The organism is Flavobacterium johnsoniae UW101 (assembly GCF_000016645.1).
In the GTDB taxonomy this organism is placed as follows: domain Bacteria; phylum Bacteroidota; class Bacteroidia; order Flavobacteriales; family Flavobacteriaceae; genus Flavobacterium; species Flavobacterium johnsoniae.
Genome location: NC_009441.1, coordinates 1,671,284 through 1,786,626, shown reverse-complemented (window position 1 = coordinate 1,786,626; position 115,343 = coordinate 1,671,284). Strand labels below are relative to the sequence as shown.

Here is a 115,343-nt window from a genome sequence, read left to right as displayed (position 1 = left end):
AATTCATGTCGCAGACATCAGCAAATACTTCGGTAACAAAAACTCCAGCTCCAAAAACAGAAACAAAAACCGAACCTGAGCAAACTGGCGTTATTATTATCCCAACAAACCTGAATCTGCAATTATTAGCTAATGCTCAAAAAGTAAATTTTGACAAGCTGAACCTTCAAAATGCAACCGGCTATTTAACCATGAACAAAGGTAAATTAACGATGCAGAATACTGGTTTTAATTTAATTGGCTGTAATGTGGCTATGAATGCCAATTATCAGGCCGTAACGCCGCAAAAAGCAAATTTTGATTATGCTGTAAAAGCATCAGATTTTGATATTAAGCGAGCTTACAATGAAATTGAAGTTTTTAGAAAAATGGCAAGTGCCGCAGAAAAAGCTCAGGGAATTGTTTCTTTAGATTATAAATTAAAAGGCCGTTTAAACGGAAATATGGAACCGGTTTATCCTTCACTTGTTGGCGGCGGCGTACTTTCTGTAAAAGATGTAAAAGTTCGCGGTTTGAAAATGTTTAATGCTGTAAGCAAACAAACAAGTTCTGAATCAATGAAAAATCCTGATGTATCAAAAGTAGATATCAAAAGTACCGTTAAGAACAATATCATTACCGTAGAACGCTTTAAATTTAAATTTGCCGGCTTTAGACCCAGAATTGAAGGAACAACAAGTTTAGACGGAAAACTAAACTTAAAAATGCGTTTAGGACTTCCGCCGCTTGGTATATTTGGAATTCCGTTAACTGTTACAGGAACACAGGACAATCCTAAAGTAAAAGTAGGCCGTAAAACGGAAGATCTGGAAGAAACAAAAGATACTGAAAATTAGATATTTTTAGCACAAAAAAATCTTTCTAAACCTTTGTCGAAGTTTAAACTCGACAAAGGTTTTTTCTTTTTAGAATGCCGGAGTTACGATAAATAATATTTGAGAAGCATATAATATACCTTTACCCAAAAGCCATAATAACCCGGCAAGCCCCATTAATTTCCAAGCCCAGGCTTTTCCTCTTTTCCAATCAGAGAAAAACGAAAAGATCTCCATATATTTTATTATAATAAATATACTGCCTCCTATTAATGAAAACCAGATAATTTCATTTAAGCGGAAAGAATAACTATAAATCAAAACCGACAGAAGAAAAACAACAGTTACAAACTGCATATAGTAATAATTTCTATAACTGTATTTATGATTTATTCTACAAGATAAAATCAGGAACGACAACATTAATAAACTTACCAATGCCGATATTATATTGTTAAAAACAGGATTAAACTGCCAGGCAAGCGCAATGAAAGCAATAAGAGCTATAACCGTACAAGCTCCTAATGAATTGATACTTCGGTCTCTATTATCATCTTTGACAAACGGAAATAAAACAGGATAAATATATTTCTCTAAAGAACGCCAAAAAGGCAAGGCATAAATCGCCGCAATGCCAGAAAGAACTATTTCATAGTTGTAGAAAATATCTTCTGGAACTTTATACAATACATAAAAAAGAGCAAGCGTAACGATAACAGCAGGAAAACTGATTGTTTTTACTGTTTCCCACGGATCAGATCCCCAAAAGTTATTTTCTATTTCATAAACATACTTTTTAACCCAGTATTCTTTAGTAAATACAGCTGTCGACTGGCTCCATAATAAAAACAGTCCCAAATGAATAATTACGGTTCTCATTACAAACTCATCGATTACACAGCCATAAAATACACAGGCCGCACCAATTAACAGCAATTCGTAGGTTAACAAAACCGGAGAAAACAAAAATTTTAATAAAGGCGCCAGACGATTAATTAAAAACTGAATGAGCATACCCCAATATCGTTTAAATAAAGCAATAAGGGCGCAAACAGCAATAAACGCCGATAAATAAAACATCCAATTGGTAAGTAACTGTGTCTGCATCCAGAATTGAATTGCAGAATCTTTTGGCGGGGAATATATTACATGAGAGTTTGCAAAAATCTGCTTTGCTAACTCATCTCTTACATTTTCATTGAATTGAGGAAACTGGTTTTTATTTTTGAGCCAAAACGGAGCGGCATCAAAACCATTCTTTTTTAAAACTTCAAACTCGTATAAAATACTTTTTTGTTTATCGTTTAATAAACTTATGTGATTTGCAATACTGTCTGATACTGTTTTTCCGTACACGCTAAAACAGGACAAGAGTATAAATACTACTATTTTTTTCAACTTTTTTAATTTAAAGAGACAAACCTTTCTTAGCAAATGTAAGTTTTAAAAGTATAAAAATAAAAAAACCCGATCTTTTCAGAACGGGTTTTTTATAAAAAGTAAATCTTTGATTATTATGCCTCGAAAGGAATAATAGATACATAAGATTTGTTATCTCTTTTCTTTTGGAACTTAACAACTCCAGCTACTCTTGCGTGTAGTGTGTGATCTTTACTGATGTAAACGTTTTCACCTGGATTGTGTTTTGAACCTCTTTGTCTAACGATGATGTTCCCAGCAATAGCAGCTTGACCACCATAAATCTTAACGCCTAAACGTTTTGATTCTGATTCTCTACCATTCTTCGAACTACCGACACCTTTCTTATGAGCCATGACGTATGAGTTTAAATATTGTTATTATTCTTTAGTAGCTTCTTTCTTTGCTTTTGGAGCTGCTTTTTTTGCTTTTGGAGCTGCTTCTACTTCTTCAGTAGCTGCTGCTTCTTCTGCTACAACTGCTTTTTTAGCTGCTGCTTTTTTAGTTCCTCCTGCTGCAGTAATACCTTCAATTACAATTTGAGTAAGATATTGTCTGTGACCATTTCTTTTTTTGTATCCTTTTCTTCTTTTCTTTTTGAAAACGATAACTTTATCTCCTTTTAAGTGTTGTAACACTTTAGCTTCTACTGAAGCACCTTCTATAGCTGGGGCGCCTAAAGTTACATTTCCATTATCGTCTAACAAAAGAACTTTGTCAAAAGAAACTTTTGAACCTTCTTCGTTAGCTAAACGGTGAACATAAACCTTTAAGTCTTTGCTTACTTTAAATTGTTGCCCTGCTATCTCTACGATTGCATACATACCAAATTGATTTATTGATTTTTAAGGTTGCAAATATACAACTAATAATTTACTGTGCAATCTCTTATTCTAAAAATATTTATTTCCGTTTAAAGTCTGTTTTTCAAGCACTTTTACAGTAAATTCCGCGTTTAATTATATGTAATTTACTGTTAAAATAAAATCGATTCTTTTGAAATTTAGAAAACCTCCATAAAAAAGGTTACTTTTGATGTAACTATAAACAAATCTTTACTACCAATCTTTATAGGTATAAATTTTATTAATCTTTATGAAAAATTCAATAATGATGTTAAGTGCTGCACTAATGCTTGGCGGAGTGGCTCATGCTCAAAAAGTAGCTTTTGAAGAATACAATTTAGACAACGGCATGCATGTCATTCTACATAACGACCCATCGGCTCCAGTGGTCATTACATCTGTAATGTATCATGTAGGATCAAAAGACGAACGTCCGGATCGTACTGGTTTTGCGCATTTCTTCGAACATTTGTTATTTGAAGGAACACAAAACATTAAACGCGGTGAATGGATGAAAATCGTTACCGCAAACGGCGGTGTGAATAACGCCAACACATCAGACGACAGAACGTATTACTACGAAGTTTTTCCGTCTAATAATTTAGAACTGGGTTTATGGATGGAATCTGAAAGATTAATGCATCCTATTATCAATAAAATTGGAGTTGAAACGCAGAATGAAGTTGTAAAAGAAGAAAAAAGAATGCGTTACGACAATCAGCCCTATGGAAATATTCTTCCGGAGGTTAAAAAGAATATGTTCAAAAATCATCCATACCGCTGGACAACAATTGGATCTATGAAAGATTTAGATGCCGCAACTCTTGAAGAGTTTCAGGCATTTAACAAAAAATTCTATACTCCAAACAATGCTGTTTTAGTTGTTGCAGGAGATTTTGACAAAACAAAAGCAAAAGAATGGATTCAGAAATATTTTGGACCAATTCCGAGAGGCGAAGAAGTTAAAAAACAAACTTTTACAGAAGAACCTATCACGCAGACCATCAGATCAACATACGAAGATCCAAATATTCAGATTCCGATGATTGTCGCTTCGTACAGAACACCGTCAATGAAAACAAGAGACGCAAGAGTTTTAGATTTGATATCCTCTTATTTAAGTGATGGAAAAAGCTCTAAATTGTACAAAAAGATAGTTGACGACAAAAAAATGGCGCTTCAAATTGGCGCTGTAGGCTTTAGTCAGGAAGATTACGGAACTTATATATTATACGGCCTGCCAATGGCTCCAAATACTTCTGCCGATATTTTAAAAGAAATGGATGAAGAAATCGTAAAAATCCAAACCGATTTGATTTCTGAAAAAGATTACCAAAAATTACAAAACAAATTCGATAATAATTTTGTGAATGCAAATGCAAGCGTAGAAGGAATTGCAGAGAATTTGGCTTCGTACTATTTACTTTATGGAGACGTGAATTTAATCAATACCGAAATTGATATTTACCATTCTATTACAAGAGAAGAAATTAGAGAAGTGGCCAAGAAATATCTAAACCCAAATCAGCGCTTAATTTTAGATTACATTCCTTCCCCAAAATCTCAGAACTAAGAATATCGAATCATGAAAAATTTACATACTTTTTTAATCCTTTTATTCCTAACTGGAATTATGCAAGCACAAGATCGTCCACAACCAAAACCCGGAAACCCGCCGGTAGTAAACATAAAAAAACCTCAAACCTTTGTATTATCAAATGGTATGAAGGTGTTAATTGTTGAAAATCATAAACTGCCCCGCGTAAGTTTTAACCTTACACTAGACAACGCGCCCTTTACAGAAGGAAATAAAAAAGGAGTTGATGAATTAACAACAAGTTTAATTGGCAACGGAACTAAGAAAACTCCAAAAGAAGCTTTTAATGAAGAAATCGACTTTTATGGTGCCAATATCAATTTTACATCTCAGGGAGCTTTTGCCAGCGCATTATCTAAATATTCAGGACGTGTTTTAGAACTTCTTGCCGAAGGAGCTTTGCTGCCAAATTTCACTCAAACTGAATTCGACAAAGAAAAAGCAAAATTACTTGAAGGACTTAAAGCCGATGAAAAAAGTGTTCCGGCTATTTCAAATCGTGTAGTTGACGTTTTGGCCTTTGGAAAAAATCATCCTTCTGGAGAATACATTTCTGAAGAAACGGTAAAAAATGTTACCCTGGAAGATGTTCAAAAAAACTATAATACTTATTTCGTCCCAGAAAACGCATACCTGGTTATCATTGGTGATGTCAAGTTTAAAGAAACCAAAGCTGCTGTAGAAAAACTTTTCAGCGGATGGAAAAAACAGGCTGCACCAAAAAACACTTATCCAAATCCTGAAAATGCCTCAGCACTTCAAATTGATTTTGTTGATGTCCCAAATGCGGTTCAATCAGAGATTTCTTTGGTAAATACTGTAAATCTAAGAATGAGTGATCCTGATTTTTTCCCTGCCGTGATTGCCAATCAAATTCTGGGCGGCGATTTTAACAGCTACCTAAACATGAATTTACGTGAACAGCACGCGTGGACTTACGGAGCAAATTCAAGCATTGGAAGCGGAAAATATGTAACTAAATTCAAAGCTTCATCTGCTGTTCGTAATACCGTTACAGACAGTGCAGTTGTTCAGTTTATAAAAGAAATAAAAAGAGTACGAACTGAAAGAGTTGATCCAGAAGTTTTAAGAAACGTAAAAGCAGGATACATTGGGCGTTTTGTAATGCAGGTCGAAAAACCACAAGCTGTTGCCCGATATGCTTTAAACATTGAAACAGAAAAACTTCCGGCAGATTTCTACGAAAAATACATTCAGACTATAAACAATGTAACGGCCGATGATATTTTCCGCGTAGCAAACAAGTATTTTTTACTTGACAATATGCGAATTGTTATTGTTGGAAAAGGCTCTGACGTAATTTCAGGTTTAGAAAAACTTCAAATTCCGATTTATTATTTTGACAAATACGGAAATCCGGTTGAAAAACCTGCTGTTAAAAAAGAAGCTCCAACAAACATTACAGCAAAAACGGTTTTCGAAAATTATATTAATGCAATTGGCGGAGAAAAAGCAGTAACAGCTGTAAAAACCCTTAACATGAACGGAACAACAAAAGTACCGCAGGCTCCGGGTCCGTTGACTTTTGTTTCTAAATTGGATTCTAAAGGAAAAATGATGGTTTCTCTTTCTATGGGAACCATGGATTTAATGAAACAGGTTGTAAATGAAAAAGGCGCTTATATAGAACAACAGGGGAAACGCAAAAATCTTGAAGGAAATGATCTTAAAGAAATGAAAGCAAACGCTGCTCCTTTTGAGGAATTACAATTAGTAAAAAGAACTGATTTAAAAGTTCAGGGTATTGAGCCAATCAACGGAAGTGATGCTTATGCTATAAAAGACGGCAATACAACTCATTATTATGATATAAAAACAGGACTAAAAGTAGCTAAATCTAAAGTTCGTGAACAAGACGGAAAATCGGTTACTCAAATTACAAATTTCAACGATTACAGAGTTGTAAAAGGCGTAAAAGTTCCTTTTAATTTAGTACAGAACATTGGTTTTGAATTAGACATCAAAATGACTGACATTAAAATCAACGAAGGCGTTTCTGATGCAGATTTTTTATAAAAAAGATGCTAAGAAACTAAGCTGCTAAGGGTCTAAGATTTTTAAGAGCTTTGTCAAGGTTTAAAACTTTGACAAAGCTCTTTTTTTATTTCTCGTTTTTTCATTCTGAGCATCTTAAACTTTTGGCGAGTTTTTTGTCAGGCTGAGCGAAGTCGAAGCCCATTGCACTCATAACTCATAATTCATAACTCAAGAAATCTATTTCTTAGCCGATAAATACACTCCAATTAAAATAATAAAAGCACCAAAAAACTGAATCGGCGTAAGCATTTCATTGTCTAATAAGCCCCAAAAGAAAGCTACAATTGGAATTAAATACGTTACTGAAGTTGCAAATACAGGAGATGAAATCTGAATTAATTTAAAGAACAAAACATTCGCAATTCCGGTTCCTAAAACTCCCAAAATCATTACAAACAAAATAGAATGCTGCGCTTCCTGAATATGCATTCTCTGAGAAAAATCGGTAGTACTCAAAATAATCAAAGCCGGAATAAGCAGTATGGCAAAATTTCCTGTTGTGATACTCAGCGAATTTAAATCAGATAAATATTTCTTGATCAAATTAACGTTTATGGCATAACTCAGCGTTGCAATAACTACCAATAAAACATATAAGTAATTTTGCGTTCCTCCTGCAGAATCTCCGCTTAAAACCAAAAGCAGACATCCCAGAAGCCCAATAAAAACACCTAAAACCTGCCGCTTTTGAAACTGGATTCCGAAAATAAGAATTCCCAGCACTAAAGTATTTAAAGGCGTAAGCGAATTCAAAATAGCCACGATTGAACTGTCAACTTCAGTCTCGGCAATAGCAAACAGAAAGGCCGGAGTAAAAGTTCCAAAAAAAGACGTTATGGCAACAAATTTCCATTGACGGCGCGATATCTTTCCTAAACTCTTAAAGCCGACAATTAATAAAAAGAGAGCTGCAAAAATAATTCTAAACGAACCAACCTGAATTGCTGTTAATCCAACCAATCCTCTTTTGATTAAGATAAAAGAACTTCCCCAAATTAAGGACAAGATTAATAAGTAAGCCCACTTTAATTGTTTTGCATTCATATAAACTATTTTACTGCAAATTTGTACTATTTTTATGAACTGACCTCTCGTTTTTTACTAATTTTGCAAAGTACACAATTACTCAATTAAAATTATATATAATGAAATTTACAAAGATCATTGCTTCATTAGCAATTGCAGGTTTAGTATTTGTAAGCTGCAAAAAAGAAGAAGATAAAAATCTGGCTAATATAAAACCATTAGAAACAACTGCTAGACAACAGAAAGCCATTGCTGCTGAAAATGTACAAACTGCAAGTTTTAAAATTGAAGGAATGACTTGTGCAATGGGATGCGCTAAAACAATCGAAAAAGAATTATCGAATCTTGATGGTGTTGAAAAAGCTGCTGTTGATTTCGACAAAAAAACAGCAACGGTTACTTTTGATAAAACGGTTCAAAATCAAGAATCTTTAACAAAAATTGTTCAGGAAACCGGAGACGGAAAAACATACAAAGTTTCAGACTTTAAATCTTAAGTTTAAACTTTACCCAAACAAAAACGGCGTTCAATTGAACGCCGTTTTTTATTTCTTAATTATTTTTTATTTCCACTTTAAAGTTTCCATTATACGCTGCATGTCATTTTTGATATAACTCGCTGCCGGCATAATCGAATCAAAATTAGGTTTTGCATAAAAATAAACCGATCCTGCTATAAAATGTTTTGTACTGTCTGTAACATAAAACTGAGAGTTTGTCGCTGCATTACCATCAACCTGATAAAACATTCCGTAAACCTTTTTTTCAGGATTTATATAAGGCTGTTCTAAAATATCATCGGCTTTAATAACGTGCTCATAAGTAAGCTTTTGCGCATCTTTTAACAGCTTTTCAATATTACCGTTTACAGGTTTGTAAGTTAAATATATAGTCGCTTTCATTTTTGGATAAGTAATCGCAAATCCGCAGTCTTTTTCGCCTTTAATAACAGCGTCTTCATTCATCTGAAAAACAAAGGGGCAGTTATTTTCAAAATTAACGTATTTAGCTTCCGGATAATCTAATCTCAGGAAACCTGCAGGTTTTGGCAGCACATCGTCTTTACAGCTTACGACTGTTAATGTCAGCAAAATTGCAGTTACTGAAAGGATTTTTTTTAACATTTATTCTATTGTTACTTTTATTTGTTTTACACGCTTTTTGTCAACGGTTTCTATTGTAAAAACACAATTCTCAAAAGCTATTTTTTGATCTTTTTTAGGAAAATTACCCAGAATTTCCAGAATAAAACCGGCTAAAGTTTCAGCTTCGCCTTTACTGGCTTCAAATACATCTTCATCAACATCAACAATTCTGTAGAAATCTTTAAGATTTATTTTTCCTTCAAAAAGAAAATTCTTTTCGTCAATTTGAGAGAAATTCAAATTCTCGTCATCAAATTCATCGCTTATATCCCCTACTATTTCTTCGATTACATCTTCAAGAGAAACCAATCCTGATGTACCGCCATATTCGTCTACTACAATAGCAAGATGACTTTTTAGGCTTTGAAAATCTTTTAGCAGATTATCCAGTTTTTTATTCTCAGGAACAAAAAATGGTTCGCGCATTAAAGAAGCCCAGTCAAAATCGTCTTTGTCGATATGAGGCAATAAATCTTTTACGAATAAAACGCCTTCAATCTGGTCAATATTATCACGATAAACCGGAATTCTCGAAAATCCTTTTTCGATTATTTTAGGGCAGATTGCAGAAAATGGTTCTGTTATTTCCAGAGCAAATATATCAATCCTCGGACTCATAACCTGCTTTGTATCTGTATTTCCAAAAGAAACAATTCCTTCCAGAATTTTTTGTTCTTCTGTTGATGTTCCTTCAGAATCTGTTAATTCTAAAGCCTGAGAAAGCTGGTTAATCGAAAAATTATTTTTTTGTTTTCCTAATTTATTGTGCAAATATAAAGTAACCCTGCGCATAGGCAAGCTAATTGGCGACAGTAATTTATCTAAAATTGAAATGGAATAGGCAAAACGTTTGGCAAATTTAATATTGTTTCGGCTGGCGTATACTTTTGGAAGTACTTCTCCAAACAATAAAATAAAAAAAGTAACCAGGATTACTTCTAAAATAAATTTTAAAACAGGAGACTCAACGCCCGAAAAAATGTTTCTTCCTATAAAAGAAAACAGGATAACAACTCCAATATTTAAAAAATTATTGGCTACTAATAACGTCGCTAAGAGCTTTTTGGGTCTGTCTAAAAGGTTGGAGATGATTTTTCCTTTTGAGTCATTTTCCTGAAGAGTATCATCGATATCTTTTTGAGATAAAGAAAAAAGTGCAACTTCGGCACCTGAAACAATTGCTGACAAAAACAGCAAAATAAATATTCCGACAAAACCAATAATTAAATTGGTGTCTAAAGTTGTAGTAAAAAATAAACTGGGCTCCGGGTCCAAATTACATAAGATTAGTTAAACAATCAAAAAGGCAGGTCATTTATTGGCAAGCCTTCGCTGGGTGCATCAAAGTTAGTGTTTTTTGCTGATTCCTGATCTTGATTTGGTTTATGATTTGCAGTTTCTTTTTTAGTAGTCAGGAAAGTAAACTCAGTCACCTGAATTTCGGTAGTATATTTTGTTGTACCATCTTCTGCCTGCCATTGCCTTGATTTTATACGTCCTTCAACATATATTTTATCTCCTTTGGAAAGATATTTTTCGCAAATTTCAGCTGCTTTATTACGCACAACCAAATTATGCCATTCTGTAGAAGTTATTTTCTCATTGGTAGTTTTATTAATATAAACTTCATTAGTTGCCAGCTGAAAACGCCCGATACAGTTTCCTCCATCAAAATAATGCATTTTCACATCATCGCCCAAATGACCAATAAGCATGACTTTATTTAATGTTCCATTCATAATTAATAGCGGTATTTCTACCAAAGATACATTTTTTTAGCAAATTAATTCCTGCTTTTCTAAAAATTGTAAAGCAGGATGACAAAGAAAATACTTTAACCTAAGCAAAACAATACTATTTTTAGTATGAATGAAAATTTTAATTTTTTCTGAGCATTAAAAAATGAATACAGGCATTAAGTCTTAATAATATTTTGTTAAAAAGAAAAATAATGTATTTTTGGATATGAGAAAAATTGAATTTGTAAGTTGTCACAAACTTCCCGAAAGATCTTTTTTTTACAAAGGAAAGCAATTTCCTTTTTGTGCCCGATGTACCGGTATTTATGTTGGTTATTTCATTTTCATACCTTTATTATGGTTCATGAAAATCGATATTTACTGGGCTTTGCTTGCTATTGCACCAACTATGATAGATGGTTTAACCCAAGCCTATTTTAACAGAGAAAGCACTAATTTCCTGCGCTTTTCTACAGGCATCCTGGCCGGTTACGGACTTGCCGGACTTTCTGATTTTATTGCCTATTGGATTGTCTATTTCTTTAAACACCTCTTTATAAATTAACAACTAAAAACTATATAATTATGTCTGAAGGAAATTCAAATTTTGATGAATTCGAAAAGAAAAACGACAAATCGCAGCAGGATCTAAGTACTGGATTAAAAGTATTATCCTTTTGTATTCCGCTGGCAGGAGCAATCATTTACTTTGTAAAAAAGAATGACGAACCTGTAGCTGCAAAATCTGCCTGTAATATGGCTTTAATTGGTTTTGCTGTTGGAATTGTTGTTAGAATAATTCAATACGCGACTGCAGGCGTATAAATAAAAAACCGACTTGACAGTCGGTTTTTTATTATAACTTCTCTATAAAATTATAAATTACAATAGGAAAAGGAAAAGTTTTAATTTTTTCAAATTCAATTCCTTCCTTTATATTCTCCTTTATTTTAATTTTCCAAAACTGAATATGCAGATGCTGGTGTGAAAGCTTATGTATTACCGCAGCTTCAGCGCATTCTTCAACACTTAATATAGTATATACAGGAAACACCTGATTTTGTACTGCATTAGAAATATAATCAAAATCTACAATTTCACTGGTTTCTAAAAGCGGGAATTCGTATAAATTATGCCAAATACCTTTTGCTGTTCTTTTTTGTATAGCTGTATTTCCTAAACTATCTTCTAAAACAAAATAATTAAAAAATCGATTGGTAATTTTAACCTTCTTGGATTTAACAGGAAGAATGTCGACTTTCTTTTTTTGTAAAGCCAGACAGCTCTCATTAAAGATACATATAGTACAATTGGGGCTTTTAGGCACGCATTGCAGCGCACCAAATTCCATAATTGCCTGATTAAAAGTTGCCGGATCATTTTTAGGCATTAATTCATAAGCCAGCGCAGCAAATTCTTTTTTAGACGCAGGGAGTGCAATATCTGATTCTATATCAAAATAGCGGGAAAGCACCCTAAAAACATTGCCATCGACGACCGGAACGGCTTCATTATAAGAAAAAGAAGCAATTGCAGCCGCAGTATATTCACCAACACCTTTTAAATTAAGCAGCTCTTTATAGGTTTCAGGAAAAACTCCATTTAGCTCATAAGCAATATACTTAGCAGTATTATGCAGATTTCTGGCTCTTGAGTAATATCCCAGTCCCTGCCAAAGTTTTAAAACTTGTTCTTCGGAGGCATTTGCGAGGTCAAAAACAGTTGGAAATTCTTGCGTAAAAGCAAAAAAGTAAGGCATTCCTTGCACAACTCTGGTTTGTTGCAGCATAATTTCTGAGAGCCAAATATGGTACGGATTGGCTGTTTTTCGCCATGGAAGATCCCGTTTGTTTTGTAAATACCATTTTATCAGCCTGTTATGAAAATTCATCGTCAAATCCTTAAAATGCAAAAGTAAATGTTTATGTAATTAAAATTTAACGAATTAGCTTGATTAATTATTTTTTTAATTCCTATATTTGCAAACTCAAAAAAATAGTACACCATTTATAAAATAAAATAGGAAAGAAAATGACGAAAGCAGATATCGTAGCGAAAATTTCAGAGAAATTAGGTCTTGAAAAAGGAGATGTTCAAGCAACAGTAGAAACTTTTATGGAAGAAGTTAAAACTTCTTTAGAAACAGGAGACAACGTATACCTAAGAGGTTTTGGTAGTTTTATTGTAAAAACCAGAGCTGAAAAAACAGGTAGAAATATCTCTAAAAACACTACAATTAAAATTCCAGCACACAACATCCCTGCTTTTAAACCAGCAAAAGTATTTGTAGAAGGAGTAAAAACTAACAACGAAGCAAAATAATATTAATTAACATAAAATCTGACACGATATGCCAAGTGGTAAAAAAAGAAAGAGACATAAGGTAGCTACTCACAAACGTAAGAAAAGAGCGAGAGCTAACCGCCACAAAAAGAAAAAGTAGTTTTAAACTACTTTTTTCTTTTTAAACGTTCATTGAAATTGGAGTTTGATAGTCTAAGTCACAGATTACAGTTTGCAGCTTAAAACTGCTTACTGCCGCTGAAAACTGATAACTAACTCCACCGGGTTAATACCTGTTAAAAATATTGTTTAATCCATCCTTGTAGAAGTTGATGATTTTTGTTTTTTGGTTTTTGGTTTCTTTACCAACAACTATCAACAAGCAACCGACAACCAATTCACGGATAAAAATTTACAGTGTGAATAAAGAATTAATCATTAGATCTAGTTCTGAAGCAGTAGATTTTGCCTTATTAAAAGATGGAAAACTAATTGAATTACACAAAGAAGAAGAAAAAAGCAACTTTCAGGTTGGTGATATTTTTATTGCCAAAATCAGAAAACCAGTTGCCGGACTTAATGCTGCTTTTGTAAATGTAGGTTTCGAAAAAGATGCCTTTTTACATTATCATGATTTAGGTCCAAATCTAGCTTCTCAGCTGAAATTCATAAAACTTGTAAGCGCAGGTAAATTAAAAGATTTCTCCCTAAAAACCTTTCAGTTTGAAAAAGAGATTGACAAAGATGGCATCATTACTGATATTTTAAGTGCCAATCAATCTGTCTTAGTTCAAGTAGTTAAAGAACCTATATCGACCAAAGGTCCAAGAATAAGTGCTGAGCTTTCTCTTGCCGGAAGATTTATCGTTCTAGTTCCTTTTTCTGATCGAGTTTCTATTTCTCAAAAAATAGAAGACAAAAAAGAAAAGGATCGTCTAAAAAAACTTGTTCTATCGATCAAACCTAAAGGATTTGGTGTTATTGTTCGTACAGTAGCCGAAGGCAAAAACGTAGCCGAATTAGAAAAAGATTTGCAGAACCTGCTTGGCAGATGGTCTGCAATGTGTAAAAAATTACCAACTGCTCATCATCCATCAAAAGTATTAGGAGAGCTTAACAGAGCTTCTTCAATATTAAGAGATGTATTCAACGATACCTTCAGCGGTATTCAAATAGATGATGAAGAGTTGTACCATCAAACGAAGGAATATCTGCAGGAAATTGCACCTTCAAAACAATCGATTGTTAAGTTTTATCAATCAAATGACACTCCAATTTTTGAGAAATACAATATAGAGAGACAAATCAAAACTTCTTTTGGCCGAACTGTCTCCATGAGTAAAGGTGCTTATCTTATCATAGAACACACTGAGGCTCTTCACGTTATAGATGTGAACAGCGGAAACCGTTCTAACAAAGCAACCAATCAGGAAGATACTGCCATGGAAGTAAATATGATTGCCGCAGCAGAAATCGCAAGACAACTACGCTTGCGTGATATGGGCGGTATAATCGTAGTTGATTTTATCGATATGTCTAATCCAGAAAACAGGAAAGTTTTGTTCGACTTCTTGCGAGAAGAAATGAGCGACGATAAAGCAAAGCATAAAATATTACCGCCGAGTAAGTTTGGTTTGGTCCAGATTACAAGACAGCGAGTAAGACCAGAAGTTAATATAAAAACAAGAGAAGAAGATCCAAATAAAGTTAATGGTGAAATTGAAGCGCCAATATTAATAATTGACAAGATCACCTCTGACTTAGAAAGACTTTTAAAAACCCATAATAAGGTTGTGCTTAATACACACCCATTTGTGGCTGCATACCTCAGCAAAGGTTTTCCATCATTACGTTCAAAATGGTTTTTTGAACATAAGAAATGGGTGAAAATCATACCTCGTGACGCTTACACGTATTTAGAATACCATTTCTACGACAAAAAAGGAAATGTTATTACAGAATAAAACAAAAAACCGCCTTTCGAAAGACTGGCGGTTTTTTTGTGCCTTTTTACAATGTATACTTTATGTCTTATAATGACATAAAAAAAGCTCATACTGCCTGTAAAATTTTTACAATTAAAGTACGTTTACATAATTTTAAACAACTATACATGAAAGCTGTTGTAACTTCTATTTTTAAGAAAAAATACATTTATATATCAATCCTTTTTTTGTTTACTTCAAAAATATCTGCTCAAAATGATACCATCTTTTTTGATAAAGACTGGAAAATATCTAATAAAGTAACGGCTTTGTATTACAGAATTAAACCTTTAAAAATAAAAACAAAAGACGCGGTAGGATACAAAATAAAGAATACCGACTCTCTTTTTGTAATCAAGGATTACTATTTAAATAATAATAAAATACAATTTCAAGGTTATTCACAAGACTATAATGGCGACTATTTAGTTGGCAGAGCAAAATGGTATAATGAAAATGACGGCACAATTGATACAAGAGAATTTGACTATAAGGAAAACTACAATACTCCAAAATTTAAATTTCCAGATTGGCCTATCCTCTATTTAAATTATTCTATTGCCGATAAAAGTCTGTTAACCGCTGGTCTGGAATTTTGTTTAGATTGTCAGAATAAAAATAAAATCTTTTTGGGTGCAGGATATGGAATTACAAACAGTTATAACAGCAGATATTATGGTCTTCCAGACGTCCACCTTTCAGTTAATTCAGAATATTTTCTATTTTTAAAAGCTGGAAGTTCTACCAAAAATGCTTATGCAATGGGAGGCATAACTTTATTTAATGCAATGGATTTAGGTTTAGGTTATTCATTTCCATATAACAAAGAAAAAATTCCAACTTATCAAGGATTCACAACTTCAATTACTTTTCGAATCACAAATAATAAAAATGCATACAACCAACTCAAAGTTATGTAATAGATTTTATTCTCTTACAATCTCGATTCTGCGTCTAATTTCATTTCCAGAAGCATCTACAACCGTGATATAATGTATTCCTGTTGTTGGCGTAATAGGCAGTTCATGAAATGTTTTTGTCGTTGCTTTATAAACATCATCAACATACCAGAATAATTCTTTATCTCTTTCAGAATACGCTACTTTTAAAATTACGGGCTGTACGTTGCTGTTAAAGTCCTTTGTCAAATAGATTTTACTATTCGCTTTCGGATAAATAAAGTCCATTGTAGTAGTCTGTGTTCCTTCGCATCCTTCTTTGAATGGCGGTAACGGCAAATATTCGATATGCTGGCTTTTGTAATACCAAGCCATAACTGGAGGTAGTACAAACCAGTTTTTAGTAACAATATTATCGATGTTCTCGCAGCTGCTGTTTACCTGAAACTGCTCTGTTTTATCTAAATGAATTGTTCTGTGATACGGACAGACCTTGGTCGATTTACCTTTTTTAGTAACCCATTGTTTAATTTTCGGACAGTTGTCTTTTGCCAAATAACCGCTTAAACGACAAACCTCAACTTCGGACAAATCATTATACGGCGTATCAAACCATCGTTGTCTTGGCAGTAAATTAAAAACATCAAATAAAATTGGCGCAGCACTGGTTACTCCTGTCAAAGTTGGCCTTCCCTCTCCCGTCGCATTTCCAACCCAAATTCCAACTACATATCTTGAATTTGTTCCAATAGCCCATGCATCTCGATTTCCAAAACTTGTTCCCGTTTTCCATGCAATTTTTAAAGAACTGTCATAAAACTTCCAAGCTTCGTCTCCTTCAGGCCTATTAACCTCTTCCATTGCGTTGTAGGTTAACCAAATTGATCCTGCGCCCAAAATATTCTTTTGATCAGTTTCAGAACCAAAATCAGGCTTAAAATCGTTTTTGTAATTCAGCTCTGTGAACTCGTTGGTTCTATATTGCCCTTTATTTTTAGTATAATAATTGACCGTAGATGAAAGATTTGCGTATGTTCGGCATAAATCCCATAAATTACTTTCTGCACCACCCAAAATAAGCGACAAACCATAATGATCCGGCGTTTTATTAATATTCTTTAACTTGAATTTTTGAAGCTCTTCGTAAAACTTGTTTACCGTAAATTCCTGAAGCATTAAAACCGCAGGAATATTCAACGAACGCGACAATGCACGATGAGCTGGAACTGCCCCATCAAATGTTAGGTTGAAATTTTGAGGCGTATATCCTGAAATCTGCGTTGGAATATCAGCCACTAAAGTATTGGGCAATAATTCGCCGTCATCCAACATTGCTCCGTACAAAAGCGGTTTTAAAATACTGCCTGTACTTCGTGGCGCATCAATAATATCAACATCTTTTTGATGGTCTTTATCTGTTGGAGAATTCCCTACATAACTTATTACATTTCGATTCTGAACATCGATTACCAAAATAGCCAGATTATGCACTTCATTCTGCTTATACTGATTGTAATAATATCTCGCGATTTGGTTGACACGATTTTGCAACGCATAATCAATTGTAGTTTTTACTCTTGTTCCTTCTTCATTTTTTGCCACTCTCTGTAATAAATGAGGCGCTATTTGAGGCAGATCATACGGTTTTTGAGGCAATGGTTCTTCTATCGAAAGTTCGTACGTCTGTTTATCGATTATGCCTTCCTGATGCAGTTTTAATAAAAGACGATTTCGTTTGTTGAGTAATTTTATCTGATTTTTTCCAGGATAAATTAAACTTGGTGCATTGGGTAAAACAGCCAAAACTGCATTTTCTGCCCAAGATAATTGATTCGATTGTACTCCAAAATAACGCCATGAAGCCATTTCCAATCCCACAACATTTCCTCCAAAAGGAGCGTGCGCTGCATACATTTCGAGAATTTCATTCTTAGAATAACCTAATTCTAATCTTGTAGCGAGAATAATTTCTATTAGTTTTTCAAAGTAGGTCCTGTTTTTTCCTTTTCTTGATAATCGAATAACTTGTTGTGTTAACGTACTTCCGCCTCGAACAACTTTACCTGCTTTTCTGTTTTGCTTAAAAGCATTAATCATCGCGCCGGGATTGAAGCCGGGATGTTTGTAGAAGTATTCATCTTCAAAATAAACGATACATTTCTTGAATTTATCTGGAACACTGTCCTGCGCCGGAAAACGCCATTGTCCGTCGCGCGCAATTTTAGCGCCAAGAAGTTCTCCTTCTTTACTTTCAATAACGGTTGAATACGGTTCTTTGAACAAAGTTCGAGGTATTGAAAAATAGTAAATCAGCAAGAGCACAAATGCAATTGCTGATTTTATTTTATTTCTTTTAATCCAGTTTATGACGCGTTGGAAAAACGCTATAAGTTTATTTTTCAAAACATTTAAAGGTTTTAGCCCCCAGATTTTACAGATACAACAGGTTTTTACAGAGTAACTTAAAATCTGTGTTAATCCATTTCATCCGTACAATCTGTGGCCCATAAATTTACTTCACAACCTCAACCCAGAATCCTTTTGTTCGGGCTAAGAATGTATTATCGTACATTGCTTCGCATTGTAATCCAGGCAAATAATAGTTTCCTAAATACGATGCATTTAGCAGAATTCGGAAAACTTTGGTTTCTCTGGCTTTCATTCCAAAATAGAAATTCGTTCTGTCGTCACGAATATCAATATAATCGGCGATGTTGTTTACTGCGTCTCCGTAATCTGTGAAACGGGTATTTACAATTTCGAATCCTGAAGGCAGAATCTGCGATAACGCTACGTTTTGAACACTTTCTCCTCTTTGGTTTTTAATTGTAACCTCAGCAACAAATTCAGTTCCCTGATTGATTCTTGAAACATTAATTACACTTCCTTTTCTGTTTTTGAAAATAATAGAAGCTGTAACATCACTTTGAACCGCATTTTCTTGTCCGATAGGCAATATTCCTGTATTCAATACACGAACATAAACTGTATTTGCTTTATTGTTTTTCAGCGTAATACTGTTTGCCCCAGAAGCAACAGATAAACTGCGATCTGCAACCGATTTACCTGTGTTTATGGTCTCGCCTTTTCCGTTTTTACTAAACTGAATGTTGATTCCTTTTGGTCCATTGCTCACCGCAAATTTCGACATTGCATATAAACAATAAGCCGTTGTCTGCGTACTCATCCATTGATTAGCCGACATTTCTTTGGCTAATTTAGAAGCTGTTACAAATGCTTTCTGTTTCTGATCTAAAAGAAGCATCGTTTCAAGAGCCATTGCTCTGTTTCTTTCGCTAGAACCATAATAGTAATAACTGTATTCATCTGAACTTCCATCAATGCTGGTTTTCAAGAACAAACTTTGTCCCGCCGATTTTTGTCCTGCTAAAACATAAGCTGCCGCCAAACGAAGCATACTTTCATTCGAAATACCTTTTGTTTCACGCAATCTGTTCATTGATGATAAATCGGCATTTCCAGCTAATGCTAAAGTGTACAATCTATAAGCCTGAGCTAAATCATTTCCATATTTAGGTTCAAAACGCCATTGTTTTGCTTCTTTTTGCTGATAACCTAACCATTTTGATTTGAAGTTTATTGGCAATACATATCCTTTTTTCTCTGCTTCAATCAAGAAATGTCCTGCATACGAAGTTCCCCAATCGTCTGCAATTGCATTTCCTTGCCAGTACGGCATTCCTCCATTTGATAACTGGAAATTACCCAATCTCTGAATTCCAGCCGCAATATTTTTTTGAATTAAATCTTTGCGTTTTGCATCTATATCTGCAACATCTCCCAAATACAATTGTGGGAAAACAGATGAAGTAGTCTGTTCTACACATCCATGCGGGTACTGAATCAAGAATTGTAATCTTCCGTTCAAATTCATTGACGGCATAGATGAAACTTCTAACCTTGCTTTATTGCTTCCGGCAATTCCGAAAGTGTTCCATGAAATTGTCTTCGTACTGTTTGGCGTTAAAACAACATCTGTAAAAGTGCTCGTAACTGGATTTGGATTCGTCATGTCAATCTCAACATCATAAGTTGATTTCTCACTTCCCGATGTTGCGATTACCTGAACTTTTGCAATTCCAGTTGCAGAACCCACAACTAAATTAAAATACGCCATTTTTTCATCTGGCTGTGCAAAACTTAGTTTTTGAACCGCGCTTCCCATTACTTTCAATCCGTTGCTGGTTTTTACCTGAATTGAAACATTTTTAATTTTATTTTCAGTTGCAAAAACCGTTACAGGCAATGTTACTTTTTCTGACGGCGAAATTTTTCTTGGTAATGAAGCCAATACCATCAGCGGACTCTTAACCTGAGTTGCTTTTTCAACGCTTCCGTAAGCGCTTGTATTTGCATCTCCCGCTACAACCATCGTTCGTACAGAACCAATATATTTAGGAAGTTTTAAATCGTGCGATTTCGTTTCTCCTTTTCCTAATTTAAATGGTCCGTAATACAATACTACAGGTTTAAAACGGTTGGCTTTTTTCGCTTTTCCGCCTCCTAAATCCTGGTCACCACCAATACTGAAAATCTGATTTATTTTTCCGCCATACGCGCCAATTACATCATCATAAACATCCCATGTTTTTACTCCCAAAGCTTCGCGAACGTAGAAACTATCCCATGCATTTGGTGTTTTAAAACGAGTTAAATCCAGAAGTCCTTCATCTACAACTGCGATTGTATACGTCATTTCTTTGCCTGATTTCTCACCTACTTTTACTGTAAAAGGCTGTTCTGGCCTTAAAACATCTGGCATATTAAGAGTTGGTGCCAAAATGGTGTTTTTATCTACCACTTCAATTGGCACAATTCCGTACATACGAATTGGCGAATCGTTTTTGGTTGAAGCGTGAGGCTGTAATAACGTGATATTAAAATATACATTTGGTGCCATTGCTCCAGTAATCGGAACTTCAACTTTTGTTTCTCCGTTTTTGGTTTCAGCCCAAATAGTCTGCACTACTCTTGATCCGTTCTCTATTGAAATTAAAGCGCGTCCGCCTTCACTTGAAGGGAAAGAAATTTGTGCTTTTTCTCCCACTGCATAATTCTTTTTATCGGTAGAAAAAACTAACATATTAGCTGTAGACGCATCTCTATTTCTTGTTTTTCCAGACCAGATTGGCCAGTCGATATTTACGGTTAAAGAAGTTGCGTGACCATCTTCCTGATCGGCAACACGAATTAAATAACGTCCCCATTCTTCATCTGTCAGAGCAAATTGGAAACTTCCTTTTCCGCTTGAATCGGTATTGATGACAAATGTTTTGTATGAAGTCGTTGCATTCGATGAGTTGTAGTTTGATAAATTATCGCTTGATGAATCCCACCACCATCTCCAGTCTACTTTGTAAACTCTTACTTCGAGATTACGAACTGATTTTGGCCTTCCGTTTTCATCAACCGTTACAACATCAAAACGATTGTTTGTTCTCGTTTCAAGCATGCTGTATTTATTCAGTTCAGGCGTTTTAACTCCAACGTAAGTTTTGTACGGAGAATAGGTCGTTGACATCACATCGGTACTAAAATCCCCTCCTTCTTCATACACTTTTGTAATGAATGAAGCGCGAAGCATTCCCGGTGCCTGACCTTGCAATCTTGGCTGAATGTTTACAGATGCTTTTCCATTTTCGTTTAATTTTCCAGAGAAAATATTGATTTCTTCTGTACTGAATTGGCGTGCCAAATCATCAAAAGTATATTTTTCATAGCCTTTAAATGTTGTGCTTTGCTGAGAGAATTTAGCCTGCATTTCTACATTCAAATTCTTAGCAATTGCACCGTGAAGCCATGTTACTTCAAGATTGTCTGTATTTGGATACGAAGCCGAAAGTGTTTTTCTGCTAAATGTATTCTTGATTTTTAAACGATTTGGTTTGATGGTTTCAATCTTGACGCTCTTATAGAATTTAGCACCACCAACGCTTACCATTGCTTCCCAGTTTCCTGTTGGCGCATCTTGATTTGTTGGCACTATAAAGGCATAATGATTTAAATCGTTCGTTTTTTGAACGGTTTGATAAACCGTCTTACCATTCGGGTCGTTTAATCGGAATTTAATTGGATGTGATTTCGGAAGTTTATTCGCCGCATCATTCAAAATAAATGATAAATACAAATTATCTCCAGGGCGCCAAACGCCTCTTTCTCCGTAAATGAATCCTTTTAGACCTTTTTGTAAAGTCTCTCCGGCAACATCAAAATTACTTACTGACAATGAAAGTCCGTCGTCTAATTTCACGTAAGTCGATTGATCGCCTAAAGTTACAATCGCAAAATAAGTGAATTTATCCAATTGGAAAGATGCAATTCCTTCACTGCTTGTTGCTTCTGTTGCAATTTTTTGCTGTTGGAAGTTGTATAAATCTACTCTTGCGTTTGAAACTGGTTCAGTTGTAACGATATTGTTTACAGCAAATAAGTACGATTTGTTTTCACCTCTTTTTGCAATAACTCCTAAATCTGAAGCTAAAATATTGGTTGCAATTCTCGCATTGTAATAGTAAGAGCCTGTACAAGGATCCTGGCTTTCTCTCCAGTCGTAATCATCATAATAGTAATAATCGTCGTAAGAGTTTCCGCTGTAGTTTACGTCGTTTTCATCAACTTCTTCTTCCTCGGCTTCTTCGTCATTACCTTCTGATGTTTCACATTTGTAAAGCGAGTATTTCTTTTTATACACAAATTCAACTCTATAAATCGCTCCCGGTTCTGGTTTAATGATTTTAGATAAATCTAAGGCATACGTATTCCATTTCGAGAGATTTACAAGCGTGCTTTCCCTTAAATTCAGCGTTGTTTTGGCTATAGGCTGAGCAACTTTTTTGAGATTTTGTCCGCCGTTTAATTCGTTGTATTGAAGAAACTGCAGAATATTGTTTTTGTAAATCTTGTATACTTTTACATCTACAGCGCTCAGATTTACGGCTTCAAAATTCAGTTTTAAATTGTTTGAACTTGGCAGAATTGTTCCGTTTTTTACAAAACGAACATTTGGTTTTATCTGGTCAAAAGAGATTTTCTCTGTATAATTATTTTCCAGTTTTTTGCCGTACTGGCTTTCTATTCCCTGAAAAACTTCCAATAATAATTCACCCGTAACAACTTGCTCCGGTTCTTCGTCTGGCACATATTCAACGGCATCTTCTACAACTGCGGCGGCTGAATCTACTGCTACTGCAGCTGAATCAACCACAACGGAAGCCGAGTCTACAGCAACCGCAACAGGCTCTTCTGCAACAACTGTCACTGGCTCAGCTTTTTTAGGCGCATTTTGATTGGTAAAATATACTTTTAGTAAATTTCCTTGTGTAGAAAATTTCAAATTATTGGTGTTTTGAATCGAAACCAATCCAGCAAAATCCTGACCTTTTTCTAATGGTTCAGAGAAATTAATTAAAACCTGCTGATTGTTTCCGTCTGGAACTTCAACCTTTATAACTTTAAATTCTTTAATGCTTGTAATCGGGAAATCGATTTGTCCTTTCTGATCAATATCAAAATCATTTCCATCATAAATAATCTCTAAGTTTGAAGCTTCTGACTGACGCTGAATACTGTCAATTATAAAACGAAATTCTTTTGCAGGCCCGTTTGTTTTCTCAAATTTAATTTTAAGATTATTGCCATTATGTTTGGCTTCAACCAGCTTTTGAGCTGTTTCTAAATCAATATTATCTGCCGTTTTTAAAACGCAGTTTAAATATTGGTATTCTTTGCTGTACGATTGAATATCGCCCGTATTTATGGTAAAATCCTGTTTAACCGTTTTAACTGTAAAATTGAATTTAGACAATTCTTTTTCTTTCTCTTTTGGAATAGCAGTCAGCTTATCTAAGTTTAAAGTGACTTGATATTCTGTCCCTGCTTTTAGTTTTTTCTCTGGAATAAAAGCTAATGTATTAGTAGAAAGTGCTACCACTTTTCCACTCACACTTGGCGAAATGTCAAACAAATCATCGTCTAATTCCTGATTTGGTTTCCAATCGTTTTTATCGAAAGCCAAAACCACACGAATATCTGAATCCGAAGAAACAATTCCGCCTGTAAAACTGGTAATGTAATCTTTGAATAACGAAAAATCGGAGTTGAAATCAGCAGCCGATTTGCGTCCGCAGGATTGAAAAATAAAAAACACAAAAAATACGAGAGATAGTCCTTTTGCTTTCACTTTTATTTAGAGTTAAATGGTTAACAAATTAAGATTTTAATGCGATTTACCGTTAAAAGTCGTAACAGCAAAATACGAATTAAATCACGATAAATGTAAAATATTTTTTCGTTCCTTTAAGAAGAAAATTCTCTAATTTGATTATTTAACTTTTGTTGAAGTCACAGCTTACTACAGAGGTACTCAGAAGCTTGTTTGAACATTAAATGCATTTTTAAAACTATATTATTTCATGTTCGTAAAACATAAAAATATTATATTCGCTCAACTTAAAAATATAGTGATGCCCCTTAATCGAGAAGGAAAGTTTATTGAAAAGAAATTTGTTACCAATAATAAAAAGATTGTCATTAAGATTTTAGTATTAATAACGATTCTTATAGCTATAATATTTATAGATTATTATTTACTACCAAAAACAAAAACAGATGATGTAATTACTCATTATGCTGTGAAAACAGTACAAGGTAAAAATGGTACTTTAAAAGAAAAAGTTTCTTATCGTTTTATCACTAAAAATGGACTTCATTTTTCTACTCAAAAAAAGTTTATTGATGAACCCAATATAGAAATAAAGCACACTTTGTTATTCAAAACAATTACAAATGTAAAATCCAAATTACATGATTATTCAGATAATGTTACATCTGGCTTTAACGGAATAATGTTCTATTGCTATTTAATACTTCTTTTTTCGATAGGAATAAGTTTAAAAATACTTCTTTCAAAAAAAGGATGTTCTGAAAATGCATTTTACAATATAATCTGTTTTAATTCATTCATGATATTTGTAATCGCTTATATGGATCTGTTATTTTAATAAGCCTAAAGCTGTACTCCAAGTTTTGAGAGAACTTTATCCATCTCTAGAAAATGTTTCTCAGTATTTGATGAATAAAATATTTGATTATTACTCATAACAATTATGACATCATCTTCATGATTTCCGTAGAAATTTATTCCATCAGCCCATTGTTTAAAAGCAACATCTTTATTTTTGAAATTCTCATCAATAAATTTTAAGGCTTTATCATCCATTTCATAAAAACATTCTGAATAGAAATCCAACCCAAAACCAGCCTGAAGATATGCCATTGCAGTAAAAAAATCTGTCAAAGTTTCGGTTTCCAGATTCCATTCCTTTTCATCAAAACTCATATAAACCGGCGGATTGTCTTTTGATAAATCATCTTTATGAATTCCCCAAACACAAGCATGCTGATTTTCTGTATAAAAAATCAAATATTCATCAGTCGCATAATTTATTAAACGATCAACAACAACTAATGAATCTTGAGTATTATTTAATTTTTGAATTTTACCCAATTCGGTATAATAATCAACAAATACTTGTGGAAGATTACCAAAGTTATTTTTAACAATTTGAATTTCATCATTAGAGAAACCATTAGGTTCTGTAATATGAAATAGATTTTTTATTGTTGAGAAATCTGTCATAAACTTCTATTTTATAATGAATAAAGAGGGAGCTGAAACAGATTCTTATCCCCATATAATCTAGTTGTTATTGTAAGTTTGTCATCAATAATTTCAACATCTTTAAATTTATGATGATAAACAATTTCATCAGGAGGAGTTTCTAGAATTATTTGATTAAAAATTTCTTTCCCTTTTTTTAAAACAATTAATCGTAAAGTAAATTTATCAAGATCAATTGCACAGTCTAGTTTACATTTTAATTCAAATTTTTTAAATGTTTTTTGTTTAAAAGTCCATTCATTTTTATAATTGTTTTTTTTCATTTCATCAAGCCAAAGAAACAATTCTTTGAGTGGCAATTTGTATATTTTATTACATTCTTCTAATCCAATCCTGTACAAATTTGAGTAATAATCTGCCAAATTATGTTTCTCTAATTTCAGACATTCATTTATATTAAAAGGAATTTCAATAGAAAGAGCAGAAGAAGTATTGAGATATACATCTTTTGGATTACTTGTTCCAATAATACAAACTCTATTAAAGCCTTCTGCATGAAACTTTAATTTTGCTAAATGACGAGCTAAATAGTTTCCTATAAATCTAGTCTGATCCCTGATGAGTAACAAATCTTCAGATCTGTCTTTAAATTCAACCAAATCTGGATAGAGAAAAATATTTTTTAATAACATAGATTTTTTATAATACTGTTTGTTATCATTAACACTGGCAACAAAAATATAAACAAAATCTTACTTATTTTAATTTATTTCCTTCTTTCCAGAAAAAACCGTTTCATAAGATCTGCTGCTTCATTTGCCATTACACCAGAAACAACTGTAGTTTTAGGATGCAGTTTTGTTCCCATATTGATAAAGCCGCGCTGTTCGTCGCGTGCGCCAAAAACAATCTTTGAAATCTGGCTCCAGTACAAAGCACCGGCACACATTTGACAAGGTTCGAGCGTTACGTACAAAGTACAATCTTTTAAATATTTTCCGCCAAGAAAATTTGCTGCCGCGGTTATCGACTGCATTTCGGCATGAGCAGTAACATCATTTAGTAATTCTGTCAAGTTATGACTTCTTGCAATTACTTTATCGGCTACGACAATTATGGCTCCTACAGGAATTTCGCCTTTTTCATAAGCGATTTCAGCTTCCTGCAAAGCTTTTTTCATAAAATATTCGTCGGTGAAAGGATTTATCATACTTGCAAAAATAAGATTTTACAACTTATTTTTTATTACATTTAAATCGTGATAATAGAATATGGAAAGAAAACATAAAATAGCTGCTAAAACACAGTACCACAGGTTATTTTTACCGGCATTGTTTACAGTTATTATAACAATTTTGTTTAGCTGTCAAAACAAAGACGAAAGGCAACAGAAAACTGATGATACCCAAACTGTTTCAAATTCTGCTGCAGCAAAGTCAGCTGTTACAAACGAAACTTTAGAGAATACAGATAGTTCAGTCAAAATTGTAACGCCTCCAGCGTCTTTAAAGAAAGCTGATGATGTTAAATCTCAAAAAAAAGATGAAAACAACGAACTAAAATCAAGTACAGTATTATCAACAAAAGCAGAGAAAGTAAACACTGCTTCAAAAAAAGAAATTAAAGAAACTGCCGTGAATACTCCAACTCAAATTAATGCAGAATTTCCGGGTGGTATTGACCAATTTTATACTTTTTTTGGAAAAGAATTTAAAAAACCAGAAAATGTATATTATTGGAAACTCAATCTAAAACTGGCATTTGCAGTAGAAAAAAACGGTTCTGTATCTTTTCTTGAATGTTCTCCTGCAATCGAAGAACCGTTAGAAAAAGAAATCATCAGGGTTTTGAATGCTTGCCCAAAATGGCAGCCTGGTGAATCAAACGGAAAAAAAATCAGAATGCAGTATTCTCTGCCTATTTTCCTGCACAATACTCAGTAATAAAATTAAATTAAAACCGTAAATTTGCTTTTTACCTTACAATGAAAAGCGATTTACTTTCCAACATATACAATCCTGCTGATTTACGTCTTTTAAAAGAAGAACAGCTTACTCAAGTGGCTCAGGAACTTCGTCAGTTTATTATTGATGTGGTTTCGGTAAAAGAAGGACATTTGGGCGCGAGTCTGGGTGTAATTGAACTGACAATTGCACTGCATTATGTTTTTAATACTCCAGATGATTTACTGGTTTGGGATGTTGGACATCAGGCTTATGGTCATAAGATCTTAACTGAAAGAAGAGAAATTTTTCATACTAACAGACAAATCGACGGAATTTCCGGTTTTCCAAAAAGAACAGAAAGTGTATACGACACGTTTGGCGTGGGACATTCTTCTACTTCTATTTCTGCAGCACTCGGAATGGCGATTGCCTCTAAACTAAAAGGCGATTTAGACAAACAGCACATTGCGGTTATCGGCGATGCTTCGATTGCAAGCGGAATGGCTTTTGAAGGTCTAAATCATGCCGGAGTTACTGATGCTAATATTCTGGTTATTTTAAATGACAATGCTATAGGAATTGACCCAAGCGTAGGTGCATTAAAAAAGTATTTAACTGCGGTTAAAAATGGGAAAAATCCAAAACAGAACAACATTATAAAATCTCTGAATTTTGATTATTCGGGACCAATTGATGGTCATGATTTTCCAACTTTAATAAAAGAATTAAAACGTTTAAAAAAGATAAAAGGCCCTAAGTTTCTTCATATTGTAACTACAAAAGGCAAAGGACTGCAGCAGGCCGAGGAAAATCAGGTTAAGTATCATGCGCCAGGAAAATTTGATGCTTCGACCGGAGAAATTCATTTAAAATCTGAAGAAAATCTTCCGCCTAAATATCAGGATGTTTTTGGTCTGACTGTCCTGGATTTAGCCCGAAAAAACGAAAAAATAATTGGGATAACGCCCGCAATGCCATCTGGAAGTTCTTTAAAATTTATGATGGATGAATTACCGGATCGTGCTTTTGACGTGGGTATTGCTGAACAGCATGCAGTAACTCTTGCTGCCGGAATGACAACTCAGGGCATGATGGTGTATTGCACGATTTATTCGACTTTTTTACAGCGTGCCTATGATCAGCTTATTCACGATGTGGCACTGCAAAATTTACCTGTTATTTTTTGTCTTGACAGAGCTGGTTTGGTTGGCGAAGACGGTGCAACGCATCATGGTGTTTTTGATATTGCTTATCTGCGTTCGATTCCAAATATGATTATTTATGCGCCAATTAATGAAATTGCGCTTCAAAATATTTTATATACAGCTCAATTAGGTCTGAATAATCCTATCGCAATTCGATATCCGAGAGGTCGCGGTGTTATAAAAAACTGGGAAGTAGAAAATTTCGGACAGTATGAAAAAATAAAAATAGGCGAAGGAAACTGCCTAAAAAATGGTACAAAAACAGCTGTTTTATCTACAGGAACGATTGGAAATAATGTAACAGATGCTTTAGCTCAATGCGCAAATGCCGACACTATTGCTCATTATGACTTTCCGTTTATAAAACCACTGGATATCAACTTATTAAAAACTATTTTTTCTACATTCGAAAACATTATTACAATAGAAGATGGAGTTAAAAAAGGAGGGTTTGGAAGTGCTGTTTTAGAGTTTGCAGCCACAAATAATTTTAAAAACAAGGTTAAAATTTTAGGTATTCCGGACGAGTTTATTGAACACGGAACCGTGCAGCAACTGCAACAATTGTGTAAAATTGACGTTAAAAGTTTAATAAATCTTTTTTCAAACGGCACAAAATAATTATTTTGCGGCACCAAAAAAAAATTAAAACCTAATGAAATTATTACGTTCAATCTTCTTGCTTTTATTTCTTTTGTGTACATCTAAGAATTTTGCTCAGATTATTCAAACTACATTAGATCCAAACCAAAGTCCTAAACCGCCTTCTAACTGGGCACAAAAAAACCAACTTGGACTCGATCTTTCACAAATTGCTTTTTTAAACTGGAGTGCCGGGGGAACCAGCTCTATTTCAGGATTATTTAAAGGAGAATTTTCCAGAACCTATATAAAAGGAAATCAGAAATGGTTTAATGAACTTATCATGAAATATGGTCTAAATAAACAGGATGGTACTGAATTAAGAAAGACAGATGATGCGGTTCAATTCAACTCAACTTACGGTTACAGGACAGATACAATTTCAAATTGGTATTATTCTGCAAAATTTAATTTCAATACACAATTTTCTAATGGTTACAATTATCCTAATAGAGATGTAGCTATTTCCAGACCTTTTGCGCCAGCATACATATTTCTGGGAGCTGGAGCTGAAAACTCTAATAAAGAGAAAAACAGAACTTTTTATTTCTCACCTATTACGTTAAAAACCACATTAGTATTAGATCAAAATTTAGCTAACCAAGGTTCTTTTGGTGTTAAAAAAGCCGTTTATGCACCTGATCCTTTAGATCCTACACAGCAGATTTTAATTGAAGAAGGACAAAAAGTAAAAGCCGAATTTGGTATACTTTTGACCGCCTACATGAAAAATGAAATTTATAAAAACGTTTTTTACGAAAACAGGTTGAGCTTGTATACTGATTATTTAAACCGTTTCGGAAATGTCGATATCGATTATGACACACGTCTGGACCTGGTTGTAAATGCCTATGTAAAAGCAAATATTGGCGTTCACTTAATTTATGATGATGATATTAAAAACAAAAAAGATGTTGTAGATCCTGCTACAGGAACAAAAACCCAGATTAATGAAGGGCCTAAGATGCAGTTAAGACAAGTTCTAGGTGTTGGTGTAGTTTATGCCTTCAAGTAAATCACAACGCTTTTAATTATAAAAAAACACCCCATAAATATCTTTATGGGGTGTTTTTTTTATTCAATATCAATTCTTTTTTCGTCCCTGAATCATTTCATATAATTCTAAAGCATTTCCATCTGTTAAAAGCGAAACGTAATGGCAAATGTGAAGCAGACGTTCGTATAAATTACCTTTCTCTAAATGATGCTTTTCCGGGAGCATTTTCAAAATCAATTTATCGTAATTTGATGCCGTCCCTTCGTACTTATTATTAAAAGCTGTTATGAATTTATCCAGTAATGTCTGAATGATTTGATAACCTACGATTTCCTTTTCTATTACTTCACGGCTTTGATAGATTTTATCAACACTTAATTTGATAATATCATTCATCTGCGCTTTATATTTGCTTTTATCTGTCAATGCAAAAGGGAAATTGCCCGCCAGAATTGCTTCTTCATTTTCAATAAAAACATCTACAGCATCGTTAATTAAAGCTCCAATTGCCAAAGCACGTAAATAGCTGATTCTGTCTTCTTTGGTTTCTAACATATTGTATTTATCAACCCCAATATTATCTTTTACCAATTTGATTAAATATTCAAGAGCGTAATCTTCAGAAACTAAACCTAGATTTATTCCGTCTTCAAAATCAATAATTGTATAACAAATATCATCAGCTGCTTCGACTAAATAGGCCAAAGGATGTCTTTCAAAACCAATATCACCGTCTTCTTTATTTGCTATCAATCCCATATCAGCAGCCACTTCTTCAAAAAATGTTTTGTCTGACTGAAAGAAACCATATTTTTTATCGGCAATATTATTTGTTGGTTTTTTCGGAAGACTTTCTTTTGGATATTTCATAAAAGCTCCTAAAGTGGCATACGAAATTCTAAGTCCGCCTTCAATTCCCGGACGGCTTGCTGTTAAAACTGAAAAACCATTGGCATTTCCTTCAAAATCAATTAAGTCCTGCCATTGTTTTGCCGTCAGTTTATCTTTGTACTTTAATCCTTTTCCACTCGAAAAATACTCTCCAATTGCCTTTTCACCAGAATGTCCAAAAGGCGGGTTCCCAATATCATGCGCTAAAGAAGCTGCTGCTACAATTGCACCAAAATCATTCATGTGATAGCCGTGAACTTCTTTTAAATAAGGATATTTTTCGATGATTTTTTTACCAACCAAACGTCCTAAAGATCTTCCTACAACCGAAACTTCTAAACTATGCGTTAATCTGGTATGCACAAAATCTGTTTTAGAAAGCGGAATTACCTGAGTTTTATCTTGTAAAGAGCGAAAGGCAGCCGAAAATATAATTCGGTCATAATCGACCTCAAAACCTAATCGTGTATCATCTTGTTCTGCACGTAATCTTTTAATTGTATCTCCTTGACGTTTTAATGATAAAAGTTGTTCCCAGTTCATTTTTCAATTTTAGATATTAGATGGATGATTTTAGATTTATCATCTAAAATTCAAAAATACGTTTTATTTAGGATTTTGTTCAACCAAAATCCATTGATCCTTATAAATAATTTAATGTTTTAAAATTCGAGAGCCGTGCTGTGCTTGATTTCTCCCATTACAAAAATACTGTTCGTGTTTCCAATATTTTCAATGGTTGACAGCTTATTCATGACAAAATCCTGATAGCTAGCCATATCCTGCACCAATATTTTGAGCATAAAATCGTAATCGCCGGCAATATTGTAACATTCTATAATTTCTGGAAGCGCCACAATATCTTTTACAAAATTACTTCCTACATTTTTCGCGTGTTCTTTTAAACGAACATTACAAAAAACAGTCATGCCGCGGTTCATTTTTTTCTTATCCAAAAGTGCTACATATTTTGTTATGTAACCATCTCTTTCCAGTCTTTTGATACGCTCGTAAACAGGCGTTACCGTCAGAAATAATTTACTCGCAAGATCTTTTGTATTGATATTGCAGTCTTCCTGAAGGTATTTTAGGATCAGTAAATCGGTTTTATCTAAATTTTCCATAGTTTTTTTTACGGCTAAAAGTCAATTTAAAACAACTTAAAAGTAATTAAATCTTTAAAAAGTATATTTAAAAACACTTTTTACTGAAATAATATTCAAATATAAGTTTAAAAAACCAATATAATAAATTTGTACAGTAAAAAATACTGAAATAGAAATGAAAACAAACAATTTAGGTTACCCAAGAATTGGCAGCAACAGAGAACTGAAAAAAGCCAGTGAACTGTATTGGGCTGGAAAAATTTCGGCAGATGAACTTCTGGATGCCGGAAAAGAAATCCGTCTTAAAAACTGGTATTTACAATCTGAAGCTGGAGTTGATTTAATTCCGTCTAATGATTTTTCTTTTTATGATCAGGTACTTGATTTAACATTGGCTGTTGGTGCAATTCCGCAGCGTTATCATGAATTAGCAAAATCAAACTCTTCTTTAGATTTGTACTTTGCAATGGCAAGAGGATCTCAAAAAAACGGACAAGATGTTGTTGCAATGGAAATGACAAAATGGTTCGATACCAATTATCATTATATTGTTCCTGAATTCACTAAGAACCAAAAATTTGAATTGTTTTCAGAAAAAATACTTAATGAATTTAAAGAGGCAAATGCTGTTGGAATTAAAACAAAACCTGTTTTAATTGGACCTGTTTCTTATCTTTTACTAGGAAAAGAGAAAGAAGAAGGTTTTAACCGAATTGATCTTATTGATGCTTTACTTCCGGTTTATTTTGAAATTCTCGAAAAATTACAAATAGAAAACGCCGAATATATTCAGCTTGATGAACCTTTTTTAGCTTTAAATTTAACTGATAAAGAAAGAAATGTTTTTACAAAAGTTTACAACGAAATCAATGTTCGTTTTCCAAAACTTAAAATTGTTTTAGCCAATTACTTTGATTGTTTTGGAGAGAATCTTGAAACGGCTTTAGCACTTCCGGTTGATACTTTTCATTTAGATTTAGTTCGTTGTCAGCTTCAATTAGATGATATTTTAGAATCAGGCAAACTGGCTTCAAACGTAAACCTTTCGCTTGGAGTGGTTGACGGAAGAAATATCTGGAAAAACGACTTCAAAAAATCTTTGGAATTAATCAAAAAAGCAGCAGATGCTTTAGGCGAAAATAGAATTTTACTAGCTCCGTCTTGTTCTTTAATTCACAGTCCGTGCGATTTAGATTTAGAAACAAACGATCAGACTTTAACACCGGAAATTAAACAATGGCTTGCTTTTGCAAAGCAGAAAATCAACGAAGTTGTACTTTTAAAACAATTTGCTTCTGGCGAAGTTAACCCTAAAAACTCTGCTGATTACGAAAGAAATGTTATTGCAAATGAAAACCGCAAAACTTCAAAATTAATTCATAATAACGAAGTTAAAGCGCGTACTGCCGGAATTACCGCTGCCGATGACAAACGTAAAAGTGCTTTTGCTTCAAGAAGAAAAAGCCAGATTAAAGCTTTAAATCTGCCGTTATTTCCAACTACAACAATTGGATCTTTCCCTCAGACAACAGAAGTGAGAAGCTGGAGAGCAAAATTCAAAAAAGGTGAACTAACTACTGAACAATACAACGATTTAATCGAAAAAGAAACTGAAGCTGCAATTCGTTTTCAGGAAGAAACTGGAATTGATGTTCTGGTTCACGGAGAATTTGAGCGTAATGATATGGTGGAATATTTTGGTGAGCAATTAGACGGATTTACTTTTACTAAAAACGGCTGGGTTCAAAGCTACGGAAGCCGTTGTGTAAAACCGCCGGTTATTTATGGAGACGTTTCAAGACCAAACCCAATGACTGTAAAATGGTCAAAATATGCGCAGTCTTTAACTTCAAAATGGGTAAAAGGAATGTTGACTGGTCCTGTAACAATCTTACAATGGTCATTTGTTCGTAATGATCAGCCCCGTTCTGAAACTTGCACACAGATTGCTCTTGCCGTTCGCGATGAAGTTGTTGATTTAGAAAAAGCAGGAATCAAAATTATTCAAATCGATGAGCCTGCAATTCGTGAAGGTTTACCTTTAAGAAAAGAAGAATGGGCAAAATATTTGGACTGGGCTGTAAAAGCTTTTAGAATTTCTGCAAGCGGTGTAAACGACGATACGCAGATTCACCCGCACATGTGTTACAGCGAGTTTAACGACATCATCCAAAACATTGCCGACATGGATGCCGATGTTATTACCATCGAATGTTCTCGTTCGCAAATGGAACTTTTGGATGCTTTTGCCAACTTTAAATATCCAAACGAAATTGGGCCTGGTGTTTATGACATTCACTCGCCGCGTGTTCCTTCTAGTAAAGAAATGGTTCGATTACTGGAAAAAGCTTCGGCTGTAATTCCTGTTGATCAGCTTTGGGTAAATCCGGATTGCGGTTTAAAAACCCGTCATTGGAACGAAACTAAAAAAGCCCTGATTGAAATGGTTGCTGCAGCTCAGGAAATGAGAAAAGCTGTAGAAAATCCTGTTACTGAATAGTTTTATTTAGAATATATTTTTGTTTTTTATGCCGGCAGGTGAGACCGAATTTAGTTATGATTCGTTTCGGTTTCACTTCTGTTGGTATACTATTTTAGAAGAATTTCATTTTCATAAAATATTTGACAAACAAAAAGCACTTCAAATGAAGTGCTTTTCTATTTTACATTAAAATCTAGAACTAGAAGTTTTTAGAAATCCCAATGTTTACTGTTTTTCCAAAATTGAAGTAAAAAGATTTAACATCTACACCATTATTATCATAGCTTAAAGTTTCATAGCCTAAACCTCCAATACTAAAATTAAGTCCAAAACCTTTTTTCATATTGATAAAAAGTGCCGGTGTAAGCCCAACATACATACCATCTGCTTTAGCATCAGATATTAGCGGATCGTTTTCATAAGCTTTATTTCTTCGATTTTGAAAACCTGCTCCTAAATCACCAAAAACAGAGAAAGTTTCACTCAAAGGAACAGTATAACGAACAAACGCTCCAGCTTTAAAAGAATTAGATTTTGTTTTATTAAGGTCACCTTCTTGCTTAGAAGAAGACACTTTAAATTCTGCTCCAACGGTCCAATTATCATGAAATTGGTAACCTGCTTTTGGAGAAAAATCAAAGCTTGTTGCTTTAACCTTATTAGATTGGTAATCATAAGTGTCAGAAGTATAACCGATATTTCCTCCAACTAAAATTGTCCCCTTTTGGGCATTTGCAAAGCCAAAAACTGACAATGCAAGAATAAGTAGCATTTTTTTCATAATGTGATATTTATTAAGATTTCACATACATACAACAACAAAAATACCACTGCATGACAATACTAATTTTCTTAACAATTAATTAAAAACAGACCGTTATAAACAAGCTGAAAATTAAAATAATAAAAAGAAATGGTTATAAAAAAAGCACCTCAATTGAGGTGCTTTCTGAAATTGAATATATAATTTAAGATTAGAAGTTTTTAGAAATTCCAATGTTAAATGTTTGTCCAAAGTTGAAGTAGAATTTGCTGTAATCAGCTCCGTTGTTATCAAAACTTAAAGTTTCGTATCCTAAACCACCAATGCTGAAGTTTAAACCAAAACCTTTTTTCATGTTAATGAAAAGAGCTGGAGTAACACCAACATACATACCGTCTCCTTTGTATTTTGCATAAGCATTTCCAGGTCCGTAAACTTTATCTTTTTGAGTTTGGAAACCTGCTCCCATATCAGCAAAAACAGCAAATGTTTGGCTTAATGGCACAGAATAACGAACAAATGCTCCTAATCTGAAATTGTTGTTTTTTTCTTCGATACCAGCTGTTGTTTCGTCGTTAGATGAGCTTACTGCAAACTCTCCTCCTACTGTCCAGTTATCGTTAAATTGGTAACCTACTTTTGGAGAAAAAGTAAATGTACTTGTTTTGTCTTCGCTGAATCTGTATTCTGATTTTTCAGAAGTATAACCGATGTTTCCACCTACTAAGATTGTTCCTTTTTGAGCGTTTGCAAAACTGCAGATAGCCAAAGCAGCCATCACTAGAATTTTTTTCATAATTTGGGTATATTTTTATTTTAGCATTCCTTTAACAATAACGATGCCGTGAATACTGGGCTGATGATTTTTTTTATATTTTTTTTAAGAGATGAATTTTTAGCAATCGAGACTATTTCTGTTTACTTTTGTAACAAATAAAAAGTCATGTCGATAGAAGTAAACAGTATATCAAAAAGTTACGGAGAGCAAAAAGCTTTAAATGAAATTTCTTTTAAAATTGAGAAAGGAGAAATCGTAGGATTCCTCGGTCCAAATGGAGCCGGAAAATCTACTTTGATGAAAATCCTGACCACTTATTTACTTGCCGACAGCGGCTCAGCCCTTGTAAATGGTCACGATGTCATGACAAATGCAAAAGCAGTACAGCAGTCTATTGGTTACTTACCAGAGCATAATCCGTTATATTTGGATTTGTATGTTCGTGAGTATTTGGCTTTTAATGCCGATGTTTATAAAGTGCCAAAGTCAAGAATTGAAGAGGTAATCCAACTGACAGGACTGACACCTGAAAGTCATAAAAAAATCAGCCAGCTATCAAAAGGATACCGCCAGCGTGTAGGGCTTGCAAATGCTTTGTTACATAATCCGGATGTTTTAATTTTAGATGAACCAACTACAGGTCTGGATCCGAATCAGTTAATGGAAATTCGAAACGTAATTAAAAATATCGGAAAAGATAAAACCATTTTTCTTTCGACACATATTATGCAGGAAGTCGAAGCGATCTGCGACCGTGTCATAATTATTGACAAAGGACAAATTGTAGCCGACAATAAATTAGATCATTTAGTTGCTGCAGACAAGGAACAAGTTATTGAGGTTGAGTTTGATTATCAGATAGAAGAACAGCTTTTAGCAAAGCTTGAAAATATTGCTTCATACAAAAATACGCATGACATGACTTGGGAGCTAACTTTTATTACTGACAAAGATATGCGTCCTGCCATTTTTGACTTTGCCAACGAGAATGGGTTAAAAACATTACAATTGAATCAGAAAAACAAAAACCTCGAAGCTGTATTTAGAGAGATTACTAAATAATTTTCAGCCTCAGTTTACAGTCTCAGTTTCTTATACCAACCCAATTTATTCCTGGAATAAATTGGGTTTTCTTTTTTAGAATTGTTATTTCTCTTAATAATTCTTTTTACCTCTAAAATATTATTTATTCGTTATCAGGCGATTATGCTTTATTTAAGCAAATTTTAACTATTTTTATTTAGACTTGTTATAAATAGTGTTATATTTGCCAAGCAAAAACTTAATAATACCCTACCAAATGTTATCCTTTATCCACCATATAAAAGTCTTCTTCTGTTCAATTTTAAGCCAAACTGAAAGCTTTCAAAAAAAACTTTCTGATAAAATTGAACAAATCGTTTTACAGTAAAAATATAAGCCTATTTAAAATTTAAAAGCCCAAAACGACATGAAGAATATTTTAACCTCAATTATGCTGGCATTTTCAGTATACTCCTATTCGCAGACAGAACAGGAAAATGACAGCATAGTTGAAACCTCAATTAATGTTTTAGATGAAATCGTAATTACAAAAAAGAAAGTTTTATATACTCAAAAATCTGATCGATTGGTTTTCAATGTCGAAAATAGTATAGTTTCTGAAGGCGGCACAGCATTAGATGTTTTATCGCGTGCGCCCGGCGTTGTAGTTTCGCAGGACGGCGATTTATCTATTCGCGGACAGCAGGGTGTTGCCGTAATGATAAATGGCAAACTAACGCAGCTTTCGCAGAAAGAATTAGCCAATTACTTAAAATCGACTACTTCTTCGAATATTAAACAAATAGAAGTTATCACGAATCCTTCATCTAAATATGATGCTGCCGGAAAAGCAGGAATTATTAACATCATTTTAAAAAAACCAAGTAATTCAGGATTAAAAGGAACGGCATTTACCAGTTATGGCAGAGGCCGAAAAAATATAACTAATTCTGGTGTTAACTTAAGTTACAACAAAAATAAACTGGGCCTTTTTGGAAATTACAGCTATACTTTTAGAGGTGAAGAAGAACTTAAAGAATTTAATCAGATCCAATATACAGATGCTGCGCGTACACAAATTTCGACTAAAAATCATCAGACTTCAATTACTGACGAACCGTTGACATCAAACAATTTTAAAGTTGGAGCGCAATATGAGATTTCTCCAAAAACAAATATCGAAGCTTATGTTGATGCTAAAATTGGACGTTATCAAAACATGGCAAACGGTACAAATACGGTTGTAAACGCAATGAATCAGCTTCAATTTGATGCTGTAACTTATAATGACAGCAAAGAAAAGTGGTTTGATTATACATACGCTTTTTCCGGACTTCATAAATTTAATACTGAAGGAAAAAATATGGCTTTTGATTTTGAATACGAAACTTCAAAATTCAGATCAAATCAATTTCAAAGTTCAAACGATCTTTCAAATACCACTGCTGTCAATGACCGAAGAGGTTATATTCCGTCACAATTAAAAGTTTTTACAGGAAAAGTTGATTTTACAAATCCTTTAAAAGAAAAACAATCTATTGAATGGGGTTTTAAAGCCAGTGTAAAAAATAATGACAATCCTTCGGTTTATGAATATTTAGACAATAATCAATGGGTTATAGATGCCAATTCTTCTAATCATTTTGAATATAAAGAACAGATTTATGCGGCTTATGCCAATTATAAATACCGAGTTGGGGACTTGAGCATTCAGGGTGGTGTACGATCTGAATATACAGCGATCGACATTTTACAAAAAACTTTAAACGAAGAACATAAAGACGATTATTTAAAATGGTTTCCAAGTCTTTCTTTAAAATATGAATTTACAAGCAGTCACTCTATTCATGCATCATACAGTAAAAGAATCAACAGACCTAGTCAGTTTGATCTGAATCCGTTCCGTTTTTATGATGACCCGTTTAACTATTCACAGGGAAATCCAAACTTAGTTCCTGAGATTACACACACGGCAGAAGTGGGATATGCCTGGAAAAGTGCTTTTATGGCGTCATTATATTTTAACACTACAAAAGATGTTTTTACAGATGTGTACAATTATAATCCAGACACTAATATAACTGTAACAACTCAAATTAATTTATCGAAATCATACAATTACGGATTAAATATTACTCATTCTGCCGAACTGGCAAAGTACTGGTCTGTAAATACACTTTTTAATGTTTTTGAAAACAGGTTTGAAGCAAATGCGCTCAATTCTTCTACAATTGACCCAATTGTGACTTTAAATTTAAATGTTCAGAATTCATTTACTATTACAGAAAGCCTGAAAGCGGAAGCGAATGCTCAATATCAGTCAAAATCAAATTTAGGAGTTTATGAACGTGACGGCTTTTTTGATCTGAGTATTGGAGTTTCAAAACAGGTATTAGCTGGCAAAGGAAGCTTTAAACTAAATTTTACAGATGTTCTTAATACAAATAATTTTTATATAAACTCAGCAGTTGGGCAGACTGCAATCAATAAACGATACAACTTGGATAATCGTATCGCTACATTAGCCTTTACATACAGAATTTAAATTCATCCCTTGAACTTGTTTTTTTGTTTTTTATTTTTTTTTGAAAAAAGAGCCTGCTGATTTTTGCAGGCTCTTTTATTTTTAGTCTATAAATTCTCCAAAATAGTTTTCATTTCTTTGATAACGATTCTAATATCTCCTTCATTTGTTCTCCAGTTTACAAATGAAGCACGGATACCTTTTTTATTTTGGTAAACAGTCGGCGTCATAAATACTTTACCAGTATCGTTCAGTTCAGTTAAAAATGCTGTTACTTTTTCCTGATTTTCATCACCTTTTAAAGTAAAACAAACATTATTTAATCGAATTGGAGCTAAAAGCTCAAATCTTCCCTCATCAACAAGTGCATTTGCAAAATGAAGTGCCAGCAAAATACTTTTTTCAATAATATCACAAAAACCTTCTTTTCCGTAAGCCACTAAAGAAAACCAAACCGGCAGTGCTCTTAAACGGCGTGAATTTTCCGGAACTACATTTAGGTAATTAAAATTCTCCAACGGATTCCCTAAATAAGGCGCATTTGAGTTTTGGAATGTTTCAATCTGCAGATTAACATGCTCTTTTTTAACCAAATAAAAAGCACTTTCGTACGGAACATTCAGCCATTTATGGCAGTCAATCGTAATACTGTCTGCTCCTTCCCAGCCTTTTACATAATGTTTGTATTTTTCTGAAACTGCCGCAAATCCGCCAAAGGCACCATCAATATGCCACCAGAAATTGTATTTTTCTTTCAATTCTGCTATTGCTTCAAAATCATCAAAGTCGGCTGTATTTACTGTTCCAGCACTTGAAATCAGAATAAAAGGTTTTCCGTTTAGAGCTTTAATCTTTTCTTCTAAATCGGCAATATCCAAAGCTTCACGATTACCTTCTATTGTCTTTACAACAGTATAATTCTGACTTCCAATTCCTAACATCGATAATGATTTTACAGAAGAAGAATGCGGTGTTGCTGTTAAAATATTGATGGTTTCAGAAATTCCGTTTTTAGCAAAATCTTTTCCAAACTGTTTTCCAAACCATTGTCTCGCAACTGCTAAACTTGTGAAGTTAGACATTGTGGCACCCGTTACAAATCCGCCTAAAAACGAATCCGGAAGTTCTAATAATTGCAATAATAAATTAATAGTTTCAAACTCTATTAAAGCCGAATTACCTCCCTGTGAAGTTACAGATTGTGTATTTTGATCGTAAACTGATGCCAGCCAATCTCCAACAATAGAAGCTGGGGTTGATCCGCCGGTTACAAATCCCCAATAACGAGGACCTGGCGATGAGACTAATAGAGGAGCTAATCTTTCTTTAAACTCACTTAAAGCTTCTTCAGAACCTAAACCTAATTCGTTCAAATCACGTTTTGGATCAATTACATTTTTATTTGAAGTTGGAATAGTTTCCAAATTGTTCAGAAAATCAATTCCCTGCTGTTTTGTCTTTTCTAAGATATTCTCAAAATTGTCGAGATCATGCTGTAATTTTGAATTCATATTATATAGTTATTTACATCACGCAATGTCAGGCTGAGCGAAGTCAAAGCCATTTCACACGAGATAAGTTGTTTTTAGTATTTATTTTAAGTATTGAAATTTTATAGAGAAGCTACCATTTCGTCTTTTCAGAGAATCTTGAAACCATCATAGAACAGATTACGTCTCCATTGGCATTTAATAAAGTAGCGATTGGATCTACTAAAGTTCCCAGAATCATGGCAACCGGAAGTGCTTGTTCCATTGGAAAACCATAAACAGTTATGGCTAAGATTTCGCCAATATAACCTCCATTAGGGATTCCGCCTTCGACAATTGAAACTATAACCGTAATTCCAAGTGCTAAAAGAATTGTCATCGGATCTGAAAAATCTTTACCAAACATGGCAAACAAAAAAGTTATTTTTAAGATGGATGACATACTCGAACCGTCTTTATGCAGAGGCGCGCCAAGCGGAATTACCAGATTTCGTACATGTGCCGGAATTCCCATTTTTTCTGCCGCAGTTAAATTGGCCGGAATCGTTGCAATGCTGCTGCAGGTTCCAACTGCTGTTAAAGAAGGCATTATGTTATTGCTCCAAAAAACTTTAAAAGCTCGTTTTCCGCCAGCAGCAAAAGCATATAAACTAAAGAACACAAAAAAATAGAAAATACAGGCAGCATAATAAACTGCCATTGGTTTTGCATAAACGCCTAACAATTGTGGTCCGAAAACACCAACTTGGTAAGCAAAATAAGCTCCTAAACCAATTGGTGCAAATTTCATTATAATGTTCAAAAGCTGTTTCATTACCTCGTTTCCTGAATCTAGAAAACTTTTGAAAGCATTTCCTTTTTCTCCCGATTGTAATGTTGCAAAACCTACTAAAAAAGAGAAAATAATCAATGCCAGCATGCTTTTTCGAGACAATAGTTCGAAGAAATCATTGGCTGTAAGCAGTTTTGCAATTTGATCTCCAGCCGATCCTGATGCTGTTTCTTCAAAAACAACTTTGGCAATTGCAATATGTTCATGAATTGGAAAAAGAAAAACAGCACAAATCATTACAATTGCTGAAATCAGAATTGTCGCGAGAAAAACCAATACCATTATTACAAACAGTTTTCCTAGCTTTTCTGTTCGCTCCAGATTCGCAACCGAAGAACCTATTGTGAAAAATATAAGCGGAATAATGGCTGTAAAAAGTAAATTCAGGAATATATCGCCAAGAGGTTTTATAATCAAAACATCTTCTCCAAATACCAATCCAAAAATACTTCCAATTATAATTCCGCCAAGAAGCCATAAAATGCTGCTGTAACTCTGTAAAAAATTGATTTTCTTAACTTCCATAATGATACAAGGGTTTAGAATTCAGCAACCTTTATTTTTTAACACATAGAAACATAGTTCTCTTTGTCTATAAAGGCGTTTGACTTATTTAAACAAACATAGCTATGTGTGAAAAATGTATTTTTCTTTTAATTCTTCTCAACTAAAATTAAGAAAAATCTATGTTTCTATGTGTTTAAAATTTCAACTACTTCTCCAGAACAATAGTAGTAAAAGCTCTGTCGACTAGTTCTCCTGTTTTGCTTTTTACTTTTTCGGTTTGTGTTTCTGTATACACAATTTTAAAATCCGATTTTTTGATTAATTCCTGCGCTTTTTCTGTACTGTACAATTCAAATTCGAATTGTGTAAAAGGCAGTTTTTTCATAAAGTCTTCTTCGGCAAATGTCAGGCAGAAATTTCCATTTGGTTTTAAAACTCTATAGATTTCCGAAAGTAATTCTTCAGGTTTCTGCCAGAAATAAATGGTATTTACGGTAAATATTTTATCAAATAATCCATCTTCAAACGGAATCGTATTTCCGTCATAAAGTGAAAAGAAAGCCTGTTTTTGAGAAACAAAATTTCTATTGATTTGGCGCGCTTCCTGAAACATCAGTTCCGACATTTCCAGTCCGTAATACTTTAGATTTTTGGCTTGTTCAAACAAAAATTCTACGTGACCAGCGTTTCCGTGGCCTAGTTCCAGGATTCTGTTTTCGTTTGAAATATTTAGATTCTGAATCGAATGCTTGGTCATATTGATGTTCGTTTCGTTCATCATATTTCCCATTTCGATTCCTTTTTCTCCCGATGGATGTTTTAATTGAGAGGCTATGGCTTGTAGTTCTTCTTGTTTCATAATCTTTTTAAATTAAATTCCAATTTAAAAATACCAAATTCCAAGCTTTCTTGTCATTTCGAGAATTTTCACCATTAAGACATTAAGAAAATTAAGCTAAACTTGATGAGCTTAATTCTAAATGGTAAAAAGAAAATTAAGGCCTGGCTTTATGAACTTAATCTCTTAATGGTAAAAAAAACTAAAAAACCTGACTTGCAATCTGGCGGATATTCTCAGACTTACCCATTGAATAATAGTGTAAAAATGGAACTCCTGCGGCTTTTAATTCTAATGACTGTTGAATCGCCCATTCGATTCCGACTTGTTTGATTTCAGCGTTGTTTTTGCATTTATCTACAGCATCGATTAAATCTTCTGGTAAATCGATTCTGAAAATCTGTGGTAAAACCTGTAAATGTCTCTGAACCGCAATGGGTTTAATTCCAGGAATAATCGGAATTGTGATTCCCATTTCTCTTGCTTTTTCTACAAAAGCAAAATATTTAGAATTGTCAAAAAACATTTGTGTTACCACATAATCTGCTCCTGCATCTACTTTTTCTTTTAATCTTTTTAAATCTGATTGTAAAGATGGTGATTCTAAATGTTTTTCCGGATAACCGGCAACTCCAATACAGAAATCTGCTTTGTTATCAGCATCTATTACTTCATGCAGATATTGCCCGCAGTTTAGATCTTTAATTTGACGAACCAAATCAATTGCATAATGGTTACCGCCAGCTTTGGGCACAAAAGATTGTTCATCTTTCATTGCATCGCCGCGAAGCGCCATTACGTTGTTAATTCCTAAATAATGACAGTCAACCAGCATGTATTCGGTTTCTTCTTTGGTAAAACCACCGCAAAGCAAATGCGGCACAGTGTCTACATTGTATTTATGTTTTATAGAAGCGCAGATTCCAAGCGTTCCAGGACGCATACGAGTCAGTTTTTTGTCCAAAAGTCCGTTGCCTTTATCAATGTAAATATACTCCTCACGTGAAGTCGTTACATCAATAAACGGCGGATTAAACTCCATTAACGGATCAATATTATCGTATAATTCCTGAATGCTTTTTCCCTTTTGAGGCGGAATAATTTCAAATGAGAATAATGTTTTTCCTTTGGCGTTTTCTATATGTTCTGTTACTTTCATTATTAAGTCTTAAAGTTGTAAAGTCAAAAGTCTAAAGTCTTTCCTTTCGGACTTTACGACTTTTGACTTTCGACTAATTTAATCTGCTATATTAGGGTTTAACCACTTCATTGCGTAATCAAGCGGTACATTTCGGCGTTTTGCGTAATCTGTAACTTGATCTTCTTTTATTTTTCCGAGTCCGAAATAGCGGCTTTTTGGGTTTCCGAAATAATATCCTGAAACCGAAGAAGCCGGCCACATTGCCATGCTTTCTGTTAGTTTCACTCCTATTTGTTTTTCAACATCTAAAAGCTTCCAGATTGTTGGTTTTTCCAAGTGATCTGGACAAGCTGGATAACCCGGAGCTGGACGAATTCCTTTATAACTTTCTTTAATCAATTCTTCGTTGGTTAAAGATTCATCGACATCATAACCCCAGAAATCTTTACGTACTCTCTCATGAAGGTATTCGGCGAAAGCCTCAGCAAAACGATCGGCAAGCGCTTTTACCATAATCGAATTGTAATCGTCTAAATTCTTTTCATATTCAGCCGCCCATTCGTCTACACCGAAACCTGTTGTTACACAAAAAGCTCCAATATAATCTTCTATTCCGCTTTCTTTTGGCAGAATAAAATCAGCTAAAGCGATGTTTGGAGCTCCTTTTGTTTTTTGTGACTGCTGACGAAGCGTTAAGAATTTTTCTAAAACTTTTCCGTTTTCATCACGCAATTCGATATCGTCATCATTTACCTGATTGGCAGGGAAAATTCCGTAAATACCTTTTGCTTTTAATTTTTTCTCTTCTAAAATCACTTTCAACATTGCCTGAGCATCGTTAAAAACAGAAGTTGCTTCTTTACCCACAACCTCATCCGTTAAAATTGCTGGATATTTTCCGTACAATTCCCAAGTCTGAAAAAATGGCGTCCAGTCGATATATGGAACCAAAACATCTAGTTCAATTTCGATGGTTTGTGCACCGATTACTTTTGGCTTAGTTGGCGTGTATTCCGACCAATCCAATGGCAATTTGTTTTTGCGGGCATCTTCAATCGTCAGGAAGTTTTTATCTCTCGAACGATTTAAGAACGTTTCTCTAAACGAATCGTATTCTGCACGAATATCTGCCGCATATATTTTTCTATTATGATCTAACAGATTTCCTGCAACGGTAACGGCTCTCGAAGCATCGTTTACGTGAATTACCGTTTCTCTGTACTGAGGTGCAATTTTCACGGCAGTATGTGCACGCGAAGTTGTTGCTCCTCCAATCATAATCGGGATTTTAATATCTTGTTTGTCTAATTCTTTGGCTAAATAAACCATTTCGTCAAGCGAAGGCGTAATCAATCCACTTAATCCAATAATATCTACTTCATGTTCAATCGCCGCTGCAATGATTTTTTCCGGAGGCACCATAACACCAAGATCTACAATCTCATAATTATTACAAGCCAAAACCACAGAAACGATGTTTTTACCAATATCGTGAACGTCACCTTTTACGGTTGCCATCAAGATTTTTCCGTTTCCTTGTTTGTCCCCTGCTTGTTTACTCGCTTCGATAAATGGCAATAAATAAGCCACGGCTTTTTTCATTACACGAGCCGACTTTACTACCTGAGGCAGGAACATTTTTCCGCTTCCGAATAAATCTCCAACTACATTCATTCCCGTCATCAAATTGATTTCGATAACTTCGATTGGTTTTGTTGCTGCCAAACGTGCTTCTTCAACATCTTCTTCAATAAAAGCATCGATTCCTTTTACCAACGAATGTGTAATACGATCCTGAACAGTTCCAAAACGCCATTCCTGAACTACTTTTTCATCGCTCTTTGCTTCGCCTTTTACATTTTCTGCAAAGTCCAAAAGTCGTTCTGTGGCATCATCACGTCTATCTAAAATTACGTCTTCAACGTGTTCTAATAAATCTTTCGGAATGTCATCGTAAATCGTCAACATCTCCGGATTAACGATTCCCATCGTCATTCCTTCTTTAATTGCGTGGTATAAAAACACCGAGTGCATTGCTTCACGAACAACATCATTCCCTCTAAACGAGAACGAAACGTTACTTACTCCACCGCTGATGTGCGCATGAGGAAGATTTTCACGAACCCATTTTGTTCCTCTAAAGAAATCCAGAGCGTTCAATCTATGCTCTTCCATTCCCGTTGCAACTGGGAAAATATTTAAATCGAAAATAATATCTTGTGGAGGGAAATTTACTTTGTTCACCAAAATATCATACGAACGCTGGCAAATTTCAACTCTACGATCGTAATTATCGGCCTGACCCACTTCATCAAAAGCCATTACAATAGCAGCAGCTCCGTAACGTTTGATTAATTTGGCGTGGTGAATAAAGGCTTCTTCCCCTTCTTTTAACGAAATCGAGTTTACAACGCTTTTTCCTTGTACTACTTTTAGACCTGCTTCAATGATTTCCCATTTCGAACTGTCGATCATAATCGGTACTCTCGAAATGTCTGGTTCTGCAGCAATTAAATTCAAAAATTTAGTCATTGCATTAACTCCGTCAAGCATTCCTTCATCCATATTAATATCGATGATCTGTGCCCCGCTTTCTACTTGTTGTCTTGCAATATCAAGCGCCTCGTCATATTTCTCTTCCTTGATTAATCTCAAGAATTTTCTTGAACCTGTTACGTTTGTACGCTCACCAACATTCACGAAAACACTTTCCGGCGTAATAATTAACGGTTCTAATCCTGATAATACAAGGTCTCTTCTTTTTTCTGTCATTTTTTTTAAAGTTACTGAGATCCTAAGATGCTAAGGTTCTAAGTTTTTTATTCTATTTTCCCTGTAAGGTTTTTAAAACCGTACAGGTATTTATGTTTTCAATATTTTATTTCGGTGTGTCCCTCTGAGTCTTCTGACTTCTATCACTCACGACGATTCGGTTATAACACTTTTATTTTAGTGTCAGTAAATCTTTAACTTCATCCAACATTCCATAACTCGAGCTCATATATTTAGATTTATTTGAAATAACATTCTTTAACTCATAATAATTTTCAAGATAGGTTTGAGATATTGTTATAATTGGCTTACCATCTTTCATTAAATATAAATATTCATAATCTTCAACATTCCCTTTTAGAATTCTTATCTCGAAACCATTAAAGTCGTTAAACTTAAATATTTTACTATATCCTAAATAGGTTCTTTTTTCAATATTATCATTAATAATCTTTATATTGATAATTTTATTTTTAAACTCATGCACGAGAATAAGAATCAACATCAAGCTTACTATTATAGGCAGCAAAATTCCTTTTACTTCTATTTCTCCTCTATTTAATTTTATCAATTGATCAATAAATGTCATTATTCCAAAAATTAAAAAGAATATTATTAATCCAGGTATTAGATATACTCTAAAATTAAATTTCGATTTTACTTCCTCAAATTTCCCTTATCATTTGTGCCGTTCCTACGGAACTCTTATTTTTAATTATCTCTTCTTTTTTAACGGAATAAATTCCGTTGCTACAAAATGAATCGTTCCTTCGGAACTCTCTAAAGAGCCTTCAGCTCAAATTATTTTGTAGGGATGGATTTTAATCCGTCCACGCAACGAATGGAAATTATATTACGCAATAACTGGCGCAATTCTCGGCTTATAATCCTTCGCCACCTCAGCCATTAATCGAATATGATCTGGCGTTGTTCCGCAACAACCTCCGATGATATTGATTAAATTATCTTCTAAATACTCTTTAATGAATACCTGAGTCTGTTCTGGCGTTTCATCGTATTGTCCGAAAGCATTTGGCAATCCTGCATTTGGATGTGCCGAAACATTAAAACTTGTATTGTGCGCTAATGTTTTTAAATACGGTTTCAATAAATCAGCTCCAAGAGCGCAATTGAATCCTACACTTAACAACGGAATATGTGAAACTGAAATCAAAAACGCTTCAACAGTCTGCCCAGAAAGTGTTCTTCCAGAAGCATCTGTAATTGTTCCTGAAACCATGATTGGAATATCAATGTTGCGTTCTTCTTTTACTTCTTCGATTGCAAAAAGTGCTGCTTTTGCATTTAGCGTATCGAAAATTGTTTCTACTAAAAGTAAATCGCATCCACCATCCATTAAAGCTTCTGCTTGTTGTTTGTACGCAATTCTTAAATCGTCAAACGTTACAGCTCTGTAACCCGGATCATTTACGTCTGGCGACATACTTGCCGTACGGTTTGTCGGTCCGATTGAACCGGCAACGAAACGTGGTTTTTCTGGATTTTTTGCGGTAAACTCATCGGCTACTTGTCTTGCGATTTTTGCCGATTCGTAGTTTAACTCGTAAACCAAATCTTCCATGTGATAATCAGCCATACCGATTGTCGTTCCTGAGAAGGTATTGGTTTCTACAATGTCAGCACCAGCTTCATAATAAGCGGCATGAACATCGCGAATTGCTTGTGGTTGTGTTAGGGATAGTAAATCGTTGTTTCCTTTTAACGGATGCGGAAAATCTTTGAAACGCTCTCCTCTGAAATCTTCTTCGGAGAAATTATAGCGCTGCAACATTGTTCCCATTGCTCCATCTAGGATTAGGATATTTTTTTTTATTGCTTCTTGAATTGTTATTGCCATGGCTTATTTTTTTAGCTTCTGAGATTATCCCGATAGCTATCGGGACTAAGATGCTAAGTTTTTTTATTATGATTTTGAAGCAAACCTGTTAGCTTTGCTTCGAATATTTTGTTCACATTAATTCCAAAAGTGCACTATTGCTGGCTCATTAGCCCCGATTGAAGAGGAAATTATTTTGCTTTTTTCTTTAAAAAAGCAAAATGATTGCAACGAAAAGCGGGAACTATTGACTGCAAAAATGCGCCAATGATTCGCTCCTTTACTGAGTTATTTCAGTAAATATTGTATGTTGTCTGGAAAAGTTTTGAGAAATACGAGTATGTATTTGTGTTATCTATCTTTAATACTGGAAAATGTCGTATAAAGTAGAATTTAGCACCTTCTTTATGATAAAGGGTTGCTAAGGTTTCATCGGGTCTATCCCTCCGCCTTTCGTGATAACTGACAATAATTTTAAGAACAGTGCAAAGGTATGAAATAGGGTTTCGATTTGCAAATGTTTTTTTCTAAGGTTCTGAGAGGCTGAGGGACTAAGGTTCTAAGGTTTTTACCTTGCATGTGATTTAGCTCCAGAGGAGCATAATATTTATAGAAAACAATTAACCAAGCAAACAAAAGCTCCAGCGGAGCGACATATATTTCGCTCCGCCGGAGCTCTTTCTCAAACGACATCAATTTTATTCTATAAATATGCCATCCCTCCGGGATTAATAAAAAAAGCCCAAACTTTAAAAAGTTTAGGCTTTACAATATTTAAAAACTTTAGCGCCTTAGTCCCTCAGCCTCTCAGCACCTCAGATTAAACAATCGCTTTGACAACCGCTTTTGGAGCTTCTTTACGAGTTCCGTCGAAACCGTCTACTCCAGAAACTGTTGTATATTTCAATACATATTTTTTACCTGGGTTGATGATTCCGTATGCAGCCTGGCACATTAAAGTTGCTTCGTGGAAACCGCAAAGAATTAACTTTAATTTTCCTGGGTATGTATTTACGTCTCCAATGGCAAAGATTCCCGGAATGTTGGTTTGATAATCTAATGCATTATTTACTTTAATTGCATTTTTCTCGATTTCTAATCCCCAGTCTCCAATTGGACCTAATTTTGGTGTTAATCCGAAAAGCGGAATGAAATAGTCGCATTCGATTTTACGGTGTGCGCCGTTTTCTTCGATATCTAATGATTCAACGTGCTCAGCACCATTGATTCCGATAACTTCTGCTGGAGTAATTAATTTAATTTTTCCAGCTGATTTTAATTCCTGTACTTTTTCTACAGAATCTAAAGCTCCTCTGAATTCGTTTCTTCTGTGAATCAAAGTTACTTCTGAAGCTACGTTTGCTAAGAAGATACTCCAGTCTAATGCTGAATCTCCTCCTCCTGCAATGACTACTCTTTTATCTCTGAATTTCTCAGGATTTTTGATGAAGTATTTTACTCCTTTATCTTCATAAAACTCGATATCTTCGATAAGTGGCTTACGAGGCTCAAAACTTCCTAAACCTCCTGCGATTGCAATAACTGGTGCGTGAAATTTAGTTCCTTTGTTTGATGTTACAATGAAAGTTCCGTCTTCTTGCTTTTCAACAGTTTCAGCACGCTCTCCCAAAGTAAATCCTGGTTCAAATTGTTTAATTTGCTCCATTAATCCGTCAACTAAATCTCCAGCTAATACTTCTGGGAATCCAGGAATATCATAAATTGGTTTTTTTGGATATAACTCTGATAGCTGTCCTCCTGGTTGTGGAAGAGCATCTAAAATGTGGCATTTTAATTTTAACAATCCTGCCTCAAATACGGCAAATAAACCTGTTGGGCCTGCTCCAATTATAAGTATATCTGTTTTAATCATTATGTTGTTGTTTATAATCATTCTTAATAACGCAAAGAAACGAATAAATCCTTGTACTTTCAATGATTTTTATCATTTATTTCTTTCCGAAACTTTTTTACTCTTTATTTTTTAATTTCATCGTTCATCGGGTTAAAACCCGACGCTACAATATGAAACGTCCTGCCTTCATCGGGTTGAAACCCGACGCTACAATATGAAACGTTCCTCCGGAACTCTTATAATCCCTTATTTTTCAATGAATCGGTTATCTCATTCATTCGTTTAACCTTTTCTTCAAAATTGCCTTTTAGCGTTTTTCGATATTCGTTCAGATTCTCAACCATTTGGTTGATATCTTCTGGAATTACTTCTTCAAAAAATTCACGCAATCTTTTTGCCGTTGTTGGCGATTTTCCGTTTGTTGAAATCGCAATTTTTACATTCCCTTTTGTTACGATTCCCCCCAGATAATAATCACATAAATCTGGTGTGTCGGCTATATTGCAAATCAAACAGCGTTTTCTTGCTAAATCGTAAACCTTTTTATTTACTTTCAAATCGTCTGTACAGGCAATTACCATGTGACGTTTTTTGAGCATTTTCTTTTTGAACTTCGATTCTGTCAATTTAATCGAAGGATGTTTTTCGGCCAGAACTTTTATTTCTAAATGAAATTCTTTCGCCACTACCTCAACATTTGCATTCGGACTTGACTTGAGCAAGAAAGAAAGCTTTTCCAGACCTACATTTCCTCCGCCTACAATCAATACATTTAAATTGTGAAGCTTTAGAAATATTGGATATAATTCGTTTTGTTCCATGTTACCAATATGTTGTTCCTAACGGAACAATTAATAATGCAAACTTCGGGTTAAAACCTGACGCTGCAAAATCGGTGTCAATCATATGTTCCTAACGGAACATTATTAATGTGAAAACATTTTTTTTTCTACCGATGAAATGTTCCTAACGGAACATATAAATTCTAACGAATTTCTTCTTTTGATAGAAATTCTTCGTAAAATCCTTTTAGTTTGTTGCTTTCGCGAACCACTTCACCAATAACAATAATAGCTGGCGAACCTAATTCTTTTTGTTTTACAACTTCTAAAATTGAATCAACTGTTCCAACTCCAACTTTTTCTTCTGCTGTTGTTCCGTTTTGGATGATCGCAACGGGTAAATTTCCTTTGTCTTCTTTTTGAAACAAATCGATGATTTGAGCCAATTTGTGCATTCCCATCAAAATCACAACTGTTGCAGAAGATTGTGCAGCCAAAGCTATATCTGACGATAATTTTCTATCAGAAGTTGTTCCGGTAATGGCCCAAAAGCTTTCTGAAACTCCTCGCTTTGTAATCGAAATTCCCTGACTTGCAGGAACTGCAACTATAGATGAAATTCCGGGAACTACGATGGTTTCTATTCCGAAACTTTCTGCAAATTCTACTTCTTCGCTTCCTCTTCCAAAAATAAATGGATCTCCGCCTTTTAATCGAACTACATTTCCGTAAGTCAAAGCATTATCTACAATCAGCTGATTGATTTGATCTTGAGTGAAAGCATGATTTCCGATTCTTTTTCCAACAAAAATTCGAATGGCAGTTTTAGGTGCATAATCCAGAATTTCTTCATTGGCCAAAGCGTCGTATAAAACCACATTTGCTTCAGCCAATGCCTTTACAGCTTTTAGCGTCAGTAAATCGGGATCGCCCGGACCTGCACCGACTAAAGTTATTTTGGGTTTTATATTAAGCATTTTCTAATTCCTGAGCTCTGAAAGTTTCGATTTTATCAAAGAAAACAGTTGCCTGAGCAATGTAATCTTTAGCGAAAGCTTCAGATGGTTCATTTTTATTGATTTGGTAAACCAAATCTTTAAAAGTTGAGTTTAATTCTATTTTATTCGTGTCGATAAAAACAGTATCAAACAAATCCACGATTCCTGCGTGATGGTTTGTTTTTTGGTTTTCTGACAACAATAAAGCTTTTGCTCCATTTACAAATCCAGCGTAAGCATGGTAAATTGCATCTGACCATTTTTTCTCATCGAAAGATTCCTGAGCCAAAATCAATTTCTCTTTAGCTTCAAACAATAATGTCGCTACTAAATCGATTACAACTCCAGCACATTCTCCAACTCCAACTGCTTTTACGTAATTGTCTGCATTACCCCAATCTACAAAATCTGCTTCTGTTAAATTGGTTACATCTGCGTAAGGTTTTAAGATTTCGTAAAAATACTTTTCTCCTTTTGTATCATAATAATCAAGGAATTTTTGTCCGCTTCCGTTAGCATCAAAATCATTTAAGATGGTACGCAACGCATCTGGACCTCTACGACTCGGTACTTTGATTACTTTATCAGCAAAACGTCCTGCGCCATTTCCTAATCTTCCCCCACCCAATAAAACTTGTAAAGCCGGAGCTACTAGTTTTCCTGAATTGATAGACATTCCTTGGAATCCAATTGCAGACATATTATGTTGTCCGCAGGCATTCATACAGCCTGAAATTTTAATTTCGATTTCGCGGTTGTTTAAATACTGAGGATATTCTGCACTTAAAACTCTTTCTAATTCTTCTGCAATACCGGTACTACTTGCAATCCCCAAGTTGCAAGTATCAGTACCCGGACATGCCGTAATATCTCCAACCGAATTATATCCTAACTGAACAAAATCCAATTTGGCTAATTCTTGGTAAAAGAATGGTAAATTTTCTTCTTTTACGTGACGTATTACAATATTTTGACGCAATGAAAAACGTAATTCATTTGCTGCGTAATTCTTAATTAAAGCAGCTAATAATCGCGCTTTATCAGTATAAAAATCTCCTAATAAAACTTTAATTCCAATAGCATAATAACCGTCTTGTTTCTGTTTGATTACATTCGATTTTTTCCACGCTTCATACGCTTCTGTATCTTCGATTGTAACTTGCGGAACTTCTAAAACTGGTTCTGGAATTGATCCGTCAAAAGCGGTTGTATCAATTTCGTATGTTTCAAAAGCGATAGCTTTTTTCTCTTTTTCAACCAAATCAAGGAAAACATCTCTTCCCATTTCTTTGATTAAGAATTTCATACGCGCTTTCATTCTTTTAGCACGTTCTCCGTATCTATCAAAAATACGAATGATTCCTTCTGCTGTTGGGATGATTTCGTTTACGGGAACAAACTCCGAAAGCAATTCTGCATGTGCTGGCTGAGATCCTAAACCTCCACCAAACATGATTTTAAAACCTTTTTGTCCATCTTTGATTTTCGGAATAAATCCTAAATCGTGTAAATAACTCAAAGCAGTATCTTCATCTGAAGACGAGAACGAAATTTTGAATTTACGTCCCATTTCCTGACAGATTGGGTTTCTTAACAAATACTGAAAAAGTCCGTGTGCATAAGGCGAAACATCAAATGGTTCGTTTACGTCAACTCCAGCTAGTTCACTTCCTGTAATATTTCTAACGGTGTTTCCACAAGCTTCACGAAGTGTGATATCGTCTTTAGCCAAATCTGCCCAAAGTTCCGGTGTTCTGTCTAAACTCACATAGTGAATCTGGATATCCTGACGTGTTGTAATGTGCAAACGTCCCGTAGAATATTCGTCAGAAACCTGAGTAATACGCACCAATTGCTCGCTGGTTACTTTACCGTAAGGCAATTTGATACGGATCATCTGAACGCCTTCCTGACGCTGACCGTAGATTCCACGCGCTAAACGAAGACTACGAAAACGCTCATCATCAATTTTTCCTCCACGGAATAAATGAATCTTTTTTTCTAATTCGATAATCTCCTTCTGAACTACCGGATTTTCTATTTCTGTTCTAAAACTTTCCATTTTCTTTTTCTTGCTTTAGGCTTTAAGCTGTAGGCTATAAGCTTTTTAAACTTTGTGTCTTCAATCTTTTAAGCTTAAGGCTTATTGCTTAAAGCTTATAGCAGGTTTACCTAATAAATCCTACTCCTGCTGTTGTGTTTGTTGCTGTATCAATTAAGATGAAAGCTCCGTTTGATTTGTTTTCGTTGTATGAATCAAAATATAACGGTTTGCTTAATTTGATCGTTACTTCTCCAATTTCGTTGATGGCCAATTGTGAAGCTTCTGTCGTTCCAGAATAATCTGTAGCAATTGTATTTTTAATGCTTTCTACTTTTGCTAAAACTCTGTTTGTATTGTGTTGTACTAAATATTTTGTTCCTGGAACCAGTTTTTTGCTGTCCATCCAGCAAACTGTCGTTGTAATGTCTTTTTCAATTTTTGGAAGTTCATCTGATTTTACAATCATATCACCTCTCGTCACATTGATATCATTTTCTAATTCGATTGTAATTGAAGAACCTGCAACAGCTTCGTCAAATGTTTTATCGAAAAAGTGAATTTTAGACACTTTAGATTCTGTTAAAGATGGAAGAACTGTAACAGCATCTCCAACTTTAATTGAGTTTCCGTATAATTTACCAGCGTAACCTCTAAAATCATGGTATTCTTCCGTTTTTGGACGAATAACAGTCTGAACTGGAAAACGTGCTTTTCCTGCTTCAAAAACATCATGTGAATGTAATCCTTCTAAATGTTCTAAAACCGTTTGTCCATCATACCAAGGCATATTTTCAGATTTATCAACCACGTTTCCGCCGTTAATAGCGCTTAACGGAATATAACTTACGTTTTGCTCTTTGAATGTGCTTTTTGCATTTAATGCCTGAAAATCGGCTTTGATTTTATTGAAAACTTCTTCTGAGTAATCAACTAAATCCATTTTGTTTATCGCTACGATTACCTCTTTTACTCTCAATAAATTATTGATAAAAAAGTGACGGTAAGTCTGCTCGATAACTCCTTTTCTGGCATCAATTAAAATGATAGAAACCTGAGAAGTCGAAGCTCCTGTAACCATGTTTCTTGTATATTCTACGTGACCCGGAGTATCGGCAATAATGTAACTTTTCTTTGCAGTCGAAAAATAAATATGCGCAACGTCAATCGTGATTCCTTGTTCTCTTTCTGCTACTAAACCATCAGTTGCCAAAGAAAAATCAAGGTAATCGTATCCTTTTTGCTTACTGCTTTTTTCGATTGCTTCTATTTTATCAGTTGTCAATGATTTTGTATCGTACAATAATCTCCCGATCAAAGTACTTTTTCCGTCATCTACACTTCCTGCTGTTGCTATTTTTAAAACGTCCATTCTTTTTATGTTGTTGGTTGTTGGTTTATGGTTGTTGGTTTTTATAAAACATCAACTAAAACCATCAAAATATTTAGTCTGCTTTTTTTGTTATTGTTGTAATTATTGAAGTTTTCAGCTATCAACTAAAAACTATCAACCAACAACTTAAAAATATCCTTGTTGTTTTCTCTTTTCCATTGCAGCTTCAGAACGTTTGTCGTCGATTCTGGCTCCTCTTTCAGAAATAGTTGATGATCTAATTTCTCCAACTACTTCTTCGATTGTTGCTGCATAAGATTCAACAGCTGCTGTACAACTCATATCTCCAACGGTTCTGAAGCGAACAATTCTTTCTTCGATTTGTTCGTCTTCTTCTTGGTACACAAAAGGAGAATGCGACCAGATTAAACCGTCTCTCAAAAAAACTTTTCTTTTATGTGAGAAGTAGATTGAAGGAATCTCGATATTTTCTTTTTCGATATAACTCCAAACATCTAATTCTGTCCAGTTTGAAATTGGGAAAACACGAACGTTTTGTCCATTTTCAATTTTTCCATTCAAAATATCAAACAATTCTGGTCTCTGATTTTTTTCGTCCCATTGACCGAAATCATCACGAACAGAGAAAATACGTTCTTTTGCTCTTGCTTTTTCTTCATCACGACGTGCACCACCAATACAAGCATCAAACTTAAATTCTTCAATTGCATCTAAAAGTGTTGTTGTTTGTAAGCTGTTACGGCTTGAATATTTCCCAGTTTCTTCAACCACTTTTCCTTCATCAATAGCATCCTGAACATTACGAACGATTAGCTCTAAACCTAATTCTTCTACCAATTTATCTCTGAAAGCAATTGTTTCAGGGAAATTATGTCCCGTATCAACGTGTAATAGAGGAAACGGAATCTTAGCAGGGAAAAATGCCTTTTGCGCTAAACGCACTAATGTGATAGAATCTTTTCCTCCTGAGAAAAGTAAAACCGGTTTGTCAAACTGTGAAATTACTTCTCTGAAAATGTATATCGCTTCACTCTCTAAAGCGTTTGTTTTTAATACTGAACTCATTGTTTTTTTGTTTGATATTTTATGTTGTGAAAATTTTGTTTCAGGTTTAAGTTTCACATTTTCGCCTAGTCTAAAATCTTCACTCTTTATTATATTCTCTTTATTCTCTCTTCAATGGATAAAATCTATTATTTTTTATCACCTCTCCCCCCGGATTAAAATCCGGCGCTACAATATGAATCGTTCCTTCGGAACTTTAAATCTATTTTCTTTGCTATTGCTTCTTTCTTCTACTTACTCTTTTTTCGCACTGTGAAGCCCGCACTCTTTATGGCTTGACTCCCACCACCATCTTCCGGCTCTGATATCTTCTCCAGGGAAAATCGCTCTCGTACAAGGCGCACATCCAATACTTACGAAACCTTGTTTGTGTAAAGCGTTTTGAGGAACATTATTTTCTGACAAATACGTTTCAACTTCTTCTAAAGTCCATTTTAATAACGGATTAAATTTGATGATTTCGAAGTTTCCGTCGTATTCAAACAAGTTTAGATCTTGTCTGTTTTCTGATTGTTCTGCTCTTAAACCAGTAATCCAAACTGCGTTTCCTGATAAAGCTTTTCTCAACGGAACCACTTTTCGAATAAAACAGCATTCTTTTCTGTTTTCAACTGAATCGTAAAAGCTGTTTGGTCCTTTTGATTTTAGTAAATTTTCTACAGCCGCCGCTTCTGGAAAATAAACCTCAATTGGTCTTTTATACTTTTTTAATGTTTTGTGAAAAACGTCATACGTTTCCTGAAATAATCTTCCTGTGTCTAAAGTAAAAACAGTAATATCTGTGTTACTTTTTGCAATAAAATCAGTAATTACCTGATCTTCCTGCCCAAAAGAAGTCGAAAAAATTACTTTTCCCGGAAATTCTTCTGCTAAAAAAACTAAGGTTTCGTCAAGTGAGAAATCTTTCGTTTTCTCTAATAATTCTTGTACAATAATCGCACTCATAATCTCTTTCTCCCTATCTAAAGAATTATAATAATTTAGATAATGTTTTTAAACTCAATAATATAATTAGAACTCCAACAGCAACCATCATTGGTTTTCTTTTGATTTTATTTACTAAATAAGCTGCTAAAGGTGCCGAAAATACTCCTCCTAAAATCAGTCCTATAATAACCTGCCAGCCGTGGATTCCTCCAAAAAGCATAAATGTGATACCGCTTGCAAATGAAATGGCAAACTCTGCAGCATTTACAGAACCAATAGTATATCTTGGGTTTCTTCCTCTTCCTAATAAAGTTGAAGTCACAATTGGCCCCCAGCCTCCGCCTCCAACAGAATCCATAAATCCGCCGAAAACTGCTAAAGCACCTAATTTTTTAGTTTTCTTTTTTACAATATTCTTTTTTAACGCTTTTCTGATAATGATAACCGCCAAAATAATCATGTAAACCGCAATAAATGGCTTAATAACATCGCCATTAATTACGTCTGACAACAAATAAGCTCCAGTAATAGAACCTAAAACTCCCGGAATCAATAAATGCCTTACCAGTTTTTTATTGATGTTCCCAAAACGATGGTGAGAAAGTGCCGATGCGCCCGTTGTAAACATTTCAGAAACGTGAACTGCGGTACTGCTCATAACCGGCGGTACTCCATAAGCCAATAAAAATGAGGTTGAAGTTGCTCCATATCCCATTCCCAGTGTTCCGTCTACCAATTGAGCAAAAACTCCAATGGCAAAAAACACTAAAAATTCCTGATTGAATCCTGCTACAAATCCGTCCCAGGAAAATTCAGCGTGATGCTTGTATATTAAAGTGAATAATAAACCTACTAGTAAAACAACAGGAATTCCAATCCAAAGCTTCTCTTTAAAAGAGGCTGTATTATTTATTTTCAGTTCTTTCTCCATATTAAAAAGTTTAAATTTGTTTCGAAAAACTATTACCCTATCGGGTTAATAGATTACTTTGCAAAAATACTACTTATTTCTAAATTACAAAGCAATATTATTATTTTTTTGAGCCCTCAATTAGTCATTTATTACATTCTAAAAGAGAGTATTAAGAATTATGCAGTATAATTTCACAAATAATGCCGTATTGCAGGATATTTCAACAATTTAGACGTCAAAAATATTTGATAATTAAATACATTTTCTAATCTCTATAAAATCGATAGGATTATTATAAAATTATTGTATTTTAGCCCCAAACTTTTATTTATGGATTTTCAAATAGGTCTTGTAATTGCAGGATTAGCCGTTGGTTTTATTGTTGGACTGACCGGAGTTGGCGGCGGTTCCTTAATGACTCCAATTTTATTATACTTCAACATTCCGCCAACAACCGCTGTAGGAACTGATTTATTATATGCCGCATTTACTAAAGCAGGAGGCGTTTTTGTTCACAATAAAAAAGGAAACATAAACTGGAAAATTACAGGCTGGCTTACTCTTGGCAGCGTTCCAGCAGCTTTAGTTACTTTATGGATTTTAAACAGTATTAAAACTGATATTGAAACAATAAATCGTGTTATTAAATATAGTTTAGGCTGGGCTTTATTGTTTACCTCAGTCGCCATTATATTTAAAAATAAAATTTTAAAATATTCTCAAAAACATGCCGGAGATAAATTTCACAGTGAAAGCACTACACAAAATATGCTCACGATTGCAATTGGAGTTTTACTAGGCGCAACCGTAACCCTAACTTCTATTGGAGCAGGAGCTTTAGGAACTGTAACTTTATTTTTCCTTTATCCATTACTGCCAACTCCTCGTTTAGTAGGAACTGAGATTGCACATGCTGTTCCTTTAACACTAGTTGCAGGACTTGGCCATGCGTCTATGGGAAATTTAGATTTAGCCCTTTTGGGACAATTATTAATGGGATCGCTTCCCGGAATATATATGGGAAGTATGCTGAGCGGAAAAGTTCCAGATCAGTTTCTAAGAAATGCCATAGCCTTAATGCTTTTTATGGCCGGATATAAATTGATTTTTTAAAACTAAAATTTCTTAAAAAATAAAAAAGACCATTTCGAATTTAGAAATGGTCTTTTTTATTATGGATTAACTAATTCTTAGAACGCAATATCTGCTAAAGAATTACTTTCTAATATTTTGAGTGTATTATCACGAACTTCTGTCATTAACCGTCTTGCAGCACAAGTAGATTCGTCATCGCAGTCGTCGCATTTTTCGTAGAAATTATGACTTGCACATGGAAGCAGCGCAATTGGACCTTCTAAAATACGATACACTTTAGCCATACTAATATCTTTCGGATCTTTAATTAAATAGTAACCACCGCCTTTTCCTTTTTTGGCACCAAGAAATCCTGAATTTCGAAGTAATAATAAAATACTTTCCAGAAATTTAATCGAAATATGTTCACTTTTGGCAATTTCGGCAATTTGTACAGGTTCGTTATTTTCTCTCCTGGCTAAATATGTAAGGGCTTTAATTCCGTATTTTGTCTTCTTTGAAAGCATTTTTATATTTTAGATGAGATTGTAAATTTTATATTTTTTCTAAAACAAACAAACTTCATATTTTTCTGCAACAAAAATAGTCTTTTTAAATGAGAAAAATAACAGACGAATAGTTAAATTCTACTAATTCTATCAAATTACTTATTTGTTTCCTATTAAATTAAACTCATGAAATATTTTAATTTCTTCATCCAGTGCTTTTTTATTAACCACATAAGTATGAGAAATAGAATCATGCCAGCCTCGCGAACCTCCTAAAAAAGTAAATGCATCAAACGGGATAAAACGACATAAATTTCTTTTAAAAATAGTTCCAAAGTCAGGTTTTTGACCGTTTTCATCAACCACAATAGTTCCGGTAATAAATTTCCCTATTGATCTTGAAAATAAGCCTTCCATCACTAGATAATAAATTAATGAAATAAAAAGAGCAATAACATTCCATCCAAAATCTCCCATATTATCCATCCACACTCCAATTTCTGTAAATCCTAAACCTATTAAAATTCCCAAAAAAAGTGCTGTTATCACAAAAAGAATTATAAAAGCAAAAAGATCTATAATATAATTTAAAAACCGCGCTCCAACAGAAGCTAATAGTTTATCATCAAGAATGTAAGTGGATTGACTCATTGTTATATGGTTAATTTTGACTGTATTAGTTTTTCTTCCGAAACAAAAATATAATTTTTACTCAAGTATCACTCAAAAAGAATGACGATTTTTAACAGTAATAAATTTACAGTCAAAAATCGTCATTAATATATAATTTGAATTTTTAAATCTAAGAGATTTATCCAAGCGCTTGTTTTAAATCGGCAATTACATCTTCTACAGTTTCTAAACCTACAGAAACACGAACAAGACCTTGCGTGATTCCTACTGCCAATTGATCTTCTTCAGATAATTTACTGTGCGTTGTCGATGCCGGATGCGTTACGATTGTTCTTGTATCACCAATATTTGCAGATAATGAGCAAAGTTCGATTGAATTCAGAAATTTTCTTCCTGCTTCGATACCACCTTTAATTTCAAATGCAATAATGTTTCCACCCGCTTTCATTTGCTTTTTAGCAATTTCATACTGTGGATGCGATTTCAAGAACGGATATTTTACGCTGTTTACATTTGGATGACTTTCTAAAAACTCAGCTACTTTTAAAGCATTTTCGCAGTGTCTGTCGACACGAACGGCTAAAGTTTCTAAACTTTTTGAAAGAACCCAAGCATTAAATGGTGATAATGCCGGTCCTGTATTTCTTGAAAACAAATAAATCTGTCTGATCAAATCGGCATTACCAACTGTTACCCCGCCTAAAACGCGGCCTTGTCCGTCGATTAATTTTGTAGCAGAATGAATTACTAAATGCGCCCCAAATTTAATTGGCTGTTGTAAATATGGCGTTGCAAAACAGTTGTCGATAATTAAAATCAAGTTGTGTTTTTTGGCAATATTTCCTAACAATTCTAAATCGATAACATCTACTCCGGGATTTGTTGGAGATTCGGCGTATAAAATTTTAGTGTTTGGTTTGATGAAACTTTCGATTGTTTCCGGCTTATTAATTTCGAAATAAGAAGTTTCGATATTCCATTTTGGAAAATAAGTCATAAACAAAGCGTGAGTAGAACCAAAAACACTGCTTGCAGAAACGATATGATCGCCTGAATTCAATAAACCGGCAAAAGTAGAATATACCGCAGCCATTCCTGTTGCGAATGCATAACCAGATTCAGCTCCTTCCATTTTGCAGATTTTCTCCACAAACTCAGTTGTGTTTGGATTGCTGAAACGGCTGTAAATATTTCTTTCTTTTTCTTCTGTAAAAGAAGCTCTCATATCTTCGGCATCTTCAAAAACAAAGCTTGACGACAGGTACAAAGGCACCGAATGTTCTAAATATTGTGATCTTTCTAATTGTGTTCTAATGGCTTGTGTTTCAAAACCAAATTCTTCTGTGTTCATTGTGTTGTTTTTTTGTTTTTTGAACGGTTTATTTCGCGAAGATTCACAAAGTGAAAACAGAGTTTCGCAAAATAATCTTTCTAGTTTTTTTCAATTAACAGAGAATTATCTAATTCCCTAATTGACTAATTTTCTAATTCTATTATAAAGCTTCGCTGTTCAAGACAACTTTGTATTTAATTGTTGCTGTTGGTTCAACTGTTTTGGCAACCGAACAGTATTTTTCAAAAGAAAGCTGCGCTGCTTTTTTTGCTTTTTCCGGGTTGATTTCTCCTTCTAAATAGAAAACCACATCGATTTCTTTAAAAGGTTTTGCTTCTTCAATCTGCACTCGTGTTCCTTCAACTTCAGCGTTAAAAGAAGTGATTTCCTGGCGCTGTTTCTTTAAAATCGAAATCATATCAATAGCGCTGCACCCTGCAACTCCCATTAAAACTAATTCCATTGGACTTGCACCTAAATCGCTTCCGCCAAATTCAGCTCTGCTGTCAACGTCAACTATGTGTCCGCGTTCATTTTTTACTTTAAAATGAAATGCGTCATTTACTCTGTTAAGTGTTACTTTCATTGTGTTGTTATTTTTTTTGTTTTGTTTGAATTCAAATCTTAAATCTATCCCGATAGCTATCGGGACTAAAATCTGCAATCTAAAATCAATTATCCCTTATCAGATAATCTCAAAATATCTCCAAAAACTCCTCTTGCTGTTACGGCAGAACCTGCACCGGCTCCCTGAATAACGATTGGACGATCTCCGTAAGATTCTGTATAAATTTCGAAGAAAGAATCTGAACCTTTTAATCCGCCTAAAGCAGTATCTGAAGGTACTGAAACTAATTTTACTTCTAAATTTCCTTTGTCATTCTGCAAATCTCCAGACAATTCACCAATATATCTTAATACGTGATTTGGCTGTTGTTCTGCTTTTATCTTCGCATAAATTGGGTCAAATTCTTTTAATTTTGTCAAGAAATCGGCAGCGCTTCCTTCACGTAAGTGCTCCGGAATTAAATTTTGAATTGAAATTTCTTCAAACTCATTTTGCAAATCTAATTCTCTTGCCAGAATCAATAATTTTCTTCCCACATCATTTCCGCATAAATCTTCACGCGGATCTGGTTCTGTATATCCGTTATCAATGGCTTCCTGCAGAATTTCGCTGAATGGAGCATCTTTTGCAGAAAAATTATTGAATAAATAACTTAATGTTCCTGAGAAAACTCCCTTAATTTTTGTAATGTTTTCTCCTGAAAGGTGAAGCAGTTTAATTGTATCAATTAACGGTAATCCAGCTCCAACATTTGTTTCGTACAAATAATTCTTTTGATTTTCTGCCAAAGCTTTTCTCAATTCTTTATAGAAACCATACGTTAAAGTATTAGCGACTTTATTTGACGAAATTAAGTCAAAACTGCTTTCTACCAGTGTAACATAATTTTCTACAAATGAAGCACTCGCTGTATTATCAACTGCAATTAAGTTCTCTAAATGGTATTCATTTGCATAATCAATAATGTCCTGAATCGTATATGATTCGCCTTTTGTTTCAATGTCGTTTTTCCAGCTTGGAGTTACGCCATTTTTATTTAAAAGCAGTTTTTTAGAGTTTGCGATAGCAAAAACATTCAGCTTAATATCTTTTCGTTTTTCGATTGCAGAAGCCGATTCTAAAATTTGATTAATCAAAGTTCCGCCCACTAATCCGTGACCGAAAATCGCAATATTGATTTTTTTAGAAACTCCAAAAATCTCTCCGTGAATTACGTTTAAGGCTTTGTTTAATTCTTCTTTTTTAACAACCAAACTCACGTTTTTACCAGTAACGGTATTGTTGAATAAAATTGGAACTATTTTATTTTTGATTAAAGCTGTATATGGTTTATGGAATGTACTTAAATCCTGCCCGATGATAGAAATTACCGAAACATTATCAGTCACTGTAATCTGGTTTACATCTTTAGAATAAAAGTCGTTTTCGAACTCTTTTTCTAATTCAACCATTGCAAGAGTTGCTTTGTCTTTAGCCACAACTAATCCAATTCCTCTTTCAGAAGAACCTTGCGAAATAATGCTTACGCTGATGTTGTGATCGCCCATTACTTTAAAAATTCGGGCATCAACTCCGGCTTTTCCAAGTAATCCTCGTCCTTCAAGATTTACAAGAGATACATTTTCTAAAACAGAAAGGGTTTTAATTCCTTCTTTAGCAGAATTTGAAGTGATTAAAGTTCCGTGATTTTCGTGATTGAATGTATTTAAAATACGAAGCGGAATATTTTTTTCTAATAAAGGAATTATCGTTTTGGCATGCAGAATTGTTGCTCCAAAATTGGCTAATTCATTTGCTTCATTAAACGATAAAAATTCGATTTTTTTAGCATCGGCAACTAAATCTGGATTTGCTGTATAGATTCCGTCAACGTGTGTAAAGTTTTGAAGTTCTTCTGCATCCAGATAATTAGCAATTAACGAAGCGGTGTAATTGCTTCCGTTTCTTCCTAAAGTTGTGGTGTCGTTGTTGTTGTTTGAACCAATAAAACCAGTAACGATATTTACTGTTTCACCATTATGAAGTTTGAAATAATTGATAACGTTTTTCTTTGAAAGCTGTTCTAAAGGCTGGGCGTCGCCAAATTTAGAATCTGTTTTCAACAATTCTCTTGTATCAACAAAATTGGCAGGAATTCCTTTTTCAACTAAAATTGAAGTCAATAATTTAGCCGAAAGCAATTCGCCTTTTGACAAAATCTGATCTTTAATTTTATTGCTGTAATCACCAATAAGACTAACTCCTTCAAATAATTTATCTAAAATATTGAATTCCTCAGATAAATCTACCTGCGGATAATCTGAAGTCTGGTATGCTTTAAAACTTTCTAATAAAGGCTTATAATTACCGTTTTTAGCAGCAATTCTTAAGATATCTTCTAATTCATCTGTCGCATTTCCTCGGGCAGAAACGACTACGGCAATTTGTTCGCCTTGATTTACTTTATCTGAAATGATTGAAACTACTTTGTTAAGTCCTTCTCCGTTTGATAATGATTTACCTCCAAATTTTAATACTTTCATTTTATTTTGCTATTGTTTCTGCCTTAAAAATATCGGCAAGTAAATGATCTAATTGTTTGTACTCGATTAAAAAAGCGTCATGTCCGTGAACCGAATCAATCTCGCTGTAAAAAACATTGTTTTTAAATTTCTTTAATTCATTGTAGGTTTCCAGATTTTCTTTTGGTGTAAAAAACAAATCTGAATTGATAGCCACGATATGAATCGCAGCATTTGATTTAGATATTAACGTTTCGAAATCCTCACTATTTCTGGTAATATCGATGGTTTTAAGCAATTGGTTCATCAATTTATAAGATGACAACTGATATCGCTGCTGTAATTTTTTGCCATGATGAGCCAGCCAGCTTTCGATATTAAAAATCAAAAGATCCTGATTGATGGTTCGCTGAAATTTTTCTTTGAATGATTCCGGAGAACGGTAACACAACATAGCGTGTATTCTGGCATCTTCGATTGGTCTCGAAGAATTGTTTAGAATTTGTTCTTGCAGGAAACAGTTGGCAATCATCCAGTCAGTCGATTTCCAATCGGTAGCAATAGGAATTAAATGTTCTGTAATATTGGGGTCCAGAGCCAAAATTTCCCAAGCGATTCCTCCGCCGACAGAACCGCCTATTATGGCAAAAACTTTTTCAATATGCAGTGCTTTTAATCCTTTGATGAAGATTTTGGCAATATCTCTGGTTGTAAAATCCTGATAATTCTCGATTATAAACGAATCGGTTCCGTTTCCGGGAACATTAAATGCTAAAACGGTATATTGATTGGTATCGATAGTTTTGGCTTCGCCGATTAGATCACTCCACCAGCCATTTTCGCCGGTAACTTGTGCGTTTCCGGTTAAGGCATGATTAACCAAAACAATTGGAGCGGTATACAACGGTTTTCCGGAAAGTGTAAAACTTAACGGTAACGATTGATACAGTGCACCACTTTCGGTGATGAAATCTTGAATTATAATGGGACTTGGTATATTTTCCAATTTCAAATCTTTTTACTTTTTGATTTGTATGTGGAAATATTAGAAAGAAAGTCTAGAGTTGAAACTAGAAAAATTCTTGTTGTTATCTTTCCACGTTTGGGCGTGGTAGAATGCAGCACCTTCTTCGAATTAACGAAGGGTTGCTAAGGATTCATCGGGTCTAATCCCTCCTCCTTTCTTTATAACATTTTCAATACGTTTTTGAACTTAACGGTGCAAATTAACTACTAATTTCTTAAACTAACAAATTTTATCGAAACTGATTATTCAATTTCTTAAACATAATTCAATCAGAAACTATTGTACGCACAAAATTACCGAACGTTATGCCCAGTAATGTTATGCAGGTTTCAGCCCTGTATGATGGTACTTTTCAACTTAGATGAAAAGCGTTTCATTTTCTTTAGAATACATCAAAAACAACAATGAATTTGGTGCTTTTTTTACCGCTTTTTTATCTGTTTCAGTTATTCCGAAACTTGGGTGGATCAATTCATTTGCTGGCGGCGGATTGTTTCTTTCAGTTTTTGTACTTCTGAATTTTTTTCTTAAGTAGTTAATTGCGCTCATGATGTTTAAGTTTATGTTAGTTATTTTTTAATCTTATGTTTACTTTAATTCTTTGTTATGATGCTAAATGGAATAAAAAAACCCTTTTGGATTTTTAATACCAAAAGGGTCTAAGTTTTATACAACTTATATATACTTTTAGTATCAACAGACGCATACACAAATACGTGCGACATTGAACATCTTGTTCATCTGTAGGGACTTATTCATTTGTGATTTGACTGTTATTTTTAAAAAATCTTGCATTTAGTATTTTTTATAAACTTTTTTGATGTGATTAAAATCGAAAAAGTGTTTTTGTCTATTTTAACAATTATTACTGCTTTTTTAACAGTTCTAACTTGTCTTACAAATTTGCGAATATTTTTTTAATATTGCAAGTTATAAAAGCTTATTTTTTCTTAAAAAACGTTAAAAAAAAGCTTTTTATCGTTAAAAAACATCTTACAAAATTACATTTTGAATTAAAGAAGGTTAAATCTTACAAAAAATATCTAACTTTCTGTTTCAATCTGTCAAAGAACTATCTAATATTGAAAAACCACTAAAGCCAGACTGCTTCTTTATTTTTTATTTTTTCTGCAACTTTTAGAATATCGGTTATTAAACCTCTCGAAATTGCCTGTTTGCACGGTGATGCGCTTTGAAGCACAATTGGAGTATTAGCATAAGATTGTGTGTAAATTTCGAAAATAGAGTCTGAACCTTTTAACTGGCCAATTGCTGATGTTACAGGTTCTGAGACTAATTTTACTTCGAGAGTATTTTTTTCAACATCAAATTCTCCTATATATCGTAAGACGTGATTGTCTTTTTGGGTTATTTTGGCAATTTTAAATGATTTATCAATAGCATCTTTATTCAGTATTCCATTTTTTTCTAAATGTTCTTCTCTTATCAGAGGATGAATTTTGATATCTGAAAATTCGAATTCTTTTCCTATTTCCCTCGTCAGGATCAATAATTTTCTGGCTGTATCATTTCCAGACAGATCTTCTTTAAATGTAGAACGCATTAATCCGAGAAGGCTGGCATCTTTTAAAATAGAGGAAAAAGAGTTTTCTTCGGCCGAAAAACGATTAAATACATAACTCAGGTTATCTGAAAACACACCTCGTATTTTGGTTATTTTTTCTCCTGAATAATACAAATCTCTTAATGTCTGCAAAACCGGAAATCCTGTATCTACGGAGGTTTCATACAAGAACTCTTTGTCGTATTTTTTTAGATTTTCCCTAATTTTTTTATAGAGATCAATTGGGAGCGTATTGGCTTTTTTGTTTACAGCCACGATATTGAATCCGTTTTCGATTAAAGTATTATAATGACCAATCAATTCGTCGCTGGCAGTGGCATCAACGGCAATAAGATTTTCGAATTCGTTTTCTTTTGCAAATTCAATAATATCTTCGACTCTAAACGGAACAGCCAATTCTCTAAAATTGGTTTCCCAGGCATATCCAACACCTTCTTTCTCGAAAAAGGCTACTGTAGAATTGGTGATGATAGGAAAATGAAAATCAACATTTTTGCTTTGCAGAAAAAACTCCTGACTTTCGATAATCTGATTGATTAATGTGCTTCCTATATTTCCTATTCCAAATAGGATGATATTTATTTTAAGCTTTGACATAATTTTAATTTTTAAAATATATCTGTATGATGATTTTCTTTTCATAAAAAATCACCTCTAGCAGAACTCACGCTGCTAAAGGCAATTTTTCAAACAAAAAACAAAAAAACCTAATTCTTATTGATGCTGTACTGCGATTGGGTTACGCTTTCAAAAACCGCTTGTAAGTCGGCAATTAAATCTTCAACATCTTCTATTCCAACAGAAAGTCGGACTAAATCTTTTGATACTCCTGTAGCCAATTGGTCTTCTTCAGACAATTGCTGGTGAGTAGTGCTTGCAGGGTGAATAATCAGCGATTTTGTGTCGCCAATATTGGCCAAAAGCGAGAATAACTTCGTTTCGTCTACTACTTTTTTAGCGGCGTCAAAACCTCCTTTTAATCCAAAGGTGATAATACCGCTTTGCCCTTCCGGAAGATATTCTTTGGCTAAATCATAATATTTATTTGATTTCAAACCTGGATAATTTACCCAGACTACCTCATCTTGTTTTTCTAACCATTCGGCCAGAACCAAAGCATTTTCACTGTGTTTTTTAATTCGGATTGGAAGTGTTTCTAATCCCTGAATTATCTGAAAAGCATTAAACGGACTCAAAGCAGCTCCGAAATCTCGTAATCCTTCGATTCTTGCTTTTGCAATAAAGGCTGCATTTCCTAAAGCTTCGTGATATACTAATCCGTGATATCCTGCAGACGGCTCTGTAAATTCAGGAAATTTTCCATTAGCCCAGTCAAAGTTTCCGGCATCGATAATTACACCGCCTAATGATGTTCCGTTTCCGGCTATATATTTAGTTAATGAGTGAATTACAATATCGGCACCATATTTAATTGGGTTTAATAAATAAGGTGTCGCAACTGTATTGTCTACTATAAATGGCACTTTAAATGCTTTGGCTTCTGCCGAAATTGCTTTTAAGTCTAATACGTCTAATTTTGGATTTCCTAAAGATTCTACAAAAAATGCTCTGGTATTTTCTTTTGCTGCTTTAGTGAAATTTTGTGGATCTGAAGGGTCTACAAAAGTGGTTGTAATTCCTAAACGAGGTAATGTTACGCTTAATAAGTTGTAAGTACCGCCGTATAAACTATTTGATGCGACGATATGATCGCCGGTTCTTAATAAAGTTAATAAAGTGGTAGAAATTGCTGATGCTCCAGATGCCGTAACTACAGCTCCAATACCGCCTTCGAGTGTGGCAAGCCTCTGTTCTAAAACATCGTTTGTTGGGTTATTTAATCTTGTGTAAATAAATCCGGCTTCGGCAAGACCGAATAAATTGGCAGCATGATCGGCATTATTAAATACGTATGATGATGTCTGATAAATTGGTACTGCTCTTGTTCCTGAATTTTTGGTAACATCGTGTCCTGCGTGTAATGCGTTTGTTGCAAATTTTTGTGTGCTCATGATTTCTTAGTTTTTTAGGTATTGTTAATACTATTATATATTGTTATCTGATTGTAATTAAATTTTGTGGTGATTAAGCAAAAGAAAATTCTCCTTCTATTTCAAGATCATACATTTGAAACAGTAATGATTTTTGAACTTTTCTATCTTGTTCTGAATTGATTCTTGTGATTTCTTTTGTTAGATTTTCTGATTTGTTATTGTCATTTTGAGAATCGTTTCTCAATAAATATTCTACTGCTATGGAATTTAATGTTTTCATGATTTTTAATTTAAAGTGTTGAAATGAAAAAAGCCCTTTCGGATGGCGACCAAAAGGGCTTATAGTGTAACTATAACAAAGATTGTATCTTTTACTTTTGGCAACAGCAAGGTTGGATGCACATTTGCATCATACTACAACACATCATATTTTTTCCTGCTATTGTTTTCATTTCTTTTAAAATTTATCTTTTTTAAACTCGACTAATTCGATAGAGTAAATGTAATAACTATTTTTCTAACTGCCAAATAAAAGTTTGATATTTTATATTAAAATTTTCTAACTCAATTAAATTAAGTTCTCCAGCTTAATTAATATCATAAAAAAATTAGCCACAGATTAATAAGATTACATTGATTTAAAAAATCAGCGCTAATTCGTCTAATCTTTATAATCTGTGGTCTATTCTTTTACTTTAAAATTTAAAGCTTAAACGTGCAAATCCAAATCTTCCGTTTAATCCAAATTGCGATACAGCTCTTGAATATGCAAACTGATTTGCGTTTGTTAAGTCTGTACTTGGCGCCGGAGATAAAGTTGGAGTTGTGTTTGTGAAAGCCGGAGTCGAAGGATTATTTCTGTCCGGATAAACATCTCCTATATTATTAAATCCAACAGTCGCTCTAAAATGTTCGTTTATCTGGTATCCAAAAGATAAATCGGTTACTAGTTTTGCACTGTATTCCGGATGTTCGTAAACAGAAGAAAATCCATCTAAATTAACATCTGTTGCTCCCGGATCTGTTACTTTTCCAAAATAGCTGTTCCTTAAATATATATCCAGTTTTTTGATACTGAAAGTCGTTGTTAGGTTTGCTTTTAATTTCGGAATTGCTTCTTCTAAATAAATTCGGCTTGACTCAGGAAAAAATGAATATATATAAGGATCGCCTCCTGCATCAATAATAGACTGTGGTACATTTAAAGCGCCTACTCTTTTTGTTTCATTAAAACTTAAAGCAAAATCGTTTCTGATTACAAAATCCTGAATTACATCATATTTTTGAGAAATTACTAAATCAACTCCTTTTGTTTCTGAGTCAATTCCGTTTGTCCAGAATGAAGCTCTCTCAACACCTTTTAAATCAAATGCCTGTTGAAACAATGTCAAAGCATCTTTTTGTGTCTGCGATGTTGCAGCATTTATCTGTGCATCTGTTGGTCTTGCATATTGTCCTGATAAAACAATTCTGTCGTTGATTCTTGTATAATAAGCATCTGTAGAAATTGTAATGTTTGCTTCCGGAATTTTAAATGTAAATCCTGTACTGATGCTTTTTGATTTTTCTGGTTTTAAATTTTCTACACCAATACTTTTTGCGGCCTGAGAATCATTTGTAAAATATCCAACCTGATAAGGCGCCCCATTAATGAATTGTGTAGAACTGCTTTCAAAATATTTTTGCTGTAATGATGGCGCTCTAAAACCTGTCTGTCCTGAAACTCTCCAATTGATATTATCTGTTAATTTTAAAAGAGAAGCTAATTTAAAAGTAACTGTACTTCCAAAATCTGAATAGTTTTCATAACGTGCCGCTCCGTTTACCAGCCATTTTTCGGTTGCATTCAACTCTAAATCAATGTAGGCAGCACCGCTTTGTCTGTCTTTTTCTTTAGCATCTGAAGGCTGAAATCCTGAGAATCCCTGCGCTCCCGCTCCACGTTTGTTGCCAAAGAAATCAGTAACAATTAAAGGTGAAGTACTTGGTAAAATTCCGGTTACCAAAGCTCCGTTTACATCATATAATCCGTATGAAGCTTCTTCTCCTGCTTTAATTTGGTAATTTTCATATCTAAATTCTCCTCCAAAAGCAACATTTAATCCAGAAAGAACATCAAGCTTTTTACTGAAATCTAAATTGGTTGTGCTTTGTAAAAATGAAACTTTTCCAGCATCGAAACTCAAAGGTGAATTGGTTCCTAAAGTAGCATTGATAGTATTGTTTACATCATAATTAAATGAATTGGTTCCTAAATTGGTGCTTAAATCTGTATCGAAGCCTAAAATATTTGTTGTAACCCCAAGTGCAGCTGAAGCATCTAAAATTTTAGATTCAATTTCCGGTAAAAATCCGTTTTGATACACTTGCGTGAAAGTTCCTGAACCGTTTGGCAGTCTGTTAAAAGCATACGATTTCCCGTTTCTATAAGAGATTCCTCCAAATGAATATAGTGAAGTTGTTTCGGTTAAAGGATATTTTGCATTATAATATGCCTGTCCCGAAGCCAATTCTGACTGACCCACACTCATATTATAATCTGCTCTTTGCTGTCCTCTGTAAGCTAACTCATTATTAGTAACATCAAAATTAAGCGCTGTCTGCATTTGAGCAATTGTTGTTGCCGATGCAATTGCATTTTGCTGTGCTGTTGTAAAATAACTTACCTGCGGCGCATATTGCTGCAGCGAACTTATAATTTGTGCCGAATTTCCAGTCGCATTAATATTACTGAACAATGAATTGATTTCGACTCCATTTTGAGCCGCTCTGTTTTCTACAGCATTATAAGCATTAAAAATTCCGTTATTTCTAATTCCTGCTCTGCTTGTTGCCTGTCTTGTTACACCAACAGCAGTTAGGTTTAAATAACTTCCGGGTTTTCCTAAAGAAGTTCCGTAATTTAAATCAATCTGGGTTGTTTGTCCATCTGATCCTCCTTTAAAGTTATTTGAACCTGATGACAAGTTAGCTCCATACTGAACTCCTCCAGAAATATAGTTGGCATTTTTCTTTAATACGATATTGATAACTCCTGCAATAGCATCTGAACCATATTGTGCAGCCGCACCGTCTCTCAAAACTTCGATTCTTTCAATAGCAAAAGATGGAATGGCATTTAAATCAGTTCCTACAGATCCTCTTCCCGGCGATCCGTTTATGTTTACCAATGCGCTGGTATGTCTTCGTTTTCCGTTTACTAAAATTAAAACCTGATCTGGTCCTAAACCTCTTAATTGTGCCGGATCAACGTGATCTGTTGCATCGGCAGTTGATGTTGCGTTACTTGTAAACGACGGCGCAACATAATTTAAAATTTGAGTTACGCTGGTTTGCGGCGCTCCTTTTGTAATATCGGCAATATTAAAAACATCAACCGGAACCGGCACATCTGTTTTTACTCTGTTCTTACTTCTTGATCCAATTATGGTTACTTCTGACAATTCATTATTCTTCAAAGAATCCTGCTCGGTTTTATTGTCCTGAGCATAAAGGCCTGAAAATGTCACAAGACCCAAAACGATTAGTACATTTTTTTTCATTTCTTTTTAGTGATTAATTTGTTTTTGGCTTAAAAGACTTACAGTTTTTTCGGTTTGAAACAAAAAAAACCTCTGCGGCGGGCAGAGGTTCTATTATATTGTTGAAAAAAATCTACAATAGAGTCTCTGCGGAGAATTCCGGCATCTTACAAGACATCATATTGCAAACTGTAAATTTCATTTTTGTTCTGTGATTTTAACAAGGCAAATTTGCAAACTATTTTTTAATCAGCCAAACAAAAATCAAAATATTTTCTATTACCCTATCAAAATAGTATGCTTTTGTTAAATTTCTGCTATAAAAAATAAAAAAAGTTGAACTTTAATTTGCAAATCAAAATGGTTTTATACCTTTGCACGCGAATACAGAGGAAAAATTTGAACTGATTGCAACCTCTTCATAATGAAACGGTTCATTATGGATGCCGAAACAAAGATTTCGGTAGTAAAAAATGCTAAAGCAGGAACTCTCCTTTAGCACTTTCAGCAATTACTTTTCCTCGCTTAATGTTAATTTAATAAATTATTATGGCTTATTTATTTACGTCAGAATCTGTTAGTGAAGGGCATCCAGACAAAGTTGCAGATCAAATTTCGGATGCTTTAATTGATAACTTTCTGGCATTTGACGCTGATTCGAAAGTAGCTTGTGAAACATTGGTTACTACAGGTCAGGTTATTTTAGCAGGTGAGGTAAAATCAAATACTTATCTTGATGTACAACAAATTGCACGTGAGGTAATCCGTAAAATTGGATATACTAAAAGTGAATATATGTTTGAGGCAAATTCTTGTGGAATTTTATCAGCTATTCACGAGCAGTCTGCAGACATTAACCAAGGAGTTGACAGAGCTAAGCCGGAAGAGCAAGGTGCTGGAGATCAAGGAATGATGTTTGGTTACGCTACAAACGAAACTGAGAACTTCATGCCATTGGCACTTGATTTATCTCATAAATTATTACAAGAGTTAGCTATTTTAAGACGTGAAAACAAAGAAATCACGTATTTACGTCCAGATGCTAAATCTCAGGTAACTTTAGAATACAGCGACGATAACAAACCAACTCGTATTGACGCGATTGTTATCTCGACTCAGCATGATGATTTTGATGAAGAAGCTGCAATGCTTGCTAAAATCAAAAAAGATGTTATCGAAATTTTGATTCCAAGAATTATCGCTAAAAACCCTGAGCACGCTCATTTATTTAACGATAAAATCAATTACCATATTAACCCAACAGGAAAATTCGTTATTGGAGGGCCTCACGGAGATACTGGTTTAACAGGAAGAAAAATTATTGTTGATACTTACGGAGGTAAAGGTGCTCACGGTGGTGGTGCATTCTCTGGAAAAGATCCAAGTAAAGTAGACAGAAGTGCTGCTTATGCAACTCGTCATATCGCTAAAAACTTAGTTGCTGCAGGTGTTGCTGACGAAATCTTAGTTCAGGTTTCTTACGCAATTGGAGTTGCTGAGCCAATGGGTATTTTCATTGAGACTTACGGGACTTCTAAAGTAAACTTAACAAACGGTGAAATCGCTAAAAAAGTAGAAGCTATCTTTGATATGCGTCCTTACTTTATTGAGCAGCGTTTAAAATTAAGAAATCCTATTTACAGCGAAACGGCTGCTTACGGACACATGGGACGTAAACCAGAAACGGTTACTAAAACTTTCTCTGCTCCAGGCGGAAACGAAAAAACTGTTACTGTTGAGTTGTTTACATGGGAAAAACTTGATTTTGTTGACCAGGTAAAAACTGCATTTGGATTATAATTTTTTTAAGCTTCAAAGCTAAATTTCCTTAATCTTACTTATATATAAATCCTGAATTCTATTTGTTTAGAGTTCGGGATTTTTTATTTGTTTATTTGACGGCATTTGCTTTCCTTAGTACAAAATAACTGACTAAAAAATGAGCAGACTTCCTTCATTACAGAACGTGTTAAATGCAGCGCAAAAAACTATTCTGAGATTTCCTTTAGAAACTATTACAGCAATTTGCGGTACCATTTTCGCTGTTTTAAATATTAGACAGGATTATTCGAACCATGACGAATTCTATTTAAAAGCAATCATGAGCTGCTCTTTATGCCTGGTTTGGTTTGTTTCTGCAAGTTTATTTTTTGCTGCCAAACACAAAAACAATATCATACGCTTTACTGTTAGTATACTAGTCAGCGTACCTTTAATTGCTTTTGTATTTAATTTTGGAGAAAGAGTCTCAGATGCTCAATGGCAGCAGTTTTTTGTTCTCAACCTTACTTTGCATTTATTGGTTTCTTTTGCAGGTTTTATTCCAAGAACATACAATCAGGAAGAGTTTTGGGAATTTAATAAACAGCTTTTTATACGAATTCTTACTTCAGGTTTGTATAGTATTGTTCTTTATACTGGTTTAGCTTTAGCAATTTTAGCCGTCGATCAATTATTTAAAGTAGAATTTGATGGCAAAATATACGGATATCTATTTTTTGTCATTGCAGGAGTTTTTAATACTATTTTCTTTTTAAGCGGTGTTCCTGAAACGAATAGCAAAGAATTCCCGCTTGAATTAAATTACCCAAAAGGACTTAAAAATTTCACTCAGTTTGTGTTACTTCCTCTTATAAGTATTTATCTGGTAATATTAATTTGTTACGAAGCCAAAATTCTGGTTACGCTTTCGCTTCCTGTAGGATGGGTTTCGTATCTGGTTCTGGCATTTGCTATCGTTGGAATTCTTTCTTTTTTATTGATACATCCTATTGCAAATGAAAGCGGTAATTTATGGATGCGTACCTTTAACCGCTGGTTTTATTTTTTATTAATTCCGTTGTTGGCATTGCTTTTTTGGGCCATTTTATACCGAATTAATCTTTACGGATTTACTCACGAACGTTATTATGTTTTATTATTATCTATTTGGCTCGCGGTTGTTGTGGCTTATTTTTTAATTGCAAAACATCCAAAAATAAAATTCATCCCTATAACCATGTGCATTGCCGGTTTGTTTTCGATTATTGGACCGCAAAGTGCTGATTCTGTTTCAAAATACAGTCAGTTATCCCGATTCGAAAACTATCTGCAAAAAGCTCAAGGCAAAACATTAACTTTTGAGGAAGAAAAAGAATTAAGCAGTATTGTTTATTTTTTACAAAGAAATTACTCTTTTGAAATTATGCTTCCGTATGCGCATAAAAAATTAGATGCGCTGTACAAAAAAGACAAAGATCCGGGATCAACTAAAATAATGGAAAGTTTAGGTTTTCAGTATCGATCTGAATATGAAGACAAACCTAAAGAAAATGATTATTTTAACTATTATTACTATGAAAACAATAATAATGTTGTGGATAACATTCATGGTTATGATTTCATTTTTATTTTGAATAAAAACAATGCATTCGACTGTAACCAATGTATTACTTTGAATGGCACTACATATTCAATTAAGTCTAAAACTACAAATTATGGTCAGGAATTACAGATTAATAAAGACATTATTCCTCTTAAAATAAACGATTTTATTAATGCAAATTCTGCTTTTAAAAGAGATTATGATTCTGAAAATAAAATAGAACAGAAAATAGAAACTTCAAAATATATTATTTTACTGAATTATCTAAGTGTAAATGGTAAGATAAAAAACAATAAAAAAGATCCTGCACATTATCAAATCAAAGTAATGGCAGGCATTAAAAAATAGTAAAAGAAAACCCGGCAAAACTAAAATTTGCCGGGTTTCTTTTTATTCTGATATCTTGATATTAATAGGTTCCATTCTGCATTTTAGATAAAACTTCTTTTATATCATTTGCAGTTTGTTCTTCAACACTATCGGTTAAATATTGTACTGCCAGAGTCTCAGTTGCAATGGCTTTATCTTTTTGTCCGTCTTTGTAATACAACTGTGCCAGCGTATCTAAATAATATGGATTGTTTTTAGATATTACTAAACTATATTCAGACCATTTTATAGCATCTTTAATAAAGTTAGAATTCTGAGATTTTAATACAACCATCCAGGCTGCATTATTGCAAATATCTGAATTGTAAAGTTTAAATGAGTTCCATCCGTCATAAGAATAACTAGAGTTCGGGTCTAATCCTGAAAAAATAACATCTAATTTTTCAATTGGATTTGCCCCTGCTAATGTATTATCAAAATAAGTATTAAACTCTTTTAAGTAGGTTGTATTAGAACCGTCATTGTCTGTAAACTGACCTAAATAGTCAAAATAGTTTCTATAGGATTCAAAATTTCCTTTTCCAGATGCAATGATTTTTTTATAAATCGAATTGACTTTGTCTTTGTTTTTTTCTCCTCCTGCTCCATCTTTAGAAACATTTAGATTACCCTGCAATGCATTGGAAATTTCAGAAAAAACATTGTCTATATAATGAACTTCCGGTGCATCATTATTGAATGCTGCACGATTACTTTCTATTTCATCAGAATGTTTTAACAAATAATCAATTGCTAAGAAGTCTGTATCGTCTAAAATTCTGTCTTCGTTAAAAAGCTGTTTGGTAAATCCAACATTCTTAATTTCTTTTATAATGGTTTCTGCCAAACTCATATCTGGATTTTTATCTTTTTGATGTGCCTCAATTAATTTTTTCCAGGTTTGAGCCACTTCTTTTTTATCTAAGGCTGGTTTAGAAATTACCAGATCAGCAGAATCATATGCAGTATAATCATCATCATAAGATGTTTGCAGTGCTGCCGTTTTATTAAAAGCCTGAATCAAATCAGCATCAGATGCTTTTTTATTTTTCAGGACTTTACCAATAGACATAGAAGCATCTGCACGCAATAGTTTAAGATAATAGCTGCCATTATAACTAAACTGATATTGGTTTGATATTAAATCAGATTTTGCAACAGCTAATAGATCACCGTTTCCGTTTAAAATGAATATACTTGGGTCGTTTGTTATTTTATTGTTTTTCAGCCATTTTTTATCATCGGCACCGGCCATGTAATAATTATAAACATCATATTTTGCATCATATTTATCATACATGTTGTATCCTGTCTGTGATTCCTGACTTTTTATGAATGCATCAAAATTTGCTTTTGCAGAGGGATTTTTGCTGTCTACAATTCCAACTAAAAACTTAGTTTTAGCATCTTTAGTTGCAGCAAGAGCACTTTTTAGATTATTTTCTATTTTAAGTTTAAAATTATATGAATAATCTGTTGAAGCGTATGCAGTTGTGTCAACAGCAACACTATCAATTGCATTATTTTGAGTACTGTCTACAGCAGTTCCATAATAGTCATAATAAGGGCTTTTTCCCGGATAAGTCCAGTTTGTTATAGTTTGATTTTCTAAAGGAACAACTTTAGGCGTTTTATCCGGCTGTACATCTTTTTCGTTTACAAATACGAAAGGCTCGTTTACTAATGGTTCAGAAACTTTCAGCTGGTTTGTTTTTCTGTCATAAAACCCGGCAAAATTGAGATTACCTAAAGGCTGTGACTGATAATCAATTGCTGCTTCTGAAACATCTTTGTCCAGTGCATATTTACTAATATTACTTTTTCCGTCATGATTTTCTATAACCAAATACAAAAAATCTGTTTTGTCTATTTCAAATTCTAAATCTGTTGATGTCCAGTTTGGATCTACTTTTGCTCTAATATCAGAAATTCTTTGATACTGAACTGTTTCTGAAGCTTTTTGAGTACCTATATAAAAGTTAGGTCCTATATAAACTGAATAAAGAGTTGGGTCTAAGATTTTAATCTTAATCTTTTTGGCTTTTTTATCATTTTTAAACGAAAGATTAAACCCGTTTTCTGATTGTGCATTTTTAGAAAAAACTAACGAATCGCCTTTAATTTCATATTCTCCCGTATAAAAGACCAGTTCGTATTTGTTATCGTCTAATAAATTTAGTTTTATTTTTCCACCTTTATTTGTAGATAAATAAGTTCCTTTTTGAATACCATTTGTTTGAGCGAAAGAAACAAACATTCCGGCAAACAAGAGTGATAAACTCCAAACAATATTGCGCATGACTATTTTGTATTTAATAATAGTACAAAATTATCTGATTCACTCTCAAACAAAGCCAAAAAAATCATAATATTGTAGTTAAAATACTACAATAAAAAATCCAATGACTTATTAGCCATTGGATTTTTTTATTGTGTTTAAAAGATTTTAGTATGTTCCGTTCTGCATTTTAGATAAAACTTCTTTTATATCATTTGCAGTTTCCTCTTCAACAGTATCGGTTAAGTATTTTACTGCCAGAGTCTGAGTAGCAACAGCTTTATCTTTTTGTCCGTCTTTGTAATACAACTGTGCAAGTGTATCTAAATAATATGGATTGTTTTTAGATATTACTAAACTATATTCAGACCATTTTATGGCATCTTTAATAAAGTTTGAGTTTTGCGGTTTCTGTACAACAGTCCAGGCTGCATTATTGCAAATATCTGAATGGTATAATTTAAATGAATTCCATCCGTCATACGAATAACTAGAGCTTGAATCTAATCCTTCAAAAATAGCGTCTAATTTTTCAATTGGACTTGATCCTGCTAACGTGTTATCAAAATAAGTATTAAACTCTTTTAAGTACGTTATATTAGATCCGTCGTTATCTTCTATCTGGGCTAAGTAATAAAAATAATTTCTGTAGGCATCAAAATTTCCTTTTCCAGAAGCAATGATTTTTTTATAAACAGAATTGATTTTCTCTTTATTCATATCTCCAGTCACTCCATCTTGAGAAGCATATACATTTGTCTGCAACGCATTAGAAACTTCAGAAACTGGATTACCTATGTTATGAATTTCTGGCGCATTGCTGTTAAATGCTGCACGATTGCTTTCGATTTCATCAGAATGTTTTAGTAGATAATCAATTGCAAGGAAATCTGTATCGTTTAAGATTTTGTCTTCGTTAAAAAGCTGTTTTGTAAATCCTTGATTTTTGATTTCTCTTATGATTGTTTCTACCAAAATCATATCGGGTTTTTTATCTTTTTGATGTGCTTCAATCAATTTTTTCCAGGTTTGAGTAACTTCTTTTTTATCTAATGCTGTTTTTGAAATTACAAACTCACTAGGATCATCTACAGTATAATCTGAATCATAATCATAAGGTGCTTCCAGCAAAGCTGCCTTATTAAATGCGCTTATTAAATCTGTATCTGACGCTTTTTTATTTTTCAAAGTCTTATCAATAGCCAGGAAAGCATCTGCACGCAATAGTTTACGGTAAAAATCTCCGTAATAACTAAATTGGTATTGTTTTGATGTTAAATCTGATTTTGCAAGCGCCAGTACATCGCCATTTTTATTTAAAACAAAAACACTTGGATCGTTTGTTATTTTATTGTTTTTCAGCCATTTTTTATCATCGGCTCCAGCCAGATAATAATTATAGATATCATACTGTTCATAATATTTGTCATACATATTATAGCCAGTCTGTGTTTCCTGATCTTTTACAAAAGCATTAAAAGTTTCTTTAGCTGTTTTATTACTGTCATGATAAACTACTAAAAACTTATTGCTGGCAGCTTCTTTTGTAGCAGCTAATGCCTTGCTTAAACTGCTTTCAATTTTTAGTTTGAAATTGTACTGAGAGTAAGAACTCGCTGTATCTATCGTATAATCTGCTGCAGGTACCGCTGTACTGTCAACCGCAAGACCATTATATATACTATCTGTTGCTGCACCTCCATAGCTGTCATAATAAGAGCTTTTGCCCGGATAAGTCCAGTTTGTCACTATATTATTTTCTAATGGAACAACTGTTGGAGCTTTAGCCGGCTGTACATCTTTTTCATTCATAAAAACCAAAGGATCTTTCCCTGATCTTTCAGAAACTTTCAGCTCGTTTGTTTTTCTATCATAAAATCCGGCAATGTTCATCCTGCCCAAAAGCTGCAGCTGATAATCAATTGTTACCTCTGAAACATCTTTTGGCAATGCATATTTACTAACATCACTTTTTCCGTCATAATCTTCATAAACCAGATACAGAAAATCTGTTTTGTCTATTTCAAAATCTAAATCTGTTGATGTCCAGTTTGGATCTACTTTTGTTTTAATATCAGAAACTCTTTGGTATTGAATTGCTTCTGAACCTTTTTGAGTTCCTATATAAAATGAATAATAAGAAGGATTTAAGAACTTAATTTTGACCTTTTTGGCTTTTTTATCATTTTTAAATGAAAGATCGAATCTGTTTTCTGATTTTTCCTTTTTAGAAAAAACCAGCGAATCGCCTTTAATTTCATAATCTCCGGTATAAAAAACCAATTCGTATTTATTATCGTCTAATAAATTTAGTTTTATTTTTTCTCCTTTATTTGTAGATAAATAGGTTCCTTTTTCGATACCTTTTGTTTGAGCGAAAAAAACAGACATTCCGGCAAACAAGAGTGATAAACTCCAAATAAAATTGCGCATAACTACATTTTTTGTTGTTAATAATATAGCACAAAGATATTTGATTCCTGCCTAAACAAATCATAAAAAACTATAATATTTGAAATCAAAATACTACAAATTGTATTTCATCGAAAATATGATGTAACGAGGCTGTACGGTGTATTGAGAGACTCTTGTTGAAAATTGTGAGAAGCTGTCGTCGTTAAGATATTTCGTGTTGAGCAAATTGGTTGCCGAGACTTTGTATTCCCATTTACTGTTTTTCTTTTGGTAGATTAAACTGGCGCTCAAAAAGTCGTATTCGTTATCTACTGTTTTGTTTCCATTGTAATAATGGTAGAATTCATATTCTGAAACAAAAGAAAAACTATCTAAAAAATAATAATCTAATCTGGCAAAAGGCTTATCGGTATAAAATGTAGAACCGCTGTATTTATTGACCAAAAGGTTATAACCAAATTCAATATTTGGCAGGTTTTTATAATTAGTCGAAGCTCTTATGGTATAATTTTGAACAAAACTCTCTGTTGTGGCTAATTTATCATTTTGAATGTTGTTGAATTTTGACCAGTTCAAACTTGCTGTTGCCGATGCTTTATAGTTTTTCAGGAAAGAGCGGCCGTAAGTTCCCATTCCGCTGAAAGTTTCATCGGCTAAATTTGAATTGTATGGAACTGATGACTGATTAATTCCTTCAAAATCTGCCTGCGTTTTAATCGCATCTACTTTTTTAGTATAGGTTGCATTGGCAAAAATGTTCTCAAAATTGAACATATTGTATTTAAAATAGCGAAGCGAATGTACTTGTGATGTTGCGTTTTCTAAGAAACGATTTCCATGGAATAAACTGCTGTAATCAGACAAAACATAACCAGCTGCTAATTGGTTGATATCTGTAAAATCATTTGTCAGCGAAAAATTATACGTCAGCGTTTCTGATTTTTTAATTTGGTACAAAGCGAAGAAATCCGGCAGAACTTTTACGAAATTCTGAGAATAATCTGTCCCTAACTGCGTGTTTTTCATTGCATAAGAATGTACGCTGACACCTGGCGTGAAAGTAAATTTCCCGGTTAAGATTTTATAATGAAATCCCAGAAAAACATCATCAAAGTTATAATTGACATCATTATTATTTTCAGGAGTTTCCAAGTCATTTCGGTCTCCATTATCCAAAATTTGGAATATATGAGAATTAAAATTTTGATATGAATATGTATTCCCTAAAGTAATATTGATGTTGCTTTTTGGTGTTATCATATAATAGTAATCCAATTTTGCATCTAGTTTATTGGTTTTTACAAAACGATCCTGGTTTAAATCGTTTCTATTTTGTCCTACTGTGTAACCTGCTAAGTCAAAAGGCTGTGTTCGCAAATTGGCATTATAAAAAGGATTTTCATCCTGATATAAATGCTGCATTTCAAAGGCAAAAATATTCTTGGCACTTTGTGTATAATACAAACTTAAATTTTGGTTTACCGAGGTTGGATCCTGCTTTTTATTCGTAAAAATACTTTCTGCATCCGCCACATTGTTTACAACAGACTCACGCAGTAAATCAGTGTCTTCTTGTTGTTTAGACAATTTAGTTAAGATGTCATAATCAAACTGAAATTTATCGTTTGGTTTATAAGTCGAACTTAATTTAAAAAGTCCTAAATTATTTTTTTGATGCGTTAATTCATCTCGTTTCTGCTGATCTCCAGAATCTAGAATCGTGGTTTGGGATTTAGTTTCTAAATCGGTTTTTGAAGTCGAAAGGATTCCAAAACCGCTTATAGTCCATGTTTTTGCTGGAGAATAAGAGAAATTTGTCGCGCCAAATTTGGTTTCAATTTCCTTGGCCCTGTTGTTTCTTAAAACTGAAATTCCTAAATCATTTGATGAAACATTAAAACTGCTGCCTCCTTTTTTCATCATGTTTTTAAATCCGCCTGTAAACTTAAAATAATCCTGAGCCGTAAGCGGCAGTTCTCCAATATTATTAAAATTGGTAATTAAGTTTATACTATACTTCGGACTGTAATAAAACAATTTCGGATTAATAATATAACGGCTGTCTAATTCTGCAACTCCGGTTCCGGCAGTAACATCTCCAAACCAAAAGTTCTTTTTACCTTCTTTCAGCTTAATGTTCATTGCCACATTTTCCTGATCGTTTTCGAGACCTTTTAATTGGCTTATTTCGTTATAGTTTCTTAAAACCTGAACTTTATCAATAGCATCTGCAGGAATGTTTTTGACTCCGAGTTTGGTATCGCCGTCAAAAAAGTCTTTTCCTTCTACCATTAATTTACTTACTTTTTTTCCTTCAACCTCAATTTCACCATCGGCATTTACCTCAACGCCTGGAAGTTTTTTCAGGACATCTTCGAGTTTTTTTTCGGTTCCAGATTTAAAAGAATCGGCATTGTAAACAATCGTGTCGCCTTTTATAGAAACCGGCATTTCACGAACAATCTCAACACCTTCGAGTTCTATTCCTGCGCCGTCCATAACAATATTCTGGGCAATGTTTTCGGTTTTGGTCGAAACGGCAATTTCTTTAGACTTCATTCCAAGATAGCTTACTTTAACCGTGTAAGAAGTATTAGGCTTTAAAGTGAGCTGAAATTTTCCTTTATCATTGGTAATTCCATAAGAATCCATTGCTTTTGTGGTATTGTTAACCGCCATAATATTGGCCATTTCCAACGGATTTTTCTGCTCATCCTGAATAAAACCATCAAAACGAACACTTTGAGAAAAGCATATAGAAGTAAAAAATAAGGCAAAAATAAAAAGTGTTTTATTCATTATCAGAATATTGGAATTTGGCCCGAAGCTTCGGGATTTTTTTTGGAATCGTATAAATTTTATCTTCCCATTGGCGGTGGGCCTCCGGCACGTCCGCGGTTCATTTCTCTAAACTCTTCCATTTTTTTAATTACCGTTTCATCATAGTCTTTTTGAGAAATTACTTTTCCTTTTTTAGATGGTTTTATTTCGACTTTATCTTTGGCATTTAAAACAATTTTAGAACATAAAATGGTTGTTTTTCCATCGTTAACTTCCAAAATTAAACCCGGAAGTCCCCAATAGTTTTCCGGACCCTGATTAACCGGAATCTCCGGCGTATACCAAGCTGTAACAACAATTTCTTTCGGAATTTCAAAATTGTCTTCAAAATTCGTTTTTGTATCTCCCGAAGTCTTTTTTACCTCATCCTTTTTATCATCATTATTTTTAGGTCTGAAATTTCTAAAATCGGTTTTACTGGCTTCTTTTACAGCTGTTGCTTTAAAACAATTGTACCCGCCTATTTGTTTGGTTTCCTGTTCCAGTTTCCAATTTAATTTTGGCAGAGAATCTACAACTAGAAATTCTTTACCCATAAATTCTTTATCAACTGTATAGGATTTGGTTTTAACATCTTTATAAAAAGTGCCTCCGCCTCCCATCATAGAGTTCATCATCATTCGCATCCCTCCGCCCTGCTGTCCGGGAGTATCTAATTTTTCTTCTTCTTTATAAATAGAAGCCGTTTTGTCAAAATTTAAAATAAAAGTTTTCTCCAGCATTTTTTTCATTCGCTCTTCCATTGATTTTTGCATTTCCGGCGTTATATCACGATTTCCTGCTCTCATTCCTTCAAATTTAGGAGCCTGAGTTTTAGATTCGTAAACCGCCATTCCCTGAAAATCTTTTTGTGCCTGAACCTGACTGAAAGCCAATACTAAAAGCAAATAGGTTAGTTTTTTCATGTGTAAATGTTTAATAGATTGTAAAGTTGGTCAAACTTACATTCAAATTTATTATTAATTTTAAGATACTGAAAGTTAAATATATTAATGCCAAAATGCTATCGACAGAACAGCAAGTTTGTAAGACTATTAGATTTTGGAAAGGTTTAAATCTAAATATGGGCTAAAATGCTAATTTAAAGGTATTCTTTACTGCACTTTTTGTACTTTGGCTATTCGAAATTATTAAATTTATGAGTAAAACGCTGCGCCAAATTTTAGTATTGCTGTTTATCGCATGTTTTTCCTCGATTATATTTGGGCAAAGCCAAAAAGTAAATCCTGTTTTAATTTCAAAATTTAAAATTGATGCCGATGAATTTATTGGTTATGACTCTTTTGGATATTCATATCAGATAAAAAACAATGTTTTCTCCAAAATAAAAGGAAACGAGATTTTTGAATATAAAAATGTCTCTTTGGGAAATATTACTAAAGTCGACATTCAGAATCCGCTTAAAATTGTATTGTTTTACGAAGATTTTAACAGCGTTGTTCTTCTGGATAATCAACTAAATAAAATGACCGAAATTAATTTTTCGCAAAATACCATTCCTATTGTTGTAAACGCTATTGGAATGTCGACTCAAAACCAGCTTTGGATTTTTAATACTTTAAACCAGCAGATCGGGCTTTTTGATTATTTAAAAAATGAATACAAAACAGTTTCAATTCCGCTTACAGAAAGCATAAAATATTACCAAACCGACTTTAATACTTTCTTTTGGATTGATAAAAAAAACAATTGGTTTTCTTGTGATATTTTCGGTAAAATTTCGAGTTTGGGAACCGTTCCCGATTTTGATAAAATTGAAATAATTTCTCCTCAAAAATACATTTTCAGCAAAGCTAATGCACTGTATTTGAGAGAAAATACAAACACAATTTCAGAAATTGAAATTTTAGAAAAAACGTTTGACAAATACTATTACAAAGACCAAATTTTATCTATTTTTACAGCTAAAGAAATTTTAAATTATAAAATCGTAACACGGTAATGCACATAGCAATAGCAGGAAATATAGGCGCAGGAAAAACTACATTAACTAAATTATTAGCGAAACATTTTAAATGGGAGCCTCATTATGAAGATGTAGTTGATAATCCGTACTTAGACGATTTTTATCATCAAATGGAACGCTGGTCTTTTAATTTACAGATTTATTTCTTAAACAGTCGTTTTCGTCAGGTGCAGCAAATCCGCGAAAGCGGAAAAAAAATCATTCAGGACAGAACGATTTATGAAGATGCTTATATTTTTGCTCCCAACTTATACGCAATGGGATTAATGACAAGCCGTGATTTTGAAAATTATACGTCTTTATTCGAATTAATGGAATCGTTGGTAAAAGCACCAGATTTATTAATTTATTTAAGAAGCACTATCCCTAATTTAGTTGGACAAATTCACAAACGCGGACGCGAATACGAAAACTCTATTTCTATCGATTATTTAAGCCGTTTAAATGAAAGATACGAAGCCTGGATTCAGACTTATACAAAAGGAAAGTTACTAATTATTGATGTTGACAATATTAATTTTGTTGATAATCCTGAAGATTTGGGAGACATCATTAATAGAATTGATGCTGAATTGAACGGGCTGTTTTAGTCTCTGTCGCTGCAAAAACCAAATAAAATTGTGTTAGTTTTTTTACTTCACTTTTAAATAAAAAAGAGGCTGTCTAGATTTAGACAGCCTCTTTTTATATTAATGGATATTCCTTTATTAATTGATTTTTTGAAATGTGACATAATCTTCAGACCAGTTGCTGCCACCAAAATTTAACATTGTACCAGCAGGATTAACAGCTGCTACATTTCCGCCCCAATAATAATAGTTTTTATTAGCTCCAGAAGTATTGTTAATAATTACGGTTCCATAAAGCATCGCATAATAGCTGCTAGATGGCAGTAAACCGCTTATAAGTGTATTAGTAGAAATAATATCCGAGCTAGTAGCAAAAACAGTAGAGCTGTTACTGAAACCAGAACGCACCCACCAGGTTTCAGTTGCACCTGTTGCAACTAATGTTCCTGATGATTTTGATAATAACATATTTAAAGTTACCAGCCATTTACCAGGCCCCAGAGTAAGCACAGTCCCTGTATAAAAATATGATCCAGAAGCAGTAAAGTTAACCCCCGAACCTAACTTTGCAAAGCCCAATGTAGTTGCTGAAACATCTATTGCTGCCCTTTGACGCAAATTACCATTTGCATCTGCTGTTACTACGTTATCAGTTAGATCTCCCACATTCATTGAACGAACTCTGGCATAACCGTTTACGTCCATTTCTGCGGTTGGCGCATTGGTGTTTACCCCTATTTTTCCTGCATTACTGTTGTTAACCCCAGTACCGTACAAAGTATTACCAATATTCATCTCATTACTTGCCGCTGCCGAACTTGGACCAACTGGAGTAGTTGATGCCCCTATTGTAATGTTATTACTGCCTGTTGTAATAGTATTACCACTCTGGTATCCAATTGCAATATTATTGCTACCTGTAGTATTATTTGCTAAAGTATTCCCTCCTAGCGCTGTATTATACATACCAGTGCTGGTAGTAAGAGCCATTGCAGAAACACCAATAGCTGTATTTCCTGCACCTTGTAATGCAGTAACAGAATTTAAAGCATTGTAACCAAAAGCCGTCGATGTAGAAGATAGTTTACCTGCATATTGATTATTAACTTTAAACACAAGAGGTGTGTTATCTGTAGTTCCTAAAAAATTAACCGCAGAGTTTGTTCCCGCATTTCCTAATAAACTCCAATACCCTGACGTTAATGAAGAAGCGCTGACTTTTCTTAAGATATTATTTGAATCTAATACTAAAATATCATCTGTAGCAGCACCTGCTGTTAGTCCTGCTATTCCCAGTGTAAAGTTACTGTCAGTAGTTAAAACAGAAGGCTGTACTAATGGCCCGCCTAACTGAACATAACCATTATTGGCCTGCAATCCATTGTTAGCATAAGGATTAACCTGCACTTTTTTCCCATTTGGTGAAACAACTGTTTCAGTTTGAGCCATAATAAACCCACTCTGCAGTAATAGCAATATGTGTATAATTTTTTTCATTTCTTAATCTTTTTACAAATTCCTAAAATTCAATCTCCTAGATTTATAAGGGGCGAAATTAGATTGAAAATAGATTGAAAACAGCCGCAAAAAGTTTTTAAAATAACATTTTAAGACATTTATTTAACCCCGAAAAAATATGCTCTTTGTTTTTCTTAAGTAACTCAAATAAAAAATGCCTCTAAAATTTAGAGGCATTTTTCTCTTTTTAACTATTCAATTTCATAAAAAACAAAATGAAAGAAAATTACTATATTTGCACTTTTATTTATAGCGAAATGACAATTATTTCTTCTCCCTTATCTAACGATGAAAAAAGAATGTTCAAAAAATTATTCATAAGTCGAATTGTTTTAGGAATATTACTATTACCTCTTTTTGGCTTTTTCATCTATACCTATATTAGTGACTTTTCATTTTATAATTTTGATGAATTACAATTATTTGGCTTACTGTTATTAGCTGCTATGATTTTTTTAGTTTTTAAATATGTCATTCCTGGTTACATATATACTTATAAGAGTGTAAAAGCAAAAAATAAATTAATCCAATCAACTATTGTTTTAGATTTTAAAGAAACATATAATTATAGAATAGGAATTAGATTTATCATAAGTACTGAATATCGAATTATTGATAGCTGGAGAATAACATTACTAAACAACAATCCTCCTTTTCCGTTTTCACAATTATATATTGGGATGCCTATAAAAATCCATTATCTCGAACACAATAAAACAGATATTATTAAAATTGAGAAAATTTGATACAAAAAATGCCGCTAAATTTCTTTAGAGGCATTTTTTTATTTTGAAATGTTGTCAAAGTTATTATTTAGCGGCTTCCACTTTTGCTAAAACTTCTTCTTCGGTTCCTTCGAAAACTTCGGTTGTTGTTTTACCATTTTCTGTTTTAGTAACAGTTCCTGTGGTTTTTCCGTTTATATTTTTCACTTCAACATTAACTGATTTTTTCTCATATTTACTTGTATCAAAACAGTCTGTTTTTTGATATTTTCCACTTGCATCAAAATGAGCCAGACATTTTGCTGTTTCTTCTGGCGAACAGCCTTTTTCTTTACACATTTTAATACATTCTTCTTTTGTCATTCCAGACATATCACCGCATTTAGAAACTCCGGCATGCATTTCTATTTTTGCACAGCAAGAAGCTTTTCCTGCAATGTCTGATGGAGAATGTCCTTCTCCTAAAATTGGTGCAATTACCAATCCAATTAAACACGTTAATTTGATTAAAATATTCATTGAAGGTCCTGAAGTATCTTTAAATGGATCTCCAACTGTATCTCCCGTAACCGCTGCTTTATGTGCATCAGAACCTTTGTATGTCATTTCTCCATTGATCATAACTCCGGCTTCAAAAGATTTTTTAGCATTGTCCCACGCACCTCCGGCGTTGTTTTGAAAAACAGCCCAAAGAACTCCAGAAACCGTAACTCCAGCCATATATCCGCCTAGCATTTCAGCAATTAACTGGTTATTATCTGAGTAAACTAATTTTCCTAAAAGTACAATTGCAATTGGAAAACCAATCGTTAAAATTCCCGGAAGCATCATTTCACGCAAAGCAGCTTTTGTAGAAATTTCAACACATTTTCCATACTCCGGTTTTCCGGTTCCTTCCATAATTCCCGGAATTTCCTTAAACTGACGACGTACTTCGTAAACCATATCCATTGCGGCTTTTCCAACAGAATTCATCGCTAAAGCTGAGAAAACTACCGGAATCATTCCACCCACAAATAACATGGCTAAAACTGGCGCCTTAAAAATATTAATTCCATCAATTCCTGTAAAAGTTACGTAAGCAGCAAATAAGGCTAATGAAGTTAAAGCTGCAGAAGCAATCGCAAATCCTTTTCCGGTTGCTGCAGTTGTGTTTCCTACTGAATCTAAAATATCGGTTCTGGTGCGAACCTCTTTTGGTAATTCGCTCATTTCGGCGATTCCACCAGCGTTGTCAGATATTGGCCCAAAAGCATCAATTGCCAATTGCATTGCTGTTGTAGCCATCATGGCCGAAGCCGCTAAAGCTACTCCATAGAATCCTGCTAAAGCATACGAAATCCAAATTGCTACAGCAAACAATAATACGGTTGGAAAAGTCGAAATCATTCCTGTTGCTAAACCTGCAATTACGTTAGTTCCTGCTCCTGTAGATGATTTTTGAACAATAGCCATTACTGGTTTTGTTCCTAATCCGGTATAATATTCAGTTACTGATGAGATAGCACCTCCAACAACTAATCCAACCAAAGTCGCGTAAAAAACACGCATTGATGAAATGGCTTTTGATCCTTCTCCAAAGAAACTCATCTGCATCGTTTCAGGAAGCATGTGCTGTACTAAAAAGAAACAAGCTACAGCTGTTAAAACAATTGAAACCCAGTTTCCTATATTTAATGCTTTCTGTACTTGTGCTTCTTTAGCATTATCATCTGAAATTTTCACTAAAGTTGTTCCAATAATTGAGAATAAAATTCCGAAACCGGCAATTGCCATTGGAAGTAAAATTGGTCCAATACCGCCAAAAGCGTCATTAATACTGCCGCCCATATCTTTTATAACATAATTCCCTAGAACCATTGCGGCCAAAACGGTTGCCACATACGAACCAAATAAATCAGCTCCCATACCGGCAACATCACCTACGTTATCTCCAACGTTATCTGCAATTGTTGCAGGATTACGCGGATCATCTTCTGGAATTCCAGCTTCAACTTTACCAACTAAGTCAGCACCAACATCGGCTGCTTTTGTGTAGATTCCGCCTCCAACTCTGGCAAACAAAGCAATTGATTCTGCACCAAGCGAAAATCCCGCTAAAGTTTCTAAAACAACGGTCATTGTTTCGGTATCTTTCCAGACTCCGCCAGAAAATAAATTAAAGAAAATTATAAAAAAGGCTGTTAAACCTAATACTGCTAATCCAGCAACGCCTAAACCCATTACGGTGCCGCCGCCAAAAGAAACTTTTAATGCCTGCGGTAAACTTGTACGCGCGGCCTGAGTAGTTCTTACGTTTGTTTTAGTTGCTATTTTCATTCCAATATTTCCGGCGTAAGCAGAAAATAATGCACCAAAAATAAAGGCAATTACAATTAATAAATGGGTTTTTACTCCCGGAATAAAAGTGATTCCTGCCAAAGCTAAGCTGGCAATAATTACAAAGATGGTTAACAGTTTGTATTCGGCTTTTAGGAAGGCTAAGGCTCCTTCGTAGATGTAATCTGAAATCTCTTTCATTTTACCGTCTCCAGCGTCTTGTTTTAAAACCCAAGTCCTTTTTATTCCCATGAAAAGTAATCCTAAAACTGCCATGACAATTGGCAGGTAAATCATAAATGCATTCATAATATTTTATTGGTTTTGGTTAATAGTCAACAAACTAACTAAAACGAATTTAAACAAAAAAGCAATACTCCTGACGGCAGTATTGCTTTTTTTATAAATTATGAATGCTTAAATTATTTAATACTAAATAATCCTGCTGGTTTATTTTCAATATCATCAAAACGCTTAGTGCACTCTGCAATAATTTCGTAAGCCTCTTTTACATCTCCCCATCCTTCAACATCAACTTTTTTGTTTTCAAGATCTTTATAAACCTGGAAGAAATGCTCAATTTCTTTTACTAAGTGAGGGTTAATATCAGAAAGATCGTTTAATGAATTCCAGATTGGATCTGAAACTGGTACACAAATAATTTTTTCGTCTGGTCCTTTATCATCTGCCATATGGAAAACACCAATTGGTTTTACTTCCATAACACATCCAGGGAAAGTTGGTTCATTTACTAAAACCAATACATCAAGAGGATCACCGTCAAGAGCTAAAGTTTCTGGAATAAATCCGTAATCTGCAGGGTACATCATTGAAGAGAATAACATTCTGTCGAAACGCATTCTTTTGATTTCAAAATCGTACTCATATTTATTTCTGCTTCCTCTTGGTATTTCGATTAATACATCGAAAGTTGTTAGTTTGTCTGCGGTCATTTTTGTTTTATTATTATATCTATAATTTCGATTGCAAAAGTAACCAAACAATCCTTTTTTACAATGAAAAAAGTATATTAATCTGTATATATATACATTAATTAATATACTTTTCTTTTTATATAACAGACAGTTAATATGTAATTTTCCTATTTCGCTTATTTAAATAATAATGCCAGAGCAAATAGGTCGCATAAGATCTATAAGGACTCCACTGTTCTGCATGTATTTCCATTTCTTGTTTATCATGAATATCCAGCAGTTCTTTAATGGTATTTACAACTGCAATATCGCCTAACGGAATCAAATCCGGTTCCTGAAGACAAAACATTAAATAAATATCAATTGTCCAGTTTCCAATTCCTTTCAATTTAATAAGTTCTTCACGAACCTGCTTTGCTGGTTTTGAAGCTAAACTTTCAACATCTAACTCTTTGTTCAAAATTGCTTCGGCTAAAATTTTAATGTATTTTGTTTTTTGACGGCTCACTCCAAGATTTCGATATTCTTCATCAGGTAAAATGACCATCGTTTCAGGATTGCAGGTTGTATATTCTTTTATTTTTAAGAATGTGGCTTTCGCCGAATCTATAGAAACCTGCTGTTCCAAAATTAATAACACCAAAGTTTCAAACCCCTGAGGCCGTTTTGGAATGGGCGGCAATCCATATTTTTCGATTATCTCCCGAAAGATTGGATTTTTATTGGTTAGAAAATCGATAGCTTCCTGCATAACTTTTACTTTTAAGTCAATTTCAAAATTAATTAAAAATGAAATTAATTCTTGTAAAGTTTTTTTGCCCGCAGATTTTACAGATTTAGACTGATAAGCTCAAATTGAAAAATTAAAGATTGAAAAATTAAATCTGCTTCGACCGGTTTAAATCTGTAGAATCTGCGGGCAAAAAAAATTAAGCATAAAAAAAGCCGCAAAGATTTTAAACCTTTGCGACTATGTAACTTTGAAGCTTTGCGTCTTTTATAATTAAAAATAGAACCCGAAAGATCCTTTGATAGCAAATTTATGAGCATCCGGCATATCTAAATAGTTTCCTCTCCAAGAAAAATCAAGACGGAAGACTTTAAAGATATTTCCAATTCCGGCATTGTATTCCCAATATACATTTTCTGGTGCATTATAAGGAAGTCCAGAAGCGTTTATTTCGCGATTTGCTTTAGAAATAGTTCCATGAACCGCTCTAACTCCTACAAACTCTCTCCAGTTTAATTTTCTCATAAACGGAATTCTCGCGAATAATCTTCCTCCAAAATCATGATTCCACTGCAAAGTAGTATATTGATCTGTTACAAATTCGTAGAAATTAAGGTTGCTAAACGTATTTTCAATTGTAAAATAAGTCTGGTTACCCGGAATTACACTCATTAACCCTAATGGAATTGTTCCAAATGTTTTTCCTGTTTCCAAAATAATATTAGATCTTCCTAAAGGTCCAATTATAATAGGCTGTTTGTAGAAAACCTGAATTTTTTCGTAAGCAAAATCGCTGTCTAAAACTCCTTTAAGACCATAACTGAAATTTACAAAGAAATGACTAAAAGGACTGTCAACTAAATCTCTTTCGACACCATAACCAATTGTTTTTCGGTTTGGCATATACTCAAATTGGATATTGGCTTCTGATTGTTTTACATCACTCTTTATCACTCCCATCGGATCTGATACACTTGGCAAAGTGGTATAATAATCCAGACTAAATGTCTTTGAAGCCGATTCTAATGTTCGATAAGAGAATCCTGCCGAAACAAGAAAATTCTTTTTAGGCTCCATTTCGATAGAAACGTTGCTCAAATTAATATTCGTGAGCTTTCCGTTGCTTCCGGTTGTAAACAAGGCCGACGATGCAAAACTTCGTCCTAAAATATCATTTGTTGTGGTTAAACTGGCTCCAATTTGTTCAATATCCCGCCTGTTTCCTCCAGAAATAATAATACGTTTTTTCTTGTCGATCATCCATTTACCAGAAACTCCGTATTTGAATTTATTATCGTCAAATCCGTATGCTGTATAAGCCTGCAAACGCCAAGGATCATTAGGTCCAAAATACGTTCTTCCTCCTACTCTCAGCCTTAAACCTTCGACTTCATTATAACCAAATGTAGAATAAATAGGACCGTAATCGAAGTTCTTAAATTCGATATAACCGCTTCCTAAAATGGAGACGAGATTATACAGCTGCTTAAATCGTTTGACCGTCTGCAGTGTATCGAGCATTTTATAAATACCCGCTTCGTCTTTATTTAATTTCTCAAAACGATTTTCTTCCCAAAATTCCGGCGGTCGTTCATAGACCGCATTATCTATGAAATTGACTTCTTCTTTATAAAATTTTTCGGGTTTTTGAATGTTGAATTTATGATTACGATACAAGGTCGTTCGTTTTCCATAAACTCCTTTTGATTTTTCTTTTTTATTCAAAGCAAAATCAGACATCATGTAATCGCGGGTTAAAAGGAAAACAGAATCGTTTTCTACTTCAAACTCCTGCTCGATATAAATATCTTTTACCCAGTTAATATTGGCACTTTTAGTAACGCCCATATTAATTTTCTTGATCGCAAAAGTGGTATCGTTTACCCAGAAATCTCCTTTAAAAGTTAATTCGTTTTTACGTCTTGGATAAAAAACAATATTAAAGCACCATTTTTTATCAATATAAGCACTGTCTTTCAATACGTAATTGTAAACATCAATTCCGGTTCTTGAAAGCGGACTGGTAAAACTTTTATCAAAAAATTTAAGGTGATTATCGTAGATATTGTAATCTGAATAAAGGTCTTTTACGAAAGCTAAAATCTGTTGGTTTCCATTAAAACCAGACATTTTATTTCCGGTAAGGTTTTCTTTTACTTTCTTTATTCTGTTATCTCCGTAAACATCATAAACCGATTCGTTAATGAAAATAGGCAGATAGGTTTTTCCTGTAACTTCTGAAGTATCAACATGATTAAAAACAAACTCCATTCCTTTAAAGAGTTTATTTTTCATAAAAGCACTGTCAATTGTGTTCATGTCAAACTCAACTTTTTCGTACTTCTGCATTTGATATTGATTAAATTGGTAAAGCCCGTTTTTACGCTTTCTCTCCCATATTTTTCTCAAAATATCCAATGCCGGATTATTCTTTTTTGAAGTTTTACCCGTATAAATTACAACTTCACTTAATGCTTCTGGTTCGCTTAAAACGATTTTAAAGTTATAATTCACTGCTTTTTCCAAAGGAACTTCTTTATCTGAAAATCCCGCAGAACTCACCAATAATGCTGTATAAGTTTCTGATGATTCTAAATAAAAACGACCGTCTTCGTTAGAAACAATTCCAATATTTGAACCTTTAAAAACAACATTTGCAAATGGTATCGGCTGATTAGACTTGTCCAAAACAATTCCACTCACTTTTGTTTGTGCAGTAACAATAGCCGCAAATGCGAATACAAAAAATAGGCTGAGTAAAATTGTTCTTTTCATTGTCTGGGCAAAAAAAAACTTCATCAATTAACTATGAATGATGAAGTTTTGTGAGTATTTTAAATATATACTATTTGTATAACACTTTTTTAACTGCTTTTACTACATCACCTGCATTTGGCAACCAGTCTTTAAGCAATACTGGAGAATACGGCGCAGGAGTATCTGCAGTTGTAATACGTTGAATTGGCGCATCAAGGAAATCGAATGCCTGCTCCTGAACGATATAAGAAATTTCAGAAGAAAGGCTGGCAACCGGCCAAGCTTCTTCAAGAATTACTAAACGGTTTGTTTTTTTAACCGATTTTAAGATCGCATCTTTATCCATTGGACGAACAGTTCTTAAATCGATAATTTCACATGAAATTCCTTCTTTAGCTAATTCATCAGCAGCGATAAAAGCTTCTTTGATGATTTTTCCAAAAGAAACGATAGTTACATCAGTTCCTTCACGTTTAACATCAGCAACACCTAGAGGAATTGTGTATTCTCCGTCTGGCACTTCACCTTTGTCTCCGTACATTTGCTCAGATTCCATGAAAATAACCGGATCATTATCACGAATTGCTGATTTTAAAAGTCCTTTTGCATCGTAAGGAGTTGAAGGAACAACAACTTTAAGACCTGGAGTATTAGCAAACCAGTTTTCTAAAGCTTGTGAGTGAGTAGCTCCTAATTGACCAGCAGAAGCCGTTGGTCCGCGGAAAACAATAGGCACATTAAACTGTCCTCCTGTCATTTGACGCATTTTAGCAGCGTTATTTATAATTTGATCAATACCAACTAAACAGAAGTTGAATGTCATATATTCTACAATTGGGCGGTTTCCATTCATTGCAGAACCTACTGCAATTCCTGAAAATCCAAGCTCAGCGATTGGAGTATCGATCACTCTCTTTTCACCAAACTCAGCAAGCATTCCTTTTGAAGCTTTGTAAGCTCCGTTGTATTCTGCAACCTCTTCTCCCATTAAATATATGGATTCATCGCGGCGCATTTCTTCGCTCATTGCTTCACAAATGGCCTCTCTAAATTGTATTGTTCTCATATTTTTTATTGTATGTTGAATTTTCTGAAGAGCAAAAATAAATATTTTAAATAACTTAAATGCATAAATTGAATTTAAAATCGCATGAAGTTCTTTCTCTCTTTAGGTTTTAACTTTTTAAGCAATATTGTGATATTTACGAAATCGATATAATAGACGTATAATTCACACTTAAAATGCCAAAATCATTTTTCAGACAAACTTTACTCAATTTGTGTAATTCTTATTTTCATCAAATTCATTCATCAAAACGGAAAAACTCAAAAATTAGTATTTTTTGGACAAAAAACATATTCACCTTCCTTTTACAAATATTGCAAAATTCCTAACAATCAGACAAAATGAGTATTTTTTTATTTTTAAATTCCGATTAAAATCATCTAAAACCATACAATCTGCGAAATCGTAATAGTTTTAAAAAATATTATGCATGCATAGTATAATTATTCCAAATTAAATTCTAAATTTGTAAAAGCATATTATAAATTCAAAATATATACTTATGAAAATACTAGTTTGCATCAGCCATGTGCCTGATACTACTTCAAAAATCAACTTCACCAACGGTGACTCAGAATTTGACACCAACGGCGTACAATATGTAATTAATCCTAACGACGAATTCGGCCTTACACGTGCTATCTGGTTCCAAGAACAGCAAGGTGCAAATGTAACAGTTGTAAACGTTGGAGGTCCTGATACTGAACCAACATTGCGTAAAGCATTGGCAATTGGAGCAAACGAAGCAATTCGTGTAAATGCAAACCCTACTGATGGTTTTTTTGTTGCAAAACAATTAGCAGAAGTTATTAAAAATGGTGGTTATGATTTAGTAATTGCAGGAAAAGAATCTTTAGACTACAACGGCGGAATGGTTCCTGGAATGATTGCTGGTATTTTAGGTTCTAACTTCTTAAACTCTTGCACAAACTTAACTGTTGACGGAAATAATGTAAAAGCAGTTCGTGAGATTGACGGCGGAAAAGAAACTGTAAGCACTACTCTGCCTTTAATTATTGGCGCTCAAAAAGGTCTTGTTGAAGAAAAAGATTTACGTATCCCGAATATGAGAGGAATCATGACAGCAAGAACTAAAGCTTTAACTATTCTTGAGCCAGTTGACGCTCCTGTAAATACAAAAGCAGTGAAATTTGAAAAACCAGCTCCAAAATCAGCAGTGAAATTAGTTTCTGCAGATAATTTAGATGAGTTAATCAACTTATTACACAACGAGGCTAAGGTGATTTAAGATTGTAGATTTTAGATTGCAAACTGCAATATTAAATCTAAAATCAACATTTGATTCACTTCAAAATCTAAAATCAATAATCTTTTTGGATTTCATTTTCAAGAATCTGAAATCTAAAATCTAAAATCTAAAATTGTTATGTCAATATTAATATATGCAGAATCTGCAGAAGGAAAATTTAAAAAAGTAGCTTTCGAATTAGCTTCTTATGCAAAAAAAGTAGCCGAAAGTTTAGGAACAACTGTTACAGCTTTGACAGTAAACATCAGCGACGTAAGCGAATTAGGCAAATACGGAGTTGATAAAGTACTAAAAGTAAACAACGATAAATTAGCTGGTTTTACTGCTAAGGCATATGCCGATGTAATTAAACAAGCTGCTGAAAAAGAAGGAACAAAAGTAGTTTTACTTTCTTCTACAACAGACAGTATTTACCTTTCATCATTAGTTGCAGTAGCTTTAAATGCAGGTTTTGCATCAAATGTTGTGGGATTACCAGTTAGTACTTCTCCATTTCAGGTAAAAAGAAATGCTTTCTCAAACAAAGCTTTCAACATTACACAAATCGATACAGATGTAAAAGTTCTTGGTCTTGCTAAAAACTCTTACGGAATTTTCGAAAGTGCCGGAGCTGCAGCTGCAGAAGATTTTAACCCGACACTTGGAGACAACGACTTTGGAATTAAAGTAGATTCTGTTGAAAAAGTTTCTGGAAAAGTTTCTATTGCCGATGCTGATATCGTAGTATCAGGAGGACGCGGATTGAAAGGTCCGGAAAACTGGGGATTAGTTGAAGATCTTGCTGCTGTTTTAGGCGCTGCAACTGCATGTTCTAAACCAGTTTCAGATTTAGGATGGAGACCTCACAGCGAGCACGTTGGACAAACAGGAAAACCAGTTGCAACTAACTTATATATTGCAATAGGCATCTCTGGAGCTATTCAGCACATTGCCGGTATCAACTCATCAAAAGTAAAAGTAGTGATCAATAACGATCCTGAAGCTCCTTTCTTTAAAGTTGCTGATTACGGAGTTGTTGGTGATGCTTTTGAAATTGTACCGCAATTAACAGAGAAATTAAAAGCTTTTAAAGCTCAGCATTCTTAATTAGAGAATTCTCATAAAAATATTTGCTGCCTAAAAACAAGATATTGTATCTTTGTTTATAGGCAGCTTTTTTGTTCCATATTTTTTGACTAAAATTGCAGCGTTATTTTCCTATCAAAAAAAGCAACAAAATGAGGCGCTAAGTGCCTTTTTTACAAACATATATGAGTCTAGTAAAATTATCTATAAAAGGAATTTCATACAGTCAAACTCAAAATGGCGCTTATGCCTTAATTTTGAATGAAGTTGATGGTGAAAGAAAATTACCTATTGTTATTGGCGCTTTCGAAGCCCAATCCATAGCTATTGCCTTAGAAAAAGAAATAAAACCACCACGTCCGTTAACACACGATTTGTTTAAAAACTTCGCAGAAAGATTTGATATCGTGGTAAAACAAGTAATCATTCATAAACTTGTTGACGGCGTTTTTTATTCAAGCTTAATCTGCGAAAGAGATAAAATTGAAGAAATTATTGATGCCAGAACATCAGATGCTATTGCATTAGCTCTGCGTTTCAACGCTCCAATTTTTACTTACAAAAATATCTTAGACAAAGCCGGAATTTATTTAAAATCAAATACTGCAGATTCTGATCAGGGATCTCAGGAAATTGATGATGTACTTTCTAACCCGGAAACTTTTGGACACGAGGAAGAAACAAACCAATCCGGAGATGTTTACGCAAAACATAGTTTACAAGAACTAAATGAGCTTTTAGATCAGGCCGTTTCTCAGGAAGATTATGAAAAAGCAGCAAAAATTAGAGACGAAATCTCTAGAAGATAATTTAAGGCTATAAGCCGTAAGCTTTAGGCTGTAAGCTTAAAGCATAATCATAAAAAAAACAAACTTTAAGCATTTAGGAAAAAGCCTAAAGCTTAAAGCCTAAAGCTTAAAGCAAAGATGAAGCAATATTTAGATTTAGTAAAACACGTTTTAGAAAACGGCAATCAAAAAGGAGACCGTACCGGAACTGGAACTAAAAGTGTTTTTGGTTACCAGATGCGCTTTGATTTAAGTGAAGGTTTCCCAATGGTTACAACAAAAAAGCTTCATTTAAAATCGATTATTTACGAATTGCTTTGGTTTTTAAAAGGTGATACCAATATTAAATACCTTAAAGAAAACGGAGTAAAAATCTGGGATGAATGGGCAGATTCTAATGGCGATTTAGGTCCTGTTTACGGACACCAATGGCGTAATTGGAACAGTGAAGAAATAGATCAGATTTCTGAGCTGATTACCGAATTAAAAACAAACCCAAACAGCAGAAGAATGATCGTTTCTGCATGGAATCCTTCGGTTCTGCCAGATACTAAAAAATCTTTTGAAGAAAATGTAGCCAACAACAAAGCTGCTCTGCCTCCATGTCATGCCTTTTTCCAATTTTATGTAGCAAGTCCAGATTTAGAAAAAGGAGAAACTAAAGGAAAATTATCCTGCCAGTTATACCAAAGAAGTGCCGATATATTTTTAGGAGTTCCTTTTAATATTGCTTCTTACGCATTATTAACTATGATGATTGCCCAAGTCTGCGACTTAGAACCTGGTGAATTTATTCACACTTTTGGTGACGCACACATTTACAACAATCATTTTGAACAATTGGAACTACAATTATCGCGTGAGCCAAAACCATTACCAAAAATGATTTTGAATCCAGAGATCAAAAACATTTTTGATTTTGATTATGACGATTTCACTTTAGTAGATTATGACCCGCATCCTGCCATACAAGGAAGTGTTGCTGTATAATTATAAAAAAATCCGCTTAAATATTTAAGCGGATTTTTTTATACAACTAAAACTCCATTTTCACTTCCGGCATAGTCATTCCATTTGTAAAAATCAGCTTCTGGGTCGTTAACATACGTTCCGTCGATTACGTACTTAAATTCGTAAATCGCGTCTTTAACCAAATCATAAGTAGCTTTAAAAGTTCCGTTCTTCAACTTGCTTAAAGCACCTTCTGAAGCGTTCCAGTTATTAAAATCTCCAACGACTGCTGCCGAATCAGCATCTTTGGCATCTATTGAAAATGTAACTTTAACAACCGGCTTCGTTTTGATAAATTGTTTCTTCAAAGACATAACTATTTCGTTTTTAGATTTATAGATCCTAAATTAAGTAAATTCCGTCAAATAGTAACGAAGTCACAATCGATTTACGATAATACTAAAAACACTATATTTTTTTAGCTGTATCCATAATTTAAGGCACATAAAATTTTGTATTTCAAATTGTTGTTTGATTTTCAGGCAAATATTCTATATCCAAAATATTGTCTTTCAAAAATAAATTTTAACTTTATGATCTCATTTTTATCTTATGGAAAAAGAAGTGCACGAACAATACGAGTATGCTAGAAGACGATTAAGACAAAAAAAGGTCTTATATTTTCATTTTGTTCTTTTCCTTTTAGGAAGTTTATTTTTATTTGTTGCTAATAGATTTTTTGGTTTTGGCGAAGGAACAAATCAAAACTGGTGTATCTGGATCATTACTGCCTGGCTCTTTATCTTTATTTTGCACTTTATAAAAGTATATATAACAGACCGTTTTATGAATAAGAAATGGGAAAGAGAACAAATTGACAGACTTGTTGCTTTGCAGCAAAAAAGAATTAGTCAATTAGAATCAAAAATAAACGAAGACACTGAGAATAAAATTTAGTTACAGCATACCATGATTATAATGATAGCGGCTGTTGCCGAAAACAATACTCTTGGAAAAAACAATGAGTTAGTATGGCATCTGCCAAATGATTTTAAAAGATTTAAGTCACTTACGACTAATCACCATATTATAATGGGAAGAAAAACTTTTGAAAGTTTCCCAAAACCTTTACCAAACAGAACACACATTATTATAACACGCCAAACCGATTATAATCCGGAAGGCTGTATTGTGGTTGACAGTATGGAAAAAGCTATTGCTGCCTGTCCAGAAAATGAAGATTCGTATATTATTGGAGGCGGTGAAATTTACAATTTAGGTCTGCCTTATGCCGATATAATTGAAATCACCAAAGTACATCACACATTTGAGGGCGATGCTTTTTTTCCAAAAATCAGCAAAAGCGAATGGCAGTTAGTAGAATCTGAAGAAAATTTTAAAGATGAAAAACATCTTTATGATTATACTTATGAAACTTACATTAGAAAATAAATAAAAAAACATCCTCTTTTGAAGGATGTTTTTTAAAAAACGATTGATTTTAGTATTGACTCGCTCAAGAAAATAGTTTTTGTAAAATCACAAATGTCAAAGTAACATTTGAAATAACTGAATAACATTTAATGTTAATTGAGATAAATCTCAAAAAAAGCCTTTAATAACAAATACCACTAAGATATTAAAGGCAAAGAAAATTAAAATTTCCAAAAACAAATTTAATCCTAAGAACGTACTTCGCACTTTTAAAAATAGTATTCCCCCAAGAACAACACTTTTAAAAACTACTTACCTGAACAAATGATTACCAGTGCAAAAAAGCAGCCATTTGATTAAGTCAAATGAAAACGATCAATCATTTAAAACTTTTAATCATTTTTACTTCAGCAAAGTTGTGCATAATATCATCACAAGACAATACCCACTTTTGGTGATTTTTTAAAAATACCCACTTTTGGTGATGCCAAAAAAAAGACTTCAAAAGCTGATTTAAGCCTCTGTCTCAAAACATTTAATTGACATTTTAAAAAACTCAATTACAGTTAAACTAGATTGTTTATATTTGCGTAAATTATAATAATGTCTGAAAAAATAACTCCATATAAAGACTCTTCTTTAGGTAAAAAAGAGCAGGTCGCTCAAATGTTTGATAACATTTCTGGGAACTACGATAATTTGAATCGTGTAATTTCATTTGGTATTGATACTAAATGGAGAAAAAAAGTATTGAAATTAGTTTCTGATTCTAAACCAAAAGTAATTCTGGATATTGCTACAGGAACCGGGGACTTAGCTATTTTAATGGCGCAGACGAAAGCAGAAAAAATTATAGGTCTTGACATTTCCGCCGGAATGCTTGAAGTGGGAAAAAAGAAAGTTGAGGAAAAAAAACTCTCTAATGTAATTGATCTGGTTTTAGGAGATTCTGAAAATATTCCTTTTGAAGACAATTACTTTGATGCCATTACGGTAGGTTTTGGTGTGCGTAATTTTGAAAATTTAGAAAAAGGTTTTGCTGAAATTTTACGAGTTTTAAAACCAAACGGAATTTTTGTAATTCTGGAAACTTCTGTTCCGGATAAAACACCATATAAACAAGGATATAAATTTTACAGCAAAAATATATTACCGCTTATTGGAAAATTGTTTTCGAAAGACAATTCAGCTTACGGATATTTATCTGAATCTGCTGCTGCTTTTCCTTATGGTGAAGCCTTAAACAATATTTTAAGAAAAACTGGGTTTATAGATGTTGTAGCAATGCCGCAAACTTTTGGTGTAGCAACCATTTATTCAGCATCTAAAAAATAGTATGAGAAAAATTGTAATCGTCATTTTATTGGTCTTAACGACAAAAGGATATTCTCAATTTGCTAAAAGCATGTTTAGCAAAGATCCTATTATTAACCTGGAAAACTGGCAGAAACAACGCCTTTATTTTGGCTACTATTTAGGTTTTAACAGTTTCGACTTTAAATTCGATTACAAAACTCCGGTTCAGCAGGATATTCAGGTAAAAAAAACAACTGGATTTAATGTTGGTGTTGTAGCCGATTTAAGACTGCAGGAATATATAAACCTGCGTTTTGAACCAGGTTTGTACTATACAAAACGTGATTTGTATTATCCTAATTTTGCTCAAGAAAAAGATTATTTACGCGAAGTAAACAGTACTTATATACACTTTCCGTTACTGCTTAAATTTTCAGCTCTTAGAACTGGAAATATTCGCCCGTATCTGGTTGGAGGATTGTCTACTACTTTAAATTTATCAAGTAATTCAAAATCTACAGACGATAACTTCGAGAATAAATTTAGAGTAAAACAATGGACTTCTGCTTATGAACTAGGTTTTGGAGTTGACTTCTTTACCGAATATTTCATCTTCTCTCCTTCTATAAGAGGAATGTTTGGTATAACCGATGAATTAATTCGTGATAAACCTATAAATGGCCCAAGTCCGTGGACAGACAACATTGATTCAATGAAATCAAGAGCAATTTTAATAAATTTCACATTTCATTAAAACAAAATATTAACTATTTCGTTTAAATTCACTAAGAATAATTGCTGTTGCAGTAGCTACATTTAAACTTTCGGTTTTTTGCAGCTCTCCAAATCTTGGAATTGTAAGCCGGGTGGTTACTATTTTTTCAATTTCTGCCGAGATACCATTGGCTTCATTACCCATAATAATGATTCCATTTTGAGGTAAATTAGATTGATAAATTGTATCTCCATCCATAAATGTTCCAAAAACAGGAAGTTTTGTCTGACTTAAAAAAGCTTTAAGATCAACATAATTTACGTTTACTCTGGCAATAGATCCCATTGTGGCCTGAACCACTTTTGGATTATAAATATCGACTGTTTCTTTAGAACAAACAATTTGCTTAATCCCGAACCAGTCGCAGAGACGCATTATTGTGCCCAGATTTCCCGGATCACGAATGTCGTCTAAAGCCAGAATTAAACCAGAATTTATAATTTGATTTTCGACAGGCATTTTAAAAACTGCCAGACAAGAATTTGGAGTTGTTAAAGCACTTATTTTTTTTAGTTCTTGTTCATTAATAAGAGTTCGTTTTGAAGATTGAACTTCTTCAAAATCATTTAACGTAGTGTATAAATGTTCTAATTCAAAATTGGATTGCAGCAATTCCTGAATTACTTTTACTCCTTCGGCAAAAAATAATTGATTTGCAAAACGCTGCTTTTTTTGATGTAAACTTGATATAAGTTTTATTTGGTTTTTACTAACCATAAAATAATGTACTTTTGAATTAAATATTAAAAAACACTTGAAAAATAATTCCACAAAAATAACAGCATTTATTCTAATAGCAATACTTATTTGCGCCTGTAATGCTGTAAAAAGAGTTCCTGATGGAAAAAATCTTCTTGTAAAAAACAATATTATTGTAAACGGAAAGTCTACAAATGATGAAAATGCAACAAATCAAATGTACCAAAAACCAAATGGTACACTGCTGGGTTACAAACTTAGATTAAACTTATACAATTTAGCCAATTTAAATCCGGACTCAACTTACCAGGCTAAGTTTAAAAATAATCCCGGATTATACGAACGTCAGGCTAAATTTTTATCTGCAAAACAAGTAGACAGACTTGGGCAGTCGTTTTTATATAAAGGAATTCATGAATTCTTAAAAAATACTGGAGAACCGCCGGTAATTATTGATACAGCAAAAACCAGAAAATCATTACTCCGATTAAAATTCTATTATTTCAATAATGGATATTTTAATGTATCTACTGATTACACAATAGACAGCATTGCCAAAAAGAAAGCTCAAGTAAACTACAACATTACAACCGGCCCGGCTTATACGCTTGACACTATTAAAACCAAAATATTAACACCTGCTCTGGATTCATTATACAAAACGAGCACAGAACCTTCGTTTTTAAAATCAGGTGACCAATATAAAACTTCTAATTTTGAAGAAGAAAAAAACAGGATTACAACCTATTACAGAAATCACGGAGCTTACTTTTTTCAGCCTACTTATGTAACTTTTGACATTGATACAATTGGCAAAAAAAACAAAGCCGATGTAACTTTAATCATCAATAACAATAACATCCAGGAAAGAGATTCGAGCAGAACTGAACCTTTTAAATTATACAAAATCAGCGATGTAAATATCTATACTGATTATTCTCCTGCTAATTCAAAAAGCAAGATCAATGACAGTACGACTTATAATAACTTTAATTTGTACAGTTATAAAAAGCTGAAATACAAACCCCGCGCCATTACAGATGCTATTTTTATCACGAAAGGAAGTACGTTTTCTGATACCAGAACCACGCTTTCTTCCAGATATTTGAATAACCTTAAAATATTCAATTATCCATCGATACAATACGAGGTAGATAAACGAGATTCTACAGCGCAGTCTTTGATTGCAAAGGTATATTTAACGCCAAGAAAAAAATACAGTTTTGGTGCTACATTAGATGTTACGCACTCTAACATTCAGGATTTTGGTATTGGAGCCAGTATTTCAGAAACAATTCGAAATGTCTTTAACAGGGCCGAAACATTAGAAATTTCGGCACGTGCCAATATTGGTTCATCAAAAGATATGGCGAACCCAAATGATAATTTTTTCAATGTTTCGGAATATGGATTGGATTTAAAACTGAATTTTCCAAGAATCCTGATGCCTTTTGGAACAGAAAAAATTATTCCGAAAAGAATGATTCCTTCTACTTCCATCGCTGCCGGTTTTTCTAAGCAGCAGAATATTGGTTTAGATAAGGAAAATTTTACCGGAGGTATCTCTTATAATTGGACTCCAAAAAGACGTAATACCGTAAAATTTGATTTATTAAACGCACAATATGTTCGAAATCTAAATCCGAATAACTATTTCAATGTCTACAAATCTTCTTATAATGAGTTAAACGGTATTGCGCAAAACTATAATACCACAACAACAAATCTTGACGATAACGGAAACTTGATAATTCCGGAAGGAACTACAAATTTCACGAATCAAGTACTAACCAATCAAACAGCTTTAACACCTGATAATCCACAATATAAAGATGTGGAAAGTATTGAAGAAAGAAGAATTCGTTTGACTGAAAATGACTTTATTTTATCTACAAGCTATACTTTTACCAAAACCACTAAAACCGATTTAGCAGATAATACTTTTTATCAGTTTAAAACCAAAATAGAATCTGCGGGAACATTATTGTCTGCAGTTTCAAGCATTGGAAATTTAACCAAAAATGCAAACGGCAATTATGAGATTTTCAACTTAGAATATGCTGAATACATTAAAGGCGAGTTCGATTATATTAAACACTGGGATTTTGGAAAAGAGAAAGTATTAGCAGTAAGAAGCTTTTTTGGAATCGCAATTCCATTTGGAAACTCAAATTACATTCCGTTTTCACGAAGTTATTATTCTGGAGGCTCTAACGACAACAGAGCATGGCAGCCGTACTCACTTGGTCCTGGAAGCACAAATGCTTTAAACGATTTTAACGAGGCAAATATGAAGATTGCCCTTAGTGCAGAATATCGCTTTAAAATCTTTGGAGATGTCAAGGGAGCACTCTTTGCAGACGCCGGAAATATCTGGAATGTGCTCGATAATGTGATTGATGACAAGGCAAGATTTAACAGCTTAAACGATTTAGATGAAATTGCTTTGGGCTCAGGATTTGGTTTACGATACGATTTAAGCTTTTTTGTTATTCGTTTAGATTTAGGCTTTAAGACCTATAATCCGGCGCATGACAAGGGAGACAGATGGTTTAAAGAATACAATTTTGGTCACTCGGTTTTAAATTTTGGAATAAATTATCCGTTCTAATGCTAATTAATTCTTATTTTTGCAACCTAAAAACTAAAAACAACTATAAAAAAAATTACAATGGCACACAACATTAAACCAGGAGTAGCTACAGGAGATCAAGTTCAAGAGATCTTTAATTATGCGAAAGAGAAGGGTTTTGCTCTTCCAGCAGTAAACGTTACTGGATCTAGCACAATTAACGGAGTTCTTGAAACTGCAGCAAAACTAAACGCGCCAGTTATTATTCAATTTTCTAACGGAGGAGCACAATTCAACGCTGGAAAAGGATTATCTAATGCAGGTGAAAAAGCAGCAATCGCAGGAGGAATCGCGGGAGCAAAACATATTCACACATTAGCAGAGGCTTACGGTGCAACTGTAATTCTACACACTGACCACTGCGCAAAAAAATTATTGCCTTGGATTGATGGTTTATTAGATGCTTCTGAAAAACATTTTGCAGAAACAGGAAAACCATTATTTAGTTCTCACATGATCGATTTGTCTGAGGAGCCAATCGAAGAGAACATCGAAATCTGCAAAGAATATTTAGCTAGAATGAGTAAAATGGGAATGACATTAGAAATCGAACTTGGTATTACAGGTGGTGAAGAAGATGGCGTTGACAACTCAGACGTAGACAGCTCAAAATTATATACTCAGCCAGAAGAAGTAGCTTATGCTTACGAAGAATTATCTAAAGTAAGTCCTAAATTTACAATTGCTGCTGCTTTTGGAAACGTTCACGGTGTTTACAAACCAGGAAACGTAAAATTAACTCCAAAAATCTTAAAAAATTCTCAGGATTTCGTACAAAACAAATTCAACACTGGCCACAACCCAGTTGATTTCGTTTTCCACGGAGGTTCAGGTTCTACACTTGAAGAAATCAGAGAAGGAATCAGCTACGGAGTTATCAAAATGAACATCGATACTGATTTACAGTTTGCATACACTGAAGGAATCCGTGATTATATGGTTAAAAATCTTGACTATTTAAAATCTCAAATTGGAAACCCAGAAGGTCCGGATGCTCCAAACAAAAAATATTACGATCCAAGAAGATGGGTTCGTGAAAGCGAAGTAACATTCAACGCAAGACTTGAACAAGCTTTTGCTGATTTAAATAACGTAAACACACTTTAAATTTTAGATTTTTGAATTTAGATTTCAGATTTCTAAAGAAGCCTGAAATTTAAATTTTGAATTCAGATTGAAAAATCTAAAATTTAAAATCTACATTCTAAAATTAAAAAAATGGCTTGGTTTAAAAGACAAGAAAAAGGGATTACGACCGCGACAGAAGATAAGATGGACGTTCCGAAAGGATTGTGGTACAAATCTCCTACTGGAAAAATTATTGACGCAGACGAATTAGCGAGAAACTTATTCGTAAGCCCTGAAGATGATTTTCACGTTCGAATTGGAAGCGCAACCTATTTTGAAATTTTATTCGACAACAACGTATTTGTTGAGTTAGATAAAAACATGACATCAAAAGATCCTCTGCATTTTGTGGATACAAAAAAATATGCAGAAAGATTAAAAGATGTAATGGAAAAAACTCATCTTAAAGACGCTGTACGTACGGGAGTAGGAAAATCTAAAGGAAGGGAACTTGTAATTTGCTGTATGGATTTCGCCTTTATTGGTGGATCTATGGGAGCAGTTGTAGGTGAAAAAATTGCAAGAGGAATTGATCACGCGATCAAAAACAAACTTCCTTTTGTTATGATTTCAAAATCTGGCGGGGCTCGTATGATGGAAGCTGCTTATTCATTAATGCAATTAGCAAAAACATCTGTAAAACTGGCTCAATTAGCAGAAGCTAAATTACCTTATATTTCTCTTTGTACAGACCCTACAACGGGTGGAACAACTGCATCTTACGCCATGTTAGGAGACATCAACATCTCTGAGCCGGGCGCTTTGATTGGTTTTGCTGGTCCTCGTGTTGTACGTGACACTACAGGAAAAGATTTGCCAGAAGGTTTCCAAACTGCTGAGTTCTTATTAGAGCACGGTTTCTTAGACTTTATCACGCCTAGAAAAGAATTGAAAGATAAGATTAACTTATATATCGATTTGATTCAGAATAATGATATTAGATAGTTTTAAACTTTCTAAATTAAATACAAAATCCCATTCGCTTCGGCTGATGGGATTTTTTTATTTTTAAACCATAAGTCTTATAAGTACATTTTAATTCTCTTGCAAGGTTTTAAAACCTTGTAGACCTCAAATTTAAAACTACACATATTATCGATTAAAACCTTAAATAACATCTGTATGGTTTTGAAAACTTCAAAATTTTCATATAAAAAAGAAGGAAAAATCTTATATAAAAATATATTTGTTTATCTTTGCTCCTTAACTATGTTAGTTTAATATTTAACTATAAATAATTAAATTAATTACTGAACATTTATATAAAATGAAAACTGAATATTTTAATGCAGTTAATGAATTAAAAAACTGGATTCTCAACAATAAGGTAATAATTGAAGATACATCTTACAGAAATGAGAAAGCTGATATCAAAACTTTCAAAATTCAAAATATTTCAACCGAAGAACTACAAGATATAAAAAGTTTAACAAATAACAATTTAGAAGATTCATATTATTACTTCTTACAAGAAATAGGAACCGGCCAGTTCTTTATTGGTGAATATTTTGCTAAATTCGAACTTTATAATCTGGAACAATTGAAAAATTACAATGCGCTAGTACAACAAGAAATCGAAGGAGAAGATGAGGCGTCAGAAGACAATTATTTCATGATTGGCAGTCATTTATCGATGGGTGATTGGATTGGTTTTTGCACAACAAAACAAGACACTAATAATTTTGATGTCTATTGTCATGAATACCCTATCTGCGAATATGCAGAAACTTCTAATGAACTCAAATCTTGGAGGAGCTTTGAAGATTGGATTATAAAGGTTGTAAAGACAAAAGGAGAAGAATCTTTATAAATATGCTTGCCTCATATCTCTGAACTTCGAATCTACATAAAAAATTGAAAAGTCTGTTCAAATAAAGACAAAGCAGGGAAAAACTTTATGGCACTTTAAAATATTTTTCATTTACAAAAAACTCAGAACCTTATTATCCAAGCCCCTTTTAATCTTCCAAAAAAACTACATCCCTGTTCTAATTGCTTCTACAGGATCAAGATTTGCTGCAGAAATAGCCGGCAGAATACCCGAAATCAATCCAATAAGCGCCGCTAAAGTTGTTCCCAAAATTATATTTCCAAAGCTCAATACAAATTCAAAATCCAGTGCTTTGGTTAAAATAACTGCAATTCCCCAAACCATCAATAAACCAATAATTCCGCCAATTACAGAGAGAATTATAGCTTCAAATAAAAACTGAAATAATATAAATCTGTTTTTGGCTCCCAATGATTTTTGAATACCAATTAAATTGGTTCTTTCTTTAACCGATACAAACATAATATTGGCAATTCCGAAACCGCCGACCAAAAGAGAAAATCCGCTGATAATCCACCCTACTACATTCATCTGGCCTAAAATTCCGTCGATAAAATCAGTAAAACCAGAAAGCACATTTATGAAAAAGTTATCCATTTCTCCTGCTTTCATTCCGCGAATTGCTCTTAATTTTTGGGAAACTTCAGCTTTATAAGCTTCCATATCAACACCTTTAGTAGGTTTTAAAATAATCATTGGAGTCATTGCATCGCTGTCGCCATACATTCGGCGTAAAAAATTAGCCGGCAGATAAACTGATGTATCATTACTGTCTCCAAAAAAACCCGCACCTTGTTTGGCAATTACACCAATTACAGTAAAACGCTGGCCATACAATCGGATATTTTTACCAATTGGATCAATATCCCCAAAAAGTCCCTGAGCAATTTCGTATCCCAAAACAATTACAGCAGTTCCTGAGTTCGATTCAGATTCATTATAAAATCGTCCTTTTTCAAAACTTAAACCATCAATATCCCCCATTTCAAATGAAGATGGATTAATCCTTACATCGGCTACAGTTTTAGAATCATATTTTAAAGTTTCTTTATTAACCCAAAGCTGATACCCAACCTGATCTGTATTATTAAGAGAATTTTTTAAGTTAACATATTCATCATATTTCACATTTGGAAACTGTTCTCTCTTCCATTGTGGAATTTCTGAAGGCCCAAAACTGAATTTCATTAAATAAATCGTATTTTTATCTAAACTGCTCAAATCTTTAGAGATTTTTTTGTCTAAAGAATCAACTGCAGCCAAGACGGCAATTATTGAAAAAATACCAATTGTAACACCCAATAACGACAACAAAGTACGAAGTTTATTATTTCGTAAAGCGTTTATGGCAAAGCTTAGACTTTCTTTTAATAATCTTAGATAAAGAAGCATATAGTAGTATTTTTCAATAAAGTAAAATTCAATAATTTAAAAACAAAAACCTAATAAAAGTTAACTTACTCATCAGTAGATTTTTTTACGAGATTGTTACACTAAATCTTTTAAAATAATATATAAAAAAACTACTTTTGCAGTCTGAAAATCATAACTACACAATGAGCACAACTAAAAAAATACAATCAGCGTTAATATCTGTTTTTTCGAAAGATGGATTAGAGCCAATCGTTAGAAAATTACACGAACAAAACGTAACACTTTATTCAACTGGAGGAACTCAGGATTTTATTAAAAACCTTGGAATTCCGGTAGTTCCTGTTGAAGATATTACTTCATTTCCTGAAATTCTTGGCGGACGAGTAAAAACTTTACACCCGAAAATTTTTGGCGGAATTTTAAATCGTCAGGACAATGAAAGTGATGTGCAGCAAATGAAAGAATTTGACATTCCTCAAATTGATTTAGTAATTGTTGATTTGTATCCTTTTGAAAAAACAGTTGCTTCTGGTGCAAGCGAACAAGATATTATTGAAAAAATTGATATTGGCGGAATTTCATTAATTCGTGCTGGTGCAAAAAATTTCAAAGACACTGTAATTGTAGCTTCGGTTAACGAATACAGCTTACTTTTAGACATCATTACAGAACAAAACGGAAGCACAACTCTTGAAAACAGAAGATTATTTGCTTCAAAAGCTTTCCATGTTTCATCTCACTATGATGGAGCAATTTTTAACTACTTCAATACAGACGAAACAATCTACAAAGAAAGTATTGCAGATGGTCAAGTTTTAAGATATGGCGAAAACCCACACCAAAAAGGATTTTTCTTTGGAGATTTTGATGCTATGTTCAAAAAAGTTCACGGAAAAGAGTTATCTTACAACAACTTATTAGATGTTGATGCTGCAGTTAACTTAATTGCTGAGTTTAAAACTGACGGACCAACATTTGCTATCTTAAAACATAACAATGCTTGTGGTTTAGCTTCAAGAAAAACAATCAGCGAAGCTTATTTAGCAGCTTTGGCATGCGATCCAACATCTGCTTTTGGAGGTGTATTGATTGCAAACACTAAAATTGATGTAGAAACAGCTCAGGAAATCAACAAGTTATTCTGCGAAGTAGTAATCGCTCCAGCTTATGACGATGAAGCAATTACAATTTTACAAGAGAAGAAAAACAGAATTATTTTAGTTCAAAATGAAGTTGAATTACCATCTCGCCAAGTAAGAACTTGTCTTAATGGTTTGTTAATTCAGGACAGAAATAATATTACGGATAATAAAGAGCACTTAAAAACCGTTACAGTTACAGAACCTACTGCTCAGGAGATCGAAGATTTAATCTTTGCTTCGAAAATTTGCAAAAACACAAAATCAAATACCATAGTATTTGCAAAGAATGGGACATTAATTTCATCAGGTACAGGTCAGACTTCAAGAGTTGACGCCTTAATTCAGGCTGTCGACAAAGCAAAAGCTTTTGGATTTGATTTAAATGGTGCTTCAATGGCAAGTGATGCCTTTTTCCCATTTCCTGACTGTGTTGAATTAGCTAAAAAAGCAGGAATAACTGCTGTAATTCAGCCTGGAGGTTCGATAAAAGATGAATTAAGCATAAATTATTGCAATGAAAATAATCTTGCAATGGTATTTACAGGAACACGTCATTTTAAACATTAATTTGTTTAACTTTGTTCGATAAATTATTTTATAACATTTTAAACCCCTAAAAAACTTATGGGATTTTTTGATTTCATGACCGAGGATATTGCGATAGACCTTGGAACCGCAAACACTTTAATCATTCATAATGATAAAGTTGTTATTGATAGTCCATCTATCGTAGCACGTGATAGAGTATCAGGCAAAATCATTGCTGTTGGTAAGGAAGCCAACATGATGCAAGGTAAAACGCATGAAAACATCAAGACCATAAGGCCTTTGAAAGATGGTGTAATTGCAGATTTTGATGCTTCGGAAAAAATGATCAATATGTTCATTAAAAGTATTCCGGCATTGAAAAAAAGAATGTTTACTCCTGCACTGCGCATGGTAGTTTGTATTCCTTCTGGTATTACTGAGGTGGAGATGAGGGCGGTTAAAGAATCTTGTGAAAGAGTAAACGGAAAAGAAGTTTATTTGATTCACGAGCCAATGGCAGCAGCAATTGGTATTGGTATCGACATTATGCAGCCAAAAGGAAACATGATTGTTGATATTGGAGGTGGTACAACAGAAATTGCTGTTATCGCTTTAGGCGGAATTGTATGTGACAAATCTGTAAAAATTGCGGGTGACGTTTTCACAAATGATA

At 33.8% G+C, this 115,343-nt stretch carries 92 protein-coding genes and 2 riboswitches (2 of these 94 running past the window's edge); of the genes, 36 read left to right on the top strand and 56 right to left on the bottom strand.

From position 1 onward, the window contains the following. A protein-coding gene (locus FJOH_RS08030) for an AsmA-like C-terminal region-containing protein (protein WP_012023624.1) crosses the window boundary here: on the top strand, positions 1–836 show its 3' portion. Its footprint begins 1,924 nt before the window's first position; 836 of the gene's 2,760 nt are visible here — the last part of the coding sequence; its start codon lies beyond the left edge, outside the window; the stop codon is at positions 834–836. Between the two features lie 69 nt (positions 837–905). Here the strand turns inward: FJOH_RS08030 and FJOH_RS08025 are convergent, their stop codons facing one another. The 3 genes from FJOH_RS08025 to rplU all read right to left on the bottom strand — a co-directional run bounded on the left by FJOH_RS08025 (position 906) and on the right by rplU (position 3,058). Further along, a complete protein-coding gene (locus tag FJOH_RS08025) occupies positions 906–2,213 on the bottom strand; it encodes a hypothetical protein (RefSeq protein WP_235023008.1) in 1,308 nt (435 codons plus the stop codon). Between the two features lie 116 nt (positions 2,214–2,329). Further along, positions 2,330–2,590 carry a 50S ribosomal protein L27 gene (rpmA, locus tag FJOH_RS08020; RefSeq protein WP_012023622.1) on the bottom strand — a complete coding sequence of 87 codons (261 nt, stop codon included), beginning with the start codon at positions 2,588–2,590 and terminating at the stop codon, positions 2,330–2,332. A gap of 24 nt (positions 2,591–2,614) precedes the next feature. After that, a complete protein-coding gene (gene rplU / locus FJOH_RS08015) occupies positions 2,615–3,058 on the bottom strand; it encodes a 50S ribosomal protein L21 (RefSeq protein WP_012023621.1) in 444 nt (147 codons plus the stop codon). 271 nt (positions 3,059–3,329) lie between these two features. On the opposite strand from rplU, the gene FJOH_RS08010 reads away from it, so the two are divergent. Further along, positions 3,330–4,652: a M16 family metallopeptidase gene (locus FJOH_RS08010; protein ID WP_012023620.1), complete on the top strand. Its 1,323-nt coding sequence runs from the start codon at positions 3,330–3,332 to the stop codon at positions 4,650–4,652. A gap of 12 nt (positions 4,653–4,664) precedes the next feature. Continuing rightward, a complete protein-coding gene (locus FJOH_RS08005; RefSeq protein WP_012023619.1) occupies positions 4,665–6,713 on the top strand; it encodes a M16 family metallopeptidase in 2,049 nt (682 codons plus the stop codon). Positions 6,714–6,911: 198 nt separating this feature from the next. Here the strand turns inward: FJOH_RS08005 and FJOH_RS08000 are convergent, their stop codons facing one another. After that, entirely contained in the window at positions 6,912–7,778 is an 867-nt protein-coding gene (locus FJOH_RS08000; RefSeq protein WP_012023618.1) for a DMT family transporter, read from the bottom strand. Positions 7,779–7,879: 101 nt separating this feature from the next. Between FJOH_RS08000 and FJOH_RS07995 the strand changes: the two genes are divergently transcribed. Then, positions 7,880–8,257 carry a heavy-metal-associated domain-containing protein gene (locus tag FJOH_RS07995; protein WP_012023617.1) on the top strand — a complete coding sequence of 126 codons (378 nt, stop codon included), beginning with the start codon at positions 7,880–7,882 and terminating at the stop codon, positions 8,255–8,257. Between the two features lie 66 nt (positions 8,258–8,323). Here FJOH_RS07995 and gldD read toward each other — a convergent pair whose 3' ends face one another. Genes gldD through FJOH_RS07980 form a run of 3 tightly spaced genes read right to left on the bottom strand, consistent with a single transcriptional unit; the run spans position 8,324 to position 10,644 of the window. Then, a complete protein-coding gene (gene gldD / locus FJOH_RS07990) occupies positions 8,324–8,884 on the bottom strand; it encodes a gliding motility lipoprotein GldD (protein ID WP_012023616.1) in 561 nt (186 codons plus the stop codon). Further along, positions 8,885–10,180 carry a gliding motility-associated protein GldE gene (locus FJOH_RS07985; protein ID WP_012023615.1) on the bottom strand — a complete coding sequence of 432 codons (1,296 nt, stop codon included), beginning with the start codon at positions 10,178–10,180 and terminating at the stop codon, positions 8,885–8,887. Positions 10,181–10,203: 23 nt separating this feature from the next. Next, positions 10,204–10,644, bottom strand: a complete 441-nt coding sequence (locus FJOH_RS07980; RefSeq protein ID WP_012023614.1) for a single-stranded DNA-binding protein — start codon at positions 10,642–10,644, stop codon at positions 10,204–10,206. 226 nt (positions 10,645–10,870) lie between these two features. Between FJOH_RS07980 and FJOH_RS07975 the strand changes: the two genes are divergently transcribed. Both FJOH_RS07975 and FJOH_RS07970 read left to right on the top strand, forming a co-directional pair. Continuing rightward, complete coding sequence (locus FJOH_RS07975) at positions 10,871–11,209, top strand: DUF2085 domain-containing protein (RefSeq protein WP_012023613.1); 339 nt, start codon at positions 10,871–10,873, stop codon at positions 11,207–11,209. A gap of 20 nt (positions 11,210–11,229) precedes the next feature. Next, complete coding sequence (locus FJOH_RS07970; RefSeq protein WP_012023612.1) at positions 11,230–11,469, top strand: hypothetical protein; 240 nt, start codon at positions 11,230–11,232, stop codon at positions 11,467–11,469. Positions 11,470–11,500: 31 nt separating this feature from the next. On the opposite strand, the gene mutY is transcribed toward FJOH_RS07970, so the two are convergent. Then, positions 11,501–12,535, bottom strand: coding sequence for an A/G-specific adenine glycosylase (mutY, locus tag FJOH_RS07965; protein WP_012023611.1), 1,035 nt, complete (start codon positions 12,533–12,535; stop codon positions 11,501–11,503). Positions 12,536–12,675: 140 nt separating this feature from the next. On the opposite strand from mutY, the gene FJOH_RS07960 reads away from it, so the two are divergent. The 3 genes from FJOH_RS07960 (at position 12,676) to FJOH_RS07950 (ending at position 15,832) form a co-directional block, all read left to right on the top strand. Continuing rightward, the gene (locus FJOH_RS07960; protein ID WP_007805026.1) at positions 12,676–12,966 is read left to right on the top strand and encodes an HU family DNA-binding protein; all 291 of its coding nucleotides are present in this window, start codon (positions 12,676–12,678) and stop codon (positions 12,964–12,966) included. Between the two features lie 380 nt (positions 12,967–13,346). Next, positions 13,347–14,891 carry an Rne/Rng family ribonuclease gene (locus FJOH_RS07955; protein ID WP_044048260.1) on the top strand — a complete coding sequence of 515 codons (1,545 nt, stop codon included), beginning with the start codon at positions 13,347–13,349 and terminating at the stop codon, positions 14,889–14,891. A 149-nt stretch (positions 14,892–15,040) separates the two neighbouring features. Then, positions 15,041–15,832, top strand: coding sequence for a hypothetical protein (locus FJOH_RS07950; RefSeq protein WP_235023007.1), 792 nt, complete (start codon positions 15,041–15,043; stop codon positions 15,830–15,832). A gap of 6 nt (positions 15,833–15,838) precedes the next feature. On the opposite strand, the gene pbpC is transcribed toward FJOH_RS07950, so the two are convergent. Both pbpC and FJOH_RS07940 read right to left on the bottom strand, forming a co-directional pair. Next, on the bottom strand, positions 15,839–18,214 hold the full coding sequence (gene pbpC / locus FJOH_RS07945; protein WP_044047575.1) for a penicillin-binding protein 1C: 2,376 nt from the start codon (positions 18,212–18,214) through the stop codon (positions 15,839–15,841). A gap of 109 nt (positions 18,215–18,323) precedes the next feature. Beyond that, positions 18,324–24,011, bottom strand: a complete 5,688-nt coding sequence (locus FJOH_RS07940) for an alpha-2-macroglobulin family protein (protein ID WP_012023607.1) — start codon at positions 24,009–24,011, stop codon at positions 18,324–18,326. 232 nt (positions 24,012–24,243) lie between these two features. Between FJOH_RS07940 and FJOH_RS07935 the strand changes: the two genes are divergently transcribed. Next, positions 24,244–24,831: a hypothetical protein gene (locus FJOH_RS07935; RefSeq protein ID WP_012023606.1), complete on the top strand. Its 588-nt coding sequence runs from the start codon at positions 24,244–24,246 to the stop codon at positions 24,829–24,831. Positions 24,832–24,836: 5 nt separating this feature from the next. Here FJOH_RS07935 and FJOH_RS07930 read toward each other — a convergent pair whose 3' ends face one another. From FJOH_RS07930 to FJOH_RS07920, 3 genes are all read right to left on the bottom strand, one after another. Beyond that, positions 24,837–25,469, bottom strand: coding sequence for a hypothetical protein (locus FJOH_RS07930; protein ID WP_012023605.1), 633 nt, complete (start codon positions 25,467–25,469; stop codon positions 24,837–24,839). A gap of 11 nt (positions 25,470–25,480) precedes the next feature. After that, positions 25,481–26,143 carry a hypothetical protein gene (locus FJOH_RS07925; RefSeq protein WP_012023604.1) on the bottom strand — a complete coding sequence of 221 codons (663 nt, stop codon included), beginning with the start codon at positions 26,141–26,143 and terminating at the stop codon, positions 25,481–25,483. Positions 26,144–26,217: 74 nt separating this feature from the next. Next, positions 26,218–26,661: a nucleoside deaminase gene (locus FJOH_RS07920; protein WP_012023603.1), complete on the bottom strand. Its 444-nt coding sequence runs from the start codon at positions 26,659–26,661 to the stop codon at positions 26,218–26,220. A 61-nt stretch (positions 26,662–26,722) separates the two neighbouring features. On the opposite strand from FJOH_RS07920, the gene FJOH_RS07915 reads away from it, so the two are divergent. Genes FJOH_RS07915 through FJOH_RS07905 form a run of 3 tightly spaced genes read left to right on the top strand, consistent with a single transcriptional unit; the run spans position 26,723 to position 30,259 of the window. Further along, entirely contained in the window at positions 26,723–27,394 is a 672-nt protein-coding gene (locus FJOH_RS07915) for a hypothetical protein (RefSeq protein ID WP_012023602.1), read from the top strand. A gap of 41 nt (positions 27,395–27,435) precedes the next feature. Beyond that, the gene (locus FJOH_RS07910) at positions 27,436–29,223 is read left to right on the top strand and encodes a 1-deoxy-D-xylulose-5-phosphate synthase (RefSeq protein ID WP_012023601.1); all 1,788 of its coding nucleotides are present in this window, start codon (positions 27,436–27,438) and stop codon (positions 29,221–29,223) included. Positions 29,224–29,257: 34 nt separating this feature from the next. Beyond that, a complete protein-coding gene (locus FJOH_RS07905) occupies positions 29,258–30,259 on the top strand; it encodes a DUF3078 domain-containing protein (RefSeq protein WP_012023600.1) in 1,002 nt (333 codons plus the stop codon). 69 nt (positions 30,260–30,328) lie between these two features. On the opposite strand, the gene FJOH_RS07900 is transcribed toward FJOH_RS07905, so the two are convergent. Together FJOH_RS07900 and FJOH_RS07895 are read right to left on the bottom strand one after the other, a co-directional pair. Beyond that, entirely contained in the window at positions 30,329–31,675 is a 1,347-nt protein-coding gene (locus tag FJOH_RS07900; protein WP_012023599.1) for a deoxyguanosinetriphosphate triphosphohydrolase, read from the bottom strand. 119 nt (positions 31,676–31,794) lie between these two features. Beyond that, on the bottom strand, positions 31,795–32,256 hold the full coding sequence (locus FJOH_RS07895; protein ID WP_012023598.1) for an Lrp/AsnC family transcriptional regulator: 462 nt from the start codon (positions 32,254–32,256) through the stop codon (positions 31,795–31,797). Between the two features lie 157 nt (positions 32,257–32,413). Here FJOH_RS07895 and metE point away from each other — a divergent pair, with 157 nt between their 5' ends. Beyond that, positions 32,414–34,738 (top strand): 5-methyltetrahydropteroyltriglutamate--homocysteine S-methyltransferase, encoded by a 2,325-nt coding sequence (gene metE / locus FJOH_RS07890; protein ID WP_012023597.1) that lies wholly within the window; start codon positions 32,414–32,416, stop codon positions 34,736–34,738. 181 nt (positions 34,739–34,919) lie between these two features. Here metE and FJOH_RS07885 read toward each other — a convergent pair whose 3' ends face one another. Beyond that, on the bottom strand, positions 34,920–35,501 hold the full coding sequence (locus FJOH_RS07885) for an outer membrane beta-barrel protein (protein ID WP_012023596.1): 582 nt from the start codon (positions 35,499–35,501) through the stop codon (positions 34,920–34,922). A 193-nt stretch (positions 35,502–35,694) separates the two neighbouring features. After that, positions 35,695–36,279, bottom strand: coding sequence for an outer membrane beta-barrel protein (locus FJOH_RS07880; protein ID WP_012023595.1), 585 nt, complete (start codon positions 36,277–36,279; stop codon positions 35,695–35,697). A gap of 147 nt (positions 36,280–36,426) precedes the next feature. Between FJOH_RS07880 and gldA the strand changes: the two genes are divergently transcribed. After that, the gene (gldA, locus tag FJOH_RS07875) at positions 36,427–37,323 is read left to right on the top strand and encodes a gliding motility-associated ABC transporter ATP-binding subunit GldA (protein ID WP_012023594.1); all 897 of its coding nucleotides are present in this window, start codon (positions 36,427–36,429) and stop codon (positions 37,321–37,323) included. A 388-nt stretch (positions 37,324–37,711) separates the two neighbouring features. Next, complete coding sequence (locus tag FJOH_RS07870; protein WP_012023593.1) at positions 37,712–39,829, top strand: TonB-dependent receptor domain-containing protein; 2,118 nt, start codon at positions 37,712–37,714, stop codon at positions 39,827–39,829. An 86-nt stretch (positions 39,830–39,915) separates the two neighbouring features. Here FJOH_RS07870 and FJOH_RS07865 read toward each other — a convergent pair whose 3' ends face one another. From FJOH_RS07865 to FJOH_RS07795, 15 genes are all read right to left on the bottom strand, one after another. Continuing rightward, positions 39,916–41,319, bottom strand: a complete 1,404-nt coding sequence (locus FJOH_RS07865; protein ID WP_012023592.1) for a pyridoxal phosphate-dependent decarboxylase family protein — start codon at positions 41,317–41,319, stop codon at positions 39,916–39,918. A 112-nt stretch (positions 41,320–41,431) separates the two neighbouring features. Continuing rightward, positions 41,432–42,655 carry a dicarboxylate/amino acid:cation symporter gene (locus tag FJOH_RS07860; RefSeq protein WP_012023591.1) on the bottom strand — a complete coding sequence of 408 codons (1,224 nt, stop codon included), beginning with the start codon at positions 42,653–42,655 and terminating at the stop codon, positions 41,432–41,434. 187 nt (positions 42,656–42,842) lie between these two features. Beyond that, positions 42,843–43,496: a class I SAM-dependent methyltransferase gene (locus FJOH_RS07855; RefSeq protein ID WP_012023590.1), complete on the bottom strand. Its 654-nt coding sequence runs from the start codon at positions 43,494–43,496 to the stop codon at positions 42,843–42,845. Positions 43,497–43,677: 181 nt separating this feature from the next. Further along, positions 43,678–44,634: a methylenetetrahydrofolate reductase [NAD(P)H] gene (metF, locus tag FJOH_RS07850; RefSeq protein ID WP_012023589.1), complete on the bottom strand. Its 957-nt coding sequence runs from the start codon at positions 44,632–44,634 to the stop codon at positions 43,678–43,680. 78 nt (positions 44,635–44,712) lie between these two features. Continuing rightward, complete coding sequence (gene metH, locus FJOH_RS07845) at positions 44,713–47,388, bottom strand: methionine synthase (protein WP_012023588.1); 2,676 nt, start codon at positions 47,386–47,388, stop codon at positions 44,713–44,715. Between the two features lie 172 nt (positions 47,389–47,560). Next, positions 47,561–47,977, bottom strand: a complete 417-nt coding sequence (locus tag FJOH_RS07840) for a hypothetical protein (RefSeq protein WP_012023587.1) — start codon at positions 47,975–47,977, stop codon at positions 47,561–47,563. Between the two features lie 264 nt (positions 47,978–48,241). Then, a complete protein-coding gene (locus FJOH_RS07835) occupies positions 48,242–49,246 on the bottom strand; it encodes a homocysteine S-methyltransferase family protein (RefSeq protein WP_012023586.1) in 1,005 nt (334 codons plus the stop codon). A gap of 327 nt (positions 49,247–49,573) precedes the next feature. Next, positions 49,574–49,690: riboswitch (SAM riboswitch) on the bottom strand. A gap of 355 nt (positions 49,691–50,045) precedes the next feature. Beyond that, a complete protein-coding gene (locus FJOH_RS07830; RefSeq protein ID WP_044047573.1) occupies positions 50,046–51,098 on the bottom strand; it encodes an NAD(P)/FAD-dependent oxidoreductase in 1,053 nt (350 codons plus the stop codon). A 218-nt stretch (positions 51,099–51,316) separates the two neighbouring features. Continuing rightward, positions 51,317–51,901, bottom strand: coding sequence for a precorrin-2 dehydrogenase/sirohydrochlorin ferrochelatase family protein (locus FJOH_RS07825; protein WP_012023584.1), 585 nt, complete (start codon positions 51,899–51,901; stop codon positions 51,317–51,319). Between the two features lie 164 nt (positions 51,902–52,065). After that, positions 52,066–52,839: a uroporphyrinogen-III C-methyltransferase gene (gene cobA, locus FJOH_RS07820; protein ID WP_012023583.1), complete on the bottom strand. Its 774-nt coding sequence runs from the start codon at positions 52,837–52,839 to the stop codon at positions 52,066–52,068. Beyond that, a complete protein-coding gene (locus FJOH_RS07815) occupies positions 52,832–54,922 on the bottom strand; it encodes a HEPN domain-containing protein (protein ID WP_012023582.1) in 2,091 nt (696 codons plus the stop codon). The genes cobA and FJOH_RS07815 overlap by 8 nt, the downstream gene beginning before the upstream one ends. A gap of 106 nt (positions 54,923–55,028) precedes the next feature. After that, positions 55,029–56,273 carry a sulfate adenylyltransferase subunit 1 gene (locus tag FJOH_RS07810; RefSeq protein WP_012023581.1) on the bottom strand — a complete coding sequence of 415 codons (1,245 nt, stop codon included), beginning with the start codon at positions 56,271–56,273 and terminating at the stop codon, positions 55,029–55,031. Between the two features lie 147 nt (positions 56,274–56,420). Beyond that, positions 56,421–57,320: a sulfate adenylyltransferase subunit CysD gene (gene cysD, locus FJOH_RS07805; protein WP_012023580.1), complete on the bottom strand. Its 900-nt coding sequence runs from the start codon at positions 57,318–57,320 to the stop codon at positions 56,421–56,423. A 234-nt stretch (positions 57,321–57,554) separates the two neighbouring features. After that, a complete protein-coding gene (locus tag FJOH_RS07800; protein ID WP_012023579.1) occupies positions 57,555–58,265 on the bottom strand; it encodes a phosphoadenylyl-sulfate reductase in 711 nt (236 codons plus the stop codon). Between the two features lie 25 nt (positions 58,266–58,290). Further along, on the bottom strand, positions 58,291–59,178 hold the full coding sequence (locus FJOH_RS07795) for a sulfite exporter TauE/SafE family protein (RefSeq protein WP_012023578.1): 888 nt from the start codon (positions 59,176–59,178) through the stop codon (positions 58,291–58,293). 312 nt (positions 59,179–59,490) lie between these two features. Between FJOH_RS07795 and FJOH_RS07790 the strand changes: the two genes are divergently transcribed. Next, positions 59,491–60,273, top strand: coding sequence for a sulfite exporter TauE/SafE family protein (locus FJOH_RS07790; protein ID WP_012023577.1), 783 nt, complete (start codon positions 59,491–59,493; stop codon positions 60,271–60,273). A gap of 77 nt (positions 60,274–60,350) precedes the next feature. Here the strand turns inward: FJOH_RS07790 and FJOH_RS07785 are convergent, their stop codons facing one another. The 11 genes from FJOH_RS07785 to FJOH_RS07735 all read right to left on the bottom strand — a co-directional run bounded on the left by FJOH_RS07785 (position 60,351) and on the right by FJOH_RS07735 (position 73,926). After that, the gene (locus tag FJOH_RS07785) at positions 60,351–60,761 is read right to left on the bottom strand and encodes an RrF2 family transcriptional regulator (RefSeq protein WP_012023576.1); all 411 of its coding nucleotides are present in this window, start codon (positions 60,759–60,761) and stop codon (positions 60,351–60,353) included. Between the two features lie 141 nt (positions 60,762–60,902). Next, the gene (locus tag FJOH_RS07780; RefSeq protein WP_012023575.1) at positions 60,903–61,394 is read right to left on the bottom strand and encodes an RDD family protein; all 492 of its coding nucleotides are present in this window, start codon (positions 61,392–61,394) and stop codon (positions 60,903–60,905) included. A 160-nt stretch (positions 61,395–61,554) separates the two neighbouring features. After that, the gene (locus FJOH_RS07775; RefSeq protein ID WP_012023574.1) at positions 61,555–62,727 is read right to left on the bottom strand and encodes a trans-sulfuration enzyme family protein; all 1,173 of its coding nucleotides are present in this window, start codon (positions 62,725–62,727) and stop codon (positions 61,555–61,557) included. 142 nt (positions 62,728–62,869) lie between these two features. Next, positions 62,870–63,295, bottom strand: coding sequence for an OsmC family protein (locus FJOH_RS07770; RefSeq protein ID WP_012023573.1), 426 nt, complete (start codon positions 63,293–63,295; stop codon positions 62,870–62,872). A gap of 89 nt (positions 63,296–63,384) precedes the next feature. After that, positions 63,385–65,799, bottom strand: coding sequence for a bifunctional aspartate kinase/homoserine dehydrogenase I (gene thrA, locus FJOH_RS07765; RefSeq protein WP_012023572.1), 2,415 nt, complete (start codon positions 65,797–65,799; stop codon positions 63,385–63,387). Position 65,800: 1 nt separating this feature from the next. Beyond that, positions 65,801–66,784, bottom strand: a complete 984-nt coding sequence (locus FJOH_RS07760) for an alpha/beta fold hydrolase (RefSeq protein WP_235023006.1) — start codon at positions 66,782–66,784, stop codon at positions 65,801–65,803. Positions 66,785–66,863: 79 nt separating this feature from the next. Next, positions 66,864–66,972: riboswitch (SAM riboswitch) on the bottom strand. A 190-nt stretch (positions 66,973–67,162) separates the two neighbouring features. Next, positions 67,163–67,354, bottom strand: a complete 192-nt coding sequence (locus FJOH_RS07755; RefSeq protein WP_044047570.1) for a hypothetical protein — start codon at positions 67,352–67,354, stop codon at positions 67,163–67,165. A 544-nt stretch (positions 67,355–67,898) separates the two neighbouring features. Next, positions 67,899–68,987 carry a homoserine dehydrogenase family protein gene (locus tag FJOH_RS07750; protein ID WP_044048256.1) on the bottom strand — a complete coding sequence of 363 codons (1,089 nt, stop codon included), beginning with the start codon at positions 68,985–68,987 and terminating at the stop codon, positions 67,899–67,901. A gap of 110 nt (positions 68,988–69,097) precedes the next feature. Next, positions 69,098–70,402, bottom strand: a complete 1,305-nt coding sequence (locus FJOH_RS07745) for an O-acetylhomoserine aminocarboxypropyltransferase/cysteine synthase family protein (RefSeq protein WP_012023569.1) — start codon at positions 70,400–70,402, stop codon at positions 69,098–69,100. A 73-nt stretch (positions 70,403–70,475) separates the two neighbouring features. Next, positions 70,476–70,664, bottom strand: a complete 189-nt coding sequence (locus FJOH_RS07740) for a hypothetical protein (RefSeq protein WP_044047569.1) — start codon at positions 70,662–70,664, stop codon at positions 70,476–70,478. A 415-nt stretch (positions 70,665–71,079) separates the two neighbouring features. Then, positions 71,080–73,926, bottom strand: coding sequence for a TonB-dependent receptor plug domain-containing protein (locus tag FJOH_RS07735; RefSeq protein ID WP_012023568.1), 2,847 nt, complete (start codon positions 73,924–73,926; stop codon positions 71,080–71,082). 528 nt (positions 73,927–74,454) lie between these two features. On the opposite strand from FJOH_RS07735, the gene metK reads away from it, so the two are divergent. Both metK and FJOH_RS07725 read left to right on the top strand, forming a co-directional pair. Continuing rightward, positions 74,455–75,705 (top strand): methionine adenosyltransferase, encoded by a 1,251-nt coding sequence (gene metK, locus FJOH_RS07730; RefSeq protein WP_012023567.1) that lies wholly within the window; start codon positions 74,455–74,457, stop codon positions 75,703–75,705. A 139-nt stretch (positions 75,706–75,844) separates the two neighbouring features. Beyond that, positions 75,845–77,617: a DUF4153 domain-containing protein gene (locus FJOH_RS07725; RefSeq protein ID WP_012023566.1), complete on the top strand. Its 1,773-nt coding sequence runs from the start codon at positions 75,845–75,847 to the stop codon at positions 77,615–77,617. A 61-nt stretch (positions 77,618–77,678) separates the two neighbouring features. On the opposite strand, the gene FJOH_RS07720 is transcribed toward FJOH_RS07725, so the two are convergent. From FJOH_RS07720 to FJOH_RS07705, 4 genes are all read right to left on the bottom strand, one after another. Next, positions 77,679–79,937 (bottom strand): hypothetical protein, encoded by a 2,259-nt coding sequence (locus FJOH_RS07720; protein WP_012023565.1) that lies wholly within the window; start codon positions 79,935–79,937, stop codon positions 77,679–77,681. 147 nt (positions 79,938–80,084) lie between these two features. Then, on the bottom strand, positions 80,085–82,349 hold the full coding sequence (locus FJOH_RS07715) for a hypothetical protein (protein ID WP_012023564.1): 2,265 nt from the start codon (positions 82,347–82,349) through the stop codon (positions 80,085–80,087). 93 nt (positions 82,350–82,442) lie between these two features. Then, on the bottom strand, positions 82,443–85,130 hold the full coding sequence (locus FJOH_RS07710; protein ID WP_012023563.1) for a carboxypeptidase-like regulatory domain-containing protein: 2,688 nt from the start codon (positions 85,128–85,130) through the stop codon (positions 82,443–82,445). Positions 85,131–85,189: 59 nt separating this feature from the next. Then, a complete protein-coding gene (locus tag FJOH_RS07705) occupies positions 85,190–86,077 on the bottom strand; it encodes a GLPGLI family protein (RefSeq protein ID WP_012023562.1) in 888 nt (295 codons plus the stop codon). A gap of 233 nt (positions 86,078–86,310) precedes the next feature. On the opposite strand from FJOH_RS07705, the gene FJOH_RS07700 reads away from it, so the two are divergent. Together FJOH_RS07700 and FJOH_RS07695 are read left to right on the top strand one after the other, a co-directional pair. Next, positions 86,311–87,114 carry a hypothetical protein gene (locus FJOH_RS07700; protein WP_012023561.1) on the top strand — a complete coding sequence of 268 codons (804 nt, stop codon included), beginning with the start codon at positions 86,311–86,313 and terminating at the stop codon, positions 87,112–87,114. Then, positions 87,114–87,728, top strand: a complete 615-nt coding sequence (locus FJOH_RS07695) for a deoxynucleoside kinase (RefSeq protein WP_012023560.1) — start codon at positions 87,114–87,116, stop codon at positions 87,726–87,728. Before FJOH_RS07700 ends, FJOH_RS07695 begins: the two co-directional genes overlap by 1 nt. Before the next feature lie 117 nt (positions 87,729–87,845). On the opposite strand, the gene FJOH_RS07690 is transcribed toward FJOH_RS07695, so the two are convergent. Continuing rightward, a complete protein-coding gene (locus tag FJOH_RS07690) occupies positions 87,846–89,204 on the bottom strand; it encodes an autotransporter outer membrane beta-barrel domain-containing protein (RefSeq protein ID WP_123875738.1) in 1,359 nt (452 codons plus the stop codon). Positions 89,205–89,440: 236 nt separating this feature from the next. Here FJOH_RS07690 and FJOH_RS07685 point away from each other — a divergent pair, with 236 nt between their 5' ends. Beyond that, entirely contained in the window at positions 89,441–89,971 is a 531-nt protein-coding gene (locus FJOH_RS07685) for a hypothetical protein (RefSeq protein WP_012023558.1), read from the top strand. 63 nt (positions 89,972–90,034) lie between these two features. Here the strand turns inward: FJOH_RS07685 and FJOH_RS07680 are convergent, their stop codons facing one another. The 5 genes from FJOH_RS07680 to FJOH_RS07660 form a co-directional block, all read right to left on the bottom strand. Continuing rightward, the gene (locus tag FJOH_RS07680) at positions 90,035–92,578 is read right to left on the bottom strand and encodes a sodium-translocating pyrophosphatase (protein WP_012023557.1); all 2,544 of its coding nucleotides are present in this window, start codon (positions 92,576–92,578) and stop codon (positions 90,035–90,037) included. Between the two features lie 113 nt (positions 92,579–92,691). Next, positions 92,692–93,222, bottom strand: a complete 531-nt coding sequence (locus FJOH_RS07675; protein WP_012023556.1) for an inorganic diphosphatase — start codon at positions 93,220–93,222, stop codon at positions 92,692–92,694. 133 nt (positions 93,223–93,355) lie between these two features. Continuing rightward, positions 93,356–93,955 carry a DNA-3-methyladenine glycosylase family protein gene (locus tag FJOH_RS07670; protein ID WP_012023555.1) on the bottom strand — a complete coding sequence of 200 codons (600 nt, stop codon included), beginning with the start codon at positions 93,953–93,955 and terminating at the stop codon, positions 93,356–93,358. A 252-nt stretch (positions 93,956–94,207) separates the two neighbouring features. Continuing rightward, entirely contained in the window at positions 94,208–96,709 is a 2,502-nt protein-coding gene (locus tag FJOH_RS07665) for a DUF5686 and carboxypeptidase-like regulatory domain-containing protein (RefSeq protein ID WP_044048255.1), read from the bottom strand. A 70-nt stretch (positions 96,710–96,779) separates the two neighbouring features. Continuing rightward, a complete protein-coding gene (locus tag FJOH_RS07660; RefSeq protein WP_008466560.1) occupies positions 96,780–97,757 on the bottom strand; it encodes a pyruvate dehydrogenase complex E1 component subunit beta in 978 nt (325 codons plus the stop codon). 502 nt (positions 97,758–98,259) lie between these two features. Between FJOH_RS07660 and FJOH_RS07655 the strand changes: the two genes are divergently transcribed. The 4 genes from FJOH_RS07655 (at position 98,260) to FJOH_RS07640 (ending at position 101,870) form a co-directional block, all read left to right on the top strand. After that, entirely contained in the window at positions 98,260–99,006 is a 747-nt protein-coding gene (locus FJOH_RS07655; protein WP_012023553.1) for an electron transfer flavoprotein subunit beta/FixA family protein, read from the top strand. Between the two features lie 138 nt (positions 99,007–99,144). Further along, positions 99,145–100,113: an electron transfer flavoprotein subunit alpha/FixB family protein gene (locus FJOH_RS07650; protein ID WP_012023552.1), complete on the top strand. Its 969-nt coding sequence runs from the start codon at positions 99,145–99,147 to the stop codon at positions 100,111–100,113. A gap of 164 nt (positions 100,114–100,277) precedes the next feature. Then, a complete protein-coding gene (locus FJOH_RS07645) occupies positions 100,278–100,901 on the top strand; it encodes a bifunctional nuclease family protein (protein ID WP_012023551.1) in 624 nt (207 codons plus the stop codon). 117 nt (positions 100,902–101,018) lie between these two features. Further along, positions 101,019–101,870 (top strand): thymidylate synthase, encoded by an 852-nt coding sequence (locus FJOH_RS07640; protein ID WP_012023550.1) that lies wholly within the window; start codon positions 101,019–101,021, stop codon positions 101,868–101,870. Positions 101,871–101,908: 38 nt separating this feature from the next. Here FJOH_RS07640 and FJOH_RS07635 read toward each other — a convergent pair whose 3' ends face one another. Beyond that, positions 101,909–102,205, bottom strand: a complete 297-nt coding sequence (locus FJOH_RS07635; RefSeq protein ID WP_012023549.1) for an isoamylase early set domain-containing protein — start codon at positions 102,203–102,205, stop codon at positions 101,909–101,911. Positions 102,206–102,443: 238 nt separating this feature from the next. On the opposite strand from FJOH_RS07635, the gene FJOH_RS07630 reads away from it, so the two are divergent. From FJOH_RS07630 to porT, 4 genes are all read left to right on the top strand, one after another. Beyond that, the gene (locus tag FJOH_RS07630) at positions 102,444–102,788 is read left to right on the top strand and encodes a 2TM domain-containing protein (protein ID WP_012023548.1); all 345 of its coding nucleotides are present in this window, start codon (positions 102,444–102,446) and stop codon (positions 102,786–102,788) included. Positions 102,789–102,800: 12 nt separating this feature from the next. Then, positions 102,801–103,283, top strand: coding sequence for a dihydrofolate reductase (locus tag FJOH_RS07625; protein WP_012023547.1), 483 nt, complete (start codon positions 102,801–102,803; stop codon positions 103,281–103,283). 585 nt (positions 103,284–103,868) lie between these two features. Continuing rightward, entirely contained in the window at positions 103,869–104,600 is a 732-nt protein-coding gene (gene ubiE, locus FJOH_RS07620) for a bifunctional demethylmenaquinone methyltransferase/2-methoxy-6-polyprenyl-1,4-benzoquinol methylase UbiE (RefSeq protein ID WP_012023546.1), read from the top strand. A 1-nt stretch (position 104,601) separates the two neighbouring features. Then, positions 104,602–105,315 (top strand): type IX secretion/gliding motility protein PorT/SprT, encoded by a 714-nt coding sequence (porT, locus tag FJOH_RS07615; RefSeq protein WP_012023545.1) that lies wholly within the window; start codon positions 104,602–104,604, stop codon positions 105,313–105,315. Positions 105,316–105,324: 9 nt separating this feature from the next. Here the strand turns inward: porT and FJOH_RS07610 are convergent, their stop codons facing one another. Next, the gene (locus FJOH_RS07610) at positions 105,325–106,053 is read right to left on the bottom strand and encodes a TrmH family RNA methyltransferase (RefSeq protein WP_012023544.1); all 729 of its coding nucleotides are present in this window, start codon (positions 106,051–106,053) and stop codon (positions 105,325–105,327) included. A gap of 37 nt (positions 106,054–106,090) precedes the next feature. Between FJOH_RS07610 and tamL the strand changes: the two genes are divergently transcribed. From tamL to FJOH_RS07590, 4 genes are all read left to right on the top strand, one after another. After that, the gene (tamL, locus tag FJOH_RS07605) at positions 106,091–108,646 is read left to right on the top strand and encodes a translocation and assembly module lipoprotein TamL (protein ID WP_012023543.1); all 2,556 of its coding nucleotides are present in this window, start codon (positions 106,091–106,093) and stop codon (positions 108,644–108,646) included. Between the two features lie 60 nt (positions 108,647–108,706). After that, positions 108,707–109,774, top strand: coding sequence for a class II fructose-bisphosphate aldolase (fbaA, locus tag FJOH_RS07600; RefSeq protein ID WP_012023542.1), 1,068 nt, complete (start codon positions 108,707–108,709; stop codon positions 109,772–109,774). Between the two features lie 111 nt (positions 109,775–109,885). Beyond that, positions 109,886–110,740, top strand: a complete 855-nt coding sequence (gene accD / locus FJOH_RS07595; protein WP_012023541.1) for an acetyl-CoA carboxylase, carboxyltransferase subunit beta — start codon at positions 109,886–109,888, stop codon at positions 110,738–110,740. A 322-nt stretch (positions 110,741–111,062) separates the two neighbouring features. Continuing rightward, on the top strand, positions 111,063–111,605 hold the full coding sequence (locus FJOH_RS07590; RefSeq protein ID WP_012023540.1) for an SMI1/KNR4 family protein: 543 nt from the start codon (positions 111,063–111,065) through the stop codon (positions 111,603–111,605). Positions 111,606–111,770: 165 nt separating this feature from the next. Here FJOH_RS07590 and FJOH_RS07585 read toward each other — a convergent pair whose 3' ends face one another. Then, complete coding sequence (locus tag FJOH_RS07585; RefSeq protein WP_012023539.1) at positions 111,771–113,018, bottom strand: ABC transporter permease; 1,248 nt, start codon at positions 113,016–113,018, stop codon at positions 111,771–111,773. Positions 113,019–113,182: 164 nt separating this feature from the next. Between FJOH_RS07585 and purH the strand changes: the two genes are divergently transcribed. Further along, entirely contained in the window at positions 113,183–114,709 is a 1,527-nt protein-coding gene (purH, locus tag FJOH_RS07580) for a bifunctional phosphoribosylaminoimidazolecarboxamide formyltransferase/IMP cyclohydrolase (protein WP_012023538.1), read from the top strand. Positions 114,710–114,766: 57 nt separating this feature from the next. Continuing rightward, positions 114,767–115,343, top strand: partial view of a rod shape-determining protein gene (locus FJOH_RS07575; RefSeq protein WP_008466528.1) — the 5' portion only. Its footprint extends 452 nt past the window's final position; the window shows 577 of its 1,029 coding nt (coding positions 1–577); its start codon is at positions 114,767–114,769; its stop codon lies beyond the right edge, outside the window.

Bases quoted from the DNA above. Each gene is read 5' to 3' on its own strand.
- rpmA (WP_012023622.1), bottom strand. From the start codon at position 2,590: ATGGCTCATAAGAAAGGTGTCGGTAGTTCGAAGAATGGTAGAGAATCA.
- rplU (WP_012023621.1), bottom strand. From the start codon at position 3,058: ATGTATGCAATCGTAGAGATAGCAGGGCAACAATTTAAAGTAAGCAAA.
- FJOH_RS08010 (WP_012023620.1), top strand. From the start codon at position 3,330: ATGAAAAATTCAATAATGATGTTAAGTGCTGCACTAATGCTTGGCGGA.
- FJOH_RS08005 (WP_012023619.1), top strand. From the start codon at position 4,665: ATGAAAAATTTACATACTTTTTTAATCCTTTTATTCCTAACTGGAATT.
- FJOH_RS08000 (WP_012023618.1), bottom strand. From the start codon at position 7,778: ATGAATGCAAAACAATTAAAGTGGGCTTACTTATTAATCTTGTCCTTA.
- FJOH_RS07995 (WP_012023617.1), top strand. From the start codon at position 7,880: ATGAAATTTACAAAGATCATTGCTTCATTAGCAATTGCAGGTTTAGTA.
- gldD (WP_012023616.1), bottom strand. From the start codon at position 8,884: ATGTTAAAAAAAATCCTTTCAGTAACTGCAATTTTGCTGACATTAACA.
- FJOH_RS07980 (WP_012023614.1), bottom strand. From the start codon at position 10,644: ATGAATGGAACATTAAATAAAGTCATGCTTATTGGTCATTTGGGCGAT.
- FJOH_RS07975 (WP_012023613.1), top strand. From the start codon at position 10,871: ATGAGAAAAATTGAATTTGTAAGTTGTCACAAACTTCCCGAAAGATCT.
- FJOH_RS07970 (WP_012023612.1), top strand. From the start codon at position 11,230: ATGTCTGAAGGAAATTCAAATTTTGATGAATTCGAAAAGAAAAACGAC.
- mutY (WP_012023611.1), bottom strand. From the start codon at position 12,535: ATGAATTTTCATAACAGGCTGATAAAATGGTATTTACAAAACAAACGG.
- FJOH_RS07960 (WP_007805026.1), top strand. From the start codon at position 12,676: ATGACGAAAGCAGATATCGTAGCGAAAATTTCAGAGAAATTAGGTCTT.
- FJOH_RS07950 (WP_235023007.1), top strand. From the start codon at position 15,041: ATGAAAGCTGTTGTAACTTCTATTTTTAAGAAAAAATACATTTATATA.
- FJOH_RS07935 (WP_012023606.1), top strand. From the start codon at position 24,244: ATGTTCGTAAAACATAAAAATATTATATTCGCTCAACTTAAAAATATA.
- FJOH_RS07930 (WP_012023605.1), bottom strand. From the start codon at position 25,469: ATGACAGATTTCTCAACAATAAAAAATCTATTTCATATTACAGAACCT.
- FJOH_RS07925 (WP_012023604.1), bottom strand. From the start codon at position 26,143: ATGTTATTAAAAAATATTTTTCTCTATCCAGATTTGGTTGAATTTAAA.
- FJOH_RS07920 (WP_012023603.1), bottom strand. From the start codon at position 26,661: ATGATAAATCCTTTCACCGACGAATATTTTATGAAAAAAGCTTTGCAG.
- FJOH_RS07915 (WP_012023602.1), top strand. From the start codon at position 26,723: ATGGAAAGAAAACATAAAATAGCTGCTAAAACACAGTACCACAGGTTA.
- FJOH_RS07910 (WP_012023601.1), top strand. From the start codon at position 27,436: ATGAAAAGCGATTTACTTTCCAACATATACAATCCTGCTGATTTACGT.
- FJOH_RS07905 (WP_012023600.1), top strand. From the start codon at position 29,258: ATGAAATTATTACGTTCAATCTTCTTGCTTTTATTTCTTTTGTGTACA.
- FJOH_RS07900 (WP_012023599.1), bottom strand. From the start codon at position 31,675: ATGAACTGGGAACAACTTTTATCATTAAAACGTCAAGGAGATACAATT.
- FJOH_RS07895 (WP_012023598.1), bottom strand. From the start codon at position 32,256: ATGGAAAATTTAGATAAAACCGATTTACTGATCCTAAAATACCTTCAG.
- metE (WP_012023597.1), top strand. From the start codon at position 32,414: ATGAAAACAAACAATTTAGGTTACCCAAGAATTGGCAGCAACAGAGAA.
- FJOH_RS07885 (WP_012023596.1), bottom strand. From the start codon at position 35,501: ATGAAAAAAATGCTACTTATTCTTGCATTGTCAGTTTTTGGCTTTGCA.
- FJOH_RS07880 (WP_012023595.1), bottom strand. From the start codon at position 36,279: ATGAAAAAAATTCTAGTGATGGCTGCTTTGGCTATCTGCAGTTTTGCA.
- gldA (WP_012023594.1), top strand. From the start codon at position 36,427: ATGTCGATAGAAGTAAACAGTATATCAAAAAGTTACGGAGAGCAAAAA.
- FJOH_RS07870 (WP_012023593.1), top strand. From the start codon at position 37,712: ATGAAGAATATTTTAACCTCAATTATGCTGGCATTTTCAGTATACTCC.
- FJOH_RS07865 (WP_012023592.1), bottom strand. From the start codon at position 41,319: ATGAATTCAAAATTACAGCATGATCTCGACAATTTTGAGAATATCTTA.
- FJOH_RS07860 (WP_012023591.1), bottom strand. From the start codon at position 42,655: ATGGAAGTTAAGAAAATCAATTTTTTACAGAGTTACAGCAGCATTTTA.
- FJOH_RS07855 (WP_012023590.1), bottom strand. From the start codon at position 43,496: ATGAAACAAGAAGAACTACAAGCCATAGCCTCTCAATTAAAACATCCA.
- metF (WP_012023589.1), bottom strand. From the start codon at position 44,634: ATGAAAGTAACAGAACATATAGAAAACGCCAAAGGAAAAACATTATTC.
- metH (WP_012023588.1), bottom strand. From the start codon at position 47,388: ATGACAGAAAAAAGAAGAGACCTTGTATTATCAGGATTAGAACCGTTA.
- FJOH_RS07840 (WP_012023587.1), bottom strand. From the start codon at position 47,977: ATGACATTTATTGATCAATTGATAAAATTAAATAGAGGAGAAATAGAA.
- FJOH_RS07835 (WP_012023586.1), bottom strand. From the start codon at position 49,246: ATGGCAATAACAATTCAAGAAGCAATAAAAAAAAATATCCTAATCCTA.
- FJOH_RS07830 (WP_044047573.1), bottom strand. From the start codon at position 51,098: ATGATTAAAACAGATATACTTATAATTGGAGCAGGCCCAACAGGTTTA.
- FJOH_RS07825 (WP_012023584.1), bottom strand. From the start codon at position 51,901: ATGGAACAAAACGAATTATATCCAATATTTCTAAAGCTTCACAATTTA.
- cobA (WP_012023583.1), bottom strand. From the start codon at position 52,839: ATGCTTAATATAAAACCCAAAATAACTTTAGTCGGTGCAGGTCCGGGC.
- FJOH_RS07815 (WP_012023582.1), bottom strand. From the start codon at position 54,922: ATGGAAAGTTTTAGAACAGAAATAGAAAATCCGGTAGTTCAGAAGGAG.
- FJOH_RS07810 (WP_012023581.1), bottom strand. From the start codon at position 56,273: ATGGACGTTTTAAAAATAGCAACAGCAGGAAGTGTAGATGACGGAAAA.
- cysD (WP_012023580.1), bottom strand. From the start codon at position 57,320: ATGAGTTCAGTATTAAAAACAAACGCTTTAGAGAGTGAAGCGATATAC.
- FJOH_RS07800 (WP_012023579.1), bottom strand. From the start codon at position 58,265: ATGAGTGCGATTATTGTACAAGAATTATTAGAGAAAACGAAAGATTTC.
- FJOH_RS07795 (WP_012023578.1), bottom strand. From the start codon at position 59,178: ATGGAGAAAGAACTGAAAATAAATAATACAGCCTCTTTTAAAGAGAAG.
- FJOH_RS07790 (WP_012023577.1), top strand. From the start codon at position 59,491: ATGGATTTTCAAATAGGTCTTGTAATTGCAGGATTAGCCGTTGGTTTT.
- FJOH_RS07785 (WP_012023576.1), bottom strand. From the start codon at position 60,761: ATGCTTTCAAAGAAGACAAAATACGGAATTAAAGCCCTTACATATTTA.
- FJOH_RS07780 (WP_012023575.1), bottom strand. From the start codon at position 61,394: ATGAGTCAATCCACTTACATTCTTGATGATAAACTATTAGCTTCTGTT.
- FJOH_RS07775 (WP_012023574.1), bottom strand. From the start codon at position 62,727: ATGAACACAGAAGAATTTGGTTTTGAAACACAAGCCATTAGAACACAA.
- FJOH_RS07770 (WP_012023573.1), bottom strand. From the start codon at position 63,295: ATGAAAGTAACACTTAACAGAGTAAATGACGCATTTCATTTTAAAGTA.
- thrA (WP_012023572.1), bottom strand. From the start codon at position 65,799: ATGAAAGTATTAAAATTTGGAGGTAAATCATTATCAAACGGAGAAGGA.
- FJOH_RS07755 (WP_044047570.1), bottom strand. From the start codon at position 67,354: ATGAGCGCAATTAACTACTTAAGAAAAAAATTCAGAAGTACAAAAACT.
- FJOH_RS07750 (WP_044048256.1), bottom strand. From the start codon at position 68,987: ATGTCAAAGCTTAAAATAAATATCATCCTATTTGGAATAGGAAATATA.
- FJOH_RS07745 (WP_012023569.1), bottom strand. From the start codon at position 70,402: ATGAGCACACAAAAATTTGCAACAAACGCATTACACGCAGGACACGAT.
- FJOH_RS07740 (WP_044047569.1), bottom strand. From the start codon at position 70,664: ATGAAAACATTAAATTCCATAGCAGTAGAATATTTATTGAGAAACGAT.
- FJOH_RS07735 (WP_012023568.1), bottom strand. From the start codon at position 73,926: ATGAAAAAAAATGTACTAATCGTTTTGGGTCTTGTGACATTTTCAGGC.
- metK (WP_012023567.1), top strand. From the start codon at position 74,455: ATGGCTTATTTATTTACGTCAGAATCTGTTAGTGAAGGGCATCCAGAC.
- FJOH_RS07725 (WP_012023566.1), top strand. From the start codon at position 75,845: ATGAGCAGACTTCCTTCATTACAGAACGTGTTAAATGCAGCGCAAAAA.
- FJOH_RS07720 (WP_012023565.1), bottom strand. From the start codon at position 79,937: ATGCGCAATATTGTTTGGAGTTTATCACTCTTGTTTGCCGGAATGTTT.
- FJOH_RS07715 (WP_012023564.1), bottom strand. From the start codon at position 82,349: ATGCGCAATTTTATTTGGAGTTTATCACTCTTGTTTGCCGGAATGTCT.
- FJOH_RS07710 (WP_012023563.1), bottom strand. From the start codon at position 85,130: ATGAATAAAACACTTTTTATTTTTGCCTTATTTTTTACTTCTATATGC.
- FJOH_RS07705 (WP_012023562.1), bottom strand. From the start codon at position 86,077: ATGAAAAAACTAACCTATTTGCTTTTAGTATTGGCTTTCAGTCAGGTT.
- FJOH_RS07700 (WP_012023561.1), top strand. From the start codon at position 86,311: ATGAGTAAAACGCTGCGCCAAATTTTAGTATTGCTGTTTATCGCATGT.
- FJOH_RS07695 (WP_012023560.1), top strand. From the start codon at position 87,114: ATGCACATAGCAATAGCAGGAAATATAGGCGCAGGAAAAACTACATTA.
- FJOH_RS07690 (WP_123875738.1), bottom strand. From the start codon at position 89,204: ATGAAAAAAATTATACACATATTGCTATTACTGCAGAGTGGGTTTATT.
- FJOH_RS07685 (WP_012023558.1), top strand. From the start codon at position 89,441: ATGAAAGAAAATTACTATATTTGCACTTTTATTTATAGCGAAATGACA.
- FJOH_RS07680 (WP_012023557.1), bottom strand. From the start codon at position 92,578: ATGAATGCATTTATGATTTACCTGCCAATTGTCATGGCAGTTTTAGGA.
- FJOH_RS07675 (WP_012023556.1), bottom strand. From the start codon at position 93,222: ATGACCGCAGACAAACTAACAACTTTCGATGTATTAATCGAAATACCA.
- FJOH_RS07670 (WP_012023555.1), bottom strand. From the start codon at position 93,955: ATGCAGGAAGCTATCGATTTTCTAACCAATAAAAATCCAATCTTTCGG.
- FJOH_RS07665 (WP_044048255.1), bottom strand. From the start codon at position 96,709: ATGAAAAGAACAATTTTACTCAGCCTATTTTTTGTATTCGCATTTGCG.
- FJOH_RS07660 (WP_008466560.1), bottom strand. From the start codon at position 97,757: ATGAGAACAATACAATTTAGAGAGGCCATTTGTGAAGCAATGAGCGAA.
- FJOH_RS07655 (WP_012023553.1), top strand. From the start codon at position 98,260: ATGAAAATACTAGTTTGCATCAGCCATGTGCCTGATACTACTTCAAAA.
- FJOH_RS07650 (WP_012023552.1), top strand. From the start codon at position 99,145: ATGTCAATATTAATATATGCAGAATCTGCAGAAGGAAAATTTAAAAAA.
- FJOH_RS07645 (WP_012023551.1), top strand. From the start codon at position 100,278: ATGAGTCTAGTAAAATTATCTATAAAAGGAATTTCATACAGTCAAACT.
- FJOH_RS07640 (WP_012023550.1), top strand. From the start codon at position 101,019: ATGAAGCAATATTTAGATTTAGTAAAACACGTTTTAGAAAACGGCAAT.
- FJOH_RS07635 (WP_012023549.1), bottom strand. From the start codon at position 102,205: ATGTCTTTGAAGAAACAATTTATCAAAACGAAGCCGGTTGTTAAAGTT.
- FJOH_RS07630 (WP_012023548.1), top strand. From the start codon at position 102,444: ATGGAAAAAGAAGTGCACGAACAATACGAGTATGCTAGAAGACGATTA.
- FJOH_RS07625 (WP_012023547.1), top strand. From the start codon at position 102,801: ATGATTATAATGATAGCGGCTGTTGCCGAAAACAATACTCTTGGAAAA.
- ubiE (WP_012023546.1), top strand. From the start codon at position 103,869: ATGTCTGAAAAAATAACTCCATATAAAGACTCTTCTTTAGGTAAAAAA.
- porT (WP_012023545.1), top strand. From the start codon at position 104,602: ATGAGAAAAATTGTAATCGTCATTTTATTGGTCTTAACGACAAAAGGA.
- FJOH_RS07610 (WP_012023544.1), bottom strand. From the start codon at position 106,053: ATGGTTAGTAAAAACCAAATAAAACTTATATCAAGTTTACATCAAAAA.
- fbaA (WP_012023542.1), top strand. From the start codon at position 108,707: ATGGCACACAACATTAAACCAGGAGTAGCTACAGGAGATCAAGTTCAA.
- accD (WP_012023541.1), top strand. From the start codon at position 109,886: ATGGCTTGGTTTAAAAGACAAGAAAAAGGGATTACGACCGCGACAGAA.
- FJOH_RS07590 (WP_012023540.1), top strand. From the start codon at position 111,063: ATGAAAACTGAATATTTTAATGCAGTTAATGAATTAAAAAACTGGATT.
- FJOH_RS07585 (WP_012023539.1), bottom strand. From the start codon at position 113,018: ATGCTTCTTTATCTAAGATTATTAAAAGAAAGTCTAAGCTTTGCCATA.
- purH (WP_012023538.1), top strand. From the start codon at position 113,183: ATGAGCACAACTAAAAAAATACAATCAGCGTTAATATCTGTTTTTTCG.